The organism is Streptomyces sp. NPDC050759 (assembly GCF_044456945.1).
Taxonomy (GTDB): domain Bacteria; phylum Actinomycetota; class Actinomycetes; order Streptomycetales; family Streptomycetaceae; genus Streptomyces.
Genome location: NZ_JBITGI010000002.1, coordinates 336,456 through 447,800 on the forward strand (window position 1 = coordinate 336,456; position 111,345 = coordinate 447,800).

The window sequence follows — 111,345 nt, forward strand, 5'->3', positions numbered from 1 at the left end:
CTGCCGTCGGTCGGGTGGGTCTGGAACGGAATGTCCGACACCGCGAAGTCGACCGTGCCGCTGAGGAACTGGCGGCGGCCGTCGGACGATCCGGTACCGGCGTACGAGATCCGCATCCCGTACTGGTTGACGGCTCGGCGCCACTCGTCGACGGCGTTCTCCGCCCAGGTGGACCCGGCCCCGGCGATCGGGGTGTAGCTGTCGGCTGCGGCGGGGCCGGCCGCCATCCCGGCGAGGACGCCGAGCAACGCGGCCAGGATGCCCAGCCGGTGCAGGCTGGTCCTGAGGTGACTGAGCATCAGTCGCTCTCTTCTGTGACGGGCTGGGGCGCCCCGCCCGCGGGGTCCCGGGCGGTGTTGTCGCCCGTACCTCCGCTGCGGGATGCGTGGTCAGGTGCGGGTGGCTCCGTAGGCGTCGTCTCGCCCCCGGCGGCCGTGAGCGCGTCCGGCTCGTCGGCGAGGCCGGGGCCAGAGAGGCCACCCGCCCGCTCGGGGGCGGTCCGCGGCTCGGTTTCGAACAGGGACAGCCCCGCAGCGTGCAGTTCCGTGAAACGGGCCGCGTCCCGGCGGGAGGCTCGGGCTGTTCGGCGGGACTGGCGGCGGGTCTGGTGGCCGGGACCGTGACCGCCGATGAATCGGGCGATCGCGAAGAGGATCAGGACCAGCGCCATCAGGACCGCCGCCGCGCCGAAGCCGCGGGCGATCATCGCGGGCTCCGGGGACTTGACGAAGTTGAAGACGGCCAGAGGCAGGGAGACCATCGGGCCGTTGGTCGGGTCGGCATTGAGGGCGGCCGTGAAGCCGGCGGTGAGCAGGACGGGCGAGGTCTCGCCGATGCCCCGCGCCGTGCCGAGGATGACCGCGGTGGCGAGGCCGGAGCGAGCCGTAGGCAGGACCACGTGCCACACCGTCCGCCAGCGCGGGGCTCCAAGGGCCTCCGCTGCCTCGGTCAGGCTGCCGGGCACCAGGCGGAGAACCACGTCGGACGCCCGGATCACGATCGGCAGCATCATCACACTGATCGCGAAGCCCGCCGCGAGGCCCGACTTCTGCAGCCCCAGGCCGAGGATCCAGGTGGCGTACACCATGAGCCCCGCGACGATCGAGGGCAGCGCGGTCATCGCCTCGACGATGGTCCGTACGAAACGGGAAAAGCGGCCGGGAATCTGGTTGAGGTACACCGCGCAGGCCAGGCCGAGGGGAACGGTGATGGTGAGCGCGATGGCGATCATCATCAGCGTGCCGAGCATCGCGTGCGCGATGCCGCCGTGGGTGAGCGGGTCGAGCGGGCCCGCGGCCTGCATGTCCTGGGTGAAGAAGTTGCCGTGCGGCAGCGCTTCCCGACCACGCCACGCGGTGAAGCCGACGACGAGCGCGAGCGCGCTGAAGAGCAGCCCGGCCGCGGTCCACAGGATCACCGTCATCACACGGTCGCGCACCGCCTGGCCGTCCTCCTCCAGGCCGGTGAGGACGGCGTACACGATGAGGAAGGCGCCGTACGCGGTGACGGCGAAGCCCAGACCGCCGGAGAACGGTGCTATCTGCCCGAACAGCAGCACCGCGACGCACAGTCCGGACGCGGCGGCGCCGAACAGGGAGAGCGCCCCCGAGCGGGTGGGGCCGCCGATCCGGCGCCACTGGTCGGGGAGTTGAGCGGCGGGGGACGCCTCGGAGACCGGCGCGGCCGCGGCCGCGCGGTGTGCGACTTCTTCTTCTACTTCTTCTACGACGGTCATCTCATGCCTCGCTCTGCGCGCCGGACCGGGAGCGGGCCACGACGGTGGAGGCGGTGAAGTTGACCGCCAGCGTGAGCAGGAACAGCGCCAGACCCGCCGCCATCAGCGCCGACATGCCGAAGGTGGAGGCGTCGCCGTAGTGCAGGGCTATGAGGGAGGAGACCGAGTTCGAGCCGGTCTGCAGGATGTGCGGCTGGATGACGAAGACCGGCGAGATGATCAGGTAGACGGCGATCGTCTCGCCGAGCGCCCGGCCGAGCCCCAGCATCGTGCCGCCGATGATTCCTCCCTTGCCGTACGGCAGGACGACCGCGCGGATCATGCCCCACCGCGTGGCGCCGAGAGCGTAGGCGCCCTCGCGCTCGCCCGCCGGAGCCTGCGCGAAGACTTCCCGCATGACCGAGCACTGGATCGGTGCGACCATCAGGGCGACGACGATCCCGGCGACGAACGTGGAGGCGGTGTAGACGCTGTCCGAGGCGAGGGGGTCACCGGGCCGGGTGCCGTCGACGGCGAACAGCGGAATCCAGCCAAGCCAAGTGGACAGCCAGCGCGACAGCCCGATCACGTGCTGTTGGAGGAAGAAGAGGCCCCAGAGGCCGTACACCACCGAGGGGACCGCCGCCATCAGGTCGACCATGGTGATGAGGGTGCGGCGCAGCCTGCGCGGGGCCACATCGGAGATGAACAACGCGGTGGCGATGGCCAGTGGCACGGAGATCGTCACCGCCACGGCAGCGATCAGCAGCGTACCCGTGAGTACGGCCGCGATGCCGAAGTTGTGCACATCCGGCTGCCAGGCGGAGGTGGTGAGGAACCCCAGCCCCTTGGCACGCAGCGCCTGACCGGCCCTCAGGAGAAGGAACAGTCCGACGGCCGCCATGATGGCGAGGACCGCGACGCCCGTGGCCGTCAGCTGGTACCGGAAGATCCTGTCTCCCAAATCCCGTGCCGCGTACGGCCGCCGCGGAACGGGTCTTTCAGGCTCCGGTTCGCCGGGAAACTCCACTGCGGACACCACTGCGAACCCCCAAAGAAAGATTCTCTCCGTGCGACTTCATGATCGAGGCACGCAGGGAGAGTCAATGGCCGGATCTTGTCGCTCCGACCCGTCGAAGGCTGGACGCAATATGAACAGTCGACGACTTTCTCGTGGGGTAGCTATGGAGTGGGTGCAGGCGGGAGCGAGAGCCCGTCCGATCCCTGCCTGCCAAGAGATGAAGGCCGGTCCGCCACGGATCAAAGTCTCCGAGTTAGCGGTTGAGCCGGCCTATGAGTAGGCGACTGCTGGCTGTTCCGCCGACTTGGCCGGCAGTTCGGACTGGCTGCCAACCGCGGCCGCTTGACACCACAGTGGTGAGCCAGAGGTGGCGCAGCCGGGCGATGTTTCCGGCTCGGGCGCGACGACCAACAGCACCTGCAATGCCGCGGCGCCCCGGCTCCTGACTCTGCGAAAAGGCACCGAGGCCGTCGCTCTTGGGGCCGTCGCAGAACCACGGTGGATTCCGGCGCGAGCGGCCCGGCCCCCTCCCCTGGTGCCCGGGCTGACCACCCCACCGGTCACCCAACTGCAGCCCGCAGCGCGCCCGTGGTCACCTGCAACTGCCGTGGTGACCGGCGCCAACCGTGGGCTGGGGCGCCACCTGGCCGAGCAGCTCGTGCAGCGCGGGGCGAAGGTTTACGCCGCAGCCCGCCGGCCGGAGACCATAGACCTGGACGGCGTCACGCCGCTGCGTCTCGACGTCACGGACGAGGCCACGATCCGGGAGGCCGCCCGCGTCGCGTCCGACGCGACGCTGCTGATCAACAATGCGGGTATCTCCCTCTACAACCCACTGATCGCCGGCGACCTGACGGCAATCCGCGCGGAGATGGACACCAACTGCTACGGCCCGCTCGCCCTCACCCGCGCGTTCGCCCCGGTCATCGAGACCAACGGCGGCGGTGCGGTCCTGAACATCCTCTCCGTGATCTCCTGGCTGCACCCGGCCCAGGCCGGCTCCTACGCCGCGTCCAAGGCCGCCGCATGGGCCATGAGCGATGCCGTCCGCGAAGAGCTGGCACCCCGCGGCATCACCGTCTCCGCGCTGCACGTCGGGTTCATGGACACCGACATGACCGCCGGCATGCCCATCGCGGACAAGGCGGACCCGGCCGACGTCGCGGCCCAGGCCCTGGACACCGTCGAGGCGGGCCGGCCCGAAATCCTCGCCGACGACGTCACCCGGCAGGTCAAGCAGGGCCTGTCCCAGACCCACGCCCTCAGCTGAGCCCCGCCGCGGCGGCGGTCCTCACCCACTCGGCAACGGTGACCGGCCTGTGGACGCCGAGTCGGCAGCAGTCGGATCGGCCGCGGGCGTGCCGCACTGTTGCTGACCTGTGTCAACGACACGCCCTGTCCGGACCGCCGTTGTCAGCGGTGTGCGTCTCGTCTGCCGTGGCGGCCGCGGCGCAGCCGCCACGCATGAGCAGACCTCGCCCGCACCTCTTCGGTCGCCCCGCGCAGCCCGACGACGTCTCGATGGCGCCTGGCGGGCACCGTGGCCCAGCAGCGGGATCGGCCGGGGCCCGGTCGGGTCATCCCTGGGTGAGCACGATCTTCTTGCCGCCGGCCCGTCCGGCCACCACTCGGGCGAACGCAGCCGGTCCCTCGCTCAGCGGCAGGGCTTCCGGCGCCTGTTTCAAGGTTCCCGCGGCGGCCTGCTCCGCCAGCTGGACCAGCTGCGCGGCGTTGGGCTCGACGTAGAGGTCCCCACTCGTGATGCCTCGCTCCGCCGGCGGCGCGTCCGAGGTCAGGGAGCACAGCCGACCGCCGTCCCGCACCAAGGGCAGGGCGGCGCCCGCCGTGCCGGTGGCGATGATGAGGGCGGCGTCGAACCCGCCGCGTGCCCTCTCCGGCCAGTTCGGGTCGCGGTAGTCGACGACCTCCGTCGCTCCCAGACCGAGCAGGCGCTCTGCGGCGCCGGCAGACGCGGTCGCGGTCACCTCGATGTCCTTGGCCGCGGCGAGCTGGATGGCCAGGGCTCCGGTGGCCCCGCCTCCGTTGGTGATCAGGAGCCGCTGTCCTCGGCTGAGGTCCAGCTTCTCCAGGGCCTGCCACGCGGTGAGTCCGTTGACCGGCAGCGCCGCCGCGTGCACGGCGTCCAGCCCGGGTGGGCAGGCCGCCGCGTGGTCCGCGTTGATCAGAACACGTTCGGCCCAGAAGCCGCTTCCCCCGGGCAGCGGGGCCTCGTGCGCGAGCACCCGGTCGCCTTCGGCAAACCGGGTGACACCCGCGCCGACGGCCAGCACCCTGCCCGCGCCCTCCACTCCCAGCGCCGCCGGGGGGCGCAGCCCCACGTCCCAGCTACCGCCGTTGAGCAGTTCGTCCCACGGGCCCACCCCGGCCGCCTCAACCGCGACCAGGATCTGGCCGGGCCCGGGAGATGACGGTTCGGGCAACTCCAGCAGGGCGACTTCCTTCTCGGCCCCGGACACTCCGCACGCCTTCACAGCAGATCTTTGTCCTCTCACTCAGTCCGGCCGACCCGCAGGTACGGTCCGAACCCAAAGCAACAGTCTCGGCCCCGGGATCCCTGCAGAGGTCGCTCGTGGTCGCAGCCGCATCGGTGTCGAGGCTATGCAGCTAGTGGCCCGGACATGTGGGCCACTTGAAGAGTGTCCGACTGGGCCAATCGTGGAACAGATCAGCACGACCTTCGAGTGGGCCGGGGAGTACATCATCGTGTTCGAGTTGCGAAATCGCCGCTCACGCCGCGGCAGCTCGATCGCCTCGAGTCGACCTCGCGCGAGTCCGCGTACGCCTTGCTGCCGAGCAAGTAACGGACGCTCCGTCAGGTGCCCGACAAATGTCGCTTCCGCCTTGTCCGACACGGAGGCGTACGCGGTCTCACACGAGACCAATCCCTCGCAATCGGACACTGCGTGTCCCGTCTCCCTCAGTCGAGTCGTTGTCTAACGAACCGAAACGTTCGGACCTTTCCAGATACGAGGGGATATACGGGTTGAGGCACGTATGTATCGAGGAGGCGTGAGAATGGGAGGGGCGATGCACGGGGGGAGCTATGACAGGGGACTCATCCGGGTCTGGCGGCAACGGATCCACCTCCGAACCGACTCAGGCAGGCGGCGGAGGCTGGCGTAGCAGCCTGATGACCGCTGGAATGGCTATGGTGCTGACTTTCGTCACTGTCTTCTTCGGGTGGATACCGAATCCGTTCGAAGAGGAGACATCGACGGCCAGCCCATCTCCAGCTGAGCATCCACCGGGGGCAGGAGCAGCGGGGCAGGTCAAGAAGCCTGGCTTGGAAGTGCTGTCGCAGACGCTCGCCGAACCGGCCCGTCTGCCAGCCAAGTTCGACGACAAAGAGGGGAGTAGCGACGGCACGGTCTTGGCTACCCGTCTTCTCCTGACGCTCCGCAACCGAGGGGATCTCGAAGCGGTTGTCACCGAGTTCCGGTTCACAGTGGTGGCGGCGCGAGCCCTTACCAGCGGGATTGAGCCGGACTGTCTCCCCGTCACGGGAGGGGGCCCCACGGAGATCACAGCGGAGTACGACGCCGTCCTTCCGAGCCCTGAGGTGCAGCTGCCGAAGACCATCGTGCTCAAGGACTCGTACAGCTTGGAGGCGGGCAAGGCCGAACGAGTGATCTTGAGTCTGGGGCTCAACGACAAGCGCTACGACCCCGTGCTTTACGTGGTCCGTGTCGAGTTGCGAGAGGGCCGCCAGAAGACGTTCCTCTCTGCCGGCTCAGTGGCGTTCCTCGCTCCCGCCGATGCAACCTCGGACTTTCTCCACTGGGCCGGAGCCGCCGTCGACCGCACGAGTGCTCTCTGCGATCCAGGCTTGCGTGATGGTACAGACCGAGCCATGTCCCAGGCTGACGACGCAAGCCCGCAGCTGAACCAGTTGGAGAACGTCCTTTCGCGGCCGAGTCGCTGAAGTACCGGCCGTGCATCGCAACCGGGCAAGGCCCGGCTACGGGTGCTCGACACCGTTCCGCCGGATTCGGAATCCACCGACCTTCCCGACTCGGTGAACCGCGCTGCCACCGCTCGTCCCGGGCGCGAGGTCGGGTCCGTTGGTCGGAGGCGAGGAGTCGGGCGGCCCGCAGTCGACGCAGCCGCCGGTGCTCACGGTCCAGCGGCCCGCGTCTTCGTGGGGGGCGTTCGAGCCGAGTCAGTTGGTAATAGTGACGCAGGGAAGGCCCACACTGCTGTCGCCGATGAAGCCTTCCGCGCAGAGTCGGGTGCCCGCGGGGAAGTGACGCTGAGGGTAGGCCTGGTCCCGGTAGGTCCGGAACGCGGCGACGTCTTCGACTTTGGTGTTGGCGCTCCAGCCGTTGGTGGTCCACACGTGGGCGCTGATGCGGTGGGGTTGGTTGGTGTTGACTACCGAGACTTCTACCCTGCCCAGGTATGTGCCCTCGTCGTAGGTCTGGATGCAGACCGAGTGGTTGCACCACTTACCGTCGGCCGCAGCGGGCGGACCGGCAGCGATCAGGCAGCCGAGCGCGGCGGCCGCCGTGGCCAGTCCAGCGGCGATCTTCTTGGTGACGTCGTGCATAGCGAGAGACCTCAAGCAATTCTTACGGCCCCGCGATGAGGCGAGGACTATCGGACTGTCGGCACCTTTGCCACAGGGTCGATTAAGCCCGGCCCTGCGAGAAAACAACGCAGGGCAAGATCAGAAGTCACGCCACTGGACTCTCCCGCCGACATCGGGCCCGGTCGCTGACCTGTGCATCCACTGTTGGCCGCCCCAATACACGCTTCGACGGCGGGTGGCCATCTTGCCCAGAGATTGTTGGCCTCGCGCCGGACATGGTCGTCAGGCGGCGTCCTCCGGTTCGGCCTGCTCCCGACAATCCGAGCCCAGAGGGGCGGCGGAGGCCCTCGTCATCGACGTCGAGAGGCTGCGGGCGGCTGCACTCGGCGCAGGGCACGAGGTCCTGCGAGGCGTAGCGGGCGGTACAGCTGACCTCGAACCTGCCCTTCGGGCAAGGACAACGGCGCCGGACGCCGGTGAGTTACAGAGCCCACCGGCAATACAGCTGCCGGCCGGAGGTGTGAGCGCGCTGAGCCAGACCGGCCAGGGCTCCCAGGACACCAGCCGTGGACTCGACGCTGATGCCGATCTGCCGGAGCTCGTCCGTCGTCGACCACGATTCGGCAAAGCGGAGGAGGTCGTCCGGCAACGTCGAGGCGAGGGCAGCGGTCAAGGTGTCCGTCAGGCTGACCACGATCACCCCGCTTTGCTCCGGATCGGACAGCAGTTGCCCGGACCGCGGACGACCGCTGGCCTCCTCATAGGTGCAGCCCGTCATGATCGCTTCGAGCTGGGCCATCGCAACGACCGGGTCAATGTTCTTGAGACTGACCACGTCGAGGTCCGCCCGACCGGTCCCTCCCGGAATCTGGAGGACAGCAACAGCAGCCTGATCGTCAGCGGCAGAGAAGTAGTCGCACAGTGGCATGCCGAGGATTGTGGCATCCACGGCTGGCAGGCTGGCAGGCTGGCAGGCTGGCAGGCACAAGCAGGGCACTTGCTGAGAGTGTTGACAGCAGCAAGGGTCGAATGTCGCACTCTCGAAGTCCTTCCTGGTCGCCGAGCCTGGCTCCTTGATGACGAGGCTCCCGTGCTCGCGCAGCAGCGGGGCCTTCAGCAGCGCCTCGGCGGCGGCCGGCGGATGCATGGACGGCGTACCTGAGGTCCCGCGGCCGGACCGCCTCGTTCCCGTCGAGGTGCTCCACGACGCCGGCGAGGTAGTGATGCCGGCGACCAACTATCGCTGAGTATGGTCATCCGACGCTGGACGTCACACCGGTGTCGACAACATCAAATGTCCGCACCTTCCCGCAGACCGCCCTCGCCCTCGCCCCCGCCGCCGCCGCCGCCCAGCCAGGCCACCCCGGCACGGCCACGGAACTGTCCGAAGGACTCGAACCGTTGTGGGCGCTGTTCCGTCGTCACGGCAGCCTGCGCGTGATGTCCGCCGCCGCCTCGCACTTCGCCCTGACAGGGGAACCGAACCTCGCGCGTCCCCTGCGCGCACTGGACGAGACCGCCCGCCACGAGGTCATCGCCGTACTGGCCTCCCTCCAGCTCACCTCCTGAGCACGGACACCATGAGCCGGCAGCGCACAGCAAGCGCACCGAGGACGCCGGGGGCCCCGACCGCGCCCGGAAGAGACAGCGGCGGCCTGGCGCACTACGTCATCGCCGCAGCACTCGCCGGACCGCCGACGGCGGAGCCGTGGTCCCGACTCCGCCGTCTCACCCGTTCAACCGGGAAGTCCTCCTTGCCGGCCCCCAACGGCAGCATGAAGGTGACCGGTGCCGGTCCCTGCGCGAGGGGACAAAAGACTCTGGTGGCACAGTGGAGCGACTTGTTCCGCCCTGTGGAGGTAATCCCGTATGCGTCTGCTCCTCATACGCCATGGCCAGACTCCGTCCAACGTCAAGCACCTGTTGGACACCGAGGCGCCGGGGCCGGCGCTGACACCGCTGGGGCAGGAGCAGGCTGCCGCGCTGCCGCAAGCCCTGGCGACGGAGCGGATCGATGCCCTGTACGCCTCAACACTGGTGCGCACCCAGCTGACCGCAGCTCCACTGGCTGCCGCGACGCGGCTGGAGGTCCAGGTCCGGGACGGGATCAGGGAACTGGCTGCCGGAGACCTGGAGATGCGTGGCGACGACGACGCTGCCACCCTCTACCTCACCACCGCCTTCGCCTGGTCCGACGGGGACACCGCCCGCAGGATGCCCGGCGGCGAGAACGGCGTGGAAGCTCTGGGCCGTTTCGACGCTGTCGTCACCGAGGCAGCGGGAACAGGTGCGGAGACAGTGGCCATGGTCAGCCACGGCGCGATGATCCGGACATGGGTCGCAGCCCGAGCGGCCAACGTCGATGTGGCGTACGCGTCCAGCCACCCACTGGGCAACACCGGCGTCGTCGTCCTCTCCGGCTCGCCCGACCGGGGCTGGCAGGCCCTCCGGTGGGAGGAACACCCGCTCGGCCCGGAAGGGAACTTCCCCGAAGACAGTGGCCCGGCCGGCGCGGCCGCTCCTACTCGCTGAAGGGCCGCCTTCTCTTCTCCTCAATCTCCGGTGTCCGGTGTGCGGCCGGGAGCCGACCGTTGGGGTGGGTTGCGCCGGTGGCGGGTGTTCAGTTCGTCGCGGTGCGGACGCGGGCCTGGCGGTCGAGAACGGTCGGCTCGCTACCAGGGCCCGATGGCCGGGAAGAGCAAGCCAACCGACACCCCGGCGCCCCGCGTGCCGGCCCGCGCCGCCCGCGAGTACCTCGGCGAGTTCGAGCAGCGGGTGCGCCGCCGCCCCGGCCTCGGCGCAGCGGCGGCGTGTCTGGTGCTCCTCGTCGTCATCAACCTGCGCCCCGCCATGCCACGGACTGACGGTGCCCGGGACGGCAATGGCCTCCTCACCGAGGCCCGCCGCGGCGCCCTGTGCCGGTCACTGGATTGGACGGCCGAGGTCCACCCTTGGGACCGCCCACCATGAGCAGGGCGCCCGGCCTGAATCACCGGCCGGCAGCCAGCCCGCGCAGCCCACGCCGTGCTCCCAGGTGCCGCTGACATGGCCGGCTTCACGAGGGGACAGCTCGGACGCGGAACGTCAGCCCGTCCGGGCTGCTCAGACGCTCCTACGGCGCGACGGGCGCATCTGGCTGACTCCCATGAGGACGAGACCGGAGAACGCGAGGGCGTTGGTGCCGAAGAAGCGGAACTCCCACGACGGGCTTGGCACGACATGAAAGTAGAACAACCCCTGGATCACGCCGGGTGCGCCCACCAGCAGAGCAGCGAGTCCGTGGACCCGAGGGCGGGTGACGCGGCGGCGTACCCAGGGCAGTGTCCAGCCGGTGCGCATCGACGCCATGCCCAGGGTGACCGCCAACAGGCCCAGGACCATGCCACTTCCAACGACCCATTCCATGGGCCCCCCACCCATCGCCTGAGCTCGATCATCCACGCTGAGCAGGATCAGCGCCAGGCCGCACATCAAGTGGTGTCCGGCGCCTCGGGGCAACGACGCAGATGCACCGCGGTCCAGCCTCCTACAGCGCGTCGTCGGTCTCCAGCTGTGCGCTCGGCGATCCTTTCCCAGGTATGGCCGGGTCGGCGCAGGGCGCTCCCACCGGCAAAGATCTCAAGGCGACGCGACCGACGACATCAGCTCCTCCAGCTTGTTGAGGCTCTGAGTCCAGCCTTCCTCGTGAAGAGCTTGGCGCCGCTCAGTGGCGAAGTCGCCCTGGGTGAAGACCAGTTCGGCTGAGGTGCCGCCGATATCGCGAAGGGAATGCGTCACCACCGTCTCCCGATCCTCGGGATCGGGGTCCTCCCACCGGAAGGTGTAGGACAGGCGTTCCGGAGGGTCGACCACAAGGAATTCTCCCACCAGGTAGAACCGATCCCCTTCCGGAGGCTGCATCGCGATCCGGTAATCACCTCCTGGCCGAAGGTCGCTTTCCACACCCAGGGTGGTGAACCCGTCGGGGCCCCACCACTTGGCCAATTCCTGCGGATCGGTCAACGCTCGGAATACGACCGGACGCGGTGCGCGGAGGACACGTTGCATGTACAGCCTCAGCCCGCCATCGTGCGTCATCACGAACCTCCTCCGGCAGAAGATGTCGCGATTGGCCACCCCACCTATCCTATGTGTCCCCGCGGCAGGCTGCGCTCTCACAGATCAGAGGCGGTATATGGGGGGCTGGTGCGGCCACCGGTGATCATGGCGTCATCGACAGCATTGCTGAGGTTGAGCAGCAAGGCCGGCTGGGCGAGATCGAAGGGCTCCGCGTCAGCTTGACCGGCGCCGAGTCCAGAGCAGCCGGATTGACACTACCGCCGGAGGTGGGCCCGTTACTCCTCGGCATACCAGCCCAGCGATAGCCTCCCGGTCAGTTCCAACCTGGGGAGACTGCTGTGTTGTTCAGCCATCTGGGCAGGGGATCAAGGACCCTCGTGCTGACGGCGCATCCCGACGACGAGGTGTTCGCTCATGGTGCGGCGATCGCCATGCTGAGCCAGCAGGGAAGCCGAGTCGTCCTGCGCACCGCTTCGGGCGGGGAGGCCGCTGAGAATGACGTCACTTCCAGTGGTGAGGCGCGTCGACGCCGTGCCGCTCGACTGGATGCCGCATGCACCAGACTCGGCGTAAGCGAGTGGAACTGGCTGGCCGAAGGACGATGGACAGATACCGCAGGGCGGCCGACGCCTGGCTCACTGACCACCGCATCGGTCTCAGACCTGACCGAGGTCATTGCTGACCAGATCCAGAAGATCATTCCTGATGTCGTACTCACAGTGGGTCCCGACGGGCTCACCGGCCATCCGGACCACATCCTGATTCACCGGGCGGTGGCCGCCGCGGCAGCGTCGTGCGATGTCCCGGTCTTCGGCTCCTACCTCCTCCCGGCCGACATCGCACAGGGCCGCGATCTCCTGGCCACGATCCTTCCTGGTGAACGCGTCGGATCAGGACGCATGACAGGCCGCCATGAACCCTCGCCGACCACACTGGCCGCCCCTGCTCACGCAGCCGAGGCAAGGCGCGCGGCCCTGGATGAGTATGCGAAGGGACTGGGCACCTCGGCCCTCACGGAAGTGGTCCACGTCTTCCCAGGCCGTGGCGACTCGCTCCTGCTCCGTGCGGTTCTGGATGCCATCGGGTGGCAGACCGAGCGCTATGCACGTCACACGGCTTGATCAATGGCTGATGATCATCTCGGCGAGTTGGAAGGTCACGACATGGACACCTCCGACAATCTCCAGACCTTGAGGGCACCGCGGTGGGTTGAGCTGGGTGAACACGTCTTTGACCAATGGGGCACATGACCGGCCGGGATGAGCATCGCGCCTTCGACTGAACTCTGCGTTCGACGACCCAGGAGTCCTCGCTGCGATCCCCACCCGGGGCGGCAAAGGCGCTTACCGCGTCGTTGACGACCTCGACACCGACACGCTGCGCCGCGACCCGAGCGGAGTGATCTGTCCCATGCGCGCTGGGAGTTGATCGAACCGGTGCTGTCCGCCTGGCGGGCCGAGCGGCGCCGACATGCGGCCACCCCGCTTGGTGTGCACAGGAACGGCCGTGGCCGTCGGAGCTGACCAGGTCGTCGGAGCGGGTGAGATCGTGCTCCCCGCCGCAGACCAGAGCGCCCCGCGCAACCCGGTGTTCATCGGCTTCGGACAAACAGGTGTGCTGTCGAGCCCCGAAGGTTCCACGGGCCGGCTTCGGACCGACTAGGCGACGCGCCGGACCGGGAGGTCTTCGCCGACACCCAACGGCCCGCTGGGCTCGCCCAGTCGGACACCACCTGGACCCTGTCGACCGACGCCGAGGGCCGACGCGTCGTGCGGTTCGGCGTGATGGGCTCCGACGCGGACAGGGACACGGTGACCGTCCCGACCGGTCTGGCCTACGCGGGTCCGGCCACGGAGTACATCAGCGGCGTCCAGGGGATCGGCGAGGATGCCCGGGGGGTGGGCCTCGGGACAAGCCGCAGGCTCACTACCTGCTGCGGGCCCCGCTCACTGACCCCGCGCACGTCCTGCAGCAGATCGCCGCAACGCGCAAGATCTCCCGACGGGGCGAGGAAAGAACGTCCAAGGGGTGCGCACAGTGCGCTACCGCGGCATCCTCGACCACCGGACCGTCACTTTGCGCATGGCCCCCGAAGTCCGCACGAAGACGGACCAAGCCCACGACGCCCTGGGCAGCGGCCTCCCGGTCTCGCAGACGCGTGGGTCGACGGCCGGGGGCGCCTCGTGCAGACCCGCATGAGAGTCACCATCTCCGGTGCGCGGGTGACGCTCACCATGGCCGCAGCTGCAATTCGTGATCTTTCGGTTCGATGATCCTGCGGCTGCTGTGGTTGACCGGCCGCAGCAACATCTCGCGACTCCGTGGTCGCGGCTCGGTCGGTCGCAGTACGGTCGTTGCATGGAGGAGCATCCGGTCGTGGTCGTCGTCGGCTACCCCGGCGCGGAACTGCTCGACATCGCCTGCCTGACCACGGCCTTCGACTATGCGAACCGGGCTGGGGCCACACCGGCCTACCGGGTGCGCGTGGTGACACCGGCAGGCGGGCCGATCGGCTGCCAGTCCGGACTGACACTGCAGGCGCAAGGCGCCTTGGAGCGGCTTCGCGGACCGCTGGACACGGTCGTCGTGTCGGGCGGCGAGGGGCACGAGGCGGCCGCTGCGAACAGCGGACTGGTCGCGCACGTCCGTCGGCTGGCCCATGTGGCCCGACGTGTCGCGTCGGTGTGCACCGGCGCCTCGGTGCTCGCCGCGACCGGACTGCTCGACGGCCGTCGCGCCACCACGCACTGGCTGTTCGCCGACCTGCTTGCCGCCACCTATCCCGCGGTCCGCGTGGACCCGGCGCCCCTTTACATCCGCGACGGCCGGGTGACAACGGCGGCCGGGGTCAGCAGCGCGCTGGACCTGGCGTTGGCGTTCATCGAGGAGGACCACGGCGGCGAGCTGGCCCGCCAAGTGGCACGGGGCCTGGTCACGTATCTCCAACGGCCGGGAAACCAGGCGCAGATGAGTATGTTCGTCGCCGCTCCGGCGCCGGCCAACGACCTGGTCCGCGAGGTGACGGCGATGATACGCAACGCGCCGGACGCCGACCTGCGGATGACCACGCTCGCCACTCGCGTCGGGGTGAGCGAACGCCACCTCACCCGTCTCTTCCTTGCCCACACGGGGCAGACCCCGGCCCGCTACGTGCGTCTCGCGCGGACTCAGGCCGCCGCGCGCCTCCTCACGTCGAGTCGGCTGTCCCTGGCCCGGATCGCCACCCGCTGCGGCTTCACGTCCGCCGAGACGCTGCGTCAGGCTTTCGTGGCCCTGTACGGCGTCACGCCGTCGCACTACCGGGCCACCCAGACGGGCAGGCCGGTCGGTCAGACCACCGCCACGACAACGGCGCCGAGTCCCAACGGTACGTCCAGCAGCATGCAGAATTCGGCCAACGACCTGGGTACCACCTCATTGCGCAGGTAGTGCAGCAGGTCCCAGGCGGCGTGCGCCACCAGCACCAGCCCGGCCAGCGCCAGTCCGAGCCGTGGAGCAAGAAAGAGCGCGGCCACCGCCAGGCAGCCGTACCCGAGCAGGGCGACGGTCTGCGCGGTGAGGGCAGGGCGGGACACGTGTGTGACCAGGCCGACGACGACGAGCGCCAGGGCCGCGAGGCCGACACCGCCCCACCACACCAGGCCGGCCAGCTCACTGCCGACGACCACCGCTGAGCCGCCGGCGATCCCTGCCCAGGCGATCCACGGCCGGTTCAGCGCCGCCGCGCCGAGGTAGCAGAGCGTGGCCACGCACAGCACGATCGCCACCGATTCCCGTTCAACGCCGGTAGCGAGCTGGAGGACCGCGGCCGCCAGCCCGAGCGCGCTCGGCCAGCGGTGCAGGACAGCGTGTCGGCCGCGTGCGTCAGCAGTCGCGGTTCCGGGTTTCCCAGTCGTCATGCCGACGACCGTGCCCGCCGCGCGATCGCCGCGTCGAGTCCCCACGGATCGGCGGTCCGGAATCCTGGGATACGTGTCAGCCACAGCTCGCGATTCGGGCCGGTCGCGGTGAAGTCATGGCGAACAAGATCGTCCTGCACAGGCGGGCCGGCCTTCTTGCTTCTGCCGCGCTTCTTCCCGAACACACTCCACCAAGTTGCTGTCCCGGCAGATCCGCCACGCGGTCGTACACCAAGACCCTCTGCCGTGCCGATCGTGCCAGCGATATGGATGTTGTGGTCAGGAGCGGCTTGACCTTGACGCTGGGTCAACCCTTCATGCTTCCGGCACGAGCTTCCTCGCAGTCGCCAGGAACAACTCCACGAAGGAGGCAGATGACCATGACGGCCCCATCGATCGCCGTTCGCGTACAGGGTCTGAAGAAGTCGTACGGAACGCTCGAAGTGCTGCGCGACGTGGACTTCGAGGTGGCGCGGGGTAACATCTTCGCCCTGCTCGGGTCCAACGGGGCGGGCAAGACCACGACCGTGAGGATCCTCGCCACGCTCCTGAAGCCCGACGCGGGGAAAGCCGGCGTCCATGGCTACGACGTCGCCACGCAACCGGCGAATGTGCGGGAGTCCATCAGCCTCACCGGGCAGTTCGCGGCCGTCGACGAGATCCTCAGTGGTTGGGAGAACCTCGTACTCGTCGCCAGGCTGCGCCACCTCAAGGACCCGGGCGCGATCGCGGATGACCTGCTGAGGCGTTTCTCGCTGACCGACGCCGGCCCACGGAAGGTGTCCACGTATTCGGGTGGGATGCGCCGCCGGCTGGACATCGCGATGAGCCTCATCGGAAATCCGTCCGTGATCTTCCTGGACGAGCCGACGGCCGGACTCGATCCCGAGGCGCGCATCGAGGTGTGGCAGGCCGTCAAGGAGCTCGCCCAGTCCGGCACCACGGTACTGCTCACCACGCAGTACCTGGACGAGGCCGAGCAGCTCGCCGACCGGATTGCGATCCTCCACCAGGGTCGGATCATCGTGAACGGCACCCTTGCCGAGCTCAAGCGGCTCTTCCCGCCCGCCAAGGTCGAGTACGTCGAGAAGCAGCCGACTCTGGAGGAGATCTTCCTCGCGGTCATCGGCGCCGGCGAGAAGAGCGACTCCACTCGCACGACAACGGGAGGACAACGATGACCACGTACTTCTTCAGCGACACTGCCGCGCTCACGGGGCGGACCCTGCGCCATGTCACCCGCAGCATGGACACCATCATCACGACCGTCATCACGCCGGTCGCCATGATGTTGATGTTCGTCTACGTGTTCGGCGGCGCCATTGATACCGGATCGGTTTCGTACGTGAACTACATGCTGCCCGGCATCCTGCTCATGACCATCGCGTCGGGCATCTCCTACACGGCGTACCGGCTGTTCACCGATGTGAAGAGCGGGATCTTCGAACGATTCCAGTCCATGCCGATCGCGCGGTCGGGTGTGCTGTGGGCGCATGTCTTCACCTCTCTGGTCGCCAACCTGATCGCGCTCGTGCTCGTCGTGGGTGTCGCTCTGCTCATGGGCTTCCGCTCGGGGGCAGGAGTGTCGGCATGGCTCGCGGTCGCCGGCATCTTGCTTTTGTTCACCCTGGCGCTGACCTGGCTCGCCGTGATCCCCGGGCTCTCGGCGTCGTCGGTGGAGGGAGCGGGCGCGTTCGCCTACCCGCTCATCTTCCTGCCGTTCGTCAGCTCGGCGTTCGTGCCCACAAGGACGATGCCCGGCCCGGTGCGCTGGTTCGCCGAGAACCAGCCGGTGACGTCGATCGTCAACACGATCCGTGGCCTGTTCGCCCAGCAGCCGGTCGGCGACGACATCTGGGCCGCCCTCGCCTGGTGCGTCGGCATCCTCGTCGTGGCGTACGTCTTCGCGATGGCCGCCTATCGCCGGAAGATCGCCTGAGGCAGTCTGAGACTCATGCTCACCATCAGCCAGCTTGCGGCGTACGCCGGGGTGACAGTGCGGGCCGTACGCCACTACCACAAGATCGGGCTGCTGCCCGAGCCCGAGCGCGACCGGTCCGGGTACCGGATCTACGATGCCGCCGCGGTCGTGCGCCTGATCCGGATCCGCACCCTGGCTGATGCCGGCGTGCCGCTGGCCAGGGTGCAGGAACTCCTCGACGCCGGCCCGGAGGAGTTCGCCGGCGGTGTCCAGGAGATCGACAAGGATTTGCGGGCCGAGATCCGGCGGCTGCAGGGCACCCGCAGTAGGCTCGCCCGGCTCGCCGCCGGAGAGCACCTGGCGCTTCCGAAGAGCGTCGTGGGCTACCTCGACCGGTTGCGCGGTCTCGGCGTCGGGGAGCGGTATATCGAACTGGAGCGGGATGCCTGGATCATGATCGCCGCGCAGGTGCCGGACCTGATCGACTCCGTGATTGCCAAGAAACACGAGGAGCTGGACGACCCCGACATGGTGAGGCTCTACAGCTTCTTCACGGGGGAGCCCGACTGGCTGGCCGGCGATGCACGGATCGTCGAGGTCGCCGACATCCTGGAGCGCCTGATGATTCGCGCTGTGGAGGCCGGCGAGGTGGGTGCCGACGGTTTCGACGATGAGTTCGTCGCCCTGATGGACTCCACCATGCTTGAGTCCGCACCGGGTGCCGAACTGGTGCTGGCGATTCTCAAGGAGCGTGGCTGGAGCGGCTGGACCCGCATCGAACGGGTACCTGCCGACAGACTCAACACTCACACGTGACGCCACTCGGCTGTGGCCGCGCTGGCGCGGGGCGGCAGTCTGCCGCGCACACATCCAGCGGTACGGTCTGAGGAAGTTGATTCCACAGAATCAGGGTGTGGCACGCCATGTGGCTGCAGCGGATCGACACCACGATCGACGCCGTGCGGCAGCGGAAAGCCCAGCAGGAACACGGCCGCCGGCGACGTCCGCGGCGAGCCGAGGTCAACTGCGAGTCATGGCGCCCAGTTTGCTGCTGATGTCCAATTGGAACGAGGTCTGCATGTCTTCGTACGGGGTCGTCGAATACCAGTACCCCTTCACATCGAGCGGCTCGCCGGTCGCCGTGAGCCGGCAGGGGATATCGCCCTTCTCCAGGTCGGCGATGAACACGTCGGCCTTCACTACGGCCGCTTCGTCCCCCGGTCGCCCGGGTTCGCGGTAGGTCGTCACCCGGAACAGGGCGGCGTAGCGCTTGTGCAGTCCGACGTCGAGGATTTTCCTGAGCCGCCTGGCGGGGTCCTCTTCGACGCCCTTGTACGGCTCGTAGCCGTATCGGCTGGTCACCTCGAAGTGGTTGGTGCCCAGCGGACCCTGTGGACCCGTGATCCACATGCCGCGGATGAGCCACCCCGGCGCCACGGCGAACCTGCCCAGCTTCCAGCCTGGCCGGTCCGCGATCCGCTCCGGGGTATCGGCCTCGCTCGCCGACGCGATGTCGACATTGCCTCCCTGGTCGGGGCTGTTGTAGCTGTCCAGGACGCGACTTTTGTGATCGAAGGGCTGGAAATACGGCCGCGGGTCCAACTCCCTGTCACACGAATTTTTGACAGGGTTGTTCTTGGGCAGACGCGAAGCGGCAGCGGCCAGAGCCGCACGCCGTTGCTCGAAGCGGGCCCCATACTCCTTGAGGATCGCCTTCAGGTCCTTGGCGGTGCGTTCCTCCTCGCTGTCCCCTCCCCCACCACAGCCGGACAGCAACATCGCGACCACGGCCACCGCCATGCCCAGGGCGGCGCCCTTCCCCATCCCCGTGCGCATAGGACCCCTTCCCCCTCACGCCACTGCCCGCAAGGGTGCCCGACACCGACTCCCCTGACACCGGGACGAGGGAACCGGCACACTGTCTCTCCACTCCGACCGGCGCAGGGGGTCAAGGGGCACGTACGCTACGACGCCGTTCTCACCCAGGAGGCTCAGGTTTCTTCCCGTCGTCGTCGCCCTCATCGTGGCGTTGCTGCTCGCGGGATGTAACGACGGTTCGGGCAAGGCCGCCGCCGAACCGAGTGGGGCGCGGGGCGTCGGCGAGCGTGGTCGAGATTCAGCACGTAGGCGTCCGCCCAGAAGTCCGGCCCGCCGCACGAACTTCTCAGCGTTCATTCCTTCCGCAAGGTGCCTGCGGGCTCCGTGAGCGCCTGCATCTGCTCCGAGCATGTACCGGCCTCCTGCTCGAGGCAGCCGCCGTCTGTACCGAACTTCGTCACCGCGGCCTGGAACGTCGTGGCCGCCTTCGGCAGACTCACGGTCTCCGCCATCACGGCCGGCTTGGCGTCGCCGTCGTCGTCGTTCGAGCTGCTGCAGCCGCTCACGGCCGCCACGTCGCGAACAGGACTGACGAGCCGGCCGTCTTCCCCCAAAAGTGTCTCCCCGTGACGGAGGATCATCGCACGCCCCCGGACACGGATACGGCAAAGGCCCCCGGCCGATCAGTCAGGGCCCGTCCCGGAGCATCCACCCGTATGACTTCTTGGGCCCTACTCGCGCTGAACAAGCCGCGCAGAGCCCTGGCGCCCACACCCACACACATACGGCTGTGTTTGCGAGCATCATGGCCACCCAGGCTACTCCCCGCGACAAACTGTCCCTCACCCTCCGCTGCCCGGTACCTGGACCCTTCGAGTCACCGTACGGGTCACGGACACCGACCAGGTCACCGTCAGCCAGAACGTGACCACCAGGCCATTGCCGAACTGACGAACACCATGGGAAGCAGCCGACGTGGGCCGTCGGGCGCCGGGCGTTACCTGTCCTTGCAGGCCCTGGCTTTGAACTCCGCCAGGGGGACGGTGACTGGGGACTCGTCGCCGTCTTCCGAGATGTCGTCGTAGCGGACCATTCCCGGGCTGAGCTGGTCGAGGTCGGTCAGGCCGAAGGAGACGCTCTCCGATGACCACGAGTTGTCCTCGGTCCCGCCGTAAAGGATGTAGGTGGTCTTGGGCGTGAGCCGGGTGAGGGATCTGCCCACGGCCCAGCCGGCGGATGGGGACTGGAGACTCCAGGTGGCGAGACCCGCTGTGAGAGGGCGGTCGGCGGTCCAGGAGCCCACAGTCTTCTGCTTGTTGACGTTCTCGCTGTCCACGTAGACAGTCGCGCCATCGATCTGATGCCCGCAGACCATCATGACGCCGAGCAGATGGCCATCGTCGGACACGGAGATACCGGCGACCGCATCGACGGGAACGCTGCACCCCGTGCTCGCAGCCACTGCCAGGCCCGCCGCGACGATGCCGACCACGCGCCGGAACGCCGGCCGTGAAACGTTCGACAGCATCGAGCCCCCTGTCCGAGGGACCGCCGCCGGGTACCCCCTACACCTCGGATGGTAAGGACGATGCGCGTCGATCCGCAGCGTCGCCGCCCATACGTTGCGCCCTCGTTGTGACCTTGTAGCACACCGGCCCAGGGCGCACGCGACGGGGACGGTGGCGCGTCGGACCAGTACGCAGCGGGATCTTCCGGGCGCGCCATCGCCGCGAGCTGCGTCTCATCAGATGTGTTCGCTGTTCCGCTGCCCTGCGGCCTTGATGTTGGCACAGGCGGCACAGCTTCAGTCGGCGCTTGGTTCGTAGGCGCTGATGACGTACAGGGCTTCGTCGTCGATGGCGTTCTTGTCCCAGTCCAGGGAGATCCGCACCGGGTGCCCGTCGGCGGCGTACTCCGCTTCCGCCGTGTCCGCGTTGTCGCTGCGGGCCTGGTTCAGCCTCTTCAACAGCTCGCCGATCGTGGGCACTTGATCGGGGAGCTCCTGTATCTGCCGCCGACTGTCCGCATCCGTCCCGACGGCCTCCGTCACCGTGCCGTCCCGGACCTTCACCCGGAAGGTCCCGGCCAGGACCTGGGTGGTAGATGTCAGCGTGTAGGTGTACGCGGCAGGCTCCTCCCAGGTGGTTTTCTGCTCGCTCCTCTCGGCGGACTCTGCGGACGTCGAAGAACTGCAGGCGCTGGTCGCGCACAGCAATGCCGCGGCCAGCGCGGCAGATGAGACGAATCGGGGCCTGGGGCGTACGGCGGTCATGCTGGCTCCCTCGGAGTCGGTTACCGCTGTGACGCCCGTCGGCCAACGAACGTTCAGTGCGGCGGGTGCGCCGTCGCCTTGCGGCATCAGTAGTTGAGCCTGAAGGCGACGGCGCCGAACGTCAGCTCTCGGACGAGGCTGCCCACCGCTTGACCAGCCACCAGGCACTGGCAATGAGAACAGCCAGCGCCGTGAGGACCCCGCCGCTGACCACGCCGGTCGAGCTGCGGTCGTCCTTCTCAGCAGTCTTGGCGTCGGGTTCGGACCCTGCTGCCGCGACGTCGGACTCAGTGGCCGACGGGGTCCGGCTGGGTGTCGCGCTCTCGGTCGGGCTGGGGCCGACCGGGCCAGCCCCAGGTGCCGCAGCCTTCAACTTCAGCACTGAGGAGGGCGGTTGGGGCTCCTCACCAACGGTGGGCAGCTCGATCCAGCGGGAGATCTTGCCGTCGCTGTAGACCTCGATCGTCTTGAACGCGATCTCCTTGGCGTCCGGGAGCGGCCGGACCTTGATCTCGTGTTCTGCGTCGACCCCGGCCTTGAGTGCGGGGCCGGCGACGTTGCATCCGTCGCTGGTGGCCTTCAGCTTCCAGCCCTCGGGGCCTCGTCCAGCGCCACGTCAGCGGGAGCGATGCCTTCGGGTAGCACGACGCGCATTTCGGTGAAGCCCGCGGACTCGGACTCGGACTCGGCCTCGGAGACGAAGCTGAGGGTGACGTTCTCGGCCGGGGGCCTGGGCCTTGCCGGCTTCGACCTCCGCGTGCGCGGCGGCCGGTGCGGCCAGGGCGAGCGTGGCCGTCGGTGCGGCGGCACCGGCGAATGCGACTCCGTCAGTCGGACAGCCGGGCATCGATGAGTGCCTTGAACGCCTCGTAGGAGGCGGAGTTGGTGATCCGTTCTCCGTCGAGGAAGAAGGTCGGGGTGCCCTGGACTCCCAGGCCGAGGCCGTCTCGCTGGTCGGCCTGGACGCGTCCTGCCACTTCCGGATCGGCGAGATCGGCGTCGAACCGGTCCATGTCCAGGCCGAGTTCCTTCGCATAGCCGCGGAAGACGGACTCCTTCCACTCCTGCGACTCGCCCCACTCCTTCTGGGTGGTGAAAGCTTGGTGTACATCTCCTCGAACTTGCACTGGCGGGTGGCGGCTTCAGCAGTGCGGGCGGCCAGTTCGCCGTTTAGGAGCCGATGGCGAGGGCGAAGCCGGCCATGAGGACGGCGGCTGCGATCAGGTTCTTCTTCAGCTTGCTCATGGTTCCTCTGTGGGAGTGGGCGTGGAGGGACGGGCGGGTCGCCGGTCGCGGGCGTGCAGGCTCGCCAGGTAGGCGTTTTAGACGGCGAGCGGGTCGTTGTGGTCGCCTCGGGTCTATCTGCCGGTCCACGCGGCGGGCCTCCCGCTGGTCGGAGCGGACCCACTGGACGGCCAGGATGATCGTGGTGATCAGTACGGGGATGTCACCGGTGGCCCAGGCGATGGCCCCGGCGTCGTACTGGCCGTCCATCGGGTACTCGAGCCACGGCCGGTCCAGCGCCGACCACCAGCCCTCGCCGATCAGCGCGGTCGAGCTCACCAGCGAGATGCTGAACCAGGAGTGGAGCGGCATCGTCAGGATGGGGACGAACAGCCGGCCCAGATGGGGCGGGCGGCGCGGGCCGGGGTCGATGCCGATGACGACCCAGAAGAACAGCAGGCCGAATGGGGGGCGGGTGGCGGGAGCCGGAACCGCATGGTCCGTACGTCCTGAAAGCGTACCGACCACCCCGCCCGCTAGTGCACGACAGGGTGGGAGCTCCCGGCGCCGTCGCTCGGGCGCCTCCACCAGTCGACAAGTTTCCGCTGGTCAGCGGCCCGTTAACCGACATGACAACGGTCACCGATGCCGCCTTTGGCGATTCGCGTAGGAGTGCGTTTCACTTCGGGCTAAGGCATCCGCTGCGAGGGGGAAGGCGTACACCATGGGTGATCACACTCACGTGCACGGTCCAGGACACGAGCACGGAGGAGGGCACGCCGGCCACTCCCACGGCGTCTCGGCGGATGCCGACCGGCGCTGGCTGGGCATCGCGCTCACGCTGATCACCGTGTTCATGGCGGGCGAGGTCGTCATCGGCATCGTGGCCCAGTCCCTCGCCCTGATCTCGGACGCGGCGCACATGCTGACCGACGCCGTGTCGATCGTGTTCGCGCTGATCGCCATGCGGCTGGCCGCGCGCCCGGCCCGCGGCGTCTTCACCTACGGCCTCAAGCGCGCCGAGATCCTCTCCGCCCAGGCCAACGGCCTGACCCTGCTCCTGCTCGGCGCCTGGCTCGCGTACGAGGCCGTGCACCGGCTGATCGACCCGCCCGAGGTGAAAGGCGGGCTGGTGTTCGCCACAGCCCTCGCCGGGATCGCGGTGAACATCGCGGCCGCCTGGTGCATCTCCAAGGCCAACCGCTCCTCGCTCAACGTCGAGGGCGCCTACCAGCACATCCTCAACGACCTGTTCGCCTTCATCGGCACCGCGGTGGCCGGTCTGATCGTGCTGCTCACCGGATTCGCCCGCGCCGACGGCATCGCCACGCTCGTGGTCGTCGCCCTGATGTTCAAGGCCGGGTACGGGCTGCTACGCGAGTCCGGCCGGATCTTCCTGGAGGCCGCCCCCGCAAATGTCGACCCGGACGCGCTGGGCGACAAGCTCGTGGCCCAGCCGGCCGTCGTCGAGGTGCACGACCTGCACGTCTGGCAGATCACGTCCGGCCAGTCCGCCCTCTCTGCGCACGTCCTGGTCGAGCCCGCCGGCGACTGCCACGCCGTCCGCCGCGACCTGGAGGAACTCCTCCAGCACGACTACGGCATCACCCACACCACGCTCCAGGTCGACCACACCCCGGCACAGATCCTTCAGGTCGCCCTGGTCGGCGAAGGAGCAGGTGACACCGCGCACTGCGAGGGCCCGCACGGCCCCATCCACCGGGACGAGCCGCACAAGCACTGACCTTCGCGCAAGCACAGGCTTGCCCAGCGCGGGGTGCTGACTGTCCTACTCGGTCAGCATGGTGAACACCGAGCTGATCGTCCGGAAGGAACAGCCCGACCGCCGCGCCAAGTTGAGCATCACGGACGCTGACGGCATGCGGAGCACCTGGCACCTGCGACTCCGCCTGTTCACCGCCGCCGGCCGGCTCGTCACCACCAGCCGCCGCATTCTCCGCCTCGCCCGCCACGGGAGGCGGGAGTTCAGCTAGCACCGGCATGTCGTTTGAGCGCCGACTGCTCGCCGGCACCCGGCGTTATGTGGACTTCCCAGTCAGGGTGGCACTCAGGGCGCTCAGAATGACCTGCGCGACCTGCTGAGTCTGTTGGTTGAGGAAGAAGTGACCGCCGGAGAACGGAACGGTTCGAGTGACTCCAGAAGTGAGGGTTCGCCACTGGTCCGCTTCTCCCACCGTCACAACGGGATCTTCTTCGCCGACCAGGACAGTGAAAGGACAGTCCCGCAGCGTGCCCTGGTCCCAGATGTACTGCACCAACAATCGGTAATCGGCCCGTACCGAAGGCATGATCAGCTCAAGCATCTCGGGGTCGTCGAGGACCGGCGGATCTACTCCCCCGAGCCGACGCAGCTCAGCTACCAGTGTGGCGTCGCTTCGGAGGAAGTCGCTCGGGCGCCTGCCCAAGGAAGGGGACGCTCTGCCGGACAGAAACAGGTGTATCGGCGTGAAGGGGGTCTGGGCCTGCTGGAGACACCGGCCCGTCTCGAATGCCAGCAGTGCGCCCATGCTGTGCCCGAACAGGGCCAAGGGCTTCCCGGGATCGCAGTGCGAGGGCAGTTCCTCAAGCACGTGCTCGATGATCTGCTGGAAGTCCTGCGCTGGAGCTTCCCTGAAACGGTCCTGGCGGCCGGGGTACTGCACAGCGAACACTTCGACGTCCGGGGAGAGGGCGTGGGCGAGGCCGCTGTATCCGTTGGCTGCTCCCCCGGCGTAGGGAAAGCAGAGCACCTGTGCCGTGCCCGGTCCGGATGGGCGCAGGCGCCGAATCCATGTGCTGCTCATTGCCGCCTCTCAGGATGGAGACCTTGCGGGAGGCATCGTGACCGGCAAGGCCATGCACAGGCTACGAAGGGAACGCCTTCGCTGCTGTGACTTGGGCCGTTCCTGCCCTGCGACGCTCTTCCGCCGGTTACCGGAAAGTCATATTCGGCACGGTACGGCTCCGTCCTGCCAGCGGTAGAGGTCGCGCAGCAGGGAAATCTCGGCGCCGTGATGGATCAGCTCCCTGTTGACGTGCAGGACGATGCCCTCCATGGGAAACCTCTCGGGACCCACCGTGGGCGGATTGTCCAGGTCAGCGTCCGAGAGCTCGCGGACCCCCGCGTTCCATGTCCCATACATCTCATCGAGCTGCTTCAGCGCCTCGTCAGCGGTCCCCGCGTAGGCGAAGGTCCGAGAGTCGACGTCCTGGCCGCCGAAGTGCCATCCAACCCGATAGCCCAGGCAGGAGACGATGATGTGCGCCAGCCGCCAGGCAATCGTCGTCACCGGTGCCGGCGCCGGCACCGAGTCAGGGGACGCGGAGTCCATCGTCCACTCCCCCGAACCTGCCGACATCGGTGCGGCCGACGTACCACGCGGGCGGATGCTCCAGCAGCCACGCACCGGCTCCCAGAAGTACTCCTCATCGGCAAGACCCTGCAGCCGTGGCCGCAGGTTCTTGTGCCAGTGCCGGTCCAGCTGGTCCGCGATCCGCTCGCTTCTCGTCATTTCCGCACACTACATACGACGGAGACATGGCTACGACCTTCATGGACGCCGTCGCCGGCCGTGGGCGGCGAGAGCGTACCGCACCGGGAGATGACGCTGGGGGCTGATGTGCCCTTCGGGCCGCGCCGCCGCGAGCGGCTGTTTGACCTTGCCGCCTGCGTCCCGGATGACGGTCAGGCAGAGCGCCGATCGAAGACCTTCTTGTCGGCCGGGGTCAGCCTGTGCCCGTGATGGGCGCTCTTGCCGACGTCCAGGCCGAGGAAGTGCCGAGAGGGTGCCGCATCAGGACGCCGATGTGCCCGGCGCCGAGGAATGCTGGTGCTCCGACAGATCGGCCGCCGTGGGGCGTGAGTCCGCGCCGGCTGCACATCCGGCAGCGGCACGGCACCGCGAGTGCGGTGCCTGGCCGCTGCCGTGCTGCGCAGCGGCGTCAGCCTTGGCGGGCCTTGAAGCGGGGGTCCTTCTTGTTGATCACAAAGATCACGCCACGCCTGCGTACGACCTGAGCGCCGGGTTTGGCCTTCAGCGAGCGCAGGGACTTGCGTACCTTCATAGCGGCCTCCTTACAGGGCCTTGCAGGGATCGGAGGGCTGGGGCCGTCAGGGACGGACGGGAGCGGTACGGCCGTAGCGTCGCTCGAAGCGCTCCACTCGGCCCGCGGTGTCCACGACCCGCGAGGTGCCGGTGTAGAACGGGTGACTGGCCGACGAGATGTCCACGTCGACGACCGGGTACGTGGTGCCGTCCTCCCACTCCACCGTGCGCTCGGTGTCGAGGGTGGAGCGGGTGAGCAGTTGGAAGCCTGCCGCGCGGTCGCGGAAGACAACGGGGCGGGAGACGGGGTGAATGCCGGACCTCATGGGTGGTGCCTCCTTGAGAAACCTCGGTCGACGACCGAGGCGCTTGTCATCGTTCTTCGCGGAACAGAACGTGCTTGTCGGCCACCGGGTCGTACTTGCGCACGACCAGCCGGTCGGGGTTGGTCAGACGGTTCTTGCGTGTCACGTAGGTGACTCCGGTGCCGGCCGTCGACCTGAGCGTGACGACGGGCCGCGTGCTGCTGCGTGCCATGAGGTACTCCTTCCACCACCACCGAGCACTTTGACTCGGTCATGTCATGCAGTCGTTGCAACAAAGCCGCCCGGCTCGTCATTCCCGATGGCCGAGCCGCTGAGTACGAGCCCCTTCACCCATTGCTGAACCCCCATATCAGCCCGCTCTCGCAGACGAAGATCACTGCGTGGATACGGTCGAGGAGGCCGAGTTTGGTCAGGAAGCGGCCCAAGTGGGTCTTGGCGTCCGCGGAGCCGTCGCGCCTCGACTGGCTCGGGAGTGGGCTGCCTCCCGGGCTTCCACCGGATTGGCCTGACAGGGTGGCCGTGCCACCACACCTGCCCGTCACGCCTCTCATCTGCGGTGATGCCTGCTAGCTTCACCAGCTGGTTCGTGGTCCCGTACGCCCGCAGCGGAGGCAGGGCCACGGCTGCGAGGCGAGGAGGACTGGTGTGATGGACGATGCCAAGAAGCCAGCGATGGCTCCATTCAAGCGCAGGACTTTCCTGGCGACTGCCGTCGTGACGGCCGGCGCGTCGGCCACGGCGGCAGCCGCACCGGCGTCGGCCGCGGGTCCCCACAAGGGACCAGCCGACCCGTGGCCTCTCGACTCCGTGGCGCGCCTGCTGGGCACGCCCGAGGCCGGCCGCGGTATCGACTGGCTCAGGTCGGCGCTCCAGGTCGCCGTGGAGGTGGAACTGTCCACCATCCCGCCGTACCTGTGCGGCTGGTGGTCCATCAGGGACCGCGGCGCGGATGCCGCGCGCCTGATCAGGCGCATCATCGACGACGAGATGTACCACCTGGGCGTGGTGTGCAACCTGCTCGTGGCCGTGGGTGGCAGGCCCCGGATCCGGGCGGCGGCACCTACCTACCCCGGCCCGCTGCCCGGCGGCGTACGCCCCGACGTGACCGTGTACCTGTCGGGTTTGACCAGGTCCTTCGTGCACGACGTGATGATGGCCATCGAAGCCCCCGAGGAGCCACTAGCCCTCAGCGACAGTGCCCCGCCCACCATCGGCGCCTTCTACGGCGCCGTGCTGCAGGGCTTCAGGACCGTGGCCCCGCAGTTGTCGGCCCGCGGACAGCTGAACGCCCATATCGGATCCGACGAACTCCGGCCGGTCGAGACCCTCCTGGACGCAGAGCGCTCCATCGACATCATCAGGGAACAGGGCGAGGGCACGAGCAGCTCCCCGGCCGACTCCTTCGCCGACGACCACCCGGCCCACTACTACGCCTTCGGCGAGATCTACCACGGCCGGCAACTGCGGCAGAGCGACACGGGCTGGACGTTCACCGGGGCGCCCGTCCCCTTCCCCGATGCACGCCCGATGGCCCCGGTCCCGGCCGGCGGCTGGCCCAGCCCGTCGGCGTCCGTGCAACAGTTCCTGCACCGGTTCGACACCACCTACACCACCTTGCTCGACTCCCTCGACGCCGCCTGGGGCAACGGCGGTCCCCCCTCCCTGAGTGCGGCCGTTCACGCCATGCGCGCCCTGGAAGAGCCCGCCGTACGGCTTATGGAGACCGAGATCCCCGGCACTCACAGCACATACGGCCCCCAGTTCCACGTACTCCCCTGACGAGTTCGTGCACGGCAAGGCTTCCTGGTCCGTCCGGGCTCGTCGTTGGCCACGCGCCGTGACAGATGGCGGTGGCCGTTCTCGTCGACATGACGCGGTGGTGGTGGGTCTTGCCTACCTCGATGGCGGCCCAGATCTCAGCCATGTGGTGCCTGCGTGCGGTGGTTTCTGGCGGCTTCCCCGGGACGCCCCGCTGCGACTCCCTACTGACCGATCATCCGCAATTCCTCATCGGCAGCCGGGCCGTCGTGGGGAGCGAGCGGCCGATCGGTCAAAGCCACCAACGGCAGAGCGCCGAAAAACGGTAGAGAACGCTTCAGTTGGCGGGTGAGCGCTTCATGGGGCGGAGCGATCGCGGAAAATCAGCCAGCGCCAGCGCCGACGCTCCGTGACGAGGGCGGCGGCGGCCAGCAGGGTCACAGAGAACGCCGCCCAGGCGGGCCAGGCCAGCCATGAGGAGACCACGGCCGCAGCAAGCTGGAGCAACACCAGCAAGATCGTGGTCCAGCCCGGCACCGCGATGATCACGCCGGCCTTGTCCCCCGGAGTGGAGAAGAGCGTCGGAAGGCCGATCAGGGCCACCACGGACAGGGCGGCGAGCAGCCAGGAATGGCCGGCCAGGGCCCAAGGGGTGGCCACCCACGCGACGAGTTCCGTCGCAAAGCGCAGGGCAGACGCGGCGCGGTCGTCCGGCCGTCCCGAAGTTGTTTCCCCAGCAGCGGTGTTGGTCACCTGCGGACGATCTCACGGTGCCCGGCCCGCTGTCATGGGTTGTGCCCCGCCTCCTCGCCCGGCTGAGCGCCTGCTCAGGGCAGCCGGCCAAAGCGGGCAGTGCCCAAAAGGTTTGTCGAGCGGCAAGAGGCGATCAGACAGGATGACCGACACGTCCTGGCACAGATCTTTGCCGGGTCGGCCCCGACGGAGGTACAGCCATCGGCCTGTAAGCCACGTCAGAAGGCGCGCCGCTCGCCACGACGGGACGGGGCGCCGCGAGCAGACCCGTCGTCCTTTGCCAACGGTTCATGACCTGGCCGTCGGGTACCCGGTGCTCGCGGGTTCCGCCGCGCCAACCAGGACAGGAGGCAGCGCGATGGCAGCAAACAGCCCTATCGATGTACAGAAGGCCCTGAAAGGCGCCGACTACCCCGCCAGCCGCGACGATCTCGTCTCGCTGGCCAAGAGCAACGGCGCGGACGACAACATCATCGACAAACTCTCGAATACTCAGACACAACGGTTCGACGGCCCGAACGACGTGCAGAAGGCGATCTTCGGCACCGATTAGGGCGGGTGCTGTCCGCCTCATGCGCGGGACAGCCCGTCCGACGGGTTCCGTCCGTCGTCACAGATCCCGCGCGGCCCGGCGCAGCTGCCCGGCAGTGAGTTCGTCGCTGGCACTGGGCCGGCGCGCTGGCCGCGCTTCACCTCCTCTCGGCTGAAGTCGGGAGATTCCCGCCTGCCTCGCGGCAGCCGGCTTGACGCCCTTTGCGCGCGTAAACGACTGCCCTCCCGGCAGTCGGGATGAGCGCGAGGTCCATCCGGTACAGGTGCGAGACGTTGCGGGCAGCGTTGCCCGACCAACCGCAGTCCGGGTTCTTGCACACGAACATGGCGTTTGACGATGTATGAGATTCCTTGCCAGGTTTGGGTGGATTTCTCTGGTGAGACGGCGTGCCATCAGGGCGATCATCGCGAGGTAGTTCATGGCGGTGGAGCGGGCCGGGAGGGACGCCTCCGGCTTCGTCGTCCTGTCCCGCCGCTGGGTGGTCGAGAGGTCGCTCGCCTGGATGATGCACGCCAGCCGCCACGCAAGGGATTACGAACGGCTCATCCAGCACTCCGAGACGCTGATCACCTGGGCCGCCATCACCCTCATGACCAGGCGCCTCGCACGCGTGGGGCGTGTCAGCCTCGTGTGTTCCAGACGAGCGGTGCCTTGTGGATCCATGTGCCCTGCTCGACGGTGTCCTGGAGGAAGTCGGCGCGGCTGATGCGCGTGCCCGGTTTGTCGGTGCCTGCCTCGGCGGCCCGCAGCGGAGCGCCGGCCGGCTTGTTGGAGAGAGTGACGGGTCTGGCGAGGGTCCAGTCGTTGTCGGAGGCGCAGATGATCTGGTCGACGCCGTGGTGGTCGTCGTAGGCGGCCTTGAGGGTGGACCGTTGGATCAGGGCTCTGAGCACCGGGTTGATCCGGGCCCAGTCGTCTCCGGCGCCCTGGGTGGACGTCACGACGATCCGGCGGATGTTCTGCTCGCCCATCACGGTGAGGGTGTCGCGGGTGGCGTCGGTCATGAACATGGGCGGGCTGAGGGGTTTGGCCCAGGGGTTCTCGGAGGCGCGGGAGTTGTTGAGTGCGCTGATGATCGCCTCGCTGCCCTGGGCTGCCTTGCGGAGGTCGTCGATGTCGGCGGGCGTGCCCTGGACGAGCTCGACGCCGGCCGGGGCTTGGACGGCTTCGGGATTGCGCACCAGCGTGCGGACGCGATGACCGCGCGCGGCGGCCCGCGCCAGGACATGCATCCCGAGGCGGCCGCTGCCGCCGAGGACGAGCAGGTCGGTCATGGATGTCTCATAAGGGAAGGGACTGGTGTCCGCCCGGTTCCTGGCGGTTGGGTCACGAGCTGTACGGGCGGAAGCGGCGCCAGGCCACCAGGGCGGCCAGGATCAGCAGGTCGCCCCCTGCCGCGTTTCTCAAGCTGCCATTTACGGCACAGTGAGTAAGGTTAGGCCTGCTAAGACAACTTCAGCGCAAGGTAGCGTCGGGGTCGTGGTGGACTTGAACCCGGCGCCGACGGCCAACATCGCGGAGCGCAAGCGTCAGCTCGTACGCAACGAACTGGCCGAGGCCGCGGTGACGTTGCTGGCCGACCAGGGATTCGAGGAGACGACGGTCGACCAGATCGTGGCCGCCGTGGGGATGTCACGCCGCACGTTCTCCCGCTACTTCCAGTCCAAGGAAGACGTCGTCGTACACATGCTCGCGGGAGCCGGCGCGCAGATGTGCGCCGAACTGCGCGCCCGCCCCGACGACGAGCCACCCGCCCCGGCGCTGCGCCACGCACTGTCCGTGTTCACCTCCCTGTGCGACGCCGATCCGGACAAGCCGCTGCACGTGAGCAGGCTGATCCTGAACACACCGGCCCTGCTGGCCCGGTTCCTGGAGCGGCAGGCGCAGTGCCAGGCCGAGATGGCCGGCATCCTCGCCCGACGCGCCGGAGCGGATCCCGACGCCGACCTGCGCCCCGCCCTCGCCGCCGGCGTCGCCCTCACCGCGTTCCACACCGCACTGTGCCGCTGGGTGGACAGCGACGGCGCCAAGGCCATGACCGAGCTGGTCGACCAGGCCTTCGCCATGATCACCCCGGCGCTCGACCTCAGCACAGACCCGAACTGAACCTGCCCCCGGCCCGGCAGACAGCGATCCCACTGCCCAGGCCGAGCACCTCCAGCCACCGCACCCGCACCCCGACGCGCCGGCGCTCCGAACGGACTCCGGACCGATGTCGGAGTGCGGAGGCTGAGAAACACGCACCAACTTCGATCACGGCACGGCTCTGCCGGCCGATGGCCGTACGGTGTTCGACAAGCCGCTGCCCAACGGCGAGCCGCAGATGAGAGAGCTGGTCACACGCCTGGGCCGCCGGGGACAAGTCCTGGCCGTTGGTCGGACCAGCCCGCGTCCGTGGGGACCTTGGCCGTGGCCGTGGCCCGCGCCAGCAGATGCGAGGTGGCCTGATCCTGGTCTGATCCCCCGGTAAGGACGGACCCGGCCTATCCACGCGCCGTCCGACCAATGGAACTCACGAAGCTGCTAATAACCGGCCCTGTTCCTCGCCTGGTTCGCCGCGCTGAGCAGTCCCGAATCGCGGGCCTACTGCGACGAGAAACGGGAGGAAAACAACCGCCACGGCGCGGCTCTCATCCGCCTCACCCGCCGCCGCGTGGACGTCCTGCACGCCATGCTCGAGCACCGCATCCTCTACCCACCCGGGCACCAACACACAGCTTGCCGCACCCCGCACCTTGGCCGAGCAGACACTCGCGGCATCGTCGTCATGGCCAGACGTTGGCCTGTGATCGGAAAGTGTCCGGTTCGCTCTCCACGGGCAGTACGCACACCAAATGACCGCCAGGCACTCGCAGCACTCGGCATTCCTGCCACTGCGCAACCTGCTGTGCCCCCAGAGCGATCAAGCGCGTGGTCTCTGCCTCGATGTCGTCGGTCTCGATGTCCAGGTGGATGCGAGGTGCGTCGTCGACCGCTTGGACTGCCATGATCAGCCCCGGCAGGGCCTCGTGGAGTGTGGTGAACTCCGGTGCCGGCGGAAATGGTCGGGCGGTAACACCGAGAGCTGCCGACCAGAAGTCCGCTGCCTTGGCAGCCTCAGCGACGGGTGCGTCGATCAGAACGGCGTATACGCGGCTTCTATGCATGACAGCTCTTCCTGACCAGCTGGGAGATCGTACCTTGATCATTAACCGTCACGGTCAGGAAAGCCAGCCTCCGTGGCTCAGGCGCAGCTGCCGGAGGACACCGCGGCATCACCCCCGAGGCACCCAGACGGGGGGCGCGAGCCGCGGCCGCGGAAGCCACTGCGACCATCGCGTCAGCGGCGCGCTGTTCCCCGTCGACAACAGCTGGTCGGCCGTCCGACCCAGCCACCCATGGCCCACGAGGTCGCTCCCGAGGGGCGAGCGAATCCTCGTGCGGGCGCGCACGCGCGGCACAGGACGCGGGGTGCACATCCCGCTGGGGCACGGTCCGGACGCGTGCGCGGCCCTCACGAGCCGACGGCGGCCGATGCCCCGGCGGAGTGCCGCACATCGGAGTTGCGGATGCCGCGGCTGGAGGCCTTCGGCCTGGGGAGCGGGATCGCTGCCTGCCGGCCCGCGGGCAGGTTCAGTTCGGGTCCGCGCTGCGGTCAAGTACCGGGGTGATCATCGCGAAAGCCTGGTCGACCAGCTCGCCCATGGCCTTGGCGCCGTCGCTGTCCCCCAGCAGCGCAGCCCGGTCTGGAACGCAGTGAGGGCGGCGCCGACGGCAAGGGCGGGGCGCCGCCACGGCCTGCTGGAGTTAGGTGATCACGAGACCACCGTCAGTACGATCTTGCCTTGGATGTGACCCTGCGCGGCTCGGGCGTGTGCGCTGCCCGCCTCGGCGAGGGGGTAGGTGCTGTCCACCCCGACCTGGAGCTTTCCCTCGTCGAACAAGCGCCGGATCTCGGCGAGCTGGGGGCCGTTGGAACGCACCTGGATGTTCGAGACCGTGATGCCCAGACTCGCCGTCTCCTCCGGGTCGTACTGGGCGAAGAACACCGGAAGCATGGTGCCGCCGCGCTTGAGCACGGTCAGGAAGCGTGAGCTGTCCGGGCCACCGACGGTGTCGATCACCAGGTCGACGCCACCGACGACGTCTGTGGCCTGCGTCGTGGTGTAGTCGATGAACTCATCGGCGCCGAGCTTGCGCAGGAACTGCTCGTGCCGGCCCGAGGCCACCGCGATCACGTGTGCCCCCTTCCATTTCGCCAGCTGCACCGCGAAGTGGCCCACTCCACCAGCGGCCCCATTGACCAGCACGGTCATCCCTGGCGTGATCGGCACCGGCTGGTGCACCTGGCCGGTGAAAGGAGACGGCACGTCGTGGCCGAGGTCGACCAGGTACTGCCAGGCCGTCAGTACGGCCATCGGCGCCCCAGCCGCCTCCACGTGGTCGATACCGGCCGGCTTGTGAGCCAGGTCCGACGCCGGCGCGGCCACGTACTCGGCGTACGTACGGCCGTCGAAGCCGGGGAACCGCAGCATGCCGAAGACCTCGTCGCCGACGGCGAAACCCAGCACGTCCGGAGCGACCGCCTGGACCACACCCGACATGTCCGTTCCAGGGATCAGAGGGAACTCCAGCGCCGGCCTCATCTCGGCCGGCATGACCTTCATCCCCTCACGCAGGTACCAGTCCGGCGGGTTGATGCCCGCCGCGTGCACCCGGACGAGCACCTCGCCCGGGCCGATCTCGGGAACCGGCACCTCGTTGTACTGCAGAACTTCCGGCCCGCCGGCTTCGTGGAACTGGATCGCCTTCATCACGCCTGTCGCTTTCTTGGGGAAACCTTGCTCCTTCAGTCAAGGCCCAGGACGGCATGGCCGTCCAAGACCTGTTCGGCAACCCGATCATTCCGAAACGGCATGACGCGTACCCTGGAAGGGTGAACGATCTCGGACAGGACCTGGAACTGCGGCTGGTGCGCTACTTCACCGTGGTGGCGGCGCATCAGCACTTCGGCCGGGCCGCCGCCGACCTGCATGTGGCCCAGCCGGCGCTGAGCCGCCAGATCCAACGGCTCGAGAAGTATCTCGGCGCACGACTGATGGACCGCGTGCCCCAGGGCACCCGGCTCACTCCGGCCGGCGAGAGGTTCCTCCCCCGAGCTCAAGCCCTGCTGCAGGTCGCCCGCCAGGCCGAGCTGGCCGCGCGTGAACAAGCCGAGACCGAACGAATCACCGTCGGCTACGTGGAAGACCTGGTGATCACTGGCGCCGTACGGGAACTGCGCCGCCGTTACCCGGACGCCGAGATCGCCACCCGGTACCTGAGCTGCCGCGACGTCGGGGCGCTGTCCGACAAGCGCGTCGACGCCCTGATCGCGCGGGCCCCGCTGCCGCTCGCCGCCGACGACGTGTTCACCACCCCGCTGTACGAGGAGCCCCGGATGCTCGCGGTCCCGCGCGGCCATCCCTTGGCCGACCGCGCGTCGGTGACCGCGGAGGAACTGGCCGGCGAGGAGGCGGCGCCGTGCGCGTTCGAGACGGCGGACTGGGCTTCCTACCGGATCCTCGGGGCCGGCGTGCCGCCGGTCGAGAGCTACGAGGACAAGCTCGAACTCGTCGCGAGTGGCAGGGCGATCGCCGTGCTGCCGGTCGGCGATCGGCGTAGCTCACTGCGTCCCGACCTCGTCACCGTCCCGATCGAGGGCGCTCCCCCCAGCCAGGTCGTCCTCGTCAGCCGCAAGGGCGACCCGAATCCGATGATCCGGAATCTCCGGCTGGCGGCCAAGACCGTCCTGACCGCCCCGGCAGCCTGACCGTGGCCAGCCGACCCGCTGGGCGCTGAACTGCACCAAGCGGTGCTCTTGACGGTGCGTTCGATCAATTGGGTCGACACCCGTTCCGAGCCGCGGGAAACTCCTGGCGATGACTCAACGAACCGACACGCCTCCTGCGTGGGACGAGCGTGCGCAGCTGGTCACCTTCCTGGACTACGCCCGTGACACCGCGCGCGCAAAGTGTGAGGACGTGTCCGCCGAAGACGCCCGCAAGGCCCCGCTCCCGAGTTCGCCGCTGATGACGTTGTGCGGGTTGATCAGCCATCTGCGTTGGGTCGAGTACTACTGGTTCCACGTGATGTTTCTGGGCGAGGAGCTCGCGGGGCCGCTCACCGAGGCCACCGACGATGATCCCGACCCTGAGATGCGGACAGCGGTGGACATCCCGTTGCCCCGGCTTCTCGCCGAGTACGCGGAGCAGAGCGCCCGCTACCGTCGCCTGGTGTCCGAACACGACCTGGACTCGCCGGCCAAGCGCCCCATCAGCGACGGCCGCCATGTCGACCTCCGGTGGGTGATCCTCCACCTCATTGAGGAGACGTCCCGCCACAACGGCCACCTCGACGTCGTGCGTGAGCTCGTCGACGGGAGGACCGGCGCCTAAGACCTGTCGTGCAGGTCAGGAGCGGAGCCACCGTCGGACCGCTGCCACGGTGACCGTGCCGTGGCAGACGTAGGCCCGCTTGTCGAACCGCGTGGCCACGGCACGGAAGTTCTTCAGGGCATTGATGGTCCGCTGAACAGCCCCTGCTTCTGCCGGTCGGCGGATCAGGCGACGCCACCGACAGTGATGTCGACGCGGTGCGACTGCACGCCCGCGGGAGGGACTCGTTGTACTTCCCGGTCCAGGAGTCGTGAATGGCCCGCAGGGCGCCGAGGTGGCGTTCCCGGACGAGTTTCTCCAGCTGCTTGATGTGCCGGCTACATGGCGCCTCTGGTCATGCGGCGTACCTGCTGCGTGGTCTCGTGTGCCGTCCGCTCGGCCTGTGCGACGGCGTCGGCAGCGGACCGGCTGTGTTTCTCGGCTTCCTGCTGTTCGTTCTCGGCCTGCCGGTACTCCTCGCGCGCCTGCTGGATCTGCTCCTCGATGGCGGACATCCGTCGGCGAGCCTGTTCGGTGCGCTCGCGCGCCCGCTGCAGCTCGGTGTCGACGTCCGCCTGCCGTGTGCGCTCTTCACGCAGGCGCTGCTCGGCCGCCTCGGCTGCCTCCCGCGCCCGGGCCAGCTGCTCCTGACGGGCGCGGCGCCGCTCGGCGAGTTCGTCCTTGGACGCCCGTCCCGCAGACGCTGACGGGGGCGGGGACGCCGGGCGACTGCGGGTGCCCGGCTTCCCGGCCGCGGGTGCGCTGTCCGGGCGGAATTCGGATGGCGGGGTGAGAGCGTTGACCAGGCGGCCGCCCGCCCACTGGTCGGCTGCGTCCGGATCTGCGAGTACGGCGCGCAGGGTCGCTTCGAGGTCCTGCTGGACCGGTTGCGAGAGCCGGTGCCCGGCATCGCGGGCGAGCTGGGCGGCCTGCCGGGACAGGGCGGATTCGACGCGGCGGCGCTGCGCGGAGAGATCTTTGAGTCCGCCGGCGTCCAGGGCGTGGTAGGCCTCGCGTAGTGCCTGACCCAGTTCCAGGAACTGTCTGCTCTCCTCCGGCTGGGAGCGCAGCAGGAGGTTGGCCGCCCAGGCCGCGAGAGTGGGGCGGCGGGCGGCATGGATGCGGCGGGCATCGTCCGCCCGGCCGGCTGTTTTCGCGGCGGCGGCCAGCGTCTCCCGTCGGGCGACGAAGTCGGACGGCGGCGTGGTGTAGAGCTCGTCGAGGACGGCTTCCACGTCGTGACCTTCCTCGCCCCGGCGGCTCTTGCGCGCGTTCAGTGGCCCCGCACCTCCGGGCTGCCCCCATGCCGCTCGTTCCGTCCCGCCTCTACGACATCCCTCTCGTGTCTGATCACGCGGCGCTTAGACATGGCAACAGCCTCACGCGCGCCGCGCCGCCTCGCATCCCGGCTGGGCCCTTCGCATGTGGCGAGGTTCTGTTCGCGATGGACGGTGAATCCGTGATCGCCACGGCGGGTTCGGTAGGCAAATCCCAGGTGTTACTGGCCGTTTCAGTGGAGGGGTTCGCCGCCTGTGGCGTGCAGGTGGCGGCGCGCGGGTCACAGGCGGAGGACGATCAGGGCGATATCGTCGCGGGCGCCGCTGCTGACGCCGAGGTGCGCGAGCAGAGCGTCGGCGAGACGTTCGGGGCTGTGGCGGGCATGGCGGGCGAGTGCGTCGGTGAGGCGTTGCAGGCCGGCATCGATGTCCTCGCCGCGGCGTTCGATGAGACCGTCGGTGTAGAGCACGAAGGTGTCGCCAGGGGTGTAGGGCAGGTCGGCCTGGAGGCGGGGGACGGGTTCGAGGCGGGCCCCCAGCGGAGGGTCGGTGGCCTGGTCGAGAAGTTCGCAGGTGCCGTCCGGGTGGAGCAGGACGGGAGGCGGGTGGCCGGCGCTGCTGTACAGAATGCGGCGAGCGCGGGTGTCGATGACGGCTTGGACGACGGTGGTGGCCAGCGCACCCTCCACATAGCGGGCGTACAGGCCCAGGACGTCCAGGGCTCTCGCGGGCCCTTCGACGGCCCGGACGACGGCGGACAACGCACTGCGCAGCATGCCCATGACGGCGGCGGCCTCCAGGCCGTGGCCGACGACGTCGCCGACCGCGACGGCGAATCTGTCCTCGGGCAGGTCGACCACCTCGTACCAGTCGCCGCACACGTTCAGTGACCCGGCGGCGGGCAGGTAGCGCACCGCGGTGTCCCGGTGCCGGGCCAGGTGGGGCGAGTGGAGCATGGCCTCCTGCAAGGTGACGGCGACCTGGCGTTCCCGGGCATGGGCTTGGCGCAGTTGCTCGTTCAGCCGGTGGAGTTCGCGTGCCCGCGCGTACAGCTCGACCTCCATCGCCTCCACGTCGCTGAGCGCCCCGCCTCCTCGCCGACGAGGGTGGGAGAGGATGAACGAGGTCACGTCCTCCCCCCGGTGGAGGATCCACTCCACCTGCCCGTCCGCCCCGAGCACCGGTGTGTTGATCGCGGACCACCACCGCTCCTCGAACTCGCCGGGCCGGTCGGCCACGGGGATGTCGTACTTCATCGGCGCCATCGTGTCCGGCTCCTTGGAGCGCAGGACCCAGTGCAGGGAAGCATGCAGATTCCGCACCCCGTCAGCATCCGGGTCCGCCGGATTCTCGGGGAAGGCATCGAAGAGGTACCGCCCGAGCAGATCCTCCCGAGTACGGCCGGTTCCCCGGCAGGCCGCCTCATTGACGTCGACGAGCACCAGATCCGGGCCCAGCACCATGCAGGGGCTGGGGGTGACCATGAACAGCGCCTGGTAGTCGATCCCCGGCCTCGCCACACGGTGTGGCCGGGCACCCTCAGCAGGGCTGGTCTCGTCCGTCACCCTTACGTTCTACCGTCCGTCGGCGCCCTCGGCACCTGGGCGGATCGCCTGTCCTCTCCTTGCGCCGCGCCTCTTCGGCCCTTCCTCATGGGGCACGCACCGTGGTGGGGCCCGCCGCGGGTCCAGCCGGCTCCGCGTGCAGCAGTCCGTCCCGCTCAGGGCGTGTCGCCGGAGTAGTAGAAACGGCAGCTCACTCCCGGGCCGGGTGTGCGGGGTTCGCCGGGGTGGGGGTCGTACAGGGCGCGGCCGCCGGGCCACCGCGAGAGCTCGGTGGCCAAGGCAACGCCGTCGTCGACTTCTTCGGTCCGCCAGCCGTGGATGTCCAGCAGCAGGCCGTCCAGCGGGCCGCCGATCAGTTCGGCATACGTCCGGGTCGGGAGCGGGCCGGGGTTGGGGGCGTCGTGGTCAGCGCCGTAGACGCGGCCGTTCAGCAGCTGCTCGTCTCCGTTCATCCGACCAGCTTTCCAGCCGCTACTGACAACGGGGGTGTGGAGGCGGCAATGGGCCCGGTCTGGGTGGTGGCCGAACCCGTGACGATGTGGTGCGGGGCTACCGGGTCTGGATGACACCGTGGTCGATGCGTCCCTGAATGCAAGGCGGCAAGTCGTCCTACGACGGCAACAGCGTTGTGGCGTCAGCCGCGCGCCTTGAGTGCCGTGGGGATGCGGTCCAGCACGGGGAACGGGAGCAGACCGTAGTGGTAGAAGTCCACGGCGTCCGCCCCTCCGGGACCGGTGGCCGCCGCCGTCTTCTCCGCGAGCGCGTCGGCGGACGCGGTGTCCGGCGCGCCGGGGCGCAGTACGGTCCGCAGGCCGCAGGTGTCCGGGAGGACGGCCCGGTAGGCGGCGGTGTCGGCCTCGACACGGGCCGGGTCGCGGGCGTAGGCGAGGATGGCGTACTCGGCGGCGACGGCTCCGACCGCCGCGGGGTCGACGCCGATCCGCCAGGCCTCTTCGGCCGCGAGCGGGCCGGTCGGCATGCCGTCCGCGTAGCCCTTGACCGCGCCGGTCAGGTCGAGGAAGACCAGACGGGAACCCTCGCTCGCCACCGCCTCGGCCACGGCGGCGGCGAGTGAGGTGACGGTGTCGCAGCGAGCACGCACATACGCGGCGACCGACTCCCCGGCCACATCCGCGAGTTCCCCGGGGACGAGCGCGCCCGGCAGCGGGTCGGCGCCGTCGAGCAGCCGGCCGACGATCCGCGTGGCCTCGGCTCGGGCCGCCGCGGAGTCCACTCCCGCGGCGTCGGCGCGCTCGACGCAGGACGGGCAGAAACACAGGCCGAGCAGGAACTCCTCCACCGGGCCGAGCGGCACGAAGCTGCGCTCGTGGTGGTAGCCGTGGCCGAAGGAGCCGAAGTGCAGTGACTCGGACACCACCGCGTCCACTCCCTGCCGGGCCACGGAACGGGCCAGCGCGACGGCGTACGCCCGCACGTCCGGGTTGGCCGGGCACAGGTCGGCCGGGGCGGCCCGGTCACCGAAGCAGTTCTCCTGGGTGACGTCGGGGTGGGCGAGGCCCAGCGTGGTGTTGTGCAGGAAGACGGTCCAGCCGTGCAGGGCGGCGCCGCGTTCCGCCGTACGGAGGCGCAGTTCGCGCAGTGGCTCCCGCTCGGCGCCGGGCTGCACCGGCGGCGTCAGGCGCACGCCGCCGAAGAGGTCGGCCGGCGGCGGGAAATGGGCGCCGTCCTGCCGCAGGGTGACCCGGGCGGGGCCGTGCGGGGTGACGTCACGGGCGCGGTGGTAGGCGGCGGCGACGGTCAGGGTGTCGCAACCGTACGTCCCCAGGACCCGGTCCAGGACGGCGTCCACACCCTCCGCCCGGAGGTCTTCGACAAAGGCGTAGACGGAGGACGTGGACGGGACGGCCGGGGGTGCCGTACGCGCCGGGAACGGTTCTGGGCTCGCTTGCATGGGGATCCTGTCGACTTCCGGGAGGTGGGGAGGGGCTGGGTGGGCGGTCCGGTGGGCCGTCGGCCGAGTGGGCGGTCCGCCCGAGCGGCGGACGGTCCGGTGGGCCGTCGGCCGGGTGGGCGGTCGGAAGAGCGGCGGTCGGCCCGAGCAGGGATCGGCCGGTGGATGGTCAGCCCGGGCGGCAGTCGTCCGGTGGGTGGTCGGCCCAGGCGGCGGCCGTCCGGTGAGTGGTCGGCCCGGGTCACGGTCGGTCCGGGCGGCGGTCAGTCCGATGGGCCGTCGGCCGGGTGGCGGTCCAGCCGAGCGGTGCTCAGTCCGGTAGGCCGTCGGCCGGGTGGGAGGTCCGCCCGAGCGGCGGTCAGTCCAAAGGGCCGTCGGCCGGGTGGGCGGTCGGATGAGTGGGGGGCTTCAGTGGTCGGCGGCCTTCTGGTGGCCGCCGCCGCGTACGCGGGAGGAGCCGAGGACATGGGAGATCTCCATGCCGGTGCGGACGACCATGGGGCCGACCTCCCGGACCCGGGCCGGGGTCATCCGGGTGGTGAGGCCGGAGACGCTCAGGGCGCCGACCGGCGCGTCGGTGTGGTCGAAGACCGGTGCGGCGACGCACCGTACCTCCGGTTCGTTCTCCCGGTCGTCGATCGCGTACCCCCGGCGTCGGACCCGGTCGAGTTCGAGGCGCAGCCGTTCGGCGTCGGTGACCGTGTACACGGTGACCGGCGGCATGCCGGCGGCCACCACGACGCGGAACGCCTCCTCGCCCTGCCAGGCGAGGATGGCCTTGCCCACGGCGGTCCGGTAGGCGGGGACGCGGCTGCCGATGCGGGAGCCCATGCGGACGTTGGTCTCGTTCTCCACCTTGTCGATGTAGACGACGTCCGGCGGCTCGTAGACGACGAGGTGGCAGGTCTCCCCCACCAGGTGCTGGAGCAGCCGCAGCGGTTCCGCGGCGACGGTCCGCAGGTCGAGTGAGGACAGGTAGGCCTGGCCGAGCCGCAGGGTGCCGTGGCCGAGCCTGAACCAGCCGGTCTCCCGGTCGCGGACCAACAGATCGGCTTCCATGAGCGGTGAGGTGAGACGCAGCACCGTGCTCTTGTTGATGCCGAGATCCTCCGCGATACGGGTCAGGGACATGCCCCGGCCGGTCCCGGCGTGGTCTCGGACGTACTCGAGGACGGTCAGGGCGCGGCGCAGTGAGGTGGCCTGGTTGCGGCGGACCGGTGCGGTCATGTCGTACTCCTCGGCAGCAGGCCGCGGGCGACGGCGTCGCGGGCGGTGGCCAGGTGCCTCCCGGCACGGGCGAGTGAGACCTCGTGGTGGCCGGGGAAGAGCGCGTCGACGTCGAGCGCGGCCAGCCGCATCAGACTGGTCGCGTACGCGGGCACGCGGCAGTCATGCAGATTCTGCAACGAGATGCGCCCTCCGGTGAAGACGCAGTCCCCGGAGAAGAGTGCCTGGTAGGCCGGGGTTCGCAGGTGGTAGCAGGTGTGGCCGTCGGCATGGCCGGGGGTGGCGACGGCCCGGACGACGACTCCTCCGCCGAGATCGATCTCCGTGCCGTCGGCGAGGGATTCGACGCGGGGGCAGGGCCGGAAGGCGTAGTCGGCCGGGTAGACGCCGGCGGCCCTGCCCTTGTCCACGCTGAGTCCCTGCTCGTCGCCCTCGGCGATCCAGCGCACCGCCGCGGCCCCGGCCAGCACGCGCAGCCCGGGAAGTTCCTCGGCGAGGGCGGCGGCTCCTCCCGCGTGGTCGGCGTGGCCGTGGGTGAGCAGGAGGTGGTCCGGACGCGTGCCCGTGCTGTCCGCCTTTCGCAGGATGCCGGGCACGGACCGGCCGGCGCCTGCGTCGACGAGGACGCTGCGGCGGCTGCCGCGCACGAGGTAGACGTGACAGTCCAGCGGATCGCTGAGATCGAACCCGGCGGCTCCGCTGGCGAGGAGATGGACGTGTTCGGTCAGCTGCATGGCCGCCGCCCCTGTGGCGGTATGCCCGCACGGAAGGAACCCCGCGCTCGCTCCTGCGACGGAGCGTCCACGGGGGAACCTCCGCGGGTCCGCTCCCGCAGCGGGACCTCCACGCGAGGATCCCCGCCGCCTCGCTCCCCCGACGGGACCTCCACGCGAGAATCCCCGCCGCCTCGCTCCCCCGGCGGAACGGCCACGCGAGGATCCCCGCCGCCTCGCTCCCCCGGCGGAACGGCCACGGAGGAAGGTGGGCCCTTGAGGAGCCGCCTCCCCGTCTCGCGGACGGTGGCCACCACGATCCGCGCGGCCAGCTCGACCTCTGCCAGGTCCACCGACTCGGTCGCGGCGTGGGCGTCCGTCACGGAGCCGGGGCCGAACACCACCGACGGCATCCCGGCGCGGGCCAGTTTGCTGGCGTCCGTGCCGAAGGGCATGCCCTGGATGTCGCAGGGGCGGCCGTGGGCGGCGAGGGCATCGCGCAGTGCGGTGACGACAGGGGTGTCGGGTGGTGTGTCCAGGGCCGGGTCGACCGTGAACGGTGGGTCCACCTCCGTGCCCAGGGCGGTGAGCTCGTCGCGGTCCTGGTGCCAGACTGTCACCGGGTCCTCGCCGGGGAGCGTACGGCGGTCGATGTCCACCTCACAGGTGCCGGGAATGGTGTTGGGGCCCGTGCCGCCGCGGACCCGGGTGACCGAACGAGTGGCGGGTCCCAGGAGCGGGTGCGGTGCCACGGCCGGGCGCGTGGCGGCGAGGTGGGCGATGACGGGGGCCATCAGCGAGATCGCGTTGACCGCCTCCTCGGGGCGGGAGCTGTGTCCGGGCCGGCCTGTGGTGCGTACGGTGTAGCGCACGACCCCCTTGTGGGCGGTGGCCGGCACCAGCCCGGTGGGCTCACCGACCAGCGCGCCGACGACAGGGCGGTCCGCCAGCGTTTCGAGCAGGTGCAGGACACCCCGGTAGGCGTGTTCCTCGTCGCAGACCCCGGCCAGCACCAGCGTGAGCGGCGGCGGCCCGCCGCGGGCGAGTTCGGCGGCGGCCAGCATGAACGCGGCGAGTGGCCCCTTGGCGTCGCAGGCACCCCGCCCGTACAGCCGGCCGGCGCGGACCTCACCGTCGTGGGGCGGAACCGTCATGCCGTCCGTCTCGACCGTGTCGAGGTGCGATTCGAGGAGGACCACCGCCGGGTCCCGGCCGGGAACGACGGCCACCACGTTGCACCGACCCGGCAGCACCTCCTGCAGCTCGGCCTGTACGCCGTGCCGGCCCAGCCAGTCGCGGACATGGGCGGCCATCGCCGTCTCTCCACCGTCGCCCGGCGCGCCCCGGGGGTTCACGCTGGGGATCCGTACGAGATCGCGGACGAGATCCCGTACGGCGTCGATCGCGTCCCGGGACGCCGGGGACGTCACGTCCTGCGCTCCCTCGCGTAGACCAGGAGCAGGCCGATGATCAGCACGCCGAGGACGACCTGACGTACCCCCTCCGAGAGATTCCAGGAGATCAGCAGGGCGGTCAGCAGGGTGAGCAGCAGGGCGCCGCCGACCGTGCCGAGGAGGTGGCCCCGGCCACCGAGGATGGACGTGCCACCGAGGACCACGGAGGCGATGGACAGGAGTTGGTAGGGGTTGCCCATCGTGAGCGAGCTGGTTCCGGTGAAGCCGAGCAGTACCAGTCCGGCCACTCCCGCGAGCACGGCACAGGACACGTAGGCGGTGAACGCCGTCGCGCCGAGCGGCACTCCGGAGGCGCGGGCCGCGTCCTCGCCGGCGCCCAGCGCGAACGCGTACCGGCCGGTGCGGGACAGGTGCAGGAGCCAGCCGGCGACGGCCGTGACGGCCAGCCACAGGACGAACGCCCAGGGCACCCCCAGCAGGCGGCCGTTGGCGAGCGAGTCCAGCAGCGGCAGGTGGGCTGAACTGGGTGAGCCGTCGGTGTACACGAGCAGGGCGCCGGACAGGATGGTGCCGGTGGCCAGGGTCATCACCATCGGCGGCACCCGCAGCCACACCACGCCTGCCGCGTTCACGGCGCCCACCAGCGCGCACAGCGCCAGGGCCGCCACGACGCCGCTCGCGCCGCCGCCCGAGCCGGAGGCGACCTTGGCGCAGACGACGGCGGACAGGGCGACCACACCGGACACCGACAGGTCGATACCGCTCATGATCACGACGAGGGTCTGGCCGACCGCGACGATGCCGAGGAACGATGCCGTCTGCACCAGGTAGCGGACGTTGGCGACGCTGTCGAAGCCGTCCGCGAACAGGATCGCCGCCAGCCAGGTGACGCCGAGGACGCCGAACGCCCAGGCCGCGCGGCTGCCGCGCAGCGCGGCGACCCCTTCGGTGCGGATCGTGCCCGTCATGCCGGTCATACGGCGGCCTCCCTCGTGAGGTACGTCTTCAGGGCGAGCGCCACGACGAGGATCACTCCTTGCACGATGAGCTGGTAGAAGGGCGAGATCCCGGTGAACAGCAGCAGGTTGGTGAGCAGGCCGATGACCAGCGCGCCCAGGACCGTGCCGCGCATCCGGCCGACACCGCCGAAGAAGCTGATGCCGCCGAGTACGCACGCCGCGATCGAGTTGAGCGTGTACGGCGTGCCGATCGTGGGGTCCGCCGAGCCGGTCTGCACGGCCAGCCCGATCCCGGCGAGTCCGGTGAACGCGCCCGCCAGCGCGTACCCGGCGATCTTGGTACCGCGGGTGTGCAGACCGCTGGCGTAGGCGCCGTGTTCGTTGCCGCCCACGGCGTAAAGGGCGAGCCCGTGCCGGGTGGTGCGGAGCAGCTTCCACGCGGCGAGCACGAGGGCGACGGCCAGGGCGGGTACGGCGAGGCCGTTCCACCCGTTGTTGTACGCGTTCACCAGTCCGCCCGGGACATGTCCCCCGGGCTGCGGCAGGACGATCAGGGTGACGCCGCTCCACAGGAACGACGCGGCGAGCGTGACCACGATCGGGGGCAGACCGGCGTACGCCACGAGGGTCCCGTTGGCCGCGCCGGCGGCGACGGCCGCGCACAGGGCGGCGAGGGCCGCTGTCACGACGCCGCCCGCGCTGTGTGCGTCGTAGGTGGCGAAGACGGCCATGGCGAGCCCGAGTACGGCGCCCAGCGAGAGGTCGATCCCCCCGAGCAGCATCACGGTCGTCTGCCCCGCGGCGGCCAGGATCAGCGGCAGGAACTGTGCGGACAGGATGGTGACGGAGGCGGGGCTGAGCAGGCTGGAGTCGTAGTGCTGGTAGGCCACGAGCACCACCAGCAGGAGTACGAGCAGCCCCACGAGGTCGGTGTTTCCCCGGGCGGCCGACGTGATCCGGTCACGCATGGGCCACACTCCCGGGCTCTGTCTTCGGGTCCGCATCCGTATCCGTGGCCAGGAACCGCGGGACGTCCGGGGCCGTGCCCGTGCCCATCACGGATGCCCGTACCAGGCGTTCCTCCGTCAGGGCCGGGCCGGTGAGGCGGTCCACGATCGTGCCCTCGTACAGCACCGCGACCTCGTCGCAGAGGCCGACCAGTTCCATGGTGTCTCCCGAGGTGACCAGCACGGCCAGGCCCTCGTCGGCCAGGCGGCGCAGCAGGTGATAGATCTCGCGTTTGGTGCCGATGTCGATGCCCCGCGTGGGTTCGGCGAGCAGCAGGACCCGGGGGCCGGTCGGCAGCCACTTGGCCAGCGCCACCTTCTGCTGGTTGCCGCCCGACAGGCGGCGGGTCTCCTGCGCCGGGGACGTGGCCTTGACCTGCAACCGCTCGATGAGGTCACCGACCAGCCGGGTCTCGGCGGCCCGGTCGACGGTGGTGAGGCGGCGCCCCGGGGCGAGGGTGCGCAGGCTGGGCAGGACGAGGTTGTCGCGTACGCTGCGCGCGGTGTGGACGCCCTCGGTCTTGCGGTCCTCGGGGACGTAGGCGATGCCGTGCCGGATCGCGTCACGGGGCGAGGGCAGCCGTACCGGCCGCCCGTCGAGTGTGACGTGCCCGGTGTGGCGGGCCAGGCCGAACAGGGCGCGCAGCACCTCGCGCTGGCCCTGGCCCTGGAGTCCGCCGAGGCCGAGGATGCGGCCGGGCACCAGGTCCAGGTCGACGGCGGAGCAGGCGCCGTCGACGGTGAGGGCGCGGGTCCGCAGCAGGGGCTCACGGGTGGTACCGGTCGCCTTCTCGGGGAAGAGGTCCGAGAGTTCGCGCCCCACCATCAGCCGCACGATGTCGTTGTGGTCGGTCTGTTCCCGTTCCCGGGTCGCCATCACCGCCCCGTCCTTGAGTACGGTCAACCGGTCGCTGATGGCGAAGAGTTCGGCCATGCGGTGGCTGACGAACATCACCGAGCCGCCGCGTTCGCGCAGTTCGCGCACGACCCGGAAGACGGCGCCGACCTGTTCCTCGTCGAGCGCCGAGGTCGCCTCGTCGAGGATCAGCAGGCGGGGTTCGCCAGCCAGCGCCTTGGCCAGTTCGACCAGTTGGCGGCGGCCGAGCGGCAGACGCCCGGCCCGGGTGCGCGGGTCGATGTCCAGGCCGACCCGCTCCAGCAGGGGCCGGGCCCGCGCCGCGAGGTCACGGGCCCGCACCAGACCGCGCCGGCTGGGCCAGACGCCGAGGAAGATGTTCTCCGCAACGCTCTGGTGCGGGTTGAGGCTCAGCTCCTGGTGGACGGAGCCGATCCCGGCGGCCCGGGCGCGGTGGGGAGACCACGCCCGGGAGACGGGAGCGCCGTCGTGGACGATCCGCCCCGAGTCGGGCGCCAGCATCCCGGTGACGAGGGAGAGCACGGTGGACTTGCCGGCCCCGTTCTCACCGACGAGCGCCAGGACCTCTCCGGGCTCGACGGTGAAGCTCACCTCCCGCAGCACCTGGTTCCCGGCGAACGACTTGGACAGCTCCTCCACGCTCAGCAACGGCGCCATGGTCACTTCCCGATGAGCTTGTCGATCGCGGACTGCGGCAGGTCGTTGATCGGGTAGGAGTCGTCCGGCTGGTCCGGCTTCACGTAGTCGGCCAGGTTCTTGTCGGTGATCTCGGGGAGCGGGACGGTGATGTCCTGCGGGACGGACACGCCCTCCCGCTTGGCGACCGCCGCTTCCAGGGCGATGACCGCGAGGTAGTTGGGCTGGGCGGTGGCGAGGGAGGAGAAGCCGTCCTTCTGGTGGGACCGCCACATCTTCAGGAAGCCGTTGTAGTTCTCTCCGGTGACGGGAACGAGCTTCTTGTCCTGCTTGACCAGCGTCTGCAGCGCGGCCGCCGACAGCGCGCCGCCCTGCGAGAAGACACCGTCGATGTCCGGGTGCGCGGAGTAGGCGGAGGCGAAGGCCTGGGCGGCCGGGGCGAGGTTGTACTCGCTGTGCACATTGCTGACGATCTTGATGTCCGGGTACTTCTTGAAGACGGCCGCGGCACCGGCCCAGCGGTCCTCGCTCACGGCCACGCCTGCCGGGCCGTTCATGGCGATGACGCTGCCCTTGCCCTTCAGCTTGTCCGCCAGCCAGGTGGCCATCATCGAGCCCCACGCCTTCTGGTCGGTGCCCACTCTGATGACCTTCGTGCTGGTCGGCAGGGAGTCGAAGGCCACGACGGTGATGCCGGCCGCGACGGCTTGTTCGAGTGCCGGGTTCAGCGCCGTGGAGGAGCCGGCGTCGACGATGATCACGTCGTACTTCTGCTGGATCATGGCGCGGATCTGCGCGATCTGCTGCGAGGTGTCGCCGTTGGCGTTGAAGGTCTTGAAGGCGCTGACCTTGCCGGCCGACTTCAGCTTGCTGACGTCGCCTTCCATCATCTTCAAGGTCTGCTGCATCCATGACGGGGTCAGGTAGATGGTCGACCAGCCGACCTTGAGGTCCTTGGCCGTCGCCGGCGAGGCACTCGCGCCGCTCTTGGCGGTGGTGCTGTCGGACTGGACGTCGCACGCGCTGATCCCGGCCAGCGCGCACAGGGAGGCCGCGACTGCCACCGCACCGCGTACAGAACCTGCGTTCATGGAAGCTCCTCAGTTCGTTCGGGAGACGCCGGGCCGGACGAGTGGGCCGGGTGTCGGTGAGTTGGGGAGCGGTCTTTCGCGAGGCCCGCGCGCCGGAACAACGGTGGTCCGGCCGGTGGGGGGCGCTTCGCCCGATGAGGACCGATCTGTTGAGACGGCAACGTAGAAGGTGCGCGCGGCCTCGCACCACGTCTGCAACACTTAATTTCGCATTGCACAACATGGCCGCTCGGAGAGCTGCGGCGGCCTCCGGTACTCGGGTATCAGTGCCGCTACGAACGCCGGGCCTCGCCGACTTGGGCATGTCGGCACCGGAGTCCCGCAACGGCCGCCGGCCAGGGTCGAGTCGGACGTCAGCACCTGCCCGTCCATCGCGAAGACGTGGGTCCACCACCGCCGAACGCGACGGCCGGCCGGTCGGGGCGCAAGCTCGGCAGGCGTCGGCCACTCGGGGCCGTGGTGGCTGCTCCGTACGGTGCCCGGCGGGATGCCGTGTGCAGTGAGGGCTGTCCAGGTCAGGGCGCGGGCTGCCTGGCCGTGGCCGCGCAGCCGGGTGCCGAGCCGGACGATCAGGTCGTGCAGGGCGTCGCGGACGGCGGCGCCGTCCAGGGTGTGTTCATCGCAGCGGTAGCGGACGCTCGTCGTGGCAGGCAGGGCGTGGGGGACGACGGGGCGGGGGTCGATGCCGGGGCGCGGCCAGGCGGCCAGGCGGCCTTTCCGCCCGGCAGGTGCTGCACGGTCGCCGGCGGTACCGCGGCGAGCAGGCCCACGCAGTGGATGCCGTAGTCCCGCAGCGCCGCCGCCTGCCTTGGGCCGATCCCGTGCAGGGCCTCGACCGGCAGTGGTCCGAGCCGGCCGGTGACGTCTCCTCGGGGGCGATCGCCAGGACGCCGCCCGGCGGGGGAACCCGTCCCGAGGCGGTCGCGGCGATCGTGATGGAGGGCCGATGCCGGCGCGGACGTCGGTGCCCAGGCGGGAGACCGTCCGCACCTGCAGCACCTCCCCCAGCCGGCGGGCGTTCCCCGCTCTCCGTTCTGTGTTCTCCGTTCTGTCGGGTGGCGGGTGGTGAGTGCGCAGGAGCGGCCGGTCGGGACTCCGCGTGCGGGTCAGAACTGGTTCTCTCCGCCGTTGACGTGCAGGGTGGTGCCGAGCATGAAGCTGCTGTCCGCGGAGGCGAGGAAGGCCACGGCGGCGGCCACCTCCTCCGGGCGCCCCATCCGCCCGATCGGCACCCCAGACGCGAGTTCCGCCTTGACGGCGGCCGCGTTCTCCTCGCCGATGGCGATGTCGACTCCGGGGGTGTCGATCGCGCCCGGCGCGACCGTGTTGACCCGGATGCCCCTGCCCTTCAGCTCGTTGGCCCAGGTTCGCGCGAGGGACCGGACCGCGGCCTTCGACGCCGCGTACAGGCCGAAGTTCTCCCGGCCGTCGTCGGCGCGGATGGAGTCGTTGAAGATCACCGAGGCGCCGTCGTTGAGCAGCGGCAGAGCCTTCTGCACGGTGAGCAGGGTGCCCCGGACGTTGACGTCGAAGATCTGGTCGAACTGTTCCCCGGTGGCCTGGGCCAGCGGTGCGAGCGTGGCCATGCCCGCGTTGGCGAAGAGCACGTCCAGGCCCCGGCCGCGGTCCCGGATCGCGTCGTACAGCCGGTCCAGGTCGGTCGGCTCCGCTATGTCGCCCGGCACCGCGGTGACCGCGGAACCGATCGACTCGACGGCCCTGTCGAGCGCGTCCTTGCGTCGGCCGGTGATGAACACATGGGCGCCCTCGGACGCCAGCCGCTCGGCGGTGGCCAGGCCGATTCCCGTGCTGCCGCCGGTGACGACGGCGGTCTTGCCTTCCAGCTGTCCCATTGCCTGAACTCCCGAAACTTAGATACCGATCGGTGCAGAATGGAAACGGTACCACTTCTGCACCGATCGGTATCAAGGCCGTAGGATGGGGTCATGGAGATCACCCGGAAAGCGCCGATCGGCCGGCCGAGAGGCTTCGACGCCGACGAGGCCCTGGAGCGGGCGATGATGGTCTTCTGGGAGCAGGGCTACGAGGGTGCCAGCCTGACCGACCTGACCAGCGCCATGGGCATCACCCGCAAGAGCATGTACGCGGCCTTCGGCAACAAGGAGGAGCTGTTCCGCAAGGCCCTGGAGCGCTACACCGAAGGCCCCGCCGCCTATGCGGACCGGGCGCTGGAGGAGCCGAGCGCCCGGGAGGTGGCCACGGCGTTCCTCGCCGGCTCGGTCAGCACGACCACCCGCCCCGGCTGCCCCGTCGGGTGCCTGGGTGTGCAGGGTGCGCTGGCCTCGGGCGACTCCGGACGGCCCGCCCATGATGCCCTGATCGCCTGGCGCGACGACGGCCGTGCTCGCCTCCGCCACCGGTTCCAGCGGGCCGTCGACGAGGGTGATCTGCCCCCCGGCGCGGACCCGGAACTGCTCGCCCGATACGTCATGACCGTGGCGAACGGCATCGCCGTCCAGGCCGCCGGCGGTGCCACCCGCTCCGAACTCCAGCAGGTGGCCGACGTGGCACTGCGGAACTGGCCACCCGTCTGACAGTTGGTGTCCGTGGGAGCGTGTCGCGCCACCCGAAATGTCGACCGGTCCCCCTCACAGCTGTTGTGCCCCATCGCCCATGCCCGTGGAGGGGCCCCTTCGTCCGTGCTCGGTGCTCGGTGATCGGGGCCGGGTACGAGGCCGGGGGCTCATACGGAGGTCACAGCCCCGGCGGGCCACCCCGTCATGTGCGCGGTGGCCTGTGGTGGCCGGGATCAGCCATGAGGGACGACGGCGACGGGGCACCGCCCGTGATGGATGGCGGCATGGGTCACGTGGCCCAGATGGGGTGCCACGTCGTGCCGGTGTGTGCGCCGGCCGACGACGAGCAGCGCGGCGCCTTCGGCAGCATGCACGACGGCCTTCGCGGGAGTCTCGAGCCGGATGGCGTGGGCCGCGTCCACCTGCGGATACTTCTCGCGCCAGCGATGGAGGGCCTTGCTCAACTCCTGCTGCGCGTCCCGTGTCATCTCCTCGGTGACGGCATGGTCCACGCCCCAGGGCACGTGCGCGTGGAGCGGCACGCTCCGGCCGTGTACGGCCAGGAGCGGAACCTCTCTGACCGCGGCGGTGTGGAAGGCGAAGTCGAGCAGTTCGTCGCTGGATCCGTGGAGTTTCAAAGCCACGACCACACGGCTCGCCGGCGTCGGGTGCGCTGTCCCGTATCCGGTGCGGACCAGGACGACCGGCCGCTCCGTCCGGGCAACGACCGGCATGCTGACGTCACCCAGAAAGTAGCTCCCGACGGAGTCCAGCCCCCGTGAGCCGAGCACGATCAGCTCGGATTCCGACGCCGCCTGGAGCAGGGCCTTCCGAGCATCGTCGGCCACCAGGCTCCCGATGACGGTCAGACCCGGGTGGCTGGATTCCAGTTCCGCGCGTGCGGTGTGGACGAAGCGCTTCGCCCAATAGTTCTGATCGACTTCCGAAGGGATGCGGGCCGGTTCCGGCACCAGCAGTGGCCACGCGTGAAGCAGGCGCAGCGCGAGTTTGCGCTTGTCGGCCTCGGCGGCGGCCCAGCGGGCGGCGGCGAGGCTCTCGGGTGAGCCGTCGAGGCCCACGGTGATGACTGGCTGCATGGCGGCGGCCTCCGTCTCGTACGAAGCTGGATACGACGGTGGGTGACGGGGGTGACGGTGGACGAGTCCCATGGCGTGCATGCTCCGGACGTCGCCGACATGCCGAGCGCGGTGCTTCTCTTCTTCGAGGAGTACCCCAATATCCTCCCCGGCGCATGTGGAGCCGTGGAGGAGAGCGCAGGCACATGACACCCCCGGTCGAGCCTGGAGGCGGTGGACATGCGACTGCTGGTGAACGCGAGCCTTCCGCCGCACCGGCTCGGGCAAACACACCAGCACGATGAGCCTCATCGGCGCACCGTTCATCTCCCGCCGACCGGCCGACACACCGTCCTACGGACGAACTCTGCCGACGAGCCTTGCGCAGCAGCTGGACAAGCCTGTGGACGGACCGACCGTGTCGACGTCAGGAGTGGCGGTCGGCTTCGCCCGTCGCGTTCTGGACGGTGAGGATCCGCACCCGTGAACCGTCGCCGACGGCACGCCAACGGTGGGGAGTTCCTCCGGGGTAGCAGATACTGTCTCCCGGTCCGAGCACGTGGAGACGGGGTCCGTCCGCGGTCTGCAGGTCGATCTCGATCTCACCGGCCACGACGTAGACGAACTCGTCGCCGGGGTGGTCGTAGTACTCTTCGAACCCCTCCCGGGTCCCGGTGTACTCCACGGGATGGACGGAGTAGGCGGGGGAGCCGAGCATGCGTGCCGTGCCGCCGGGGTTGGCCACGGGCAGGCCCTCCCCCGAGCGCACCAGGTGGACGGAGTCGGCCGAGGCGCCGGGACGCTGTACCGCCGCCGCGGCCATGAGCGCCTGCTGCGTGGTGCCGAGGGCACGGGCGATGCGGTGCAGGGACTGCATGCTCGGCTGAGTAAGACCCCGTTCCAGCTGGCTGAGGAACGGGTGGGAGAGCGTGGCGCGCTCGGCGAGCTGTACCAGGGTCAGGCCCCGCTCCTTGCGCAACTTGCGGATCTCGCCACCGAGTTCGGCGCGCAGCGATGCATCCGAGTCCTGGGCGGCGGGCGAGGTGCTGTTGGCGGATCGGGTCGGCATGGCAGGAATCCTAAACGGTCCGGACGGAGGGGCCCTTGGAGTCCTCAAGGCGTCCGGGGAGAGGTTTTACGCCGACGAAACACCGGGACCCTACGCTCAATGTTGATGGTACGAACATTCTATGCGTCGTCGGTCGGCCCGTCGGTCCGCCCGCCGGTCCGCCAGTCCCTCCGTCGGGGGTCCGTCGGGTCCGTCGACTCGTAGCGGTGTACGTCCGTACGTACCCCTCCCCCGTCCCGCCCAGCCTCCAGGGAGCCCTTATGGCCGCGGCCACCTCCGACCGTCCCGTCGACTCCCCGCCGGACTCCGGCTTCCTCGACGCCATGGCCGCCCTCGCCGGGGGCGTCTGTGTCGTCACGGCCCTGACAGCCGACGGGCGCCCGGTCGGTTTCACCAGCACCGCCGTGATGAGCGTCAGCCGCAAACCGCAGCTGCTGGCCATCGGAGTGGGCCGCCGCGGCCGTACGCTGACCACGCTGCTCGACGGCCGCAGGTTCGCGCTGAACATCCTGCACGCCGACGGCGAGCACGTCTCCCGGCGCTTCGCCGACCGCTCCGCGGACCGGTTCGCGGAGCTGGAGTGGTCGGCCGCGGAGCGCGGCGGACTGCCCCTGCTGCTCGCGCACAGTTCGCACGCGGTCCTCTGCCGCGTCGCGCAGGACCTCCCGGCCGGGGACCACCAGCTGATCGTGGCGGCCGTCGAGCAGGTCGTGCCCGGCACGGGCGGACCGACCGCGCTCGTGCACCATGGTCGCCGCTACCACGCGCTCGGTGCGGCGTGAGCAGTCCCGAATGGTTCCAAGTCGCCGAGACCGGCCCGGGTGCGTTCGTGATCGCCGAGCCGGGCCATGTGAACAGCTACCTCCTGCTCGGCGACGAACTGGCCCTGCTCTACGACACCGGCATGGGCGTCGGCGACATCGGCGAGCGGGTACGGCGGCTGACCCGGCTCCCGCTGCTCGTCGTCAACTCCCACCACCACTTCGACCACCGCGGCGGCAACGCCTCGCTGGCCGGATACGCCGAGGACATCGCCGTACACGCCGAAGGGGCCGACCTGCACACGGCTCCGGCTCCGCGGGAGTGGCTGGAGGCGTATGCGCACATCGCGCACGACCTGCGGAAGCGGTACGAGGAGTTCCGCGCCCTGGACACCGGCGGTTTCTTCCTGACCGATTCCCGCGTCGAGGTGCGGCCGGTTCCCGACCTGGCCGACTGGCGGATCGAGGCCGTACGCCCCACCCGGCTGCTGCGCGAAGGAGACGTCCTCGACCTGGGTGGCCGGCGCCTGGAGGTGCTCCACACTCCCGGGCACTCACCGGACGGCATCTGCCTGTGGGAGCCGGAGACCGGACTGCTGCTGGCCGGGGACACGTTGATCAGTGGTACTTTTTTCGCCCATGTGCCGGGCGCCGACGTGGCCGCCTTCGCCGACTCGACGCGCCGCCTCGCCGAGCTGCCGGTCGCCACCGCACTGCTCGGCCACCATCTGCGGCACCGGGAGTCGGCCGACTTCGTGGGCCGGGTCGCCGAGGCGTTCGCGGCCGTGCGGGACGGCCGCACCCGCCCGTACGCCTCCACCGACATGTTCGGCGTCCCCGTACGCCGTCACGACTTCGACGGCTTCGCGGTGCTCACCGCGCCGCACGGAACGGACCACTGACATGCCACCACTTCTGCTGCGCGGCGCGCGCCTGCCCGACAAAGGCGTCCGCGACGTTCTGCTCGCAACGGACAGCGGCCTTGTCGCTCGGGTCGCCCCGCCCGGTCTGCTGCCTTCCGGCCCCGACGAACTGGACCTGACCGGATACCTGCTCCTGCCCGCCCCGGCGGAACCGCACGCCCATCTGGACAAGGCCCTGACCTGGGACCTGGCGGGCGCCCTGCCGGGAGACCTGCCCTCCGCTGTCACCGCCTGGCGTGCGTACGCCGCGCGGATCACCGAGGAGGACGTGTTCCAGCGCGCCCGACGGGCGGTCGACGAGCTCTGCGCGAACGGTGTGACGGCCGTCCGGACCCACGTGGACCTCCTGACCACCGACGGCAGTTACCGTGACGGTGATCCGCTGCGCGGCCTGCGCGCCCTGCTCCGGCTGCGCAGACAGCTCCGCGGGCGGGTCCGTCTCCAGATCGCCGTCCTGCACGTCGACGCCCCGGACGAGCTGCTGCACGAGGCGCTCGACCTCGGCGCGGACCTGCTGGGCGGCTGCCCCCACCTGTCCGCGGACCCGGCCGTGTCCGTGGAGCGCACGCTGCGCATCGCCGCCGAGCACCAGGTCGGGGTCGACCTGCACGCCGACGAGACCCTCGACCCGGGGGCAGCGGATCTGCGCCTGCTCACCCGTGCCGTGCGGGAGCGCGGCTTCGTCTCCGGCGTCACCGCGAGTCACTGCGTCAGCCTGGGCGCGGTGGAGCCGGACGAGGCGGCTCGCACGGCCAAGGAAGCCGCGGCTGCGGGCATCGGCGTGGTCACCCTCCCGCTGACGAACCTCTACCTGCAAGGCCGCGGCCGACCATCGGCCACCCCGCGCGGCCTCACCGCCGTACGCGCCCTGCTGGATGCGGGCGTGACGGTCGCGGCCGGCGGTGACAACATCCAGGACCCCTTCAACCCGGTGGGCCGGGCGGATCCGCTCGAGACGGCGTCCCTGCTGGTCACGGCCGGTCACCTCAGCCCGGACGAGGCGCTGCACGCGGTCACCGGGGGAGCTCGGGCGGTCCTCGGGCTGCCCGAGGCGGGGCCGTACGAAGGGGCTGTCGCCGATCTCCTGGCGGTGCGCGTGCAGAGCGTGTCGGAGGCGCTCGGCGCGTCCTGTCCCGAGCGGATGGTCTTCGCCGGCGGTCGGCTGGTCAGCCGTACGTCGGTGGTCCGCGAAAGCTTCTGAAGGTCTCCAGACGCCGGACGCGGCAGCTCTCGGCGAACGGATACGGCCACGACACTGGCCGGAAACAATCAATGTTCATGCTATCAACATTCCTGACTGTGGCACTGAAGGGAGCTGACGTGCCGACCACCGCCGAAGCGACACTCGCAGCGACACGTGAAGCGGCGCTGCGATTCGAGAGCGTCGACAAGCACTTCGACAACGGGACCACCGCCCTCACGGGGCTCGAACTCTCCATCGCACCGGGCGAGTTCGTCGCCGTCGTCGGCCCCTCGGGCTGCGGCAAGTCCACCCTCCTCCGCCTCGCCTCCGGCCTGGACACCGCAACCGGCGGCACGGTCCACGCCCCCACCGACTCGGTCGGTTATGTCTTCCAGGACCCGACCCTGCTGCCGTGGCGCACCGTCCTCGCCAACGTCGAGCTCCCCGCCGAACTCACCGGGACCCCGAAGGCCGAACGGCGGGAACGAGCGCTGGACGCCGTGCGCCTGGTGGGCCTCGAGGGCTTCGAGAAGCAGTTGCCGGGGCAGCTGTCCGGCGGCATGCGGATGCGCGTGTCCCTGGCCCGCGCCCTCATGACCCGTCCGTCGCTGTTCCTGCTCGACGAACCGTTCGGCGCCCTCGACGAGATGAGCCGCCTGCGCATGCAGGAGGAACTCCAGCGCATCTACGCCGAGACCGGCTTCGCCGCGCTGTTCATCACCCACTCGGTGACCGAGGCCGTCTTCCTGGGCGGCCGGGTCGTCGTGATGTCGGCCCGACCCGGCCGGATCACCGCCTCCTTCGAGGTGCCCTTCGCCCATCCCCGTCCGGCCGAGCTGCGCTACGACCCCGAGTTCGGCCGCATCGCCGGCGAGGTCTCGGCGGCGCTTCGAGGAGGTTTCCAGTGAGCGCCCACGTCACCGTCACCGCGCAGACCCCGGACGTCCTGCCGACAACGGACTCCGCACAGGCCGCGCCCGCGGCCCGCGCACGCCGGCGCCGGGCCCGGACCGCCGCGCTGCTCACGCCGCTCGGCTCGCTCGGCGCGGCCGTCGGTATCTGGTACGCCGTCAGCTATCTGCTGCTCAGCCCCGCCCGGCGCTTCCTCGTCCCGCCCCCGCAGCAGGTCCTCACGGTGGCGTTCCTCGACTGGACGCATCTGCAGCCGATGCTCCAGGCGCTGTGGCTCACCGCCCAGGTCGCGCTCGTCGGTCTGCTCATCGCCTCCGCGCTGGGCGTGACGGCGGCGGTGCTGATGAGCAGGGCCCGCTGGCTGGAACGCTCCCTGTACCCGTACGCGGTGATCCTCCAGACCGTGCCGATCCTCGCGATCGTGCCGCTGGTCGGCCTCTGGTTCGGCTTCGGCTTCACCAGCCGGGTGGTCGTCTGCGTCCTGATCGCCCTCTTCCCGATGATCGCCAACACCCTGTTCGGCATCCAGTCGGTGGACCGCACCCACCACGACCTGTTCACCCTCCAGCGGGCGAGCCGCTGGGCCCGGCTGCGCAAGCTCGAACTGCCTGCCGCCCTGCCCTCGGTCTTCACCGGGCTGCGCACCTCCTCGGGCCTGTCCGTGATCGGCGCGATCGTCGGCGACATGTTCTTCAAGCAGGGCGAGCCCGGCATCGGGACCCTGCTCGACGTCTACCGCTCCCGGCTGCAGTCCGAGGACCTGTTCGCCGCGATCATCCTCGCCTCGTTCTTCGGCGTCGCGGTCTTCGCGGTCTTCACCCTCCTCGCGCGGCTCGCCGTCGGCTCCTGGCACGCCTCGGCCGACCGGCCGTAGCCCGGCCCTTTCCCCGCCTTCCCTTCACCTCACCCCGTCCCTCTGGGAGTCAGTCATGCCCTCAACCGCCAGACGCGCCGCCATCGCGGGCGTTTCCTCCATAATCACCCTGGTATCGGTCACCGCCTGCGGCGCTGGCTCCACCGCCTCGACCGGCTCCGCGGACAAGCTCCCGGCGGCCCCCGCCGCCCAGCGCCTGGCCGACGTCTGCCCCAAGACCATCGTTGTCCAGGTCGACTGGGAGCCCGAGGCCGAACACGGCCCCCTCTACCACCTGGTCGGCCCCGGCTACACGGTCGACTCCGCGAAGAAGCGCGTCACCGGCCCGCTGGTCGTCGACGGCAAGGACACCGGCGTCGACATCCAGATCCGGGCGGGCGGCTCCGCCATCGGCTACCAGACCGTCCCCTCGCAGATGTACGTCGACAAGAGCATCACCCTCGGCACGGTCACCACCGACGTGGCGATCACGGCGTCCGCCAAGCAGCCCGTCACGGCCGTGGCGGCGCTGATGAAGAAGAGCCCGCAGGTCCTGATGTGGGACCCCGCCACCCACCCCGACTGGAAGACGATCGCGGACATCGGAAAGTCGAACGCGAAGGTCGTCTACGTGAACGGCAGCACCTACGCCTCACTGCTGGTCGACAAGGGCCTCATCAAGAAGAGCCAGCTGGACGGGAGTTACGACGGCGCACCCGCCCGCTTCGTGTCCAACCCGGGCATCGCCCAGCAGGGCTTCGCCACCGCCGAGCCGTACATCTACCAGCACGAGGTGTCGGCCTGGAAGAAGCCGATCAAGTACCAGCTGCTCGCGGACGTGGGGTTCAACGTCTATCCGGAAGCGCTGTCGGTGCGCAGCGGCGAGCTGAAGTCGCTCAGCCCCTGCCTGAAGAAGCTCGTGCCCGTCCTGCAGCAGTCGGCCGTCGACTTCGCGGCCCGGCCGTCGGCGACGGTCAAGCTCATCAGCGACCTGGTGCAGCAGTACAACACCGGATGGGTCTACTCCGAGGGCACCGGCGCCTTTGCCGCACAGCAGATGGTCAAGCTCGGCATCCTCGGCAACGAGTCCGACGGCAGCATCGGGAGTTTCGACATGCAGCGCGTCGCTTCCGCCCTGAAGACCTTCACCCCGCTTGTCGAGCAGAGCGGCGCCAAGGTCAAGCCGGGTCTGGCCGCCCGGGACGTGGCGACCGACGAGTTCATCGACACCTCGATCGGACTGAAGTGATGACGACCGGAAACCTGACCACGCTCACCGAACTCGTCGACGACGGACCGACGACGGCGGTGACGGAACGTCAGCCGACGTCCGGCATCGAGGAATTCTGCGCCGAGGCCGCTGAACTCCTCGGCTCCGACGGGGTGATCCGCGATCCAGCGGCACGGGAGAAGGCCTCCTGCGACTGGGCGCACATGTCGCCCATCCTGTCCGCGAGACTCCCCGCCGGGCACGCCGAGGCCGTCCTGCGCCCCACCTCGCACGAGCAGCTCCCGGGCATCCTCGCCCTGGCCCATCGCCACCGCATCCCCCTCACCGCCCGCGGCAAGGGCACCGGCAACTACGGCCAGGCGATCCCGCTGTACGACGGTGCCGTGCTCGACCTGACCGGCTGCGACCGGGTCCTCGACGCCGGCGACGGCTGGATCCGCGCCGAGGCCGGGACGAAGATGTCCGACCTCGAAGCCCACGCCCGCACGCTCGGTCAGGAGCTGTGGATGTTCCCGTCCACCTTCGGCACCACCCTCGGCGGCTTCCTGTCCGGCGGGAACGGCGGCACCGGATCGCTCGTGCACAAAACCAACAGCGACGGCTTCGTCAGGGAGTTGACGGTCGTACCGTGCACGGCGGACGCCGAGCCCTTCACCGTGCGGGATTCCGACGCGCTGCCGTACATCCACGCCTACGGCACCACCGGCGTCATCGCCACCGCGACCGTACGGCTCCAGAGGGCCCGCACCTGGACCGGGCTGTTCGCGGCCTTCGACGACTGGGCGGCCGCCACCGCCGCACTGTCGGCGCTCGTACGGCTGGAACCGGCACCGCGTCTGGCCTCGCTGGACGAGGCCGGCCTCGTCCGCGTCTACCGGCCTGATCCCGCGCTGGACCCGACGGCCCTGAGCCTGCGCGCGATCGTCGAGGAGGAGGCCGTCGACCAGGCGCGCGCGATCGTCGAGGCGTCCGGCGGCCGCGTCCTCGAGGTCCGGCCCGCACCGGACGGCCCCGCGCTGATCAGCTCGCTGTCCTTCAACCACCCCACCTACCACCTGATGAAGGCCGAGGACGGCTGGTTCCACCTGGAGATCGGTGGCGACGTCCTGCTCGGCGACACCACCGAGATCAGGAAGGTCTTCCCGGACACTCTGCTCCACCTGGAGGGCATGCGTTCGGGCACGGTCGGCATGCTCATGGCCCGCTTCCGGGACGAGCAGACGGTGTACGAAGGCATCACCGCCCTGGAGGCCCTGGGCGTCCGTGTGCACAGCCCGCACAACTGGTACGTCGACCGCCGCCTGGACCTGGTACGGGAAGCGGCCTGCACCGCCGACCCGCTGGGTCTGCTCAACCCGGGCAAGATTCCCGCCACGTCAGGGGACACTCCGTGACCTTCACCCGGTTCATCGACCTCAGCGGCCCGGACATCGAGCGGCTCGGCGAGCACACCGTCGCCGTGCTGCCCGTCGGCGCGGTCGAGCAGCACGGGCCCCATCTGCCCGTCGCCACCGACTACTACATGGCCGAGGCCGTCGCCGATGGCGCCGCCCGCCTCGCCGGGGAGAGCTGCGACATCACGCTGCTGCCGGGACTCGCCTACACCAAGTCCGACGAACACGCCTGGTCGCCGGGAACGCTGTGGCTCAGCGCCCGCACCCTGCTGTCCGTCCTCGACGACCTCGGCCGCTCCCTGGCCGCCGGCCCCGTACGCCGGCTCGCCTTCCTCAACGCGCACGGCGGCAACAGCGCCCTGCTCGGCGTCGCCCTGCGCGAACTGCGGACCCGGCACGGCCTGCGCACCTTCCTGCTGCACGCCTCGCTCCCGGCCGACCAGGGCGGCACCTCCCCGGCCACGGAGTACGGCATGGGTGTGCACGGCGGGCTCAAGGAGACCTCCGCGATGCTCCACCTGCGCCCGGACCTCGTGGACATGTCCCAGGCCCGCCGCAGCGTCCCCGAACACCTCACCACCTACGAGCACATCGGCTTCGGCAAGCCGGTGTCCTTCGGCTGGACCAGCGACGACTTCGCCACCGGCAACGGCCTCATCGGCGATCCCACCGGGGCTACGCCGGAACTCGGCCGCAAACTCGTCGACGCGTCCATCGCCGCGGCCGCCGCCGCGTTGCGCGAATGTGCGCGCTTCCTGCCCGACCGCCCCTTGACCTCCTAGGGAGCCCGCCATGGCCAACCCCCCGCGGCACACCCCGCTGCGTGACATCATCGCCCACCACATCACCGCGGGTGACACCGTCAAGCTCGCCGTGCTCACCGGTCCCCGGGACGGCTCGCCGACCACGGTCGTCTTCGAGGTCTGGGAACCGGGCGGCGCCCAGCCCCTCAATTGGCATCCCGAGTCGGTCGAGACGTTCGTCGTGCTCGCCGGCCACGGCCGTGCCGCCAGCGACGAGCACGAACGCGACCTCGCCCCCGGCGACGTCCTGGTGCTGCCCGCCGGATCCAAGCACCGCATCGTCAACACGTCCGACACCGAACGCCTCTACACCCTCACCGTCATGTCCCCTGACGAGGGCTTCGCCGACCTCATCGAACGCGGGCAGGTCACCACGCTGGACGAGCGCGACCTGGCCGTCCTGCGCGCGGGAACGTCGTGAACGCGGATCTCCTCTCCGCCTTCTGGGCATACGAACGGGCCCTCGCCGCCAATGACCTGACGGGGCTGGATCACTGGTTCCTGGATGCGCCGGACACCCTGCGGGCCGAGGGCGACACCGTGCTGGTGGGCCACGCCGCCATCGCCGACTTCCGGCGCGGGCGAGGTGGGGCTCCGGCGCGAGTCGTCGAGCGGGTGCACGTGGTCCGGCCGGGAACCGGGGTCGCGGTCGTGACCGCCGAGACCCGGCGCCAGGACGGGACACGCGGGCTGCAGACCCAGGTGTGGCAGCACACCGACGCCGGGTGGCGGATCGCCGCCGCGCACGTGAGCGCCGTAGCCGCGCCGCCACGGGACGACCGTCCGGATCCGGCGGTGTGGCGAGTCGCGGGTCGTCACGAGAACGGTGGGCCGCTGGTGGCGTCCGCCGGACAGGGCCCGTTGGCCCACGTCCGTACCGCAGTGAAGGACCTGTACGCCGTCGCGGGACAGCGCGTCGGCGCGGGCAACCCCGCCTGGCTGGCCGAGGCCCGCCCGGAATCCGCGCACGCGGACGCCGTAAAGCGGCTGCTCGACGCGGGCGCCGAACTCACCGGCATCGCCCAGACCGACGAGCTGGCCTTCAGCCTCGCCGGGACCAACGCGCACTACGGCACCCCCGTCAACCCCGTTGCCCCCGGCCGGATCACCGGCGGCTCCAGCAGCGGCCCGGCCGCCGCCGTGGCCCACGGCTGGGCGGACCTGGGACTGGCCACCGACACCGCCGGCTCGATCCGCGTACCCGCCTCCTACTGCGGCCTGTACGGCTGGCGGCCCACCCACGGTGCCGTCCCCACCGGGGGCCTGCTGGCGCTGGCCCCCTCCTTCGACACCGCCGGACTCCTGGCCCGTGACCCGGCCCTGCTGCGGACGGCGGCCGAAGTTCTGCTGCTCCCGGACGACGCCCCTGTGCCGGTCGCCGAGCTCACGGTGGACGAGGAACTGGCGTCGCACGCCGAGCCCGAAGTCCGCGCCTCCTTCGAGGCCGCCTGCCGCGCGCTCTCCCTACGCACCGGGCTGCCCCTGGTGCGTACGGCCACCGGAGCCGCCGTGCACCTGGAGGAGTGGTTGGCCGCCTTCCGTACGGTCCAGGCCGCCGAGGCCTGGGAGCAGCACGGCGCCTGGATCGCCCGTCACCCGGCCGCACTCGCCCCGGACGTCGCGGCGCGCTTCGAGAACGGACGCCGGGTGAGCGCGGCCGAGCAGGCGGACGCGGAACAGGTCCTTGCCAAGGCACGGAAGGCGCTGGACGCCGTACTGCCGCCCGGAACCGCCCTGCTGCTGCCCGCCACGAGCGGCCCCGCGCCCCGCGCCGATGCGCCGCCCGAGGAGGTCGAGACCGTACGCGCCGCCACCCTCCGTCTGACGTGCCTCGCCTCGCTGGCCGGGCTCCCGGCGGTCGTCGCGCCGCTGCTGCGGGTGCGCTCACTGCCCGTGGGGCTGTGCGCGCTGGGCGCCCGAGGCACTGACCGGGCGCTGCTGGATCTCACCGCCTTCACGACGGAATCGAGGACTCCCACACATGCCTGAGGCCCACGGCCTGATCGGGCCCAACCCCCGCAACACCTGGCGGGCCGAGGCCGGGATCGTCACCCTGGCCCGCCCCCGACGCGACCCGCATCCGGTCACTGTCGAGGCGCTGCCGCAGACCGTGGTCGCCGACCTCGCGGCCACGGCGCTGATCGTCGTCGACATGCAGAACGACTTCTGCTCCCCCGACGGGTGGCTCGCCTCCATCGGCGTGGACGTGACCCCGGCCCGCGCCCCGATCCCCGTCATCGCCGGCCTGCTGCCCCCGCTGCGTGCCGCCGGCGTCCCGGTGGTCTGGCTCAACTGGGGCAACCGCCCCGACCGGGCCAACCTCCCGCCCGGCGTCCTGCACGTCTACGACCCGGACGGCACCGGCGGCGGCATCGGCGCCACGCTGCCGGGCGGCGCGGGAAAGGTGCTGGAGCACGGCAGCCCCTCGGCCGCGCTGGTCGCCGGGCTGGCACCGGCGGACGGTGACCTGCACGTCGCCAAGTACCGGATGAGCGGCTTCCAGGACACCGAGTTGGACAGTGTGCTCCGCAACCTGCGGGTCGACACCCTGCTCTTCGCCGGCGTCAATGCCGACCAGTGTGTCCTGGCCACCCTCATGGACGCCGCGAACCTCGGCTACGACGTCCTCATACTGGAGGACGCGGTGGCCACCACCTCGCCCGCGTACTGCATGGACGCCACGCTCTACAACGTCCGCCAGTGCTTCGGGTTCACCGTCACCACCGAGGCCCTGCGGAAGGCCCTGAAGTGAAACTCCTCCAGCCCGGCCTCGGACCTTTGGACGGTGAGCACTACCTGCCGGCCGACCCCTCCCGGGTGCACTGGGGCCTGCTCCCCAACGCCACCGCCGAACCGGCGCTGACCATCCGCTCGGGCGAGACCGTCACCGTCGACACCATCAGCCACGAGGGCATCCTCGAGGACCAGGGCCGCGACCCGGCCGCCTTCTTCGGCGTGGCCGGCATCGCCGCGAACGGCCTCCTGCACGACGCCGTGGAACTGGCCGCCTCCGCACGCGAACACCTGCCGGAGATACACGGCCCGCACGTCGTCACCGGGCCCGTGGCACTGCACGGCGCACAGCCCGGCGACGTCCTGGAGGTCGAGGTACTGACCCTGCACCGCCGCGCCCCCTACGGAGTGATCAGCAACCGGCACGGCAAGGGGGCCCTCCCCGGTGAATACCCGCAAACGCCTCCGGGCGAGCCGACCAGCATCGTGGCGACCGTGGGAGACGACGGCCGGGGTCGGCTCCCGGTCGGCGACGGCCGCCAACTCACCTTCCCGCTGCGCCCCTTCCTCGGCATCATGGGCGTCGCCCCGGCCACCGAAGCCCCCGTCCACTCCGTACCACCGGGCCCGCACGGCGGGAACATCGACGTCCGCCACCTCGGCACCGGCACCCGGCTCTTCCTGCCTGTCCAGGTCCCCGAGGCCCTCTTCTACGTCGGCGACCCGCACTTCTCCCAGGGCGACGGCGAAGTCGCCCTCACCGCGTTCGAGGCCCCGCTGCGCGCCACCCTCCGCCTCACCGTCCACAGCGACCCGGCCACCCGCTCTCTGGCGGCCCGCCTGCGCGCCCCCTTCGCGGAGACGCCCACCGAGCACATCGTGCTGGGCCTCGACCACGACCTCGACGAGGCTCTGCGCAACGCCGTACGCGACGCGCTCACCCTTCTCACGGACCGGTTCGGCATCCCCGGTCCGGTCGGCCTCGCCTACCTCAGCGCGGCCGCCGACTTCCACGTCTCCCAGGTGGTCGACATCGTCAAGGGCGTCCACGGCCGCATCTCCAAGGCGGACCTGACGAGCTGAAGAGCCGTCGTCCGACTTCGCCTCCGCTGAACTGCGTATCGGTGCGGCGTCACCTTGCCTGACAGCTGATCACTTCGCCTGGGCGAGCCGGACCGCGTCGGGACCGGCCGGGAATCGCAGCTGCCCGGTCGTGTCGTGCGCGGCTCGCCACACCGTCTCGGCGACGTCGCTCTCCTTGGTGAACAGGTCCTGGCCCGTGAAGTCGCCCATCGTCTTCTCCGCCCACGGTGCGTAGGGCGCCGGGACCAGTTCGTCCAGCGAGGCGCCCTTCGTCGCGTTGGCCGCGAAGTTCGTCGTCAGGCAGGCGCCCGGCTGGACCGTCTTCGCCTGCACACCGAAGGGTGCGAGCTCGAGCGCGAGGGATGCGGTGAACCCCTCGATGGCCATCTTGCTCGCCTTGTAGATGGCCGAGAGCGGCATGTGGCCCAGCACCACGCTGGAGGTCACGTTGACCACCACGCCGGAGCCGCGCTCGCGGAACTGGGGCAGCACCGCCTGCGTCGTCGCCATCACGCCGAACGTGTTGGTCTCGAAGACTTCCCGCACTCGCGCCATGGGCGTGCCCTCGAACACGCCGATCGACGGGACGCCCGCGTTGTTGACCAGGACGTCGATGGGCCCGGCCGCCTCGAACGCGGCGGTGATGCTCTCGGGCTTGGTCACGTCGAGTTCAACAACGCGGAGCCGGTCCGATTCGGGCAGGACGCCAGCACGCGGTGTGCGCATGGTGGCGATGACGTTCCACTCCTGCGAGTGGAAGTAGAGGGCGGTCTCCCGCCCGTATCCGGAGGAGGCACCAGTGATCAGAACGGTCTTCATGCTGTGGTCCTTGCGGTTGTGCGATCCGCGGATGGACAGGCATTTTCCTGCTCCGCGGAAGAACTGTTGGTCCCATTCAATCGCTCTGACCTGCGGAAACAGTAGAACTATCCTCGCTCCCTCTTGCACGATCCTCCCGAGTGGTGCCACTCCCGCTCAGGGCAGGACGCCCGCGGGGGTGCGCGCGGTGTTCCGCAGGCGGACGGCGTCCCGGCTCGGAGGTTCGCCGAACTGGCGGCGGTACTCGCGGCTGAATTGCGACGGGTTGTCGTAGCCGACGCGGTGGCCCACTCCGGTGACGTCGCCCGGGTGGGTGGCGAGCAGCAGCCGGGCCTCCTGGAGCCGGATCTGTTTCTGGAACTGGATGGGGCTCATCGCGGTCACCGCCTGGAAGTTGCGGTAGAACGCGGAGACGCTCATGCCGGACAGACGTGCCACGTCCTCGACCCGGAAGGGCTCGGCGTAGTGCTCGCGGATCCAGTGCACGGCCCGCGAGACATGGCTGAGACCGCTGTCGGCGAGGCCGAGCTGGCGCACCGCCGCGCCCTGCTCGCCGGTGATCAGGCGCCACAGGATCTCGCGCTTGACCAGCGGCGCCAGTACGGCGCGGTCGCGGGGTTCGTCGAGCAGGCGCAGCAGGCGGACCACCGCGTCGAGCAGTGGCGGCGAAGCGTCGCTGACGGCGATCCCCGACGGCGCGCCCGTGCCGGCGCGGGGGGTGTCACCGGGACCGGCCCGCAGCAGCAGTTCGGCGACGGCGGACGGTTCCAGCGTGAGTCCGAAGCCGAGGGCCGGCCGCTCGGGGTCGGCCTGGGTGAACTGCCCGGTCACAGGCAGGTCGACGGATGCGACCAGGTACTGCCCTGCGCCGTACTCGTAGACCCGGTCGCCCAGCGCGAGGCGTTTGGCGCCCTGGGCGATGACCGCGAGCACCGTGCCGGACATGGAGGGCGCCGGCGGATCGGCCCGGTCGACCTTCGAGATCAGGACGCCGTCGATGGCCGTGGTCCAGTCGGGGCGGGCATGCCGGGCCAGCAGGGTGCGGAGCTCTTCGAGGTGCATGCGTCCATTGCAGCACCGTTCACCACCAGGGCTCCCGCAGCCGCGAGGATTGTGCAAGTGCCAGGGAGCATCGTTCTAACGTTTTTGCAGGTCAGGCCAGTTGAATGGAATCACTGCACTCCAGCAACCCGGAAGTAGGCCGCCGTGATTGCCACGTACGGATTCAACGCCACCCTGACCGCCAAGCCCGGAATGGGCGACCGCCTGGTCGACCTGCTGCTGACCGGCCTGGACGAAGGCAGCCCGGGCGCGAGCGAACACTGCGTCGTCTACCTCGTCTCCCGGTCCGCGTCCGCCCCCGATGTCGTCCACGTCACCGAGGGCTGGACCAGCGAGGACGACCACCACCGGACCTTCGCCGGCGAGGCCGCCCAGGCCATCGTGGCGCAGATCGGCGGGCTGCTGGCCAAGGAGTCGGAGTACACCGACTACGTCCCGGTCCGCGGCAAGGCCGCCTTCTGAAACCGGGATCCCGGGCCGGCCTTGGCCTCGGCGCCTGCCGAGGGGGCCGCATCCCCGTCCGATCGTCCGGCACGAGCCCACGAAAGGCACCGACCATGACCACAGCACGACCCGCCCTGGACCCCGAACTGCGTGAACTGCTCGCCGACATGCCGCTGATCTCCCAGCTCACCCCGGAAGTCCTCAAGCAACTGCGTCAACTCCCCTCGACACCCGTCGAGTCCCTGCTCACCCACCGGCGGGTCGACCGTCGCGAGATCACCGTGTCCGCCAAGGACGGTGCCCCGATCCCTCTGTCGGTCTTCAGCCCCGCGAACCCCGATCGCACCACCGCCGCACCCTGCATCTACTGGATGCACGGCGGCGGGATGGTCATGGGCGACCGCTTCTCGCAGATCGACATCCCGCTGGAGTGGCTCGACGAGTTCGGCGCGGTCGTGGTGTCCGTGGACTACCGGCTGGCACCCGAGGCCACCGGCACCGACCTCGTCGACGACTGCTACCAGGGACTGCTCTGGATCGCCGAACACGCCGAAGAACTGGGCATCGACCCCGCCCGGATCGTCGTCGCAGGCGCCAGCGCGGGCGGCGGCCTGGCCGCCGGAGTCACCCTGTTGGCCCGCGACCTCGGCACCCCGGCGATCGCCGCGCAGATACTGATCTGCCCCATGCTCGACCACCGCAACACCAGCACCTCCAGCCGTCAGTACTCCGGCGGGCCCGCCGTCTGGACCCGCGAGATGAACGAGTTCGCATGGCGCGCCGTCCTCGGCGACCTCACTGACGACGAAGTGTCGCCGTACGTCTCGCCGGCGTTGGCCGAGGACCTCTCGGGCCTGCCCACCACCTACGTCGACACCGGCTCCGCCGAAGTCTTCCGAGACGAGGACACCGACTACGCCACCCGTATCTGGGCGGCCGGCGGCCAGGCCGAACTCCACGTGTGGGCGGGCGGCTTCCACGGATTCGACGCCCTGTACCCACAGGCAAACATCTCGGCCACAGCCCGCCGAACCCGCACGGATTGGCTCGCCCGGCTCCTGTCCTCGAACGGCGCCGCACAGAGGAAGTAGGCGTCGAGTTTCGGGCCGTACGCTTTCAGCCTCCGGGCGGAGCTCGGCGAGTAGTTCCGACATGGCTCAGTGGTCGCAGGTGATCAGTGAGCGAGTGCCTTCGTCTCGCCGGGCTGCGGCCTCGTCTGCCGGCGACGACTCATGAAGGCTGCTGGGCCATGCTCGCAGAATCCCCCGTGCGGCAAGTTCCCGTGCTGAGGGCGGCGAGTACGCCGGGCACTCTCCACGCGCTCGCTCGCTACTCACCCCTCTTGCGCTCCGAACGATCTCGGGCCGGCGGCTCGTTCCAGGTGGTGGCCACCGGCGCGTTTGCCTCCGCCCGTGCGCGGTCCGACGCCGTCGCGATCTCCTCGTAGGTCCATTCCTGGTGCAGGCGCTCGCCGTGGGCATCGGTGATGTCGATGACCACGCTGGTCCACTCCTCGGCGGGCTGTTCGGGGACGAGCCCCAGCTGGTACGTAGCGTCCTGGAGGAGGGATTCGGTGACGCGTATGCCGGTGAGTCTCTCGGCCAGAGCGAGGATCGCCGCCTTCCGGTCGACGTCCGGGGCGCTCTCGTCGTGCTCTCCCTCGGAGGTCAGAGGGAAGCCGACGTCCCGCAGCAGGGGGACCAGTGCATCGGGGGTGGTGCCGTCCCGCGACAAGGGGTCCTCGAACGTCGTACGGAGCTCACCGTCCTCGAACCAGTGGAAGAGGTGGATGGGCTTGCCGCCGTTGGTCGAGTGCGCCACGACCCGGCCGCCCTTCGACAGCGTCTCCACGCACTGCGCCGCGATCCCCAGGCCACCGTCGAAGGCGAGGACGAGTGTCCAGTCGCCGTTCTCGCCCGGAGCGCTGAAGGCGCCTGCAATATAGGACTCGTCCCAGTAGTCGTAGTCCACCTCGTCGCGGTGAGCGTCGTCCGCCTCGATCAGCCCAGCCGTGCCCTCCCCGGTGCCCTGCGGTTCCGCCTCCATCGCGCGCAGCACCTCGCGTGGGGTCCGCCCCCGTATCAGCGTGAGGGTGTATCCGCTCGCCATCATGTGGCGGAAGAGCGGCGAGGTGTGGATCCAGGCATAGTCGTGCGCGGTCACCGAGTTCATACGCCGCAGTGTGCCTGACGCCTCTGACAACGCCCGGTGCAAGCCGTTTCCCACAGCGGGCGTTGGTCCTCGGGTCCCGCAAGCACACCCCACCTCTCTGGGCTCCCACCCACTGACGCTTCTTCCTCGTACGCGATCAGCCCAGTTGCTCGGCCAGTCCGACGATGATGCCCGCAGGGCCGCGGAGGTAGCAGAGCAGATAGCTGTCCTCGTACCGGGCGATCTCGCCGACGAGTTCGGCGCCGTGCGGGCGCAGGCGGGCAACGGTGTCCTCGATGTCGTCGACGGCGAACATGACGCGGTGCGTGCCCAGGATGTTGTGCGGCCGGTTGCGCGGCCCGGCGCTGATCACCGCGGGGCTGCGGTACTTCGCCAGCTCGAGCCGACTGTGACCGTCAGGGGTCCGGAGCATCGCGATGTCACAGTGAACGCCGTCGAGTCCGGTGCACTGGTCGGCGAAGAAGCCCTCGACCTCCGCCCTGCCCTCCAGCTCCAGACCCAGTTCCACGAAGAATGCGACAGCGGCATCCATGTCCTCGACGACGATGCCGACGTTGTCCATTCGCTGAATCGCCATGCTGGGCTCTCCTTCTTCCTCGTCCGGCCGGTGGTGGCCGCTGATGTCCCTGGGACGGAGCCATTGGCACGTTCTCGACATCCTCAGACCACCGTCTTCGCCTTGCACCACCTGCTGGCCCCCCGACACGGCGGCGTCAGCGCAGCGACCCCGGCTCCTCCCCCGTGCCGCCGTGCAGGCGCGCTCCCGCGATGCGCAGGGCGATGTCGCCGTACTGGTAGGCGAGTTGGTCGACGGAGAACTCGCCGCCCTCGTGGAACCAGCTGGCGACGCCGATGCCCATGTCGAGGATCGAGTACGAGGCGATGCGGGCCGACTGTACGTGGAAGGCGCCCTGGGCGACGCCCTGCTCGATGAGTTCGCGGAAGCGGCGCTCGTAGTCGCTGCGGCGGGCGAGCACCCGGTCCTGGTCGGGCTGGTCGAGGCTGCCGATCTCGCGGTTGCCGACGAACGCCTCCAGGCGGTGGCGGGCGTGGTAGCGGATGTGCGCCTCCACGGAGCGGCGCAGCTGTTCGCGGACGTCGTCGGTGCCGGAGACGGCCACGATGTTGTCGGCGATGAGGTGTTCCATCGTGCCGATCATGATCTCGGCGAGCAGTTCGTGCTTGGAGGCCACGTGCTTGTAGAGGCTCGGGCCTCGGATGCCCACGGCGGCTCCGATGTCGGCCATGGTGGTGGATCTGTAGCCCTGTGCGGCGAAGAGCCGAAGCGCGGCCTGCCGGATCGCGGACCGACGGTCGGCTACGGGCGCGCCCCCGGCCCGGGCCGGCCGGTGCGGCCGCTCGTACGACCCACTGGGCGATCTACCGTGCCCCTCGCTCCGGGCTGAGCTCACGTGAACTCCTGAAGCTAACGATCATTAGCCAATTTCGTCTACTGGGGTACCGAGTATAGCCCAGGCCATTGACATGCTGACCCATTCGCCCTTGTGATGGCTAATAGTCAGTAGCCAAGCTCGGGAGGGAACATGCCCATCGGGTTCGAGATCGACGAGAGGGTCACCGCCGTCGCCCGGCGCACCGCCGCTTTCGTCAAGGAGGTGGTGATACCCGAGGAGCAGGCGTGCGACGGCAACGTCCACGCCGGGCCCGAGCCACTGCGCCGCCGGCTCCAGCAGGCGGCCCGCGACGCGGGGGTGTTCGCACCGCATGTAGGCACGGAATGGGGCGGGCTCGGGCTCGACCTGTGCGGCCAGGCAGTGGTGTTCGAGGCGGCCGGGTACTCGCTGCTCGGGCCGCTGGCGCTGAACTGCGCGGCACCCGACGAGGGCAACACGCATCTGCTCGAAGTGGTCGCCACGGAGCAGCAGAAGGTGCGTTATCTGCGGCCGCTGGCCGCGGGTGAGGTCCGGTCCTGCTTCGCGATGACCGAGCCGGCGCCGGGTGCCGGTTCCGATCCCCGCGCCCTCGCCACCACCGCGACCCGGGTCCACGGCGGCTGGCGGATCGACGGACACAAGTGGTTCATCAGCGGCGCCGACGGGGCCTCTTTCGCCATCTGCATGGCTCGCACCTGTGGCGGACCGGGCGACGCGGGCGGCGCGACGATGTTCCTCGTCGAGGCCGACAACCCGGGAATGAAGATCGTCCGCAACATCGACACGCTCGACCAGGGCCTGTTCGGCGGGCACAGCGAGATCGTCTTCGAGGGCTGCGAAGTCGCCGACGGCGCCGTCCTGGGCGAGGTGGACGAGGGATTCACGTACGCGCAGGTGCGCCTCGGGCCCGCCCGTATGACGCACTGCATGCGCTGGCTGGGCGTGGCCCGACGGGCGCAGGACATCGCCCTGGAGCGCGCGACGGAGCGTTCGGCCTTCGGCAGGCCATTGGCCGAACTCGGCATGGTGCAGCAGCTGTTGGCCGACTCCGAGATCGACATCGAGACCAGCCGTGCGGTGCTGTGGCGGGCCTGCTGGGAACTGGACCAGGGCCGCTCGGCCGCTCAGCACACCTCGATCGCCAAGACGTACGTCTCCGAGGCGGTCAACCGGGTCGTCGACCGGTCCGTGCAGGTGTGCGGCGCGCTCGGCATCTCGGGGGACGCCCCGCTGTCCCGGCTGTACCGGGAGGTGCGGCCCTTCCGGATCTACGACGGTCCTTCCGAGACCCACCGGTGGGCCATCGCCAAGCGTGCGGTACGGGCGGCTCGGGAGCGGGTGGCCGCACAGTGACCGCGTCCGAGGATGCCGTGGTCGGCGTCGACGTGCCCGCGCTGCAGCGGTATTTCGACCACCATGTCCCCGAGTGCGCCGGCCCGTTGAGGACCAGGCTGCTCCAGGGCGGGCGCTCCAATCTGACGTACGAGGTGACCGACGGGACGCACCGGTGGGTGCTGCGTCGGCCCCCGCTGGGGGTGCTGACGCCCACCGCGCACGACATGGACCGCGAGTACCGCGTCGTCGCCGCCCTCGGTGGTACCGGGGTGCCCGTGGCCCGTGCCGTGCTGTCGTGCCGGGACCCGGAGGTGATCGGCGCGCCGTTCTGCGTCGTCGACTTCGTGGAGGGGGCGGTGCTGCGCGACGGCGACGACACCGCCGTACTGCCGCCCGACGAGGCACGACGGGCGGCCGACGCGCTCGTGGACGCGCTGGTGGCACTCCACTCGGTCGACGCCTCCGACGTCGGGCTCGGCGACTTCGGCCGTCCGGACGGCTATCTGGAGCGTCAGGTGCGGCGCTGGCGCGGGCAGTGGGAGAAGGTCGCCACGCGTTCGCTGCCCGATGTCGACGAACTGCACGGCAGGCTCGCCCGCGCCGTGCCCATGAGTGGCGCGCCAACGATCGTGCACGGCGACTACCGCCTGGACAACACCATCCTGGCGCCCGACGGCTTCGACCGGATCGCGGCGATCGTCGACTGGGAGATGGCCACGCTCGGCGATCCACTCGCCGATCTCGGCATGCTCCTCATGTACTGGGACCCGACCTGCGCACCGGTCCTCGCGGCACGCCACGTCCCGACGGCCAACCCCGGCTTCCCCACCGGCCCCGAACTGGCCGCGCGGTACGCCGCGAAGTCCGGCCGCGACACCGACGCCCTGCCCTACTACCAGGCCCTGGCCTCGTTCAAGCTCGCCGTCATCGCGGAGGGCATCCACGCCCGCTATCTCGCGGGACAGACCGTCGGCACCGGATTCGAGCGGGTCGGGTCCGCGGTCCCCGCGCTGCTGCGCTCGGGGCTGGAGCTGCTGCCGTGAGCGCGACCGTGCACACACCGAACCGAGGAGAGCCCGTGGGAGACCGACTGTCCGGACAGATCGCCCTGGTCACCGGTGCGACCGGCGGCATCGGACACGCCGTCTCGCACCGGCTCGCCGCCGAGGGTGCGACGGTGGTGGTGACGGACGTGGACGCCGGTCGCTGTGACGACCTGGCGAAGGAGCTGACGGGTGACGGGGCGCGGGCGCTCGGCCTCGCGCTGGACGTCAGCGACGAGGAGGCGTGGCTCGGCGCGGTCCAGCGGGTGGTCGCCGAGCTGGGCGGCCTGTCGGTGCTGGTCAACAACGCGGGCATCGCCGAGATGCGGACGGTCGAGACGGAGACCCAGGAGTCCTGGGACAAGGTCATCGCCGTCACTCAGGGCGGTGTGTGGCTCGGCATGAAGCACGCCGGTCCCGCGATCGAACACTCCGGCGGCGGCTCGATCGTCAACATCGCGTCGATCTTCGGCACCGTCGGCGGCTTCGGCAGCCAGTTCTCGTACCACGCCGCGAAAGGCGCGGTCCGCCTGATGACGAAGAACGCGGCACTTCACTGGGCCACGCGCGGCGTCCGCGTCAACTCGATCCACCCCGGTTTCATCGAGACGCCCCTTTCCCGGGAACTGTGGCGGGGCACGCCCCGGCACACCGCCATGATCGAGGGCACCCCGATGGGGCGGCTGGGCCGGCCCGACGAGGTCGCGGGCGCGGTGGCGTTCCTGGCCTCGCAGGACGCGACCTTCATCACAGGATCCGAGCTGTACGTGGACGGCGGCTGGACGGCCCGCTGACGAGCCTCACTGACAAGGAAAAAGGGGCCCGGCGACGATCGAGCCCCTCCCCCACCTGTGCACGTGCCGTGTCAGCGCACGCGCGTGTACTGGTTCACCCCGCCCACGAACGCCACCGTGGCGCGTCCGCGCAGCACCAGGACGTCCAGGTGGGCCGCCGTCTCGTTCACGGCGAGCATCTGGTTGAAGGCGTTGAGGTCGCCGAACGGCACCTCGCGGCGCGTCCAGCCCAACTTGCGCGCCACGGCGTGCGCGTCGAGGGTGTCCTCGCCCAGCGCTGTCAGGCTCTTGGAGAGCCGGTCGTCGTGGTGGGTGAGCAGTTCGGCGACGCGGGTGTGGGCGCTGTCGGTGACCGGCCCGTGCGCGGGCAGCAGACGGGTGTCGGCGTACCGCGTCATCAGCCGCAGGGAGTCCAGGTAGTCGGCGAGGGGGCGCCCGCCGGCCTCGGTCAGTTCGAAGCCGATGGACGGGGTGATGTGCGGAAGGACGTGGTCGCCGGCGAACAGCAGTCCGCGCTGTTCGTCCAGGAAGACGACATGTCCCTTGGTGTGCCCGGGAGTCGGCACGACGCGCAGCTCGTGGTCGCCGAAGCGGAGCGTTTCCGCGCCGAGCCACTGGTCGGGGGCCTCCCACACGCTGGGGTCGTAACCGCCGTGGTCCATCGCCTGGATCTGTTCGGCGAGTTCGGCCGCTCCTCCCCTGCGCAGCGTCTCCAGTGAGCCGGCGGGTTCGTCGCTGCGCAGCCGGTCGAGCATCTCCAGGCCCGGCCGCTCGCCCGCGCCGAGGTAGACCCGCGAGCCCAGTAGCCGGCGCAGCTCCACGGCGTTGGTGTAGTGGTCACGGTGGATGTGGGTGACCAGGATGTGGCTGATGTCGCCGAGGTCGCGACCGATGGCGGCCAGCGCCTCCTCGAGCGCCTTGCGCGCCTCGGGGATCGCCCAGCCCCCGTCGATCATGACGATGCCGTTGTCCTCCGCGAGGTTCTCCAGCAGATAGACGTTGACGGCGTGCAGGCCGTCGTTGGGCAGTGGCAGGGGAACGCGGTGCACTCCGGGCTGGACGGTCTGGACTCCGGCTGCGGCCCATGGGCCCTGGTCGAACCGCGCTGTCATGATTCTCCAATGCTGCATCTGTTTCGCCGGGGATCGGACCCGGCGGGGCGTGTGGGGGTGCGACCCCGCCGGGTCTGTCCCCTGATGGGGCCGGATCGCCTTTGATCAGGCCGGGTCGGGTGTGCCCGTCCGTAGCCGGTGGGCGAGTTCGCGGGCCCCGCTGCGGTCGAGTTTGCCGACCTTGGTCTGGGGCAACTCCTCGACGTCGTACACGAACTCGGGCCACTTGGCCTTGGACAGTCCGACGCTCTCCAGGTGTCCGGTCACCTCGGCCAGGTCGATGCCGTGTCCGTCCTCGGTGACGACCAGCAGCGCGACGCGCTCGCCGAGCACCTCGTCCGGGACCGCGGCGACACAGGCCCTGGCCACCCGCGGGTACCCGGCGACCGCCCGCTCGATCTCGGTGATGTCGATGTTGCGGCCGCCGCGGATGATGATGTCCTTCTCGCGGCCCATGATGCTGACGGTTCCGTCCTCGTGGGTCAGCAGCAGGTCACCGGTCGGGAAGAAACCGTCCTCGGTCAGCTCCGGTCTCTCGACCCGGCCGTCGCGGGCGTAGCCGATGAACAGGGAGGGTCCGCGGACCTGTGCCCGGCCGGTGGCGCCTGGTCCGGCTTCGGCACCGTCCGGGGTCAGTGCGCGCAGGTGCGTGCCCGGGAAGGGGCGGCCGTCCCTGCCCAGCCTGATCTCCTCGGGGTCGTCGGGGCTGGGCGAGGTGTGGCCGAGGCACTCCGACATGCCGAAGACACGCAGGATCTTGGTGCCCAGTGACTGTTCGGCACGCGCCAGGGCGCCGCGGTCCATGGGACCGCCGCCCACGGTGATGGCGCGGACTCCCGAGAGCACGCCGGATCCGGCCGCCTCGGCCCCCATCTGCAGCGCCATCGTCGGTACGCACATGGTCCAGCGGACCTCGGTCTCGGCCATCCGCCGCAGCGCGAGGGCCCGGTCCCACTTGGACGTCAGGACGAGCGGGCCGCCCAGCAGCAGGGAGAGGTACACGCCGAAGCAGTACGCGGCCGTCGACGACAGCGGCACGATCGCGGCCACCGCGTCGCCGGGGGCCAGACCGTTGATGTCGATCGTGCTCGTGCAGGCGTACCGCAGGGCTTCCTCGGACTGCACCACGCCCTTGGGTCGCCCGGTCGACCCGGAGGTCAGGCCGATGAGGACGCCTCCCGACCACCGTGACACCTCACGTGGACCGGGCGTGGCACGGCAGGTCCAGCCGTCGAGCACCGCGTCCACCGGGCCCGGCAGCAGGTCGGGCAGCCCCCATTCGTCGCTCGCCGAGGCCTCGGCGACGACCGCGTCGGGGCGGATGTCCTCGTAGGCCGCGGCGAACTCGGCCTGCGTGGTGTGCCGGTTGACGACCGCGAGGACCCCTCCGCGCAGTCCCACGGCCAAGGAGCCGGCGACAGTACGCCATGAGTTGTCGGCCTGCAGCATGACGGTGCCGCCCGGACCGCCGGGGAACATCGCTTCGGCGAGCCGGCCGGCCTCGGCGAGCAGCTCGCGCGCCGTATGGCTGCCCTCGTCGTCGATGACGGCGACGAAGTCCGCCTGCTCGGCCCTTTGTTGGAACTCCCGCACTACCTGTCGCATCCCGCTTCCTCGCTACGCCGGCCGAACTCCATGAATGAACGATGTGTTGAACGCTGTGGTGCATGCCCCGCGCATGCCGGACCGATGGAACCGAAGGACGGTCTCAGCCGCCGAACAGCTGCGCCTCGTGCCCCATCACCGCGATGCGGCGGCCCTTCATGTCCCCGACCTGTGCGATCGCGTCCGCCCACTCCTGGCTCGCGAGGGCCTTCTTCAGGTCCTGCGGGGAGTCGAAGCTGAGTACGGAGATCCCGTCCCAGCCCTCCGAGCGGGGCTCCAGTGCCTGGTCGATCTCGGTGTGTCGCCAGGCGCGAAGACCGGGCAGGCGGTAGGTCAGTTCCGCGTGGTCGCCGCGCCACCAGTCGATGAACTGCTCGTGCGTCCACTCGGGGGGCCTGGCGGCCAGCAGGACGAGGTTGTACATGACGGTCCTCCGTGGGTGTCCGGTCGAGGCTGAGCTTGTATGTCCCAGCCGCATCCGGTCGTGTGGGTTCAGGTGAAGCGGATCTCGGACGAGCGGCCGATCAGCAGGCGCTGCAGACGTCCGTGGTCGTCCACCCGGCCCGCGGCGACGAAGCTCGCCTCGGGCACTCCCGCGCGCCGCACCTCGCCGAGGAAGAGCTCGTCCTGGCCGAGGGTGGTCGCGGACAGGAGGTGGTGGGTGCGGGTGCCCTTCTCGCGCTGTTCGAGATAGCCGACGAGGGCGGCACGGTCCCCGGCGAAGTCGGTCGCGTTGCCGTCGCCGGTGGAGAACAGGATGGAGAGGGTGAAGTCGTCGCTGATCAGGTCGAGGATCCGGGTCGGTTCGTCACTGTCGAGGATGTCGAACCAGGCGGTGAGGAAAGGTGCGGGGGCGGCGTCGGTGGAGGTGTCGGTCATGTCGGCTCCCGGGAAGGGGTGGGTGGCTGCCGGGGTGGGGCGCGGCTAGTCCGGCCGGTCGATGAGGTCGTAGGTGGTGCTGAAGTACGACTGGTAGCGGGCCATGCGCCCGTCGGGGGTGACGACGGCGGCCGAGAGGAAGGAGCCGACGGTCTTCCCGGACTCGGTGACCACCCCGTACACGGTCTCCAGGTCGCCGTCGGAGCTGTACCGGAGAATTTTGTGTCCCCTGTCGACGGCGTTGCGGCCGGCGATGTAGGCGGCGAAGTCGTCCCTGGAGGTTCCCGTCGCCTCGCGGCCGGGCAGGGCGATCAGGAACCGGAAGTCCGGCTCGAGGAGTTCGAGTGCCCGACGGGGGTCGGCACTGTCCATACGCGCCATGTAGTCGGGGATTACGCCGGTCATGGGAGTCCTCTCCATGCGGGGAATGGCTGGTTTCAGTCGAAGGCGGGATCCGTCGCGATCGGGGATGTCAGTCACGGGAGGGCGGGGTGAAGAAGTCGCCCTGTGACACCCAGCGGCCGTCCCTGACGACGACCTTCTGTACGTCACGTGTGCCGAGGTGGTGCTGCGCGGAGAAGTTCAGGACCGGTGCGACGCCGGTGTCGACCGCTCGGGCCTTCTTGTACGCGGCGGTCAGCGCCTCGGACGTGATCGGACCGTCGATCGTCCGGGCGATCTCGACGAACGCCTTGGCCGCTGCCCAGCCCCACAGAGTGATGAAGTCGGCAGACTGCCCGCGCTCGTACTTCGCCATCGCGGAGCGGAACTCCTTGATGGCCGGGTCGTCGTCGTGGGGTGACTTCACCAGCTGCACCGCCTTGACGCCTTCGGCCGCCTTGCCCGCGAGGGTGAGGGTCGACTGTGCCGCGACCGGAGCGTAGCCGTACACGGGTGTCGACAGCCCCTGCAGCTTGGCTTCCTTCAGGTAGGACGCGGCCTCGGCGGCGGCGAGGATCACCACGACGGCGTCGGGTTTCTCACGCTTCACCTTGCTGATCACCGGGCTGTAGTCGGTGGTCTGGAACTTGACCGACAGGCTTTCGACCCGGACCGACGGATCGGTCTTGCGGGCGGCCGGACCGATCTCCTTGGCGACGTTGACGAACGCCGCGGGGTCGCTGTGCACGACGAGCACCTTCTTCGCCCCGTCCTGCGCCGCCCACTGCCCGAGCGCCGATGCCTGGTCCTCGTAGAGGGTCTGCATGCCGAACAGGCCGTCGCGGGCCGGCTTGTACCAGGTTGCGTCTCCGCCGAGGGTGTTGAGGACGGGGACCTTCGACTGTTCGAGTACGAAGGGGAAGGTGGCCTGGGACTGTGCGGTGCCGTTGGTGGCGACGATCGCCACCACTCCGTCCTGGTCGACGAGCCGGCGGGCGATCTGCACGGTCTGCTGCGGATCGAAGGCGTTGTCCTTGACGACCCAGTCGATCTTGCGTCCGTTGATCCCGCCCCGGGCGTTGACCGACTTGAAGTACGCGTCGGCGCCGGCTCTCTCGGGGATGCCGAACGAGGCGACGGCTCCCGTGAGCGGGTACCACGCGCCGATCCGGATGACGTCGTCCCGGGCCGCGGGGCCTTGGGTGCCGCAGGCGCTCGCCGCCAGGGCGAGCAGGGCGGTGGCTGCGGCGATGAGCGAGCGTGTCGTGCGTCGTCGCAAGACCCCTCCTCAGATCAACCTGAGTTAAGTTCAGTTCAGTTTGGATTTTAATCCTGCGGAAACAGCTCTGGCAATGGCTCGTCACGTACTGGGAACGCAGTGCGGCCCTCCGACGGGGTGTCCGTCGGAGGGCCGCGAGGTGCGGTGACCGCTCAGCGCGTCAGGAGGCGACCATCCGGACGCATGCGCCCTCGATCAGCTCACTGACCTCCGCGAGTGGGGTCGGTCCTGACGGCCGGTACCACCGCCACACGCTGACGATCAGCCCGAGCACACTCGCGCCGAGCAGTTGCGCGTCGCGCAGCGGGAAGGAGCCCTGGGACATGCCCTTGACGAGCAGATTCGTCCAGTCCCGTTCGACGACCTGGACCAGCTGGCGGGCCGCGACCCGCTCGTCCTCCTCGCGCTTGGACCTGCGCGAACCGGACAACAGATCCATGTGGTTCTGCAGAATGCGCATCTGCAGAACCTCCTGCGGTGACACGTCGTAGGCCGCGCGGACCGCGGCCCGCAGCGCCTCGACGGGGTCCGCGGCGTCCTTCGTCGCCTCCACGAACCGGTCGTGGGAGCGCTGCAGTTCCACCCGCATGATGGTGAGCAGGCAGTGGGTCTTCGACTCGAAGTAGTGGTAGAGCGCCGTCTGCCCGATGCCGACGCGCTCCGCCACCGTCGACCACTTGGTGGCCTCGAAGCCGGTCTCACCGAAACAGTCCACCGCTGCCGTGAGAATGGCCGCGCGCTTGGACCGCGGTCCCGCTTCCGGTTCAACGATCCTCGTCATGCTCCCTCTCCATGGCCGTCACCCACCGTGTCCGTACCCGAGAGTAAACCCAAGTTGAACTCAGTTGCCAATCAGATCCGGTCAGAGGCGTCGAGCACGGCCGTCAGAGGCGTTCGAGCACGGTCGCGTTGGCCATCCCGCCGCCCTCGCACATCGTCTGCAGACCGTAACGTCCGCCGGTCCTGCGCAGCTGGTGGACGAGCGTGGTCATCAGCCGGGCGCCGGTGGCGCCGAGCGGATGCCCGAGCGCGATCGCCCCGCCGAAGGCGTTGACCCGCTCCTGGTCGGCGCCGATCTCCTTCTGCCAGGCGAGGACGACGGAGGCGAAGGCCTCGTTGATCTCGACCAGGTCGATGTCGTCGATGGACAGGCCCGCCCTGTCCAGGACCTTCTCCGTGGCCGGGATCGGCCCCGTGAGCATGTGGATCGGGTCGGAGCCGACCACCGTCATGGTGTGCACGCGGGCCAGGGGGGTCAGACCGTGGCGGCGGACCGCGTCCTCGGAGGCGATGAGCAGGGCGGCGGCACCGTCGGAGATCTGGCTGGCGACGGCGGCCGTCAGCCGCCCGTCCTCGGTGAGGGGCTTCAGTCCCGCCATCTTCTCGAGCGTGGTGTCGGCGCGCGGGCCCTCGTCGGCGGCGAGTCCGAAGGCCGGGGTGATCTCCTCGTCGAAGGCTCCGGCGGCCTTCGCGGCGACCGCCCGCTGGTGGCTGGTGAGCGCGAACCGCTCCATGTCCTCGCGCGAGACGCCCCACTTCTCGGCGATCAGCTCGGCGCCACGGAACTGCGAGACCTCCTGGTCGCCGAAGTGTTCGCGCCAGCCGTCCCCCGCGAAGGGGCTGCCCATCCCCGCCTGTTCGCCGACGACCATGGGGCTGGCTATCGGCACCAGGCTCATCACCTCCACCCCGCCCGCGACCACCAGGTCGGCGGCTCCGGATCCGACGGCCTGGGCGGCGAAGTGCACGGCCTGCTGGGAGGAGCCGCACTGACGGTCGATGGTGGTCCCGGGCACGTGCTGCGGCAGCCCCGCCGACAGCCAGGCCGTGCGGGCGATGTTTCCGGTCTGGGCCCCGATCTGGCTGACACAGCCGAAATACACGTCGTCGACCGCGTCCGGGTCGGCTCCCGTACGTTCCAGCAGGGCACGCAGCACATGGGCGCCGAGGTCGGCCGGGTGTACGTCGCTGAGCGTGCCCTTGCGGCGGCCGACCGGGGTACGGACGGCCCCGACGATGAATGCTTCCGACACGGTGGGCTCCCTTGGTTCGGGGACGAGTTGAGTGATCGTCGATGGATCAGGGCCTGGACGGGATGCGCGTGAACTCGGGCGCCCTCTTGTCGAGGAACGCGGCGACGCCCTCACGGCCCTCGTCCGAGGCGGCCGCGGCGGCGAGCGCACTGGCCTCGTCGTCGAGATGCCGGGCGAGATCCGTCGTCTGACCGGAGGCGACGAGGCGGCGGGTGGCGCCGAAGGCGGAGGTGGGGCCGCGGCGCAGGGCCTCGGCGGTCCGCTCGGCCTCGGCGGCCAGTTCGCCGGAGAGGACGACACGGCTCACCAGGCCGAGCGTGGCGGCTTCCGCCGCCGCGACACGGCGGTTCGTCAGCAGCAGCTCCACCGCCCGCTTCGGCCCGACCAGGCGGGGCAGCTGCCAGCTCACCCCGGCGTCCGGCGAGTAACCGATACCGGTGTACGCGGCGGTGAACGTGACGTCGTCGGCCGCGAGTGTCACGTCGGCGGCCGCGGCGAGGCCGATGCCCGCGCCGGCGACGGCTCCCTGGACGGCGGCCACCATGGGCGCGTCGATCGAAGCGAACGTGCGCAGGGCGTCGTGCAGCGCGTCGGTCACCGCGACGAGGTGTTTCTCCAGGGCCTGGCCGGAGAGCCGAGAGAACTCCCTGAGGTCGCCGCCGACACAGAAGGACTTCCCCTCACCGGTGAGCAGCACGGCCCGCACGGCCGCACGTTCGCAGGCGCGTGCCGCGCCGAGGAGCCCGCGCGCCGTCTCCAGGTCGATGGCGTTGCCCGCCTGGCCACGGCGCAGGGTGACACGGGCGAGGCCGTCGTTCTGGATCTCTAGGCCGACACTCGCCGCGGGATCGGCTGCACGGTGGCTGAGGCCGGTCGTAGGGCGAGGCGCGGCAACCGGACCGACATCAGCCGCCGTACCGCACTCCCCGACGTCCGGCCCGTTGCCCGGCACCGCACGATCCGCGGCACGTCGGCTGACGCCCGCCATAGCGCGATCCGCCGCACCGGGACCGACAGCCGCCGACACGCGGTCCCCCGGACCCGGTTCGTTCCCCGCCACCGCGCGATCCGCGGCACCTCGGCTAGCACCCCACGTAGCGTCATCCGCAGCACCCGGCCCGACATGCGCCGACACGCCGTCCCCCACGCCCGATCCGGCGCCCGCCGTCGCGCGCTCCCCCGCACCCGACCCGGCGCCCCTCACCGCGCGGTCCATCCGCCGTCGACGGTCAGGACCTGGCCGGTGCAGTACGAGGACGCGTCCGAGGCGAGGAACAGCAGCGCGCCGTCGAGTTCGTGGCCGTCGCCGCCGCGGTGCAGCAGGGTGTTGCGTTCGACCCAGCGGCTGGAACGCTCGTCGGCGAAGAGGTCCGCGGTCATCTCGGTGCGGAACCAGCCCGGGGCGAGCGCGTTGACGCGTGTTCCGTTACGGCCCCACTGTCCGGCCAACTCACGGGTCAGGCCGATGAGGCCGGCCTTGGACGCGGAGTAGCTCGCGCCGCCGAGTGGCGCGGCCGAGACCAGGCCGAGGATGGAGGAGACGTTGATGATGCTCCTGCCACCGAGCGAGACCGATGACGGGGCCTCGGCGGTCAGCCGGGCCAGATGGAACGGCGCGGTGAGGTTGACTCCGAGGACGTCGGTGAAGGCGTCCGGGGACTCGTCCTCGGCACGCGTCTCGCCCGAGCTCGCGGCGTTGTTGACGAGGATGTCGATGCGGCCGCTGGTGGTCAGCGCCGTCTCGATGAGCCTCGTACGGTCGGACTCCACTGCCACATCGCAGGCGACCGGGTGGATGCGCGCGTCGGAGTCGGCGAGTTCCTTCAGCCGGTCGATGCGGCGGGCGGCGGCGAACACGGTGGCGCCGGCCTGCGCGAGCACGGTCGCGAACCGGGCGCCGAGTCCCGCGGACGCGCCGGTGACGACGGCCGTCCTGCCCTCCAGCGAGAAGAGATCACCGGCGGGGCGCAGCGCGCTCACTCGTCCACTCCGATCGGCAGCGCGGTCGCGCCCCCGTCGAGCACCAGGGTCTGGCCGGTCATCCAGGAGGAGGCGTCGGAGGCGAGGAAGAGGGCCGCGTTCGCCACGTCTTCTACTGTGCCCAGGCGCCGCATCGGCAGCTTGGCGGTGAGGATGGGTTCCCGGACCTCCCACACCGCCCGCGCCAGTTCGGTCTTGATCAGGCCGGGGGCGATGGCGTTCACCCGTGCCCGCGGCCCGAGTTCGTAGGCGAGCTGCCGGGTCATGTGGAGCATGGCCGCCTTGGTGGCGTTGTAGTAGCCGATGTGCGGGTCGACGATCAGTCCGCCGACGGAGGCGATGTTGACGACCGCTCCCCCGTGCTCGGCCATCCAGGCGCGCCAGGCGCAGCGGGTCCAGGCGATCATCCCGTACTGGTTGACCCGTACCGTCTTCTCCGCCCGCGGGAGGTCCAGGTCGAGCAGGTCGCCGTGGTACGGGTTGGTCGCCGCGTTGTTGACGAGGATGTCGACGCGGCCGAAGCGGGACATGGTCTCGTCGACGCAGGCCTCGGCCTGGTCGGGTTCGCCGGCGTTGGCCACCACGGTGTGGAGGTCGCCGTCACCCTTGACGCGCAGCAACTCCTCGCGCGCCTCGGCCAGTCCGGCCGCCTTCCGCGCCGCTATGACCACGTGCGCGCCGGCCGCCCGGTAGGCGGTGGCGATGCCGAGGCCGATGCCGCGGGATCCGCCGGTGATGACGGCCACCTTGCCGTCGAGGGTGTTGGCGCTCACGCTGCCCCTGCCTTCGTGTCGGCCGTCTGCCGTTCGGCCTGCGGATCGGTTTTCCGGTACCGGGCGAGTTCCTGGCGGGCGACGGTGCGCAGGTGCACCTCGTCGGGCCCGTCGGCGATCTTCAGTGCCCGGGTGATGGAGAACAGCCGGGCCAGTACGGTGTCGTCGCTGACCCCCGCCGCGCCGTGTGCCTGCACCGCGCGGTCGACCACCTTGTGGGCCACCTCCAGCGCTGCCACCTTGATCGCGGCGACCTCCATCCGGGCGGCGGCGTTGCCGACGGTGTCCATCAGCCAGGCCGACTTCAGCACCAGCAGCCGTAGTTGTTCGATCTCGATACGGCTGCGGGCGATCCACTCGCGCACCACGCCGCGATCGGCCAGGGGACCGCCGAAGGCGACACGCTCGGTGGCGCGTTCGCACATCAGGTGAAGGGCGCGCTCCGCGAATCCCACGGCGCGCATCGCGTAGTGCATACGGCCGGGGCCGAGCCGCCCCTGGGCGATCGCGAATCCGTCCCCCTCCCCGCCGAGGATGTTCTCCACGGGCACGCGGACGTTCTCGAAGAGCACCTCGCCATGGCCGCACCGGTCGGTGTAGCCGAACATCGGCAGGTCGCGCAGAACGGTGACGCCCGGTGTGTCGCGGGGGATGAGGAGCATGCTCTGCTGGCGGTAGGTGGTCGCGTCCGGGTCGGTCTTGCCCATCAGGATGATCAGCTTGCAGTCGGGGTCGAGGATCCCGGAGGTGTACCACTTGCGCCCGTTGACGGCATAGCTGTCGCCGTCGCGGGTGATGCGGGTGCGGATGTTGCGGGCGTCGGAGCTGGCGACCTCGGGCTCGGTCATCGCGAAGCAGGATCGGATCTCGGCCTCCAGCAGGGGCCGCAGCCAGCGTTCCTGCTGGGCGGGGGTGCCGTACAGCGCGAGCAGTTCCATGTTGCCGGTGTCGGGCGCCGAGCAGTTGAACACCTCGGGGCCGATGATGGAGCGGCCCGCCAGTTCCATGAGGGGCGCGTATTCGAGGTTGGTGAGTCCCGCGCCCCAGTCGCCGTGCGCCATGAAGAGGTTCCACAGGCCCTCGGCGCGTGCCTTCTCCTTCAGTTCGGTCATCACCGGCGGCAGCGCGTGCGGGTCGTCCGCCTCGGCCAGCTGCCGGTCGTAGACGGCCTCCGCGGGGAAGACGTGCTGCGCCATGAACGACCGCATACGGTCCTGGAGTTCACTCGCCCGGGGCGAGAATCCGAAATCCACGAGGTGCTCCTCATGCTGGGGTATGCCTGGGGTGTGCCTGGCGGGTGCGGGTCAGCCGAGGATGTCGCGCGCCGTGCGGATCATCGCGGCGATGGTCGGCGGCAGTCGCTCCTGGTCCGGGTCGTGGTGCTTGCCCTCGCGGTGCCGGCGCAGGTTGTGGCCCATGATCGCGGCCATCTTCATGCGGCCCAGGGCGCGGAACCAGTCCATCGCGGGCATCGCGGGGCCGCCATCGCCGTAGGCGTCGAGGAGTTCGGCCTCGGTGGGCAGGCCGGGCACCGCGCGGCCCAGCTGCGGGAAGTTGCGGTGGTCGGCGAAGAGCAGGAACCAGCCCAGGTCGATGCGCTGGTCGCCGACGCTCCAGATCTCCCAGTCGACGACCGCCACCGCGCGCTCGCCGACGCACAGCACGTTCCCGAGCCGGAAGTCGCCGTGCAGCAGCACCGGCGGGAGGCCGTCGGGCACGTCGTCGGCGAGGCGCTTGAGCAACTCCTCGCCTCCCGGCCGCAGTTCGGAGGGTACGGCGTGCAGGGTACGGCTCCAGCGTTCCAGCTCGCCGGCGGCGTCGAGTGGTTCGGGTGCGTCGAGTCCGGGTGTGTCGACGTCGGTCTCGTGCAGCCGCCGCAGCACGGCGGCGATCTGCAGCATGCGTGCCCGTGCCGTGGCGGCGGGCACCTCGGGTTCGTCCAGGACGGGCTCGACGGCCTCACCGGCGGCGAAGTCCATGGCGAACCAGGCCGGTTGGGTATCGTCGACGGCGGCGACACCCGGCACCGGCACCGGGGTTCCGGCGAGGGCGCCCAGCACCCGGGCCTGGCGCAGGACGTCGTTGCGCCCGACGGGCCGCTGCCCGGGAGGCACCGCCTTGATGACGTACGCCGCCTCGCCCGCGCTCACCGCATACGTCAGCCCCGAATGCCCGCCGGGCAAGGTCCTCAACTCCCCCACGGGCGCCCCCGGATGGCGGCGGGCCAGAGCGTCACGGACCCGTGCGGCCAGCTCCGACACCTGCGTGGCCGTGCTCATCGGACGGGCTCCTTGGGCAGGCCGAGCACACGCTCGGCGAGGATGTTGTGCTGGATCTCGTCGGTACCGCCCGCGATGCTGTAACCGGGCGCGCCGAGCAGGTGCTCGGTCCAGGCGTACGTGCCCCACTCCCCCGTGTCGGCGACGAGGCGCGGCCCCAGCAGCTCGGACACCAGGTCGCTGGTGCGGCGCATGGTCTCGGTGGCGTACAGCTTGCCGACCGAGGCCTCGGCTCCGGGTTCGCGTCCGGCGACGAGGGCGCCGGTCACCCGCAGTCCGATGAGCCGCTGCACGAGGGCGCGGAGGTAGAGGTCGGCGGCCTGCCGCTGTTCGCCGCCGGTGAGCGGGCGGGGCAGGTTCCTGGCCAGGTCCAGGGCCCGGTCGGCGTTGTCGAGGCCCAGGTTTCCGGAGTCGAGCCGTTCGGCGGCCAGCACACTCAGTGTGACCCGCCAGCCCTCGCCGACCGGTCCGAGCCGGTCGGTGTCGGGCACGATCACGTCGTCGAGGTAGACCTCGTTGAAGCTGGCCCCGCCGGTCATCTGCTGGATGGGCCGTACGGTCACGCCCGGCGCGTCCATGCGTATCAGGAAGACGGTGATGCCGGCGTGCTTGCGGACGTCCGGATCGGTGCGGCACACCGCGACGCCCCAGGTGGCGACCCCGGCCCCGGAGGTCCACACCTTGTGGCCCCGCAGCACCCAGTGGTTGCCTTCACGCACCGCCTTCGTGCGCACCGCGGCGAGGTCGGATCCCGCCTCGGTCTCGGAGAAGAGCTGGCAGGCCAGCTCGTCTGTGCGCAGCATGGGTCGCAGCCAGCGCCCCTTCTGTTCGTCGGTGCCCCAGATGCCGATGGCGGGGGCGACGAGCTGCTGGGTCACGGGGAAGATCTCGGTGCGGTGCGGCACGTCGAAGGCCGCTTCCTCGGTGCGGTAGAGCTGCTCGTAGTACGCGGGCAGCTCGCGGCCTCCGTACGCGGGCTGCCAGTTGAGGGCGCCCCAGCCCTGGTCGTAGCGGGTGCGTTCCCATTCCTGGGTGCGGGCGGTGTGCTCGCGTTCCTGCTGCTGCGTCCAGTTCTCGAACACGGCGACGGAGTCGGAGCCGCTGCCCCACGCCCCGTCGGCGGTGCGCGGGCGGGCGACCGTGGCGAGCCACTGCCGGGCCTGCGCGCGGAACTCGTCGGGGTCCGGGATACCGCTCATGTCCTTCCTCTCCTTCCTCCGTCGCGGATCCTGTCGCGGCTTTCCGTCGCGGATCAGCGGGACAGCACCGTGCAGGCGCTCACGCCCGGGGCGCCGTACACATGGGTGAAGCCGACCCTCGGTCCGCCCTGGACCTGGCGTTCGCCGGCCCGGCCGCGCAGTTGCTGGACGACCTCATAGACCTGGCGCAGGCCCGACGCCCCGATGGGTTCGCCGTTGGCGATGCAGCCGCCGTCGGTGTTGACGGGCAGGGTGCCGCCGATCTCGGTGGCGCCCGAGGCGATCAGCCGCTCCTGTTCGCCGTTCTCGCAGAACCCGCACTCGGCCATGTGCATGATCTCGGCGCCGCTCTCGGTGTCCTGGAGTTGGCACACGTCCACGTCCCCGGGGCCGAGCCCCGCTTCCTCGAAGGCGGCGGCGGAGGCGTCGCGGCTGACGCTGGTGAGCTCGCCCCCGGGGATCCAGGGGCTGAACACCTCGAACGAGCCGAAGCGGCGGGTGCGTACGGCCGCCGAGCGCAGGGTGACCGACGGGCCGTCCAGGGTGCGGGCGACCTCGGGCGAGCACAGGACGAGCGCGGCGGCGCCCGCTCCCGGCGAGCAGAACATGAAGCGGGTCAGGGGATCGCTGACCATGCCGGAGTCGAGGATCTCCTCGGCGGACACCGGCTTGCGCCGCCAGGCCTCGGGGGTCAGGCCTCCGTTGCGGTACGCCTTCTCGGCGACCAGAGCGAGGGTCCGCGGCGTGATGTGGTGGTCGTGCATGTAGCGCTGGATCTTCATGCCGAAGAACTGGGTGGTCACCATCAGTCCGTCGCTGCCGTACTCGGCGCCCAGTCCCCAGTCCTCGGGGCGTGGGTCGAAGGCGCCGCGGGGGTGTTTGTCGAAGCCGACGGCGAGGACGACGTCCGCCATGCCGGAGCGGATCGCGTTCACGGCGGAGACCAAGGCGCTGCCGCCGGTGGCGCAGCCGTTTTTGACGTTGACGAACGGCAGCCCGGTGAGGCCGAGTTGGGCCACCAGGGTGTCGGCGAGCCCGGCGCTGTCGCTGCCGCCGAACGCCGCTCCCACCCGTGACCACTCGATGCCGGCATCCGCCAGGGCGCTGTTCACCGCGCCGACGGCCAGTTGGCGGCCGCTTGCCTCCGTGCGGCCGAACGGGGTGCGCCCGGCACCGCAGATCAGGACGTCGGCGCTCATGCGCTCCCCTTCTGGCCGGTGGTGGGGCGGGCCCGTGGAACCCCTTCGTCCGCGGTCACCGTGAGGGGCATGCCGATGCGGACCTCCTCGAGGTCGTCGACATCGAGGACGGCGGCCACCCGTACGCCGTCCGGCAGTTCGACGTAGCCGAGCGCGAAGGGCACGAAGCCGCCCGGTGGGGCCTGGTACGGCGGTGACTTGGGTGCGTAGCGCTGCACCGTCCAGGTCCACAGGGTGCCCGCGCCGGACAGGGCCGCCGGGTCGGCCGGCCCTCCGCAGCGCGGACACGCGTCGTCCGCGGGGTAGACCGACACCGAGCAGCCGGAGCAGCGTGAGCCCTGGAGTGCGGTCGCCGGACTGCGCGGATCCGTGGTCATGCGGATCAGCGCCCCTGCCACTTGGGCTCGCGCTTCTCCAGGAACGCCGAGACGCCCTCGGCGGCGTCCTCGGAGTTGAGCGCCACGCCCACGGCGAGGTGCTCCATGACCATCAGCGACTGGGTGTCGGCGTCCAGGCTGCGGTCGATGGTCATCTTGGTGAGCCACATCGTGAACGGGCTCTTGTCGGTGAGGTCCCCGATGAAGTCCTCGACCGTCTCGTCCAGCTTGTCGGCCGGGGCGGACTTGTTGATCAGGCCGAACTCGGCGGCCTCGATGCCGGACAGGAGCTTGCCGGTGAGCATCAGCTCCTTGGTCTTGCGGATGCCGATCATGCGCGGCACCCGGTAGATCGGACCGGCCCCGCCGAACAGCGAGCGGCGGATGTGGAAGTCGCCGATCTTGGCGTCGTCCGCGGAGATGGCGAAGTCGCAGGAGATCATGATCTCGAAGCCGCCCGCGGTGACGTAGCCCTCCAGGACCGCGACGGAGGGGGTCTTCATCGAGTAGAGCCGGTCGCAGACCTTCGCGGACTTCACCGCGACGTCGATGGCGTTCGACTTGCCGACGAAGTCGGCCTTCAGGCTGTCGAGGTCGAACCCGGAGCAGAAGGTGCCCCCACGGCCGCGGAACACCAGGACCCGCAGCTCGGGGTCCTCGTCGACCTCGGTGATGATCTCGTCGAGCCGGTCCAGGATCGGCACCGTGACGCAGTTCTTCTTCCACGGTCGGTTCAGCCAGACGCGGGCGACATGACCGTCACGCTCGAACTGGATTTCGTCTTCCACTGCCATCTCAGATCCTCCAAACTGAACTGAATTCACTACGAGTCTGAGGAGGGGTTGATCGACTGTCAACCCCCTGGTCGACATTGCCGCGGCGGACATCCGCCCTCCGCCCGGCTCAGCTCCCGCTGCCGTCCGGAATGTCCACGAGGACCTTGAGCCGTCGCGCGTCCCGGACGTCGTGCAGCCCGGCGATGGTGTCGCGGAGGGGGATGTGGTCGAGCCAGCCGTCGGTCGGGTAGTGGCCGCTCGCCATGTGCTCGATGACCCGCTCGAAGACCCCGTCCGGGTAGGCCTCGCAGCCGAGCAGGGCGAGTTCGGCCAGGCGCACGACGGACGCGTCGATGGCCACCGGGCCGGAGTACAGGGCCACCATCACCACCGGCGCCCGGGCGGCCAGCGAGCGGATCGCGGCGTTCAGGGCACCGGCCCGGCCCGAGCATTCGACGGCGGCGTCCACGCCATGGCCCCCGGTGAAGGCCATCACCTCCGCGGCCACGTCGACCGCGCCGGGGTCGAGCACCTGGGCCCCGTGCCGTTCGGCCGCCGCACGGCGTGCCGGCGAGGGCTCCACCATCAGCACGTCCTGGACACCGTGCGCCTTGAACGCGAACAACGCGCCCATCCCGACCGCGCCCGCGCCCGTCACCAGCGCGCTGCCGCCACGGGGCACGCCGGCCCTCTCCACCGCGTTCAGGGCCACCGCCATCGGCTCCACCAGGGCGCCCTGCTCCAGCGGGACACCGTCCGGGAGTTGATGCACCGAGTCGGCCGGCACGACCACGTACTGGGCGAGGCCGCCACCGGGGGCGGTCACGCCGATCGCCGCCAGGTCCTTGCACAGGTGGGACAGTCCCGACGTGCAGCGGGGACACACTCCGCAGGTGCGGATCGGCCGTACGCAGACACGGGCGCCGAGCGCGACCCGGTCGACCCCTTCACCGCAGGTCACCACGGTCCCGGCGAACTCGTGCCCCAGGGTCTGCGGGAGCGTGGCGCCGGTGAGCGGGTTGGGCACGTGCGTGGCCCGCGGCGTCTCGAAGTACTCGTGCACATCGGTGCCGCAGATCCCCGCGTACGCGACGCGGATCTTCACCTCGCCCGGCCCCGGCTCGGGCTCGGGCATCTCCTCGATCCGCAGATCCTTGGCTCCGTACAGCCTGGCGGCCAGCATGCTTCCTCCTCGGTGTCGGCCCCGTACGACACTCCCGAGATTGCCACTGAACTGAACTAACTTCAATAGAGTGCTTGAGTCCCTCACCTACTTCGGTTCAGTATGGAAGGGCGCAATCCGGGCGGCGACTCACTTCGCCGGCCCTCGCCCACGGAAGGACGTGCATGAACGACATCTCCCGCCTCGGCATCGTCGGCTGCGGACTCATGGGCTCCGGCATCGCCGAGGTGGCCGCCCTGCGCGGCCTCGACGTCAGCGTCGCCGAGTCGACGGCCGAGTTGGCCGCGGCCGGCCGCGAGCGCGTCACGGCATCCCTGGACCGCGGTCTGCGGCGCGGCAAGCTCGGCGAGGCCGACCGCGACCGGGCCCTGGCCCGGTTGTCGTTCACCCATGACCTGGGAGACCTGGCCGACCGGCAGATCGTCATCGAGGCCGTCGCCGAGAACCGGGAGGTGAAACTCGACGTCTTCCGTCAGCTCGACAAGGTGGTCACCGACCCGGAGGCCGTCCTGGCCACCAACACCTCCTCGATCCCCGTCGTCGACCTCGCCGTCGCCACCGGACGGCCCGCCCAGGTCGTGGGCCTGCACTTCTTCAACCCGGTACCGGTGCAGAAGCTGGTCGAGGTGATCCCCGCGCTCACCACCGTCCCCGGCACCGTGACCCGCGCCCGCTCCTTCGTCGCCGAGCAGCTCGGCAAGGAGGTCATCGAGGCGCCCGACCGGTCCGGGTTCGTGGTCAACGCGCTGCTGGTGCCGTTTCTGCTCGCCGCGATCCGCATGGTGGAGTCCGGGGCCGCCCGGCCGGAGGACATCGACCACGGCATGGAGCTGGGCTGCGCCCACCCGATGGGCCCGCTGCGGCTGCTCGACCTGATCGGCCTGGACACGGCACAGGCCGTCGCCGAGTCCATGTACGACGAGTTCAAGGAACCCTTGTACGCCGCTCCCCCGCTGCTCCAGCGCATGGTCGCCGCCGGCCACCTGGGCCGTAAGAGCGGCCGCGGATTCTACGGTTACGAGGCCTGAGCAGACGGCATCCCTTCGTGTGAGCCGGCCGCTGGTGGTCCAGTGGCCGGCTCACACACGATCGCTTGCTCACCGTGTCCCCGACGCGACCGCCTCCGCGGCCGCACGCCCCTCCGCGAGGGCGTGCGCGATGCGGCGCGGCACCACACAGTCGCCGATCGCGCGGACGGTCCGGCCGTCGGCCGCGGTGAAGTCCGGGCGTCGCGGGCGGCGTTCGCCGACGGTCACCAGGATGTCGGCGGCGAGGGTCGTCTCGTGGCCGTCCATGACGTTGCGCAGGCGCAGTTCGCCGGCCGTCGTGGCCGCCACGGTGTTCATCACGGCGATACGGAGCGGCGCGCCGGACAGGCGGTTCATCAGCTGGGTGCGGTTCTCCGGTGACAGGCCGGTCGCGAACCCGGTGCCGGGGGTGATGACCGTGACCTCGCGAGCACCGGCCGCCAGCGCGCTCTCGACGGCGCTGATGCCCTGCCACCAGCCGAAGCCGTCGTCCAGGACGGCCACCCTGGGCGCCCGCGGCACGAGGTCGGCGTACCGGTCGAGGAAGTCCGTGCTGGTGAGCGTGGGCAGCTCGCCCGGTACGGGGACGGCCGTCTCCTCGGCGCCGGTGGCGAGCACGACCTGGGCGTACTCGGCCAGTTCGGCGGAGGTCACGGACGTACCGAGCAGCACGCGCACGCCGAGGTCGGCGAGCTGGTCGCGCTGGTAGGCGACGAGTTTGTGCCAGCCGGAGCGGTTCGCGGCGAGTGCGGCGAGACGTGCTTGACCGCCGGCCTCCCGGGCACGGTCGTAGACGGCGACCTCGGCGCCGGTGCGGGCGAGGGCCATGGCGCACTCCATGCCCGCGGGGCCCGCACCGAGAACGGCGACAGGCCCGGTGCGGGATGCGCGCCGGGTGAGCAACAGAGGTATGGCCGGGCGGGAGGTGGCTCCCGGCGGGCCGAGTTCCGGGTTCACCGAGCAGGATCCGGTGGGCTCGAAGGTCCGGCAGCCCTCGTTGCAGCCCGTGCAGGGGCGTACGGAGCGCTCGTCGCCCACGATCGCCTTGCGGGCGAAGTCCGGGTCCGCCATGAAGGGCCGTGCCATGCCCACCAGATCGGCGCCCGAGTCCAGCGCCCGCTCGATGTCGGCCACCGACCGGAACCCCTGGCTGATCAGCAACGGCACCGCCACCGCCGTCCGCAGCCGGGCCACCGACTCCAGCAGGGGCGGGCTGGTGGTGGCCATGCCGGGGACGTAGGTGTTGCGGACGCCGGTGGTGACGTTGGCGTAGGCAAAGGGCGATGCCTCGTACAGGCGCGGAAGCAGCTCGGTCAGGTCGTCCAGGCCGAGCCCGGAGTTGTCGCCAGGCTCCACCGATAGCCGTACGCCGATGGGGAGTCGGCCGATCTCGGTGTGGATGGCGTCGATCACCTGGGCGAGCAGGGCGATGCGGTCGCCGTACTCGTCGTCGCGGGTGTTGTTGACGCGAGAGAGGAACTGGGCGAGCAAGTAGCCGTGGCCTGCGTGCAGTTCGATGCCGTGAAAGCCGGCCTGCACACTGTTCGCCGCCGAGACGCGGAAGGCCTCGACGACTCGGCGCACTTCCTCCGTGCTCAGCGGGTGGGGCGCGGTCGCCTCACGGGGGGAACGGACGGCGGCGGCGGAGACCGGTGGGTAGTAGGTGCCCGCGCCGAGGGTCTCGCGACCGAGGTGGACGAGCTGGGCGATGGCGACGGCGCCGCCTTCCGTGATGGCCTCGGCGCGGCGGCGTACGGCGTCCTTGATCTCGGGGCGCCACGCCTCCGTCAGGTAGCGCTGCGGCAGGGTCGACTCGGGGGCCACGGCGGTGCCTCCGGTGATCACCATGCCGGCGCCGCCCCGCGCCAGGCGCCGCCAGTAGGCCGCGTCGGTGTCGGTGGGGGCGCCGTCGGCGACGGCGGCGATGGCGTGGGCGGTGGCGACCAGGCGGTTGCGGAGGGTGAGATCACCGAGGGTGAACGGCGTGGCGAGGGTGAGGTCGGTGTTGGGTGTCATGTCCGTGCCCGTTCAGGCCGCGGGGCGCGTGGTGAGACCGACGAGTTCGGCGAGTCGGGTGCGGTGGTGGTCCGCGGTGCCGAACAGCACCTCGCTGCTGCGTGCCCTGCGCACGTAAAGGTGTGCCGGATGCTCCCAAGTGAAGCCGATCCCGCCGTGCAGCTGGACGTATTCGGCCGTCGCCAGGCGGTAGGTCTCGGAACAGACCGCGGCGGCGGCCCTCGCGGCCACCGGCAGTTGCGGTGACGCGAGGGCCACGCAGGCGGTCGCGTACGCGGATGCCGAGCGCGCCGCCTCCAGTGCGACCAGCACGTCGGCCAGGCGGTGCTTGACCGCCTGGAAGGAGCCGATGGGGCGCCCGAACTGCTCCCGCTGGGCGACGAATTCGACGGTGGCGTCCAGCGCGTGGCCGCTGCCGCCGACCTGCTCGGCGGCGAGCGCGGCCCGCCCGACGTCGAGTGCCGCCGTCACCTCACCCGACTCGCCCACGGGGGTGGCCGGTGCGCCACGGAACTCCACCAGCGCCTGGCGGCGCGTCTCGTCCAGGACACGGCGAGGTGTCCGCGGGCAGGTGTCCTGGTCCGGCTCGCAGGCGAACAGCCGCGCGCCCTCGGTGGTTTCGGCCCGGACCACGATCAGATCCGCGCCGGCTCCGTCCAGGACGAAGTCGGCCGCCCCGCGCAGCACCCACCCCGGCCCGCTCCGCTCGGCGACGATGCCGGGCTCGACCTCGTCGAACCCGGCCACCGTCGCGGTGAGCGTGCCATCCGCGATCCGCGGCAGATAGCGCTCGCACGCCTGCCGGTCCCCGCTGTTCAGCAGGGCGTGCGCGGCGAGGACCAATGTGGGGAGCAGCGGTCCGCAGTACAGCGCCCGCCCGGCCTCCTCCAGCGCGACGGCGAGTTCGGCGAAGGTGAAGCCCGAGCCGCCGAACTCCTCGGGAATCGCCAGACCGTGCACCCCGATCTCACCCGCGAGCCGCGCCCACAGCGTCTCGTCGTGTCCGCGCGGCGTGGCCAGGTGCTTGCGGACCTCCTCGGGACCGCTCTCCTCGGTGAAGAAGTCCCGCAGGACGGTGCGCAGTTCCCGCTGTTCCTCGGTCTCGGACAGCAGTTGGGGGTCGATGCCGGGGTGACGGTGGTGCATGGCGTCTCCATCGTGCTCGGGTGTCGGAGAGGGAGTGGGCGACTGACGGGGCTGAGGTCAGCCGGCGGAGCCGCGCGTCCCGGGTCCGGTTCCGTGCGGGACGTTCCTGGTGACCGACTCCGGAAGCTGTTGGCTGGGGTCGATCGAGATCGTCTTCGTCTGGAGGTACTCCTCCACGGCGTAGGGACCGTGCTCTCGACCGATCCCCGACCTCTTGAACCCGCCGAACGGCGAGCCCAGGTCGGCTGCGAATGTGTTGACCGAGAACGTGCCGGTGCGCACGCGTCGGGCGACCTCGAAGCCGTGTGCCGCGTCCGCCGTGAACACGGAGCCCGCCAGCCCCAGGTCGCTGTCGTTGGCGATACGGATGGCGTCGTCCTCACCGCGGTGGGGGATGAGCGAGGCGACGGGTCCGAAGATCTCCTCCCTGGAGACTCGCATCTGGTTGTTGGCGTCGGTGACGAGTGTCGGCTCGTAGTACCAGCCGCGCTCCAGGTGCGACGGGCGGCGGCCACCGTAGGCGATCGTCGCGCCCTCCTTGCGCGCCACATCGACGTAGTACTCGACGCGTTCGCGCTGGCGCGAGGTGACCAGCGGTCCGACGACGGTGTCGGCTTCCATGGGGTCGCCGACCTTGAGCGACGCGAAGCCGTCGGCCAGGGCCTCCGCATAGGCGCGGTACTGGGACTCGGGGACGAGGAGTCGCGACAGGGCGACGCAGCTCTGGCCCGCGTTGGTGCCGGCGGTGGCCCCGACGAGGGTGGGCAGTACGTCCTCCGGCTTGGCGTCCTCGAGGACGATGGCCGCGGACTTGCCGCCGAGCTCCAGCACGCACGGTCGGACGAGTTCTCCGCAGGCCGCCGCGATCTTGGCGCCGACGTCGGCCGAGCCGGTGAAGCTGACCATGTCCACACCGGGGTGGCGGACCAGGTACTCGGACTCCGGTGCGCGCGCCGCGACGATGTTCAGGACACCGGGCGGCAGGCCGATCTCCTCGCAGATCTCACCGATGACGAAGATCGCCAGCGGGTTGGGTTCGGTGACCTTGACGATGACGGTGCAGCCCGCGACCATCGCCGGCCCGGCCTTCTGGCCGATCGCCGGGAGCGCGAAGTTGTACGCCGGGAAGCTGGCGACCACGCCGACGGGTTCCTTGACGACCAGGCTGGCACCCGCCATGGGGATGATGCTGCCTCCTGCCGACTTGCCGGCGAGGGAGGAGAGGTCGCTGATGCGCACCTCGGCGGTCTGCAGGCTTCGGCCGATCTCGGCGGCGTAGTTGAAGCTCATGACGGGCGCCACGGCCTGGTAGACCTGCGACAGGAACAGCGTGCAGCCGAGTTCTTCGGTGATCAGCTCGGCGAGCTCGGTCTGCCGCCTCTCGATGCCGTCGGCCAGACGCGAGAGATAGCCGGCTCGCTCCGCGGGGGTGAGCCGGGGCCACTCCCCTTCGTCGAACGCGCGCCGGGCCGCGGCGACCGCGGCGTCGATGTCCTCCCTGGAGGCGGCCGGGACGCTCCCGATGCGCTGCTCCGACCTCGGGGAGATCACGTCGAAGCGGTCCGCGCCCGAGGCCGCTCGCCACGCCCCGTCGATGAAGAAGGCCTTGTGATCGATCGTTGTCATCTTTGACTCCTGCGAGGGTGGTGAGGTCGTCGACCGGCGTGGTCAAGGACGATGAGCTGGTTCGGTGGCGGTCTCCGCGGCAGTGAGGCCGAAGACGAGGGCCGCGGCGAGGCCGCCCGCGTACGCGCGGTGCCACAGGCCGCCGGTGTCCGATCCGGCGGCGAGGAGTCCCGGGACCGGCCGTCCGTCTTCGCCGAGGACGCGGGCCCGGTCGTCGATGCGCACGCCGTGGAACGGGAAGGTGATCGCGGGCACCGTCTCGATGACGTAGTACGGCGGTTCGTCCAGCGGCAGGCCGTCCAGCTCCCGGCCGGGCGAGGGCGCCGATCCTGCCGAGGCGTGCTCGTTGAACAGCTTGACGACGTCGCGGACGGTCTCGCCGTGGTAGCCCCATTCCTCGGGCAGGTAAGCCAGTTCGTCGAGGTCTTCGGCGAGCCCGACACGGCCCCCTCGTCTGCTCGCGAGGGCGAACTTGTCGACGGCGACGGCCCCCTCGACGTAGGAGCCGGTGATCCAGTCGCGGAAGACGCGGGCGTCGGCGATCAGGAGACCGCGGCTTTCGGGCTGGTCGAGCAGTGCCATGGCCGTGAGGTGGTCGCCCAGCGTCTCGTCGGCGAACCGCTCGCCCCGCAGATTGAGGAGCAGGGCGTGCTCGCTGTAGTAAAGCGACATGTCGACGAAGTCGGCCGGGTCGGCGAACGGGATGCCGCTGGGAATGAGGTGGCCGTAGAAGCCGGCGTCGTCGGGACCGGTCGCCGCGCCGGCCTGGGTGGCCAGACGGTAACCGCCGCCACGGCTGTGAGGGTTCGAGCGGAGTTGCATCCGGTCGGCGTGGGGGTGCACGTGCGCGGTACGGAGCGCGAGGTCGCCCTGGAAGCCGCCGGTCGCGACGAGTGTGGTGCGGGCGCGCAGATGGTTGGGTGTGCCGTCGGTGGCTCTGAGGTCCGCTCCGACCACGGCTCCCCGCTCGACCACCAGTTGTTCGGTGTCGGTCTCCAGCAGCAGTTCGCCGCCGCCTTCGACGATCAGTTGCCGACAGGTGCCGATGTAGTGGTTGGTGTCGAACTGGTGCCCGCGGCCGAAGCTGAGGACGCGTTGTGCGTCCTTGGCCTCCACGCCGAGGGAGCGGATCCAGGAGATGCCGTCGGCGAAGCGGTCCACCAGTGCCCGCTTCAACTCACGGTCGCCGCGCGGGTTGTGCTGGTCCATGACTTCGTGGTTCGGGGCGGTCCACGCGTAGCCGGCGAAGCGTGCCGAGCCGCCGATGTCCGCGCCGATCTCGACGATCGTGACGGACAGGCCGCTGCGGACGGCGCGGGCGCCGGCGGTCAGCCCGGCCATTCCCGCGCCGATGATCAGCAGATCCACGTCTTCTGCGCGCACGCCACTCTCCTTGGGGGCTGAAGGAACCTCGCTACGGGATGTGGGCTGTCTCAGCCCTGTGGGACCGGTACGGCGGCATTCCTCCCCGTCGAAGTAGGCCTGTTCGGCGCGGGCGAGGAAGGTCGGGTCGGCGGGTTCGCCCCGGACCGCGATGCCGCCCTCGTGCAGCACGACCACCTCGTGGCAGGCGGACGCGGCGCGGCCGAGGGACTGCTCCAACAGGACGATCGTCATGCCCTCTCGGGCGAGGCGGCCGATACGGGCGTACACCTCGTCGACCATCGCGGGGGACAGCCCGAGCGCCGGTTCGTCGACGATCAGCAGGTCCGGCCGTGCCATCAGGGCCCGGGCGATCGCCAGGACCTGCTGCTCGCCTCCGGAGAGCCCGGCGGCCGTCATCCCCATGCGCTCGCGCAGTCGCGGTGGCAGCCACTGCGTGGTCTCCGCGAGCCGCGCTCGCAGCTCGGTCCCCCGGATGCCGGCGGCGTAGGCGGCGACCTCCAGGTTCTCGCGCAGGGACAGCGTCTTGAACAGGGCGCGGCCCTCGGGCACCAGCGCGGTGTGCAGGTCACCCGCGGCGTTGCGTCGGCCCCGGGTGGGCGGGAGCGTCCCGTGCAGTATCCGGCCCAGGGTGCTCTTGCCCGCGCCGTTGGCGCCGACGACTCCGAGCACGCTGCCCCGGGGGACGGTGAGGCCGACCTCGCGCAGCGCGGTGACCCCGCCATAGGCGTGTGCCACGGCGTCGAGGTGCACGGCGGGGTTCTCGGTGCCGTCGCGGGCGGGGAGTTCGTCCCGCGTGCTTCCTTCGCCGAGGTAGGAGGAGCGCACGCGCGGGTCGTCGAGGATCTCGCCGGGTGTGCCCTCGCCGATCGGCCGACCGAAGTCGAAGGCGACCACACGGTGGGCGACGGCGAACAGGTCGTCGAGGACATGGTCGATGATCACGACAGCTGTGCCGTGTTCCTGTTGGCGCACGATCTGCCGTGTCAGCAGCGTGCGTTCGGTGGCGTCGAGGCCGCCGAACGGCTCGTCCAGGATGAGCAGTCCGGGTTCCTCGGCGAGCGCCCGGGCGAGGTCGAGTCGCTTGTGGAGGCCGAACGGCAGCTCGGCCGGGTAGCGGTCCGCGACGTGCGCGAGACCGAAGCGGTCCAGGAGTTCGGCGGCCCTTTCCCGGTCGTGTGCGGTGATACGGCGACGGGTGCAGAGCACGTTCTCCAGGACGGTGAGCTCGGGGAACGTCTCGGCGTGCTGGAAGGTGCGCCCGATGCCGAGCCGGCGGCGTGCGGTGGCACGGCTCTTCAGCAGGGACTTGCCGGCGTAGTGGGCGCTGCCCGCCACCCGTCCGCCGCCGACGAGTCCGGACAGGACGTTCAACAGGGTCGTTTTTCCGGCGCCGTTGGGCCCGATGACGGCGAGCGTCTCGCCGGCCCGCACGGACAGAGAGGCACCCTCGAGTGCCTTGAGCCCGCCGAAGGTGACCGCGATGTCCTCGAGGCGCAGCACTTCGTCCGCGGTAGCCGACGGTGCCGGCACCCGCTGCGGGGACTCCTCCGACGGCTGCACCGGGGTCGTGGGGTGCGCGGACGGTCGTCGCAGCAGTCGGCGCGCGGTCCGTCCGAGGAAGGGCACCACTCCGCCCGGCAGGAACAGCAACGCGGCGATGAGGACGACCCCCTGGAGGATCGGCTGCGCCAGTCCCGCGCTCTCCGCCACCGTTGGGGCCCAGGTCAGGTATGCGCCGCCGACGACCGCGCCCAGCAGGGTGCCCGCGCCGCCGAGCACGCACGCGGAGATGAGCGCGATCGAGAGTGCCAAGGAGAAGGGGTCGGGGCTGACGAATCCGACGACCAGGGCGAGCAGCACGCCCGCCAGTGCGGCGAACACGGCACTGACCGCGAAGGCCAGCGCGGACTGGGCCTCGGGTGCGATCCCGATCGAACGGGCGGCCATCGGATGGGACTTGGCGGCGACCAGTCGCATCCGCAGGGCGCTGGGCCGGGCCAGCGCGGCCGCGGCGAGCGCGATCCCGGCCGCGCCCACCGCGAGGTACTGCGCCTGGGTGCCGGCGCTGGCCAGCGTGCCGAGACCGAGGGCGCTGTGCAGTTTCTCCATGGGGATGCCCTGGTCGCCGCCGGTCACTGCGGTCCACTGGCCCATGACCTCCAGCGACACCATGGTGAACGCGAGCGTGAGCAGCGCGACGTACAGCATCGAGAAGCGGGCTCCCGCGGCTCCCAGGAAGGCCCCGAGGGCCGCTGCGCACACGGTCGCGCCGAGCAGCACGAGCTCCAGTGACCAGCCGTGGGTGCTGCCGTACGCCGCGAAGTAGGCGCCCAACGCGAAGAACGCGGGGTGGGCGATCGACCAGATGCCCGCCCAGCCGGCGAGCAGATTCACCGAGAGGACGAGGATCGTGTAAACGGCCGCGAGACCCACGGAATACGCCTGGTAGGGCGGGATGGCCCCGGTGTTCAGCACGATGAGGAGCACGGCCGCAGCGAGCGGCCCGAGCACCGCCTTGGCGACGGTGGAACCACTGACGAGGGAGAGGGTGGAACGGCTGAGGAGGGAGTTGCTGGAACGACTGACGAAGGACATGGACCGCTCCCTCAGACCCGCTGGAAGGTGCGTACGCCGAACAGCCCCTGTGGGCGGATCAGCAGCACGAGGATGGTGAACGAGAAGACGAACGTGTCGCGGTAGCCGGCCGAGACATAACCTGCCGCCAGGTTGTCCAGGACGCCGACGGTCAGTCCGCCGATGACGGCCCCGTACATGCTGGTCAGACCGCCGAGGAAGATCCCGGCGAAGGCGCGGAACAGCGGTGCGCTGAGCACGGTCGGCACCAGTCCGGCCCGGGGTGCGTACAGGAAGGCGGCGAGTGCCGCGAGGCCGAGCCCGAGGGCCCAGGCGATCCGGGCGATGCGCTGGGAACCGAGACCGAGGATGCGTGCGGTGTCGGCGGACTCGGCGACGGCGCGCATCGCGGTGCCGATGCTGGTGCGTCCGAAGAGATACGCGACCAGGGCCATGGCGACGGCGGCCACGGCGATGGTGAGCAGGCTCTGTGCCGGTACGGCGGCGCTTCCGAGGGAGACGGAGCCCTCCACCAGGCTCGGGAAGAGCCGTGGCTGGTCGTCCCAGATCGTGCTGATGGCGCTCTCCGCGATGAGCGAGACGCCCATGGTCATGACGAGCGCCGAGAGGAGTTCGCCCTGTGCGAGCGGCCTGATCACCGCTTCCCGGGCGACCAGGCCGACCGCGGCGGTGGTGACGATGGCGGCCGCGGCGGCCAGCAGCAGGGGCCAGCCGCGCTCGTTCAGCGCCAGTGCGGCGTACAACCCGATGGTCGCCAGGCTGGCGAGGGCGAAGTTGACCACGTCGGTCGCCCGGTAAATGATCACCAGCCCGAGGCCCATGAGGCCGTACACCGCACCACTGGCGAGACCGCTCACCAGGATGAGCAGGAACTGATCCACGTCGACCGTCTCCTCGCAGTCCTCGCATCCGCACCCGCGCGCCCGGCACGCTCAGGGCCACTCACGCGCTTTACAAACTGAACTCAATTCATGAACCGTAAGCAACAGGCCGGGGAGGGGCAATACCCGTGCACGGGTTGGTTCGAGCGCTTTCGACCATGGAGAGCCCGGCCCTGCCCCCCAGGTCCGGCCTGCCCCGTGCGATCAGGTCGTGAAGCGGCCCCCGTTGGCCAGCAGCACCGCGCCGACCAGGTTCGCCGAGGCCTCGCTCGCGAGGAACAGGGCGATGTCGGCGATCTCCTCGGGCGTCGCGTACGGGCGCACCCGGGGGTCGGCGAAACCGCTGCGCAGGACCTCGGGCGTGCGCGCCGCCATCCCGGTCTCCGTCGGGCCGGGCGCGACCACGTTCACCCGGATCCCGGACGCGATGACCTCCTTGGCCACCGCCTGACTCAAGGCATGCACCCCCGCCTTGGAGGCCGCGTAGTGGGGATAACCGACCGGCGTGTCGAAGGCCGAGGAGGAGCCGATGACGACGATCGCACCCGCGCCCACCGGCCGCATCGCCCGTACCGCGGCCCGCAGCACATGGAAGGTGCCGTCCAGGTTGACGCGCATGACACGCCGCCAGCCCGCGTCGTCGAGCCTGTCGGTCACCTCGATGGGCCGCCCCTCGACCAGGGCGTCCGCGATGAGCTGCTTGGCCTGCGGGTCGTCGACGCCCGCGGCGTGCACGACGATGTCCAGCCGCCCGTGTTCGCGCAGTACGTCCTCGACGACCGCGTCGACCGCGGCGGCGTCCGACACGTCGAGCGACGCCGCACGGCCGGCCGCCAGCTCCTTCGCGACGGCCTCGACCCCCTCACCGTTCACGTCCGCGACGACCACGGCCCGCGCCCCCTCCGCGGCCGCCTGCCTGGCGACCGCCGCCCCCATCCCGGAGGCGGCACCCGTCACCAGGACGACGCTGCCCTCGAACCGGGCCCCTCGCTCGTTCCCGTCCATCCCGCGCACTCCCTTTCGACCGCCTGACGGCGTCGACCCAATCGCTACTGAACTGACTTCACCTCTGTTACCGTCACCAGCGGCCAACTGACAAGACCCGGGACGGTGTGCATGCAAGCGGTGCGGCTTACTGAATGGGGACGGGAACCGGAGCTCGCCGAGCTGGAGCGCCCGGTGCCGCGCGGGGCCGAGGTGGTGGTGCGGGTCGAAGCCGCGGGGCTGTGCCAGTCCGACGTCCATGTCGTCGACGCGGCCGAGGGAGCACTCCCCTACCGGCCGCCGTTCACCCTCGGCCACGAGGTCGCCGGCCATGTGGCGGCTCTCGGCCCCGACGCCGAAGGAACGGCGGCCGGTGAACGCGTGGTTGTCTACGGCCCGTGGGGCTGCGGGAACTGCACCCGCTGCGCCGCCGGTCGGGACAACTACTGCGACCGCCGGGGCGACCTCGGCTGGCACGGGGCCGGGCTGGGCCGGGACGGAGGGATGGCCGGGTACCTCCTCGTCCCTTCCGCCCGCCATCTGGTGCCGATCGGCGACCTGTCCGCCGCGCAGGCGGCACCACTCTCCGACGCGGGCCTGACGTCGTATCACGCCCTCGCCGGAGTGCGGCACGCGCTCGGCGAGAGCAGCGTCGCGCTGGTCATCGGTGTCGGCGGGCTCGGGCACCTGGCCGTCCAGATGGTGCGTGCGACCACCCCGAGCCGGGTGCTGGCGGTCGACATCCGCGAGGAGGCGGTGGACCTCGCCCTGCGGTCCGGCGCGCATCTCGGCGTCCCGATGGGGGCGGACACGGCCAAGGTGCTCAGGGCGGAGACCGGCGGTGTGGGAGTCGACGCCGTACTCGACTTCGTCGGCAACGAGGCGACGTTCGCCCTCGCCGTCCAACTGCTGCGCCCCGGCGGGGAACTGGCGGTGGTCGGCAGCGGCGGCGGCCGGCTGACGGTACGCAAGCCGGGCTTCCTTCCCGCCGGCTTCCGGCTCTCCCTGCCGTTCTGGGGCACCCGCCCCGAACTCGCCGAGGTCATCGCCCTGGCACGCGCGGGCTCACTCCACGTCGAGACGGAGCAGTTCCCGCTGTCCGCGGCACCCGAGGCGTTCGACCGGCTGCGCCAGGGGCGGGTGCGAGGCCGCGCGGTTCTGCTGCCCTACTGACACGTGCCGCCCGCCTCTCCGCCGATCGACGCCGACTGACGCCGATCGCCGCTACGGCTTGACGAGACTCGATCAATCGTGTGCACGACTGTTGCCTGCCGGACCCCACGCGCTTACATTCACCTGAACTGAACTCAGGTTGCACGGCATGGAGGCACGGCGTGAGCCGTAGCCCGGTCGACAGGAGAAGTGCCATGAGTCGTCGCAGAACCAGCTCCAAGGGCCGCACCCGCGCCACAACGGCCCTGTTCACCACCGCCGCACTCCTCGCCCTGGCGGCGTGCGGCGGCAATGCCGACGCCGGGACCTCGGCCAAGGCGGCCGGCGGCAACTCCGCCGGCGTCAAGGCGGCCGAGCAAGTCCTCGCTCAGTACTCGAAGCGTCCGACGAGCATCGGCATCACACAGCCGGTGGGCAAGCCGGTCCCGACCGGCAAGAAGATCGACTTCATCCTGTGCGGCGTGCAGTCCTGCCAGGACCTGGCGAACTACTTCACCGAGGCCGCCAAGGTGCTCGGCTGGAGCGTCAACAAGATCCCCACCCAGGGCACCCCGCAGTCGGTCCAGGCCGCCTGGACGCAGGCCGTGCGCGACAAGCCCGACGCGGTCATCGCCTCCGGTTTCCCGCGCAGCGTGTTCGCCAAGCAGTTGAAGCAGCTCAAGGACCTGGACATACCCGTCGTCGAGTCCTCCACGGACGACACCGCGGGCGACGGCATCAGCATGCTCATCGACGGGCCCGACGTCGTGGACATCGAGGGCAGGATCATGGCCTCCTGGGTGACCTCCGACAGCGGCGGCGACGCCGACACCGTCTACTTCGACATGCCGACCTACGGCATCCTCAAGCCGGTCGCCGACACCTTCCGCAGCGAATACGAGAAGTGGTGCGCCGGCTGCGGGTACGACAAGGTCGACGTGCCGATCACCGCCATCGGCAAGGACATGCCGGACCGCGTGGTCTCCTACGTCCGCGCACACCCCAAGGTCACCCACATCGCCTTCTCGCTCGCCCTGCTCAACGTGGGCGTGCCGGCCGCGCTGCGGGCCGCCGGACTGCAGAACAAGGTCCACACGATCGTCAACGTCGGTGAGTCCACGAACTACCAGTACATCGAGTCGGGCCAGACGCAGGCCGCCGTCGCGTTCAACAACATCGAGAACGCGTGGGCGCAGGCCGACGGGCTGGCACGGCACTTCACCGGCCAGTCGATGAAGGTGACGCAGGACGCCCAGCTGCCGTTCATGCTCATCGACAAGGACAACCTGATCTCGACGAAGACGCAGTTCCCGCTCGTCGAGGACTACCAGGCCCAGTTCAAGAAGCTGTGGGGCAAGAGCTGACGTCCGTTCCCGACGTCCCCGCCACAGTCTTCCACCGCACCACTGACGCTTCGCAGTACTGAAGCTACTTCAGCTTGGCTCACGACCCGATCGCGCGACGAGGCGCATATGGGAGTCACCTCATGTCCACACAGCTGCTCGATCTCATACGTTCCCGCCCACTGGAGAAGGCCCTGACCGTTCCCGAGCGCCCGCGAGTGGAGGTGGGCGCGTGATGGGCAACGTGATCGAGGCCGACTGGGTCGTCGTCGGCGGTGGCAGCGCGGGATGCGTGCTCGCCGCCCGGCTCAGCGAGGACCCCGCCCAGAAGGTCGTGCTCCTGGAGGCCGGACCGGACTGGCGGTCCGCCGAGGCCCCGCCCGAGATGCGCAGCATGAACGGCTGGCGGGCCCTGGACGAGACGGCGTGCGCCCCGTTCCAGTGGCCCGGCCTGGAATCGCGGCGCAGCAGCGCCCAAGAACGCCGCCCGCATGTACGCGGCCGGGGCCTCGGCGGCTCGTCGTCGGTGAACGGAATGATCGCCATCCGTGCGCTGCCCGACGACTACGACCGCTGGGCGTCCTACGGCTGTCCCGGCTGGTCGTACGAGGAGATGCTGCCGTACCTGCGGCGCATGGAGAGCGACGCGGACTTCGGCGACCGGCCCCACCACGGCGCCGACGGGCCGATCCCGGTGCAGCGGCTCGGGCGCGAGGCGTGGGGCCCCGCCGACCACGCGCTCGCCGAAGCCGCGCTGGGTATCGGCCACCCGTGGTGCGACGACCACAACGGGCCCACCGGCACCGGCGTTTCGCCCTACGGCATCAACTCCCGCGACGGCGCTCGGGTCACCGCCAACGACGGTTACCTGGAGCCCGCCCGGCAGCGGCCGAACCTGCGGATCGTGGGTCACGCGACGGTTGATCAGGTGATCGTCGAGGGTGGTCGCGCGGTGGGTGTGCGGGTGCGCGTGGACGGCACCTGGACGCAGGTCCGCGCCGCGCGGGTCGTGCTCTGCGCCGGAGCCGTCCACTCCCCCTCGATCCTGCTGCGGTCCGGCATCGGACCGGGCGGGCCTGTGGCGTCGCTACCGGTCGGTGAGGGCATGCAGGAGCATCCGCTGGCGCTGTTCTGGCTCCACCAGCGCCCCGAGGCACGGCCCGGCCTGGACGAACGGCAGACCAACTGCTGTCTGCGCTACTCGTCCGGTCTGGCGGGCGCGAGCGAGAACGACATGATGATCGTGTCGATCAACCAGACCCTCGCCCTTCCCGACATGAACGACTCGCACCTGGTGGCCGACGGGGCCCGCGGCACCTGGGGCGGTGCGGGCGGCGGCCACGCCTCGGGCGGTCCGGGGCTGCTCTGTCTGTGGGCCAACCAGGAGTTCTCCCGCGGCACCCTGCGTCTGGCGTCACCCGACCCGGACGTCCACCCCGTCATCGAACAGAACCTGCTGGACGACCCCGGAGACGTGACCCGGATGCGGGACGGCGTCCACCGCTGCCTGGAGCTGGTCCGGTCCGGTGCGTTCGACACCGCCTTCGAGCACATCGCCGTCGACCTCGCCGGCACGGGCACCGACGCGCTCACGGACGACACCGCCATCGACCGGTGGCTGCTGGAGACGATCGGCGACACCGGCCACATCTGCGGTACCTGCCGCATGGGCGCGCCCGACGACCCGCGCGCGGTGGTCGACCCGGCCGGCCGCGTGCTCGGTGTCGAAGGGCTGTGGGTCGCCGACGCCTCGGTCTTCCCCGAGGTGCCGCGGGCCAACACCAACCTGCCGACCATCGCCGCCGCGGAACGGCTCGCGGACCTCATGACAGGTCGCACGAACCCGGTCCCCGCCGTCGAGGGCCTGGCCGTACAGGGCGGGATGTGATCGGAATGCCGGACACAGTGACGACAAGCCCGGTACTGAGCATCACCGGACTGTCCAAGCGTTTCGGCGGGACCCAGGCACTGAGCGACGTCGATCTGGACATCGCGCGAGGCGAGATCCACGCCCTGGTCGGCCCCAACGGCTCCGGCAAGTCGACCCTCATCAAGATCCTCGCCGGTTACCACCAGGCCGACGCGGGAGCCGAGGCCCGGCTGGACGGTGAGCCCTTCGACCTCGGCTCGGACCACGACCGGCTGCGCTTCGTCCATCAGGAGCTGGGCCTGGTGGGCGAGTTGAGCGCGATGGACAACCTGGCGCTCAGCCGGGGCTTCGCCCGCAGCCGCCTCGGCAACATCCGCTGGCGCGAGCAGGAGCAGCGCACCGTGGAACTCGTCCACCGGTTCGGCCTGGACATCGACGTGCGCCGCCCCCTCGTGGACGCCACCCCCGTGCAACGCACGGTGGTGGCCATCGCCGCCGCGCTCCAGGGCTGGGAGGCCGACCAGGGCCTGCTGGTCCTGGACGAACCGACCGCCGTACTCCCGCCGGGCGAGGTCGGCAAACTCCTCGACATCGTGCGGGAGGTACGGCGGGGCGGGGCGAGCGTGCTGTACGTGTCGCACCGCCTCGACGAGATCTTCCAGGTGGCGGACCGGGTGACCGTCATCCGGGGCGGCCGGCGCATCGCCACCCGGCCCGTGCGGGGGCTGACGCCGCAGAGCCTCGCCTCCCTCATGGCCGGCGAGGCGACAGAGCGTTCCGCCGACCGCCCGAAGGTCCCGGCGACTTCACGTTCCGGCGAACCCGCCCTGGAGGCCCGGGAGTTGACGGGCGGTCCGCTCCGGGGGCTCGGGTTCTCCCTCGCCCGCGGTGAACTCCTCGGCATCACCGGGCTCGCCGGTTCCGGTCACGACGTGCTGCCGTACGTCGTGACCGGCGCCTGGACCGGTGATGTACAAGGCCAGTTGCGCTGCCCCGCCCGGTCGCCGGAATGGTCCGACGCCTCCCGCGCCGCCCGCCTCGGCATCCCCCTGGTGCCCGGCGACCGCGCCGCCCACGGTGTGATCGCCGACTTCAGCGTCGCCGAGAACCTCACGCTGCCACTGCTGTCCCGCCTCCGTACGGGGCAGCGCATCCTCGACGGCCAGCAGGAGGCCGCGGTCGTCGACGACTGGGTGGCGCGGGTCGGGATCCGTACGGCCGGCCGGCACGCCCCGATCACCACCCTCAGCGGCGGCAACCAGCAGAAGGTCGTCATGGCCCGCTGCCTGGCCCTCGAACCCGAGGTGCTGGTGCTGTGCGAGCCGACGGCCGGTGTCGACATCGCCACCCGGCTCCAGCTCTACGACCTGATCAAGGAGCAGGCCGCCCAAGGACTCGGCGTCATCGTCTCCTCGTCGGACGTGGGCGACCTGCTCGCCCTGTGCACCCGAGTCCTCGTACTGCGCGACGGTCAGGTCGTACGGGAGATCGCCGGCGACGCCATCACCGAGCCGACGCTCGTCCACGCCATGGAAGGAACCGAAGCATGAGCACCACCGCCGCCGACCCCACCGGCACCGGCCCGTCCCTCGGCGAACCGACCGAGGCGCCGCCCACCGCGCCGCCGACTCGACCCCCGCTGGGACGCCGTGCGCTCACGGGGCTGTCCTTCACGAACATCGGCGCGGTCTACGTGTGGATCGTGATCATCGTGGTGTTCTCGTTCTGGGCGCCGGACACGTTCCCCACCTGGCAGACGTTCCAGCAGGTACTGAACAGCAACGCGGTGACCGGCCTGGTCGCGTTGAGCGTGGTGCCGCCGCTGGCCGCGCGCGTCTTCGACCTGTCGATCGCCTACACGATGTCGCTGACCGGAGTCATCACCGCCAAGGTGATCGTGTCGACGGACATCGGCGCCGGGGGCGCTATCGCCCTCGCTCTGGGCACCGCCCTGGTGATCGGCGTGATCAACGGAATCGTCGTGGTGACGCTGCGGGTCGACTCCTTCATCGCGACGCTGGCGACCGGGTCGCTCATCCAAGCGTTCATCACGATGTTCACCGACGGCACGTCGATCACCGGCGTCAAACTCCTGCGCGAACCCTTCGCGAGCATCGGGCAGAAGAGCGCGGGCGGCTTCACCATCCCCGTGCTCTACCTCCTGCTCGTGGCGATCGCGCTGTGGTTCGTCCTCGAGCACACCGCGACCGGGCGCCGCCTGTACGCAACGGGCTTCAACTCGGACGCCGCACGCCTGCAGGGCGTACCCACCGACCGCCTCCGCTTCCTCACCCTCGTCGCGTCCTCGGCGATCGCCGGATGCGCGGGCGTCGTCTTCGCCTCCCAGATCGGCTCGGGCTCACCCGAGGCCGGCACGCCCTATCTGCTGTCGTCGTACGCCGCCGCCTTCGTCGGCGCCACCCAACTTCGCGCGGGGCGCTTCAACTCCTGGGGCACGGTCATCGCCGTCCTCCTGCTGGGCACCGGGACGGTGGGCCTCGGCCTCGCGACCTCCGCCCAGTGGGCCCCCAGCCTGTTCACCGGTCTCGTCCTGATCGTCGCCCTGGTCGTCACCGGCGGACGACTCGGCCTCCGCACCCGCCTGACCCGCCGCCGCACGCCACGTAAGGAGGCCGCCTGAGTCGTGGTCGCGATGAGGCTGGGCGGCGGGTGTGGCGGGGTGGCTTTCCGTAGCTGGGTCGGAGCGTACTTGTTCCGCGGCTGTCGTATTCATGAGTAGGGAGGTCCGTCAGCCCTCGCACGTGGCGCCGGGCCGTGCACATTCGCTGGTCGGCACAAGGGCCGGTACGGGATGCTGCACGCGTGCTCGAGCGAGAAGCCGCCGTTCGGGCTGTGACCCCGGGTCGCGCATTCCGGCAGCGAACAAATCCATGCGATGAGACAGCAGTGGCAGGCACATGAGCGGCGAGTTGGTCGCAGGAGGGGCCACCGCTCAGTCGCCGTCGAAGCCGCCCAAGTCCACGTCGGCGCTGTCTCCGCTGTCCCCCCAGTCGGACACGCCCGGCGGCCCGGCCGCTTCGCGACGCTGTGTCCGCACCTTGTCGGAGACGGCCGTCGCGGTGATCAGGCTCGCTATGCAGGCCATCATGAGGGCTGCCCCCGAGAAGAACACGGCGGCCCACGGCGGGCTGTTCACGTCCACGTCGAAGATGAAGAGCAGTCCCGCGCCCGGGAACACACCGACGATCCACGAACCGCAGACGGTAGCCACCGTCAGCCCCTGGTGGAGATCGGAGAAACCGGTGACGTCCCGCGGCGTCGCCGCCCGTCCCGGCCACACGACCGGGATCAGGGCGACCGCCTGACAGACCAGGCAGGCGAGTTGGATGACGGCACAGCCTGCGAACGAGAGCGGGCGCGACCAGTAGTACACCAACCCGGCGAGGGCGCTGAGGAATGTGCCCGCGTTGCCCACCACCACCCACACCGAGCGGGATCGGACGAAATCGGACACCGCGTCGAACATGTCCTCCCAGAAGCATGCCTGGGTGATCTTTCTCAGGCTCTGGTTGTTTCTGACGCTGTCGAGCATGTGCCGCCCCCCGTGTCGGTACCAGCCCTGGCTGATTCATGCCCACACCGGCGAAGCGGCATGTGGAACTCGGGGTTCGCGTGACGACTCGGTGGATGGCAA

The 111,345-nt window shown here is 70.3% G+C and carries 112 protein-coding genes and 5 pseudogenes (1 of these 117 cut by a window edge); 45 read left to right on the forward strand and 72 right to left on the reverse strand.

Features of this window, described 5'->3' with window-relative positions:
* The 3 genes in view from ACIBJB_RS07315 to pstC are tightly spaced (at most 1 nt apart) and all read right to left on the reverse strand, a layout consistent with a single transcriptional unit that may run on beyond the window.
* Positions 1–299, reverse strand: partial view of a phosphate ABC transporter substrate-binding protein PstS gene (locus ACIBJB_RS07315; protein ID WP_398927422.1) — the 5' portion only. The gene continues 1,387 nt to the left of window position 1, outside the view; 299 of the gene's 1,686 nt are visible here — the first part of the coding sequence; it begins with the start codon at positions 297–299; the stop codon falls past the left edge of the window.
* The gene (pstA, locus tag ACIBJB_RS07320) at positions 299–1,735 is read right to left on the reverse strand and encodes a phosphate ABC transporter permease PstA (protein ID WP_398927424.1); all 1,437 of its coding nucleotides are present in this window, start codon (positions 1,733–1,735) and stop codon (positions 299–301) included. The genes ACIBJB_RS07315 and pstA overlap by 1 nt, the downstream gene beginning before the upstream one ends.
* Before the next feature lies 1 nt (position 1,736).
* Positions 1,737–2,678 carry a phosphate ABC transporter permease subunit PstC gene (pstC, locus tag ACIBJB_RS07325; RefSeq protein WP_398927426.1) on the reverse strand — a complete coding sequence of 314 codons (942 nt, stop codon included), beginning with the start codon at positions 2,676–2,678 and terminating at the stop codon, positions 1,737–1,739.
* Between the two features lie 667 nt (positions 2,679–3,345).
* Between pstC and ACIBJB_RS07330 the strand changes: the two genes are divergently transcribed.
* Positions 3,346–4,005, forward strand: a complete 660-nt coding sequence (locus ACIBJB_RS07330; RefSeq protein ID WP_398927428.1) for an SDR family oxidoreductase — start codon at positions 3,346–3,348, stop codon at positions 4,003–4,005.
* Between the two features lie 307 nt (positions 4,006–4,312).
* On the opposite strand, the gene ACIBJB_RS07335 is transcribed toward ACIBJB_RS07330, so the two are convergent.
* Positions 4,313–5,212 (reverse strand): NADP-dependent oxidoreductase, encoded by a 900-nt coding sequence (locus tag ACIBJB_RS07335; RefSeq protein WP_398927430.1) that lies wholly within the window; start codon positions 5,210–5,212, stop codon positions 4,313–4,315.
* A 692-nt stretch (positions 5,213–5,904) separates the two neighbouring features.
* Between ACIBJB_RS07335 and ACIBJB_RS07340 the strand changes: the two genes are divergently transcribed.
* The gene (locus ACIBJB_RS07340; protein WP_398927432.1) at positions 5,905–6,678 is read left to right on the forward strand and encodes a hypothetical protein; all 774 of its coding nucleotides are present in this window, start codon (positions 5,905–5,907) and stop codon (positions 6,676–6,678) included.
* A gap of 237 nt (positions 6,679–6,915) precedes the next feature.
* On the opposite strand, the gene ACIBJB_RS07345 is transcribed toward ACIBJB_RS07340, so the two are convergent.
* Together ACIBJB_RS07345 and ACIBJB_RS07350 are read right to left on the reverse strand one after the other, a co-directional pair.
* A complete protein-coding gene (locus ACIBJB_RS07345; RefSeq protein WP_398927434.1) occupies positions 6,916–7,302 on the reverse strand; it encodes a hypothetical protein in 387 nt (128 codons plus the stop codon).
* A 463-nt stretch (positions 7,303–7,765) separates the two neighbouring features.
* Positions 7,766–8,431, reverse strand: a complete 666-nt coding sequence (locus ACIBJB_RS07350) for a hypothetical protein (protein WP_398927436.1) — start codon at positions 8,429–8,431, stop codon at positions 7,766–7,768.
* A 131-nt stretch (positions 8,432–8,562) separates the two neighbouring features.
* Here ACIBJB_RS07350 and ACIBJB_RS07355 point away from each other — a divergent pair, with 131 nt between their 5' ends.
* From ACIBJB_RS07355 to ACIBJB_RS07365, 3 genes are all read left to right on the forward strand, one after another.
* Complete coding sequence (locus ACIBJB_RS07355) at positions 8,563–8,853, forward strand: hypothetical protein (RefSeq protein ID WP_398927438.1); 291 nt, start codon at positions 8,563–8,565, stop codon at positions 8,851–8,853.
* A gap of 300 nt (positions 8,854–9,153) precedes the next feature.
* The gene (locus ACIBJB_RS07360) at positions 9,154–9,816 is read left to right on the forward strand and encodes a histidine phosphatase family protein (protein ID WP_398927440.1); all 663 of its coding nucleotides are present in this window, start codon (positions 9,154–9,156) and stop codon (positions 9,814–9,816) included.
* A gap of 153 nt (positions 9,817–9,969) precedes the next feature.
* Positions 9,970–10,254: a hypothetical protein gene (locus ACIBJB_RS07365; protein ID WP_398927442.1), complete on the forward strand. Its 285-nt coding sequence runs from the start codon at positions 9,970–9,972 to the stop codon at positions 10,252–10,254.
* Between the two features lie 132 nt (positions 10,255–10,386).
* Here the strand turns inward: ACIBJB_RS07365 and ACIBJB_RS07370 are convergent, their stop codons facing one another.
* Positions 10,387–10,689 carry a hypothetical protein gene (locus ACIBJB_RS07370; RefSeq protein WP_398927444.1) on the reverse strand — a complete coding sequence of 101 codons (303 nt, stop codon included), beginning with the start codon at positions 10,687–10,689 and terminating at the stop codon, positions 10,387–10,389.
* Positions 10,690–10,902: 213 nt separating this feature from the next.
* The gene (locus ACIBJB_RS07375) at positions 10,903–11,400 is read right to left on the reverse strand and encodes an SRPBCC domain-containing protein (RefSeq protein ID WP_398927446.1); all 498 of its coding nucleotides are present in this window, start codon (positions 11,398–11,400) and stop codon (positions 10,903–10,905) included.
* A gap of 320 nt (positions 11,401–11,720) precedes the next feature.
* Here ACIBJB_RS07375 and ACIBJB_RS07380 point away from each other — a divergent pair, with 320 nt between their 5' ends.
* The 4 genes from ACIBJB_RS07380 (at position 11,721) to ACIBJB_RS07395 (ending at position 14,772) form a co-directional block, all read left to right on the forward strand.
* Entirely contained in the window at positions 11,721–12,464 is a 744-nt protein-coding gene (locus ACIBJB_RS07380) for a PIG-L family deacetylase (protein ID WP_398927448.1), read from the forward strand.
* Positions 12,465–12,660: 196 nt separating this feature from the next.
* Positions 12,661–12,771 carry a hypothetical protein gene (locus tag ACIBJB_RS07385; RefSeq protein ID WP_398928407.1) on the forward strand — a complete coding sequence of 37 codons (111 nt, stop codon included), beginning with the start codon at positions 12,661–12,663 and terminating at the stop codon, positions 12,769–12,771.
* Between the two features lie 78 nt (positions 12,772–12,849).
* A complete protein-coding gene (locus ACIBJB_RS07390; RefSeq protein WP_398927450.1) occupies positions 12,850–13,005 on the forward strand; it encodes a hypothetical protein in 156 nt (51 codons plus the stop codon).
* A 696-nt stretch (positions 13,006–13,701) separates the two neighbouring features.
* On the forward strand, positions 13,702–14,772 hold the full coding sequence (locus ACIBJB_RS07395) for a GlxA family transcriptional regulator (protein WP_398927452.1): 1,071 nt from the start codon (positions 13,702–13,704) through the stop codon (positions 14,770–14,772).
* On the opposite strand, the gene ACIBJB_RS07400 is transcribed toward ACIBJB_RS07395, so the two are convergent.
* Entirely contained in the window at positions 14,673–15,242 is a 570-nt protein-coding gene (locus ACIBJB_RS07400; RefSeq protein WP_398927455.1) for a hypothetical protein, read from the reverse strand. The genes ACIBJB_RS07395 and ACIBJB_RS07400 overlap by 100 nt on opposite strands.
* A 68-nt stretch (positions 15,243–15,310) precedes the next feature.
* Positions 15,311–15,458 (reverse strand): annotated as a pseudogene (locus ACIBJB_RS07405) (IS3 family transposase); the annotation flags it as partial.
* A gap of 164 nt (positions 15,459–15,622) precedes the next feature.
* Between ACIBJB_RS07405 and ACIBJB_RS07410 the strand changes: the two are divergent.
* The 3 genes from ACIBJB_RS07410 to ACIBJB_RS07420 are packed head-to-tail and all read left to right on the forward strand — an operon-like array spanning position 15,623 to position 17,979.
* Positions 15,623–16,423 carry an ABC transporter ATP-binding protein gene (locus tag ACIBJB_RS07410; protein WP_398927457.1) on the forward strand — a complete coding sequence of 267 codons (801 nt, stop codon included), beginning with the start codon at positions 15,623–15,625 and terminating at the stop codon, positions 16,421–16,423.
* Positions 16,420–17,181: an ABC transporter permease gene (locus ACIBJB_RS07415; protein ID WP_398927459.1), complete on the forward strand. Its 762-nt coding sequence runs from the start codon at positions 16,420–16,422 to the stop codon at positions 17,179–17,181. Before ACIBJB_RS07410 ends, ACIBJB_RS07415 begins: the two co-directional genes overlap by 4 nt.
* A gap of 15 nt (positions 17,182–17,196) precedes the next feature.
* Positions 17,197–17,979, forward strand: a complete 783-nt coding sequence (locus ACIBJB_RS07420) for a MerR family transcriptional regulator (protein ID WP_398927461.1) — start codon at positions 17,197–17,199, stop codon at positions 17,977–17,979.
* 204 nt (positions 17,980–18,183) lie between these two features.
* On the opposite strand, the gene ACIBJB_RS07425 is transcribed toward ACIBJB_RS07420, so the two are convergent.
* The 7 genes and pseudogenes from ACIBJB_RS07425 to ACIBJB_RS07455 all read right to left on the reverse strand — a co-directional run bounded on the left by ACIBJB_RS07425 (position 18,184) and on the right by ACIBJB_RS07455 (position 23,065).
* A complete protein-coding gene (locus ACIBJB_RS07425; RefSeq protein ID WP_398927463.1) occupies positions 18,184–18,987 on the reverse strand; it encodes a hypothetical protein in 804 nt (267 codons plus the stop codon).
* Between the two features lie 347 nt (positions 18,988–19,334).
* On the reverse strand, positions 19,335–19,556 hold the full coding sequence (locus ACIBJB_RS07430) for a hypothetical protein (RefSeq protein WP_398927465.1): 222 nt from the start codon (positions 19,554–19,556) through the stop codon (positions 19,335–19,337).
* Between the two features lie 422 nt (positions 19,557–19,978).
* Positions 19,979–20,509: a hypothetical protein gene (locus tag ACIBJB_RS07435; protein ID WP_398927467.1), complete on the reverse strand. Its 531-nt coding sequence runs from the start codon at positions 20,507–20,509 to the stop codon at positions 19,979–19,981.
* A 276-nt stretch (positions 20,510–20,785) separates the two neighbouring features.
* On the reverse strand, positions 20,786–21,253 hold the full coding sequence (locus tag ACIBJB_RS07440) for a DUF6174 domain-containing protein (protein ID WP_398927469.1): 468 nt from the start codon (positions 21,251–21,253) through the stop codon (positions 20,786–20,788).
* A 121-nt stretch (positions 21,254–21,374) separates the two neighbouring features.
* Positions 21,375–21,836 (reverse strand): DUF1775 domain-containing protein, encoded by a 462-nt coding sequence (locus tag ACIBJB_RS07445; protein WP_398928410.1) that lies wholly within the window; start codon positions 21,834–21,836, stop codon positions 21,375–21,377.
* 244 nt (positions 21,837–22,080) lie between these two features.
* Positions 22,081–22,442: pseudogene (locus tag ACIBJB_RS07450) on the reverse strand (DsbA family protein); the annotation flags it as partial.
* Complete coding sequence (locus tag ACIBJB_RS07455) at positions 22,424–23,065, reverse strand: cytochrome c oxidase assembly protein (RefSeq protein ID WP_398927472.1); 642 nt, start codon at positions 23,063–23,065, stop codon at positions 22,424–22,426. The gene ACIBJB_RS07455 and the pseudogene ACIBJB_RS07450, both read right to left, overlap by 19 nt.
* 136 nt (positions 23,066–23,201) lie before the next feature.
* Here ACIBJB_RS07455 and ACIBJB_RS07460 point away from each other — a divergent pair, with 136 nt between their 5' ends.
* A complete protein-coding gene (locus tag ACIBJB_RS07460; protein ID WP_398927474.1) occupies positions 23,202–24,221 on the forward strand; it encodes a cation diffusion facilitator family transporter in 1,020 nt (339 codons plus the stop codon).
* 58 nt (positions 24,222–24,279) lie between these two features.
* Positions 24,280–24,471 (forward strand): hypothetical protein, encoded by a 192-nt coding sequence (locus tag ACIBJB_RS07465; RefSeq protein ID WP_398927476.1) that lies wholly within the window; start codon positions 24,280–24,282, stop codon positions 24,469–24,471.
* Positions 24,472–24,516: 45 nt separating this feature from the next.
* On the opposite strand, the gene ACIBJB_RS07470 is transcribed toward ACIBJB_RS07465, so the two are convergent.
* The 5 genes from ACIBJB_RS07470 to rpmG form a co-directional block, all read right to left on the reverse strand.
* Positions 24,517–25,281, reverse strand: coding sequence for a thioesterase II family protein (locus tag ACIBJB_RS07470; RefSeq protein WP_398927478.1), 765 nt, complete (start codon positions 25,279–25,281; stop codon positions 24,517–24,519).
* Positions 25,282–25,419: 138 nt separating this feature from the next.
* Positions 25,420–25,989 carry a DinB family protein gene (locus ACIBJB_RS07475; protein WP_398927479.1) on the reverse strand — a complete coding sequence of 190 codons (570 nt, stop codon included), beginning with the start codon at positions 25,987–25,989 and terminating at the stop codon, positions 25,420–25,422.
* Positions 25,990–26,419: 430 nt separating this feature from the next.
* Positions 26,420–26,542 (reverse strand): type B 50S ribosomal protein L36, encoded by a 123-nt coding sequence (gene ykgO, locus ACIBJB_RS07480; RefSeq protein ID WP_280847199.1) that lies wholly within the window; start codon positions 26,540–26,542, stop codon positions 26,420–26,422.
* 46 nt (positions 26,543–26,588) lie between these two features.
* Complete coding sequence (locus ACIBJB_RS07485) at positions 26,589–26,849, reverse strand: type B 50S ribosomal protein L31 (protein ID WP_398927482.1); 261 nt, start codon at positions 26,847–26,849, stop codon at positions 26,589–26,591.
* Positions 26,850–26,895: 46 nt separating this feature from the next.
* A complete protein-coding gene (gene rpmG / locus ACIBJB_RS07490) occupies positions 26,896–27,060 on the reverse strand; it encodes a 50S ribosomal protein L33 (protein ID WP_398927484.1) in 165 nt (54 codons plus the stop codon).
* A 461-nt stretch (positions 27,061–27,521) separates the two neighbouring features.
* On the opposite strand from rpmG, the gene ACIBJB_RS07495 reads away from it, so the two are divergent.
* Positions 27,522–28,628, forward strand: coding sequence for a ferritin-like protein (locus tag ACIBJB_RS07495; protein WP_398927486.1), 1,107 nt, complete (start codon positions 27,522–27,524; stop codon positions 28,626–28,628).
* A 336-nt stretch (positions 28,629–28,964) separates the two neighbouring features.
* On the opposite strand, the gene ACIBJB_RS07500 is transcribed toward ACIBJB_RS07495, so the two are convergent.
* The gene (locus ACIBJB_RS07500) at positions 28,965–29,360 is read right to left on the reverse strand and encodes a hypothetical protein (RefSeq protein ID WP_398927488.1); all 396 of its coding nucleotides are present in this window, start codon (positions 29,358–29,360) and stop codon (positions 28,965–28,967) included.
* A 358-nt stretch (positions 29,361–29,718) separates the two neighbouring features.
* Between ACIBJB_RS07500 and ACIBJB_RS07505 the strand changes: the two genes are divergently transcribed.
* Positions 29,719–29,913, forward strand: coding sequence for a DUF2795 domain-containing protein (locus ACIBJB_RS07505; RefSeq protein ID WP_398927490.1), 195 nt, complete (start codon positions 29,719–29,721; stop codon positions 29,911–29,913).
* Positions 29,914–30,087: 174 nt separating this feature from the next.
* Here the strand turns inward: ACIBJB_RS07505 and ACIBJB_RS07510 are convergent.
* Positions 30,088–30,247, reverse strand: a pseudogene (locus ACIBJB_RS07510) (RNA-guided endonuclease TnpB family protein); the annotation flags it as partial.
* A 105-nt stretch (positions 30,248–30,352) separates the two neighbouring features.
* Between ACIBJB_RS07510 and ACIBJB_RS07515 the strand changes: the two are divergent.
* Positions 30,353–30,619, forward strand: a pseudogene (locus ACIBJB_RS07515) (hypothetical protein); the annotation flags it as partial.
* On the opposite strand, the gene ACIBJB_RS07520 reads toward ACIBJB_RS07515, so the two are convergent.
* Entirely contained in the window at positions 30,534–31,187 is a 654-nt protein-coding gene (locus ACIBJB_RS07520; RefSeq protein WP_398927492.1) for an NAD(P)-dependent oxidoreductase, read from the reverse strand. The pseudogene ACIBJB_RS07515 and the gene ACIBJB_RS07520 sit on opposite strands and share 86 nt — an antisense overlap.
* Before the next feature lie 205 nt (positions 31,188–31,392).
* Here ACIBJB_RS07520 and ACIBJB_RS07525 point away from each other — a divergent pair, with 205 nt between their 5' ends.
* Positions 31,393–32,019 (forward strand): TetR family transcriptional regulator, encoded by a 627-nt coding sequence (locus tag ACIBJB_RS07525; RefSeq protein ID WP_398927494.1) that lies wholly within the window; start codon positions 31,393–31,395, stop codon positions 32,017–32,019.
* Between the two features lie 659 nt (positions 32,020–32,678).
* On the opposite strand, the gene ACIBJB_RS07530 is transcribed toward ACIBJB_RS07525, so the two are convergent.
* Together ACIBJB_RS07530 and ACIBJB_RS07535 are read right to left on the reverse strand one after the other, a co-directional pair.
* Positions 32,679–33,059: a VOC family protein gene (locus tag ACIBJB_RS07530; RefSeq protein WP_398927496.1), complete on the reverse strand. Its 381-nt coding sequence runs from the start codon at positions 33,057–33,059 to the stop codon at positions 32,679–32,681.
* A gap of 648 nt (positions 33,060–33,707) precedes the next feature.
* Entirely contained in the window at positions 33,708–34,706 is a 999-nt protein-coding gene (locus tag ACIBJB_RS07535) for an NADP-dependent oxidoreductase (protein ID WP_398928412.1), read from the reverse strand.
* Positions 34,707–34,828: 122 nt separating this feature from the next.
* On the opposite strand from ACIBJB_RS07535, the gene ACIBJB_RS07540 reads away from it, so the two are divergent.
* A complete protein-coding gene (locus ACIBJB_RS07540) occupies positions 34,829–35,704 on the forward strand; it encodes a LysR family transcriptional regulator (RefSeq protein ID WP_398927498.1) in 876 nt (291 codons plus the stop codon).
* A gap of 109 nt (positions 35,705–35,813) precedes the next feature.
* Complete coding sequence (locus ACIBJB_RS07545; protein WP_398927500.1) at positions 35,814–36,329, forward strand: DinB family protein; 516 nt, start codon at positions 35,814–35,816, stop codon at positions 36,327–36,329.
* Between the two features lie 15 nt (positions 36,330–36,344).
* Here ACIBJB_RS07545 and ACIBJB_RS07550 read toward each other — a convergent pair.
* The 12 genes and pseudogenes from ACIBJB_RS07550 to ACIBJB_RS07605 form a co-directional block, all read right to left on the reverse strand.
* Positions 36,345–36,467, reverse strand: a pseudogene (locus tag ACIBJB_RS07550) (IS5/IS1182 family transposase); the annotation flags it as partial.
* Between the two features lie 179 nt (positions 36,468–36,646).
* Positions 36,647–37,543, reverse strand: coding sequence for a hypothetical protein (locus tag ACIBJB_RS07555; RefSeq protein ID WP_398927502.1), 897 nt, complete (start codon positions 37,541–37,543; stop codon positions 36,647–36,649).
* A 323-nt stretch (positions 37,544–37,866) separates the two neighbouring features.
* Positions 37,867–39,069 carry a PP2C family protein-serine/threonine phosphatase gene (locus tag ACIBJB_RS07560; protein ID WP_398928414.1) on the reverse strand — a complete coding sequence of 401 codons (1,203 nt, stop codon included), beginning with the start codon at positions 39,067–39,069 and terminating at the stop codon, positions 37,867–37,869.
* A 236-nt stretch (positions 39,070–39,305) separates the two neighbouring features.
* Positions 39,306–39,602, reverse strand: a complete 297-nt coding sequence (locus ACIBJB_RS07565) for a hypothetical protein (protein ID WP_398927504.1) — start codon at positions 39,600–39,602, stop codon at positions 39,306–39,308.
* A gap of 182 nt (positions 39,603–39,784) precedes the next feature.
* Positions 39,785–41,062 carry a hypothetical protein gene (locus ACIBJB_RS07570; RefSeq protein ID WP_398927506.1) on the reverse strand — a complete coding sequence of 426 codons (1,278 nt, stop codon included), beginning with the start codon at positions 41,060–41,062 and terminating at the stop codon, positions 39,785–39,787.
* Between the two features lie 408 nt (positions 41,063–41,470).
* Entirely contained in the window at positions 41,471–42,289 is an 819-nt protein-coding gene (locus ACIBJB_RS07575; protein ID WP_398927508.1) for an IclR family transcriptional regulator, read from the reverse strand.
* Entirely contained in the window at positions 42,286–43,023 is a 738-nt protein-coding gene (locus ACIBJB_RS07580; protein ID WP_398927510.1) for an MBL fold metallo-hydrolase, read from the reverse strand. Before ACIBJB_RS07580 ends, ACIBJB_RS07575 begins: the two co-directional genes overlap by 4 nt.
* On the reverse strand, positions 43,014–44,432 hold the full coding sequence (locus tag ACIBJB_RS07585) for a M20 family metallopeptidase (RefSeq protein WP_398927512.1): 1,419 nt from the start codon (positions 44,430–44,432) through the stop codon (positions 43,014–43,016). Before ACIBJB_RS07585 ends, ACIBJB_RS07580 begins: the two co-directional genes overlap by 10 nt.
* Positions 44,429–45,394 (reverse strand): ABC transporter permease, encoded by a 966-nt coding sequence (locus tag ACIBJB_RS07590; RefSeq protein WP_398927514.1) that lies wholly within the window; start codon positions 45,392–45,394, stop codon positions 44,429–44,431. Before ACIBJB_RS07590 ends, ACIBJB_RS07585 begins: the two co-directional genes overlap by 4 nt.
* Entirely contained in the window at positions 45,391–46,344 is a 954-nt protein-coding gene (locus tag ACIBJB_RS07595; protein WP_398927515.1) for an ABC transporter permease, read from the reverse strand. Before ACIBJB_RS07595 ends, ACIBJB_RS07590 begins: the two co-directional genes overlap by 4 nt.
* Positions 46,337–47,917 carry a sugar ABC transporter ATP-binding protein gene (locus tag ACIBJB_RS07600; protein WP_398927517.1) on the reverse strand — a complete coding sequence of 527 codons (1,581 nt, stop codon included), beginning with the start codon at positions 47,915–47,917 and terminating at the stop codon, positions 46,337–46,339. Before ACIBJB_RS07600 ends, ACIBJB_RS07595 begins: the two co-directional genes overlap by 8 nt.
* A 2-nt stretch (positions 47,918–47,919) precedes the next feature.
* Positions 47,920–48,987, reverse strand: a complete 1,068-nt coding sequence (locus ACIBJB_RS07605) for an ABC transporter substrate-binding protein (protein WP_398927519.1) — start codon at positions 48,985–48,987, stop codon at positions 47,920–47,922.
* Between the two features lie 459 nt (positions 48,988–49,446).
* Between ACIBJB_RS07605 and ACIBJB_RS07610 the strand changes: the two genes are divergently transcribed.
* On the forward strand, positions 49,447–49,773 hold the full coding sequence (locus ACIBJB_RS07610) for a hypothetical protein (RefSeq protein ID WP_398927521.1): 327 nt from the start codon (positions 49,447–49,449) through the stop codon (positions 49,771–49,773).
* A 320-nt stretch (positions 49,774–50,093) separates the two neighbouring features.
* On the opposite strand, the gene ACIBJB_RS07615 is transcribed toward ACIBJB_RS07610, so the two are convergent.
* The gene (locus tag ACIBJB_RS07615; protein WP_398927523.1) at positions 50,094–50,840 is read right to left on the reverse strand and encodes an SDR family NAD(P)-dependent oxidoreductase; all 747 of its coding nucleotides are present in this window, start codon (positions 50,838–50,840) and stop codon (positions 50,094–50,096) included.
* Between the two features lie 93 nt (positions 50,841–50,933).
* Here ACIBJB_RS07615 and ACIBJB_RS07620 point away from each other — a divergent pair, with 93 nt between their 5' ends.
* Positions 50,934–51,542, forward strand: a complete 609-nt coding sequence (locus ACIBJB_RS07620) for a TetR/AcrR family transcriptional regulator (protein WP_398927525.1) — start codon at positions 50,934–50,936, stop codon at positions 51,540–51,542.
* Positions 51,543–51,757: 215 nt separating this feature from the next.
* Here ACIBJB_RS07620 and ACIBJB_RS07625 read toward each other — a convergent pair whose 3' ends face one another.
* A complete protein-coding gene (locus ACIBJB_RS07625) occupies positions 51,758–52,621 on the reverse strand; it encodes a universal stress protein (protein WP_398927527.1) in 864 nt (287 codons plus the stop codon).
* Positions 52,622–53,027: 406 nt separating this feature from the next.
* Entirely contained in the window at positions 53,028–53,669 is a 642-nt protein-coding gene (locus ACIBJB_RS07630) for a helix-turn-helix domain-containing protein (RefSeq protein WP_398927529.1), read from the reverse strand.
* Positions 53,670–53,929: 260 nt separating this feature from the next.
* Between ACIBJB_RS07630 and ACIBJB_RS07635 the strand changes: the two genes are divergently transcribed.
* From ACIBJB_RS07635 to ACIBJB_RS07690, 12 genes are all read left to right on the forward strand, one after another.
* Positions 53,930–54,451, forward strand: a complete 522-nt coding sequence (locus ACIBJB_RS07635) for a flavin reductase family protein (protein ID WP_398927531.1) — start codon at positions 53,930–53,932, stop codon at positions 54,449–54,451.
* A complete protein-coding gene (locus tag ACIBJB_RS07640; RefSeq protein ID WP_398927533.1) occupies positions 54,448–55,332 on the forward strand; it encodes an MBL fold metallo-hydrolase in 885 nt (294 codons plus the stop codon). The genes ACIBJB_RS07635 and ACIBJB_RS07640 overlap by 4 nt, the downstream gene beginning before the upstream one ends.
* Position 55,333: 1 nt before the next feature.
* The gene (locus tag ACIBJB_RS07645) at positions 55,334–56,554 is read left to right on the forward strand and encodes an amidohydrolase family protein (protein WP_398927535.1); all 1,221 of its coding nucleotides are present in this window, start codon (positions 55,334–55,336) and stop codon (positions 56,552–56,554) included.
* A 119-nt stretch (positions 56,555–56,673) separates the two neighbouring features.
* Positions 56,674–57,444: an ABC transporter ATP-binding protein gene (locus ACIBJB_RS07650; RefSeq protein WP_398927537.1), complete on the forward strand. Its 771-nt coding sequence runs from the start codon at positions 56,674–56,676 to the stop codon at positions 57,442–57,444.
* Positions 57,441–58,322, forward strand: coding sequence for an ABC transporter permease (locus ACIBJB_RS07655; RefSeq protein WP_398927539.1), 882 nt, complete (start codon positions 57,441–57,443; stop codon positions 58,320–58,322). Before ACIBJB_RS07650 ends, ACIBJB_RS07655 begins: the two co-directional genes overlap by 4 nt.
* Positions 58,323–58,377: 55 nt before the next feature.
* On the forward strand, positions 58,378–59,550 hold the full coding sequence (locus tag ACIBJB_RS07660; protein WP_398927541.1) for a hypothetical protein: 1,173 nt from the start codon (positions 58,378–58,380) through the stop codon (positions 59,548–59,550).
* On the forward strand, positions 59,550–60,926 hold the full coding sequence (locus ACIBJB_RS07665) for an FAD-binding oxidoreductase (protein WP_398927543.1): 1,377 nt from the start codon (positions 59,550–59,552) through the stop codon (positions 60,924–60,926). The genes ACIBJB_RS07660 and ACIBJB_RS07665 overlap by 1 nt, the downstream gene beginning before the upstream one ends.
* Positions 60,923–61,708 carry a creatininase family protein gene (locus ACIBJB_RS07670; protein ID WP_398927545.1) on the forward strand — a complete coding sequence of 262 codons (786 nt, stop codon included), beginning with the start codon at positions 60,923–60,925 and terminating at the stop codon, positions 61,706–61,708. Before ACIBJB_RS07665 ends, ACIBJB_RS07670 begins: the two co-directional genes overlap by 4 nt.
* Before the next feature lie 10 nt (positions 61,709–61,718).
* Positions 61,719–62,150 (forward strand): cupin domain-containing protein, encoded by a 432-nt coding sequence (locus tag ACIBJB_RS07675; RefSeq protein WP_398927547.1) that lies wholly within the window; start codon positions 61,719–61,721, stop codon positions 62,148–62,150.
* Positions 62,147–63,718, forward strand: a complete 1,572-nt coding sequence (locus ACIBJB_RS07680; RefSeq protein WP_398927549.1) for an amidase — start codon at positions 62,147–62,149, stop codon at positions 63,716–63,718. The genes ACIBJB_RS07675 and ACIBJB_RS07680 overlap by 4 nt, the downstream gene beginning before the upstream one ends.
* Positions 63,711–64,481: a cysteine hydrolase family protein gene (locus ACIBJB_RS07685; RefSeq protein WP_398927551.1), complete on the forward strand. Its 771-nt coding sequence runs from the start codon at positions 63,711–63,713 to the stop codon at positions 64,479–64,481. The genes ACIBJB_RS07680 and ACIBJB_RS07685 overlap by 8 nt, the downstream gene beginning before the upstream one ends.
* Positions 64,478–65,545 (forward strand): acetamidase/formamidase family protein, encoded by a 1,068-nt coding sequence (locus tag ACIBJB_RS07690; RefSeq protein WP_398927553.1) that lies wholly within the window; start codon positions 64,478–64,480, stop codon positions 65,543–65,545. Before ACIBJB_RS07685 ends, ACIBJB_RS07690 begins: the two co-directional genes overlap by 4 nt.
* Positions 65,546–65,614: 69 nt before the next feature.
* On the opposite strand, the gene ACIBJB_RS07695 is transcribed toward ACIBJB_RS07690, so the two are convergent.
* Entirely contained in the window at positions 65,615–66,364 is a 750-nt protein-coding gene (locus ACIBJB_RS07695) for an SDR family oxidoreductase (protein ID WP_398927555.1), read from the reverse strand.
* A 156-nt stretch (positions 66,365–66,520) separates the two neighbouring features.
* Positions 66,521–67,426, reverse strand: coding sequence for an AraC family transcriptional regulator N-terminal domain-containing protein (locus tag ACIBJB_RS07700; RefSeq protein ID WP_398927557.1), 906 nt, complete (start codon positions 67,424–67,426; stop codon positions 66,521–66,523).
* A gap of 144 nt (positions 67,427–67,570) precedes the next feature.
* Here ACIBJB_RS07700 and ACIBJB_RS07705 point away from each other — a divergent pair, with 144 nt between their 5' ends.
* Complete coding sequence (locus ACIBJB_RS07705) at positions 67,571–67,888, forward strand: putative quinol monooxygenase (RefSeq protein WP_398927558.1); 318 nt, start codon at positions 67,571–67,573, stop codon at positions 67,886–67,888.
* Positions 67,889–67,983: 95 nt separating this feature from the next.
* The gene (locus tag ACIBJB_RS07710; RefSeq protein ID WP_398927560.1) at positions 67,984–68,961 is read left to right on the forward strand and encodes an alpha/beta hydrolase; all 978 of its coding nucleotides are present in this window, start codon (positions 67,984–67,986) and stop codon (positions 68,959–68,961) included.
* Between the two features lie 238 nt (positions 68,962–69,199).
* On the opposite strand, the gene ACIBJB_RS07715 is transcribed toward ACIBJB_RS07710, so the two are convergent.
* The 3 genes from ACIBJB_RS07715 to ACIBJB_RS07725 all read right to left on the reverse strand — a co-directional run bounded on the left by ACIBJB_RS07715 (position 69,200) and on the right by ACIBJB_RS07725 (position 71,343).
* The gene (locus tag ACIBJB_RS07715) at positions 69,200–70,042 is read right to left on the reverse strand and encodes a DUF6461 domain-containing protein (protein WP_398927562.1); all 843 of its coding nucleotides are present in this window, start codon (positions 70,040–70,042) and stop codon (positions 69,200–69,202) included.
* 136 nt (positions 70,043–70,178) lie between these two features.
* Complete coding sequence (locus ACIBJB_RS07720; RefSeq protein ID WP_398927564.1) at positions 70,179–70,619, reverse strand: VOC family protein; 441 nt, start codon at positions 70,617–70,619, stop codon at positions 70,179–70,181.
* Positions 70,620–70,755: 136 nt separating this feature from the next.
* A complete protein-coding gene (locus ACIBJB_RS07725; protein ID WP_398928417.1) occupies positions 70,756–71,343 on the reverse strand; it encodes a TetR/AcrR family transcriptional regulator in 588 nt (195 codons plus the stop codon).
* Positions 71,344–71,586: 243 nt separating this feature from the next.
* On the opposite strand from ACIBJB_RS07725, the gene ACIBJB_RS07730 reads away from it, so the two are divergent.
* The 3 genes from ACIBJB_RS07730 to ACIBJB_RS07740 are packed head-to-tail and all read left to right on the forward strand — an operon-like array spanning position 71,587 to position 74,608.
* Entirely contained in the window at positions 71,587–72,789 is a 1,203-nt protein-coding gene (locus ACIBJB_RS07730) for an acyl-CoA dehydrogenase family protein (protein WP_398927566.1), read from the forward strand.
* A complete protein-coding gene (locus ACIBJB_RS07735) occupies positions 72,786–73,814 on the forward strand; it encodes a phosphotransferase family protein (RefSeq protein ID WP_398927568.1) in 1,029 nt (342 codons plus the stop codon). Before ACIBJB_RS07730 ends, ACIBJB_RS07735 begins: the two co-directional genes overlap by 4 nt.
* A gap of 35 nt (positions 73,815–73,849) precedes the next feature.
* Positions 73,850–74,608: an SDR family NAD(P)-dependent oxidoreductase gene (locus tag ACIBJB_RS07740; RefSeq protein ID WP_398927570.1), complete on the forward strand. Its 759-nt coding sequence runs from the start codon at positions 73,850–73,852 to the stop codon at positions 74,606–74,608.
* Between the two features lie 71 nt (positions 74,609–74,679).
* Here the strand turns inward: ACIBJB_RS07740 and ACIBJB_RS07745 are convergent, their stop codons facing one another.
* The 18 genes from ACIBJB_RS07745 to ACIBJB_RS07830 form a co-directional block, all read right to left on the reverse strand.
* A complete protein-coding gene (locus ACIBJB_RS07745; protein ID WP_398927572.1) occupies positions 74,680–75,720 on the reverse strand; it encodes an MBL fold metallo-hydrolase in 1,041 nt (346 codons plus the stop codon).
* A gap of 105 nt (positions 75,721–75,825) precedes the next feature.
* Positions 75,826–77,325: a class I adenylate-forming enzyme family protein gene (locus tag ACIBJB_RS07750; RefSeq protein ID WP_398927574.1), complete on the reverse strand. Its 1,500-nt coding sequence runs from the start codon at positions 77,323–77,325 to the stop codon at positions 75,826–75,828.
* Between the two features lie 103 nt (positions 77,326–77,428).
* On the reverse strand, positions 77,429–77,749 hold the full coding sequence (locus ACIBJB_RS07755; RefSeq protein WP_057614575.1) for an EthD domain-containing protein: 321 nt from the start codon (positions 77,747–77,749) through the stop codon (positions 77,429–77,431).
* 68 nt (positions 77,750–77,817) lie between these two features.
* Positions 77,818–78,204: a hypothetical protein gene (locus ACIBJB_RS07760; protein ID WP_398927576.1), complete on the reverse strand. Its 387-nt coding sequence runs from the start codon at positions 78,202–78,204 to the stop codon at positions 77,818–77,820.
* Between the two features lie 45 nt (positions 78,205–78,249).
* Positions 78,250–78,609, reverse strand: coding sequence for a nuclear transport factor 2 family protein (locus ACIBJB_RS07765; RefSeq protein WP_398927578.1), 360 nt, complete (start codon positions 78,607–78,609; stop codon positions 78,250–78,252).
* Between the two features lie 67 nt (positions 78,610–78,676).
* On the reverse strand, positions 78,677–79,864 hold the full coding sequence (locus ACIBJB_RS07770) for an ABC transporter substrate-binding protein (protein ID WP_398927580.1): 1,188 nt from the start codon (positions 79,862–79,864) through the stop codon (positions 78,677–78,679).
* Between the two features lie 160 nt (positions 79,865–80,024).
* Positions 80,025–80,645, reverse strand: coding sequence for a TetR/AcrR family transcriptional regulator (locus tag ACIBJB_RS07775; RefSeq protein ID WP_280859957.1), 621 nt, complete (start codon positions 80,643–80,645; stop codon positions 80,025–80,027).
* Positions 80,646–80,748: 103 nt separating this feature from the next.
* Positions 80,749–81,897, reverse strand: coding sequence for an acetyl-CoA C-acetyltransferase (locus ACIBJB_RS07780; protein WP_398927582.1), 1,149 nt, complete (start codon positions 81,895–81,897; stop codon positions 80,749–80,751).
* Positions 81,898–81,943: 46 nt separating this feature from the next.
* Positions 81,944–82,885, reverse strand: coding sequence for an enoyl-CoA hydratase-related protein (locus ACIBJB_RS07785; RefSeq protein ID WP_398927584.1), 942 nt, complete (start codon positions 82,883–82,885; stop codon positions 81,944–81,946).
* Positions 82,886–83,097: 212 nt separating this feature from the next.
* Positions 83,098–83,877, reverse strand: a complete 780-nt coding sequence (locus ACIBJB_RS07790; protein ID WP_398927586.1) for an SDR family NAD(P)-dependent oxidoreductase — start codon at positions 83,875–83,877, stop codon at positions 83,098–83,100.
* Positions 83,874–84,650 carry an SDR family oxidoreductase gene (locus ACIBJB_RS07795; protein ID WP_398927588.1) on the reverse strand — a complete coding sequence of 259 codons (777 nt, stop codon included), beginning with the start codon at positions 84,648–84,650 and terminating at the stop codon, positions 83,874–83,876. The genes ACIBJB_RS07790 and ACIBJB_RS07795 overlap by 4 nt, the downstream gene beginning before the upstream one ends.
* Positions 84,647–85,903, reverse strand: coding sequence for an acyl-CoA dehydrogenase family protein (locus ACIBJB_RS07800; protein ID WP_398927590.1), 1,257 nt, complete (start codon positions 85,901–85,903; stop codon positions 84,647–84,649). The genes ACIBJB_RS07795 and ACIBJB_RS07800 overlap by 4 nt, the downstream gene beginning before the upstream one ends.
* 51 nt (positions 85,904–85,954) lie before the next feature.
* Entirely contained in the window at positions 85,955–86,929 is a 975-nt protein-coding gene (locus ACIBJB_RS07805; RefSeq protein ID WP_398927592.1) for a phosphotransferase family protein, read from the reverse strand.
* Positions 86,926–88,128: an acyl-CoA dehydrogenase family protein gene (locus ACIBJB_RS07810; protein WP_398927594.1), complete on the reverse strand. Its 1,203-nt coding sequence runs from the start codon at positions 88,126–88,128 to the stop codon at positions 86,926–86,928. The genes ACIBJB_RS07805 and ACIBJB_RS07810 overlap by 4 nt, the downstream gene beginning before the upstream one ends.
* 53 nt (positions 88,129–88,181) lie before the next feature.
* Positions 88,182–89,327 carry a thiolase family protein gene (locus tag ACIBJB_RS07815; RefSeq protein WP_398927596.1) on the reverse strand — a complete coding sequence of 382 codons (1,146 nt, stop codon included), beginning with the start codon at positions 89,325–89,327 and terminating at the stop codon, positions 88,182–88,184.
* Positions 89,324–89,704, reverse strand: coding sequence for a Zn-ribbon domain-containing OB-fold protein (locus tag ACIBJB_RS07820; RefSeq protein ID WP_398927598.1), 381 nt, complete (start codon positions 89,702–89,704; stop codon positions 89,324–89,326). The genes ACIBJB_RS07815 and ACIBJB_RS07820 overlap by 4 nt, the downstream gene beginning before the upstream one ends.
* A gap of 5 nt (positions 89,705–89,709) precedes the next feature.
* Positions 89,710–90,498, reverse strand: a complete 789-nt coding sequence (locus ACIBJB_RS07825; protein ID WP_057614564.1) for an enoyl-CoA hydratase/isomerase family protein — start codon at positions 90,496–90,498, stop codon at positions 89,710–89,712.
* A 109-nt stretch (positions 90,499–90,607) separates the two neighbouring features.
* Positions 90,608–91,663 carry an alcohol dehydrogenase catalytic domain-containing protein gene (locus ACIBJB_RS07830; protein WP_398927600.1) on the reverse strand — a complete coding sequence of 352 codons (1,056 nt, stop codon included), beginning with the start codon at positions 91,661–91,663 and terminating at the stop codon, positions 90,608–90,610.
* A 164-nt stretch (positions 91,664–91,827) separates the two neighbouring features.
* Between ACIBJB_RS07830 and ACIBJB_RS07835 the strand changes: the two genes are divergently transcribed.
* Positions 91,828–92,691 (forward strand): 3-hydroxybutyryl-CoA dehydrogenase, encoded by an 864-nt coding sequence (locus ACIBJB_RS07835; RefSeq protein WP_398927602.1) that lies wholly within the window; start codon positions 91,828–91,830, stop codon positions 92,689–92,691.
* Between the two features lie 69 nt (positions 92,692–92,760).
* Here the strand turns inward: ACIBJB_RS07835 and ACIBJB_RS07840 are convergent, their stop codons facing one another.
* The 6 genes from ACIBJB_RS07840 to ACIBJB_RS07865 form a co-directional block, all read right to left on the reverse strand.
* On the reverse strand, positions 92,761–94,707 hold the full coding sequence (locus ACIBJB_RS07840; protein WP_398927604.1) for an FAD-dependent oxidoreductase: 1,947 nt from the start codon (positions 94,705–94,707) through the stop codon (positions 92,761–92,763).
* Positions 94,708–94,719: 12 nt separating this feature from the next.
* Positions 94,720–95,853 carry an acyl-CoA dehydrogenase family protein gene (locus tag ACIBJB_RS07845; protein ID WP_398927606.1) on the reverse strand — a complete coding sequence of 378 codons (1,134 nt, stop codon included), beginning with the start codon at positions 95,851–95,853 and terminating at the stop codon, positions 94,720–94,722.
* Between the two features lie 57 nt (positions 95,854–95,910).
* Positions 95,911–97,479, reverse strand: coding sequence for an aldehyde dehydrogenase (locus ACIBJB_RS07850; protein ID WP_398927608.1), 1,569 nt, complete (start codon positions 97,477–97,479; stop codon positions 95,911–95,913).
* A 42-nt stretch (positions 97,480–97,521) separates the two neighbouring features.
* A complete protein-coding gene (locus tag ACIBJB_RS07855; protein WP_398927610.1) occupies positions 97,522–101,460 on the reverse strand; it encodes an ATP-binding cassette domain-containing protein in 3,939 nt (1,312 codons plus the stop codon).
* Positions 101,461–101,471: 11 nt separating this feature from the next.
* Positions 101,472–102,341, reverse strand: coding sequence for a branched-chain amino acid ABC transporter permease (locus ACIBJB_RS07860; protein WP_398927612.1), 870 nt, complete (start codon positions 102,339–102,341; stop codon positions 101,472–101,474).
* Between the two features lie 204 nt (positions 102,342–102,545).
* The gene (locus tag ACIBJB_RS07865) at positions 102,546–103,346 is read right to left on the reverse strand and encodes an SDR family NAD(P)-dependent oxidoreductase (protein ID WP_398927614.1); all 801 of its coding nucleotides are present in this window, start codon (positions 103,344–103,346) and stop codon (positions 102,546–102,548) included.
* A gap of 111 nt (positions 103,347–103,457) precedes the next feature.
* Between ACIBJB_RS07865 and ACIBJB_RS07870 the strand changes: the two genes are divergently transcribed.
* The 5 genes from ACIBJB_RS07870 to ACIBJB_RS07890 all read left to right on the forward strand — a co-directional run bounded on the left by ACIBJB_RS07870 (position 103,458) and on the right by ACIBJB_RS07890 (position 110,331).
* Positions 103,458–104,498 (forward strand): NAD(P)-dependent alcohol dehydrogenase, encoded by a 1,041-nt coding sequence (locus ACIBJB_RS07870; protein WP_398927616.1) that lies wholly within the window; start codon positions 103,458–103,460, stop codon positions 104,496–104,498.
* Between the two features lie 194 nt (positions 104,499–104,692).
* Positions 104,693–105,841 carry a substrate-binding domain-containing protein gene (locus tag ACIBJB_RS07875; protein ID WP_398927619.1) on the forward strand — a complete coding sequence of 383 codons (1,149 nt, stop codon included), beginning with the start codon at positions 104,693–104,695 and terminating at the stop codon, positions 105,839–105,841.
* A gap of 214 nt (positions 105,842–106,055) precedes the next feature.
* The gene (locus ACIBJB_RS07880; protein WP_398927621.1) at positions 106,056–107,708 is read left to right on the forward strand and encodes a GMC family oxidoreductase; all 1,653 of its coding nucleotides are present in this window, start codon (positions 106,056–106,058) and stop codon (positions 107,706–107,708) included.
* 5 nt (positions 107,709–107,713) lie between these two features.
* Positions 107,714–109,240 carry a sugar ABC transporter ATP-binding protein gene (locus ACIBJB_RS07885; RefSeq protein ID WP_398927623.1) on the forward strand — a complete coding sequence of 509 codons (1,527 nt, stop codon included), beginning with the start codon at positions 107,714–107,716 and terminating at the stop codon, positions 109,238–109,240.
* On the forward strand, positions 109,237–110,331 hold the full coding sequence (locus ACIBJB_RS07890) for an ABC transporter permease (RefSeq protein ID WP_398927625.1): 1,095 nt from the start codon (positions 109,237–109,239) through the stop codon (positions 110,329–110,331). The genes ACIBJB_RS07885 and ACIBJB_RS07890 overlap by 4 nt, the downstream gene beginning before the upstream one ends.
* A gap of 312 nt (positions 110,332–110,643) precedes the next feature.
* Here ACIBJB_RS07890 and ACIBJB_RS07895 read toward each other — a convergent pair whose 3' ends face one another.
* The gene (locus ACIBJB_RS07895; protein WP_398927627.1) at positions 110,644–111,243 is read right to left on the reverse strand and encodes a hypothetical protein; all 600 of its coding nucleotides are present in this window, start codon (positions 111,241–111,243) and stop codon (positions 110,644–110,646) included.
* Positions 111,244–111,345: the final 102 nt, after the last annotated feature.

Bases quoted from the DNA above. Each gene is read 5' to 3' on its own strand.
- ACIBJB_RS07470 (WP_398927478.1), bottom strand. From the start codon at position 25,281: ATGAGCAGCACATGGATTCGGCGCCTGCGCCCATCCGGACCGGGCACG.
- ACIBJB_RS07345 (WP_398927434.1), bottom strand. From the start codon at position 7,302: ATGCACGACGTCACCAAGAAGATCGCCGCTGGACTGGCCACGGCGGCC.
- ACIBJB_RS07700 (WP_398927557.1), bottom strand. From the start codon at position 67,426: ATGCACCTCGAAGAGCTCCGCACCCTGCTGGCCCGGCATGCCCGCCCC.
- ACIBJB_RS07840 (WP_398927604.1), bottom strand. From the start codon at position 94,707: ATGACACCCAACACCGACCTCACCCTCGCCACGCCGTTCACCCTCGGT.
- ACIBJB_RS07545 (WP_398927500.1), top strand. From the start codon at position 35,814: ATGACTCAACGAACCGACACGCCTCCTGCGTGGGACGAGCGTGCGCAG.
- ACIBJB_RS07720 (WP_398927564.1), bottom strand. From the start codon at position 70,619: ATGGCGATTCAGCGAATGGACAACGTCGGCATCGTCGTCGAGGACATG.
- ACIBJB_RS07600 (WP_398927517.1), bottom strand. From the start codon at position 47,917: ATGGCGCCGTTGCTGAGCGTGGAGGAGCTGTCCAAGTCGTTCGCCGGG.
- ACIBJB_RS07775 (WP_280859957.1), bottom strand. From the start codon at position 80,645: ATGACGAGGATCGTTGAACCGGAAGCGGGACCGCGGTCCAAGCGCGCG.
- ACIBJB_RS07765 (WP_398927578.1), bottom strand. From the start codon at position 78,609: ATGACCGGCGTAATCCCCGACTACATGGCGCGTATGGACAGTGCCGAC.
- ACIBJB_RS07820 (WP_398927598.1), bottom strand. From the start codon at position 89,704: ATGACCACGGATCCGCGCAGTCCGGCGACCGCACTCCAGGGCTCACGC.
- ACIBJB_RS07875 (WP_398927619.1), top strand. From the start codon at position 104,693: ATGAGTCGTCGCAGAACCAGCTCCAAGGGCCGCACCCGCGCCACAACG.
- ACIBJB_RS07570 (WP_398927506.1), bottom strand. From the start codon at position 41,062: ATGCAAGCGAGCCCAGAACCGTTCCCGGCGCGTACGGCACCCCCGGCC.
- ACIBJB_RS07885 (WP_398927623.1), top strand. From the start codon at position 107,714: ATGCCGGACACAGTGACGACAAGCCCGGTACTGAGCATCACCGGACTG.
- ACIBJB_RS07370 (WP_398927444.1), bottom strand. From the start codon at position 10,689: ATGGAATGGGTCGTTGGAAGTGGCATGGTCCTGGGCCTGTTGGCGGTC.
- ACIBJB_RS07710 (WP_398927560.1), top strand. From the start codon at position 67,984: ATGACCACAGCACGACCCGCCCTGGACCCCGAACTGCGTGAACTGCTC.
- ACIBJB_RS07635 (WP_398927531.1), top strand. From the start codon at position 53,930: ATGGCCGCGGCCACCTCCGACCGTCCCGTCGACTCCCCGCCGGACTCC.
- ACIBJB_RS07505 (WP_398927490.1), top strand. From the start codon at position 29,719: ATGGCAGCAAACAGCCCTATCGATGTACAGAAGGCCCTGAAAGGCGCC.
- ACIBJB_RS07755 (WP_057614575.1), bottom strand. From the start codon at position 77,749: ATGTACAACCTCGTCCTGCTGGCCGCCAGGCCCCCCGAGTGGACGCAC.
- ACIBJB_RS07415 (WP_398927459.1), top strand. From the start codon at position 16,420: ATGACCACGTACTTCTTCAGCGACACTGCCGCGCTCACGGGGCGGACC.
- ACIBJB_RS07810 (WP_398927594.1), bottom strand. From the start codon at position 88,128: ATGAGCGGTATCCCGGACCCCGACGAGTTCCGCGCGCAGGCCCGGCAG.
- ACIBJB_RS07410 (WP_398927457.1), top strand. From the start codon at position 15,623: ATGACGGCCCCATCGATCGCCGTTCGCGTACAGGGTCTGAAGAAGTCG.
- ACIBJB_RS07665 (WP_398927543.1), top strand. From the start codon at position 59,550: ATGACGACCGGAAACCTGACCACGCTCACCGAACTCGTCGACGACGGA.
- ACIBJB_RS07645 (WP_398927535.1), top strand. From the start codon at position 55,334: ATGCCACCACTTCTGCTGCGCGGCGCGCGCCTGCCCGACAAAGGCGTC.
- ACIBJB_RS07495 (WP_398927486.1), top strand. From the start codon at position 27,522: ATGGCTCCATTCAAGCGCAGGACTTTCCTGGCGACTGCCGTCGTGACG.
- ACIBJB_RS07805 (WP_398927592.1), bottom strand. From the start codon at position 86,929: ATGAGCACGGCCACGCAGGTGTCGGAGCTGGCCGCACGGGTCCGTGAC.
- ACIBJB_RS07675 (WP_398927547.1), top strand. From the start codon at position 61,719: ATGGCCAACCCCCCGCGGCACACCCCGCTGCGTGACATCATCGCCCAC.
- ACIBJB_RS07620 (WP_398927525.1), top strand. From the start codon at position 50,934: ATGGAGATCACCCGGAAAGCGCCGATCGGCCGGCCGAGAGGCTTCGAC.
- ACIBJB_RS07630 (WP_398927529.1), bottom strand. From the start codon at position 53,669: ATGCCGACCCGATCCGCCAACAGCACCTCGCCCGCCGCCCAGGACTCG.
- ACIBJB_RS07895 (WP_398927627.1), bottom strand. From the start codon at position 111,243: ATGCTCGACAGCGTCAGAAACAACCAGAGCCTGAGAAAGATCACCCAG.
- ACIBJB_RS07615 (WP_398927523.1), bottom strand. From the start codon at position 50,840: ATGGGACAGCTGGAAGGCAAGACCGCCGTCGTCACCGGCGGCAGCACG.
- ykgO (WP_280847199.1), bottom strand. From the start codon at position 26,542: ATGAAGGTACGCAAGTCCCTGCGCTCGCTGAAGGCCAAACCCGGCGCT.
- ACIBJB_RS07835 (WP_398927602.1), top strand. From the start codon at position 91,828: ATGAACGACATCTCCCGCCTCGGCATCGTCGGCTGCGGACTCATGGGC.
- ACIBJB_RS07580 (WP_398927510.1), bottom strand. From the start codon at position 43,023: ATGCAGCTGACCGAACACGTCCATCTCCTCGCCAGCGGAGCCGCCGGG.
- ACIBJB_RS07695 (WP_398927555.1), bottom strand. From the start codon at position 66,364: ATGAAGACCGTTCTGATCACTGGTGCCTCCTCCGGATACGGGCGGGAG.
- ACIBJB_RS07440 (WP_398927469.1), bottom strand. From the start codon at position 21,253: ATGACCGCCGTACGCCCCAGGCCCCGATTCGTCTCATCTGCCGCGCTG.
- ACIBJB_RS07460 (WP_398927474.1), top strand. From the start codon at position 23,202: ATGGGTGATCACACTCACGTGCACGGTCCAGGACACGAGCACGGAGGA.
- ACIBJB_RS07575 (WP_398927508.1), bottom strand. From the start codon at position 42,289: ATGACCGCACCGGTCCGCCGCAACCAGGCCACCTCACTGCGCCGCGCC.
- ACIBJB_RS07845 (WP_398927606.1), bottom strand. From the start codon at position 95,853: ATGCACCACCGTCACCCCGGCATCGACCCCCAACTGCTGTCCGAGACC.
- ACIBJB_RS07560 (WP_398928414.1), bottom strand. From the start codon at position 39,069: ATGGTCACCCCCAGCCCCTGCATGGTGCTGGGCCCGGATCTGGTGCTC.
- ACIBJB_RS07350 (WP_398927436.1), bottom strand. From the start codon at position 8,431: ATGCATCCGCCGGCCGCCGCCGAGGCGCTGCTGAAGGCCCCGCTGCTG.
- ACIBJB_RS07485 (WP_398927482.1), bottom strand. From the start codon at position 26,849: ATGAGGTCCGGCATTCACCCCGTCTCCCGCCCCGTTGTCTTCCGCGAC.
- ACIBJB_RS07660 (WP_398927541.1), top strand. From the start codon at position 58,378: ATGCCCTCAACCGCCAGACGCGCCGCCATCGCGGGCGTTTCCTCCATA.
- ACIBJB_RS07830 (WP_398927600.1), bottom strand. From the start codon at position 91,663: ATGCTGGCCGCCAGGCTGTACGGAGCCAAGGATCTGCGGATCGAGGAG.
- ACIBJB_RS07465 (WP_398927476.1), top strand. From the start codon at position 24,280: ATGGTGAACACCGAGCTGATCGTCCGGAAGGAACAGCCCGACCGCCGC.
- ACIBJB_RS07530 (WP_398927496.1), bottom strand. From the start codon at position 33,059: ATGCATAGAAGCCGCGTATACGCCGTTCTGATCGACGCACCCGTCGCT.
- ACIBJB_RS07745 (WP_398927572.1), bottom strand. From the start codon at position 75,720: ATGACAGCGCGGTTCGACCAGGGCCCATGGGCCGCAGCCGGAGTCCAG.
- ACIBJB_RS07880 (WP_398927621.1), top strand. From the start codon at position 106,056: ATGGGCAACGTGATCGAGGCCGACTGGGTCGTCGTCGGCGGTGGCAGC.
- ACIBJB_RS07785 (WP_398927584.1), bottom strand. From the start codon at position 82,885: ATGGCGGGCGTCAGCCGACGTGCCGCGGATCGTGCGGTGCCGGGCAAC.
- ACIBJB_RS07565 (WP_398927504.1), bottom strand. From the start codon at position 39,602: ATGAACGGAGACGAGCAGCTGCTGAACGGCCGCGTCTACGGCGCTGAC.
- ACIBJB_RS07815 (WP_398927596.1), bottom strand. From the start codon at position 89,327: ATGAGCGCCGACGTCCTGATCTGCGGTGCCGGGCGCACCCCGTTCGGC.
- ACIBJB_RS07435 (WP_398927467.1), bottom strand. From the start codon at position 20,509: ATGCTGTCGAACGTTTCACGGCCGGCGTTCCGGCGCGTGGTCGGCATC.
- ACIBJB_RS07870 (WP_398927616.1), top strand. From the start codon at position 103,458: ATGCAAGCGGTGCGGCTTACTGAATGGGGACGGGAACCGGAGCTCGCC.
- ACIBJB_RS07890 (WP_398927625.1), top strand. From the start codon at position 109,237: ATGAGCACCACCGCCGCCGACCCCACCGGCACCGGCCCGTCCCTCGGC.
- ACIBJB_RS07340 (WP_398927432.1), top strand. From the start codon at position 5,905: ATGGTGCTGACTTTCGTCACTGTCTTCTTCGGGTGGATACCGAATCCG.
- ACIBJB_RS07850 (WP_398927608.1), bottom strand. From the start codon at position 97,479: ATGACAACGATCGATCACAAGGCCTTCTTCATCGACGGGGCGTGGCGA.
- ACIBJB_RS07365 (WP_398927442.1), top strand. From the start codon at position 9,970: ATGGCCGGGAAGAGCAAGCCAACCGACACCCCGGCGCCCCGCGTGCCG.
- ACIBJB_RS07395 (WP_398927452.1), top strand. From the start codon at position 13,702: ATGGAGGAGCATCCGGTCGTGGTCGTCGTCGGCTACCCCGGCGCGGAA.
- ACIBJB_RS07855 (WP_398927610.1), bottom strand. From the start codon at position 101,460: ATGTCCTTCGTCAGTCGTTCCAGCAACTCCCTCCTCAGCCGTTCCACC.
- ACIBJB_RS07750 (WP_398927574.1), bottom strand. From the start codon at position 77,325: ATGCGACAGGTAGTGCGGGAGTTCCAACAAAGGGCCGAGCAGGCGGAC.
- rpmG (WP_398927484.1), bottom strand. From the start codon at position 27,060: ATGGCACGCAGCAGCACGCGGCCCGTCGTCACGCTCAGGTCGACGGCC.
- ACIBJB_RS07715 (WP_398927562.1), bottom strand. From the start codon at position 70,042: ATGAACTCGGTGACCGCGCACGACTATGCCTGGATCCACACCTCGCCG.
- ACIBJB_RS07535 (WP_398928412.1), bottom strand. From the start codon at position 34,706: ATGAAGGCGATCCAGTTCCACGAAGCCGGCGGGCCGGAAGTTCTGCAG.
- ACIBJB_RS07625 (WP_398927527.1), bottom strand. From the start codon at position 52,621: ATGCAGCCAGTCATCACCGTGGGCCTCGACGGCTCACCCGAGAGCCTC.
- ACIBJB_RS07730 (WP_398927566.1), top strand. From the start codon at position 71,587: ATGCCCATCGGGTTCGAGATCGACGAGAGGGTCACCGCCGTCGCCCGG.
- ACIBJB_RS07425 (WP_398927463.1), bottom strand. From the start codon at position 18,987: ATGGGGAAGGGCGCCGCCCTGGGCATGGCGGTGGCCGTGGTCGCGATG.
- ACIBJB_RS07825 (WP_057614564.1), bottom strand. From the start codon at position 90,498: ATGGCAGTGGAAGACGAAATCCAGTTCGAGCGTGACGGTCATGTCGCC.
- ACIBJB_RS07760 (WP_398927576.1), bottom strand. From the start codon at position 78,204: ATGACCGACACCTCCACCGACGCCGCCCCCGCACCTTTCCTCACCGCC.
- ACIBJB_RS07865 (WP_398927614.1), bottom strand. From the start codon at position 103,346: ATGGACGGGAACGAGCGAGGGGCCCGGTTCGAGGGCAGCGTCGTCCTG.
- ACIBJB_RS07520 (WP_398927492.1), bottom strand. From the start codon at position 31,187: ATGACCGACCTGCTCGTCCTCGGCGGCAGCGGCCGCCTCGGGATGCAT.
- ACIBJB_RS07360 (WP_398927440.1), top strand. From the start codon at position 9,154: ATGCGTCTGCTCCTCATACGCCATGGCCAGACTCCGTCCAACGTCAAG.
- ACIBJB_RS07595 (WP_398927515.1), bottom strand. From the start codon at position 46,344: ATGCGTGACCGGATCACGTCGGCCGCCCGGGGAAACACCGACCTCGTG.
- ACIBJB_RS07420 (WP_398927461.1), top strand. From the start codon at position 17,197: ATGCTCACCATCAGCCAGCTTGCGGCGTACGCCGGGGTGACAGTGCGG.
- ACIBJB_RS07475 (WP_398927479.1), bottom strand. From the start codon at position 25,989: ATGACGAGAAGCGAGCGGATCGCGGACCAGCTGGACCGGCACTGGCAC.
- ACIBJB_RS07590 (WP_398927514.1), bottom strand. From the start codon at position 45,394: ATGACCGGCATGACGGGCACGATCCGCACCGAAGGGGTCGCCGCGCTG.
- ACIBJB_RS07400 (WP_398927455.1), bottom strand. From the start codon at position 15,242: ATGACGACTGGGAAACCCGGAACCGCGACTGCTGACGCACGCGGCCGA.
- ACIBJB_RS07685 (WP_398927551.1), top strand. From the start codon at position 63,711: ATGCCTGAGGCCCACGGCCTGATCGGGCCCAACCCCCGCAACACCTGG.
- ACIBJB_RS07605 (WP_398927519.1), bottom strand. From the start codon at position 48,987: ATGAACGCAGGTTCTGTACGCGGTGCGGTGGCAGTCGCGGCCTCCCTG.
- pstA (WP_398927424.1), bottom strand. From the start codon at position 1,735: ATGACCGTCGTAGAAGAAGTAGAAGAAGAAGTCGCACACCGCGCGGCC.